The sequence below is a fragment of the Arthrobacter pullicola genome, assembly GCF_014836875.1.
In the GTDB taxonomy this organism is placed as follows: Bacteria; Actinomycetota; Actinomycetes; order Actinomycetales; family Micrococcaceae; genus Arthrobacter_B; species Arthrobacter_B pullicola.
This window is the reverse complement of record NZ_JACSQC010000003.1, coordinates 332934-448276: the sequence shown is the minus strand read 5'-3', so window position 1 is coordinate 448276 and position 115343 is coordinate 332934. Positions and strand designations below refer to the sequence as shown.

Here is a 115343-nt window from a genome sequence, read left to right as displayed (position 1 = left end):
CCTGCTGGCAGGAATGCTGCAGCTGCGCCGCCACCGCGCAGCCCGGGCGGTGTCGGTGGCAGCAGGTGCGGCTCTGATAACGCTCGAGGCCTGGGAGAGCGCGGTGATCGAGTTCCAGCCGCTGGAGGCGGTGTTCGCCGGAGTCGGGGGTGCCGTGGTGGTCCTGGCCTTGCGGGTTCCGCGCCGCTAAAAAAGTTGTCGCCCCGGGATTGACGGCCGATGGGGCGGCCTTAGCTGCCGGCCTCAGCCCCTGACTGAGGTGCGCTGATGCTGACCATCCAGCTGGTGCCGAAACGGTCGTCAAGCATTCCGAAGGTATCTCCCCAGGGTGCCTTTTCCAGCGGCAGGACCATAGTTCCGCCGTCGAGGAGCCGGTCCCAGTAGCCACGCAGCTCATCGCCGTCGTCGCCGCTGAGCGAGATCGAGTAGCTGCTGCCCTCATCGAGTTCCATGCTGTTGGGGGTATCGGAGGCCATCAGTATGAAACCGCTGTCGGTGGTCAGCTGCGAGTGCATCACCTTCATATCCTCTGCGGGGTCCTCGCTGGCATGCATTTCCCCGAAGGACGTGCTCTCCAGCGTCCCGCCAAAGACGCTCTGATAGAAGGCCATCGCTTCAGCGGCGTTGTCCCGGAAGCTCAGATAGGGGTTCATGGTGCTGGACATAGCGCAGTCCCTTCGATCACGGATCAGGACGGTTGCTGGATCGCAGCCGATGGGCAGAAAGTATGCCGGGTGAGCCGGGTCCAGCGGAAGAGGATCCCCAAACTCCGAATCCGGACACCTAAGGCAATCTAAGGCAATGGAGGACCGGAACGGGCGCTGCGGGCGTAACGTGGAGAGGTCGGGTTAGGCAACCTAACGACTAGGACTGACAGGGAGTGCAGATTGCCCAGGACCGGCCCCGTCCGCGGACACGGAGACAGTGACGGTGTTTCCCCGCTGTGGACCAAGGCCTTCAGCCTTGCGGTTGTTGTGAACTTCTTCATCGCACTGGTCTTCTACCTCCTGATGACCACGATGGCACTCTACGCAGCCGGGCGTTTCCAGGCCTCCGACACCGCTGCGGGCCTGGCCACCGGCTCCTTCGTCCTCGGAGGCCTGGCAGCGCGGATCTTCGCCGGTAAGTTCCTGGACTTCGTCGGACGCCGGAGGATGCTCCTCATCGGCCTGCTGGGCTACACCGCCGCCGCCGTGCTCTACATCCCGGCCGGCAGCCTGGGTCTCCTGATTCTGATCCGGTTCCTCCACGGAGCAGCCTTCGGGATGGCCAGTACGGCTATTTCCGCCTCCGTCATGGCCCTGATTCCGGTCCGCCGCCGGGCCGAGGGCACCGGCTATTTCAGTACGTCCAACACTCTCGCCACTGCAGCCGGTCCCTTCCTGGCCCTCCTCGTCGTCGAACGCGCAGACTACAACGTCCTGTTTGCCGTCAGCGCAGCCTGCGCCGGCGCCTCGCTGCTGGTGGCACTGGCGCTCAAGCTGCCGGAGCGCACCGTCTCGGCCTACGAAGCGGCCGCCAAATGGCGCATGCGGCCACGCGACGTGCTCGAACCGCACGCCGCCACCATCGCTTCGGTGATGCTGGTCGGCGGGGTGGCCTATTCCGGCATCCTCACGTTCCTGAATTCGTATGCCCAGGAACGGAACCTCGTGCCGGCCGCATCCGCGTTTTTCCTCATCTACGCCGCAGTTGTGCTCCTGTCCCGGCTTGTTGTGGGACGCGTGCAGGACTCCTATGGGGACAATGCCGTCGTCTATCCCATTCTTGCCTCCTTCACCGTCGGCATGGCGTTGCTGGCGTGGGCACCGAACGGGGCCGTCCTGGCCCTGGCCGGAGGCTTCGTCGGCCTGGGGTTCGGTGCGCTGATGCCCACGGCGCAGGCCATCGCCGTCACCGTGGCACCGGACCACCGCATCGGAATCGCCACGTCGACGTTCTTCCTGATGCTCGACGTCGGCATCGGGTTTGGTCCGTTCCTGCTCGGCCTGCTTGTTCCCATCACCGGCTTTCCGGGCATGTACGCTGCCCTGGCCGGACTCGTTGCCGCGTCCATGTTCCTGTACCACTTCGTCCATGGCCGGAGGCAGTCCGGCGGGCCTGCCGGGCAGCCCGGGCGCTGACAGGGCAAAGACGCCGGGGTAGCCTGCCTGCATGGCGGCTAAAGCGACAACCATTTCCGTTCCCGGTCCCGACGGCGGCCGGGAGGTCCGGATTTCCAGTCCCGACCGCGTGCTCTGGCCGGAATCAGGATTTACGAAGCTGGACCTGGCCAATTACATCTGTGCCGTTGGGCAGGCCTTCGTAGCGGCGAACGGTGACCGGCCCCTTTCCCTGCAGCGGTTCCCGGCCGGCATCGACGGCGAACAGTTCTTCTCCAAGAACCCGCCCAAAGGCGCACCGGATTACGTGCGGGACGTGATGGTGGTCTATCCCAGTGCGCGTTCGCACCCGCAGCTGGTCATTGACGAACCCGCTGCCGCCGTCTGGGCCGTGCAGATGAACACCGTCGTATTCCACCCGTGGCCCTCCCGCGCAGAAAACTCGGACAACCCCGACCAGCTGCGCATCGACCTAGACCCCCAGCCCGGAACTGACTTTAACGATGCCGTCCCGGCGGCGCTGGCGCTGCGGGAGGTCTTGGCTGAGGCCGGGCTAGCCGCCTACATCAAGACCTCCGGGAACCGTGGACTGCATGTGTTTGCGCCGATTGAGCCGGTGCACGAGTTCCAGGACGTGCGGCACGCCGTGATCGCCGCCGCCCGGGAACTGGAACGCCGGATGCCAAAGGAGGTGACGACGTCGTGGTGGAAGGAAGAACGCGGGGAGAAGGTCTTCGTTGATTTCAACCAGGCCAACCGCGACCGCACCATGGCGGGCGCTTACAGTCCCCGCGCCCTGCCGCATGCCCCGGTCTCCACTCCCGTCACCTGGGACGAACTGGAAACCGTGGATCCCCGGGCATTCACGGTGCAGACCGTTCCGGCCCGGCTGGCCGAAACCGGCGATCCATGGGCGGACTTCGGTGCCACACCGGGGACCATCGACACCCTCCTGGACTGGTGGCAGCGGGATCTGGATTCCGGGCTGGGGGAGCTGCCTTTCCCACCGGACTATCCGAAAATGCCTGGCGAACCGCCCCGGGTGCAGCCCAGCCGGCGAAAAATGGAATAACCGGACAAGGCAGTAATTCCGAGTGTGGGCAGGGTCACACCCGACAATGGGAAGCGGATGGAGACCCTCAGTGTTGGTAATGGTGGAATCTTCAACCGAAAGAAAGTTGTTTCCCCATGACCAGTGGCACCACCCAGACCCAGGACGAGTACGTCGTAGACAGCGCTGCCCTCGACACGCTTTTCCTGGAAGCCCGCACGGCCAACACCTTCAGTGACGAGCCGGTCACCGAAGAGCAGATGCGCGCCATCTATGACCTCACCAAGATGGGGCCCACCTCCATGAACATCCAGCCGATGCGGATCACCTGGGTCCGCTCCGGCGAGGCACGCGAGCGCCTCGTCAAGCACATGGCAGAGGGCAACAAGGACAAGACTGCCAGCGCGCCGCTGGTAGCTGTCCTGAGCTTCGACACCGAGTGGCACGAAGGCTTCCCCACCTTCTTCCCGCACGCCGCTGAGCGCAAGGCCATGTTTGACGGCAACGAAGAGCTGCGCACCGTCATGGGCAACAACAACGCCCACATGCAGGCTGCCTACTTCATCATGGCCGTCCGCGCCGTGGGGCTGGCCGCCGGCCCCATGGGCGCCTTTGACGCCGCAGGCATCGATGCCGAGTTCCACGCCGGCACCACCCAGCGCACCTTCCAGGTCGTCAACATCGGCAAGCCGGGAGAGAACCCCTGGTTCGACCGCCTGCCGCGTTACGACTACGACGCCGTCACCGCGACGGTCTAGCCCGCCAAGCCCTCCGGGCGGCACCGTGGAAGGGCCGGAACCCAACTTGGGTTCCGGCCCTTCCCGTAACCAGGCCCGGGCCTCCGCGACGCGTCCCCGGTCCCTTTACAGCCGCAGATCGGGAAGACCAGAATGTCTGCATGCAACCGGGCCCACAGGTGCCCGGTGCCCGTTGGCGCAGGAGGCAGCCATGAACGCACCAGACGCTTCCCCGGATCCGGACCGGGAACTCAAAGAACGGCACAGGAAACTCTGGGCCCTGGGCGACTACGGAGCTGTCGCCGGAGAAGTGATACCCAGGCTTGGCGCGGCGCTTGTCACGGAAGCCGGAATCGGCCCCGGCAATTATGTGCTGGATGTGGCGGCGGGAACAGGCAACGCCGCGATTCCCGCAGCGGCTGCGGGAGCCTCGGTCGTTGCTGTCGACCTCACACCCGAGCTTCTCCAGGCCGGAAGGGAATCTGCCGGCAGCGGGGTGGACCTGGAATGGATCGAAGGTGACGCGGAAAACCTGCCCTTCGAAGATGGAACGTTTGATGCGGTGATTTCGTGCGTGGGCGTGATGTTCACTCCCGACCACGCCAGGTCCGCCGCAGAGCTGTCCAGGGTCTGCAGACCGGGAGGCACCGTCGCACTGCTCAACTGGACCCCGGAGGGCTTTATCGGGGAAATGTTCGGGATCATGCGCAGTTATCAGCCCGCCCCACCGCCAGGGACAGCAAGCCCGCCCCTGTGGGGCAGCGAGGAGTACGTCGGGGCGCTCCTGGACGGCCTGGTCGACGGCCTGTCGACCCAGCGGGCCACGGTTACGGTTGACCGGTTTACTGAACCCGACCATTTCCGGGACTTTTTCAAGGCCAACTACGGTCCCACCATGGGGGTCTACCGGGGCCTGGACGGGGACCCGGAACGCACCGCTGCGCTGGACCGCGAACTCTCCGGACTGGCGGAACGGCATGCCCGGCCGACTGATGCCGGCATCGAAATGGACTGGGAATACCTGCTCCTCCGGGGCACCGGGAGGGGCGGCACCTAAGCGCAGCGGCCGGCGGTTTAAAGCGGCGCCCGGAGCGGGGATAGAATTGCCGCTAAGCCCTGCTAACCCCACACCAGGAGGCGACCTTGCCCCGGAAACGCCGGCCGAACAAATACGTTTACCGCACGATCGTCCTGGCGGGAGTCGCCGCGGTCAAACTCTTCCGGATCAAGGTGATTCCATCAGGGCTGGAGAACCTTCCGGCGGATGAAGTGATCCGGGGGCTGGACCGCGAGGTTGCACCGGGCAGGGGAGCGGTGGTGGCGATTACGCACTTCGGGTACCTGGACTTCGTCTTCGCCGAGTATCTGCTGTGGAAGCAGCTGAAGGTGCACATGCGTTTCCTCGTCACGAAGAAAGCCGCCCGCAAAAAGTTTGTGGCCGCCGTCTGTGACTGGTGCGAGCACGTGGTGGTGGACAGGTCCGACGGCGCCGCCGCCTACACCGAATCAGTGGAGAAACTGCACCGCGGCGATTACCTGGCGGTCCTCCCGGAAGCCGGAGTGAGCCGGAGTTTCACCGTCCGGCAGCTCAAGACCGGAGCCGTGCGCATGGCTGCCGAAGCAGACGTGCCGATCATTCCGGTGTCCGTCTGGGGAGGCCACCGGATGCTGACCCGAGGTCACGGTCTCAGCCTCAAAGCGGTTTGGAAAACGCCGGTGCGGATCCACGTTGGGGCACCGGTCGACGTCGACCCGTCAGCTTCGGTTGTGGAGGAAACCGCGCGGCTGCAGAAGATCCTGCAGTCCGGCATCGATGAATGCATCGATACCTACCCGGAAGAGCCGCCCGCCGGTGCCTGGTGGATGCCCGTCAGCCGCGGCGGTTCCGCCATGACTCCGGAGGAACAGGTGGCCCTGGACGAAGCGGACCGGGCCAAGTACAAGATCACCGGCTAGGTGCCGGCTGCTCCAGGCCGACGCCATTGCATGGTCAGGAGCTACGCTGCCGGAGCTGTCTGGACGACGTCGATGACCCGGCGGAGTCCGGCCAGTGCCTTAGCCGGCAGTCCGGCGTCGCTGAGCAGGTAATCCACGGCAGACAGCGGTGCGATCTGGGACAGTCCGGTGATTCCCCACTTGGTGTGATCTGCGAGGACCGCCACCTGGGCTGCACAGGCCATGTAGGCTTGGTTTATCTGTGCCTCGAGCATGTTCGGAGTGGTGAATCCGTCCTCAAGGGTGAACCCGTGAACCCCCATGAAGCACAGGTCCACGTGAAGCTGACTGAGGGCAGCCAGCGCAAGCGGCCCCACGAGCGCATCTGAGGGGGTGCGGACTCCACCGGTGAGTATCACGCTCTGACTGGAGTCATCAGCCTGCCAAAGGACATCCGCAATCCGGGGGGAGTTCGTCACCACCGTCAGGTCCTGGATCCCGGAGAGGAGTTTTGCCAGCGCGAAAGTCGTGGTCCCGGAGTTCAGTGATATGGCCATGCCCGGACGAATCATGGACAGAGCCAGGCCGGCGATCGAAAACTTCTCCACTGCCTCGCGCTGGAGCTTCGCAGCGAAGCCCGGCTCCAGGCTGGTCGCCGCAGCCTCACGGGTCGCCCCGCCATGCACCTTGACCAGTGTGCCCCGTGCCTCCAACTCGGTGAGGTCCCTGCGGATGGTCATGTCTGAGACCCCCAGGGCAGCGGCAAGCTCGTTTACGCGCACCTGTCCGTAGGCGTTCAGTCGGTCAACGATCTGCTGCTGGCGCTGGGCCGGGAGCATTTCCGCCATGTCTCTCCTTGGGTAGGAAATACACAATGCCAGTCCAAAGAGCTCAAATCAACACAATCGAACATTCACAGCTATTGTCACGGTAATTTGTGGTGTAGTTTGTGAGTTCTTGTTCGTTCTGCCATCCACCCAGCGCTGACCTTCCACTGGGCACTGCCGTCGATTCAAAGGAAACGCACATGGCAAACCGCGTCACCAACCGCCCCGCTCCCGTGCGCAGCCTCCTGGCAGATGGCCGCGAGCTGCTGTACTTCTTCGATGCCGGCAGCCATCTGGCCCAGGAACCGTCCCCGGCCGACACCAGGGAGCTTCCACCGCGCCCGGCAACCCCTGAGATGCGCTACGATGCGCTGCTTGATGAATGGGTTTCCTACGCCACGCACCGCCAGTCGCGCACCCACCTGCCGCCGGCGGCGGAATGCCCGCTCTGTCCGTCGGCGCCCGGACGCGCCACGGAGATCCCGGCGACGGGCTACGACGTCGCAGTGTTCGAGAACCGTTTTCCTGCCTTTGGCCCCGGGGCTGCCGAGGGGCAGCCGGCGCACGACGCCGGGAGGTCAGCCCCGGCGGCAGGCCGCTGTGAGGTCATTTCCTTCTCAGCGGATCACAGCGCCTCGCTATCCGGGCTGGGGCGCGAGCGGGTAAGGAGTGTGATCCGGGCGTGGACCCAGCGCACGGCTGAGCTTTCCAGGGTTCCCGGAGTGGAACAGGTCTTCATCTTCGAGAACCGCGGGGCGGAGATCGGCGTAACACTTCACCATCCCCACGGACAGATCTACGCATACCCCTACATCACGCCCCGGACGCAGAAGCAGCTGGAGTCCGCGGCACGGCACCGGGAAGCGGCCGGAGGAGATCTCTTCGCGGATCTGCTGGCGAACGAGACTGCGGACGGGCGCCGCGTTCTCACCCGGGGCAGGTACTGGACCGCCTACGTCCCCTTCGCCGCCCGGATGCCCATCGAGGTGCACGTGGTGCCCCACCGCACGGTTCCGGATCTGCCGTCCCTCACCGATGCTGAGCGCGAAGAGCTTTCAGGGGTGTACCTGGACCTGCTGCGCCGGATTGACGCTCTGTACCCCACTCCCACGCCGTACATCGCCGCCTGGTATCAGGCGCCCCTGGATCATCCGGCGCGCGGAGGCTACCGGCTGCACCTGCAGCTGACATCTCCGCGGCGGGCGGAAGACAAGCTGAAGTACCTTGCCGGTTCCGAGGCAGCCATGGGCGCGTTCATCGGCGACATTATTCCCGAGCAGTCGGCACAACGGCTTAGGTCGGTCCTGCCGCCGTTCGATCCGGACTCCGGCCTGGACGGCGCGGGCGGGCAGGAGCGAGGGGTATGAGCGAGCCGGCAGGGGACATAGAGGATGCCTTCGCAGCAATGTATGGAGTGCCGCCGTCGGGCGTATGGTCGGCGCCCGGGCGGGTCAACCTGATTGGTGAACACACCGACTACAACCAGGGTTTTGTCTTCCCGCTGGCGATCGACCGCCGCGCGCGGGTGGCAGCGGCACCCCGCAGCGACGGCCGGCTGCGGATGGCCACAACCGGGAACGGGCAGCCGGCCGAAATCCGGATCGAGGATCTTGCCCCCGGGAAACTGGACGGCTGGAGCCGCTACGCTGCCGGAGTCCACTGGGCCTTCGGCCTGCGCGGGGTCGAGGTTCCGGGCATGGACCTCCTGCTGGACTCCGATGTGCCCGTGGGGGCCGGGCTTTCCTCCTCCGCCGCCGTCGAATGCGCCGTGGCCCTGGCTGTCAACGAACTCGCCGGGGCGCAGCTGCCGCCGGAGGACCTGGTGCTGCTGTGCCAGCAGGCGGAGAACGATTTTGCCGGGGCACCAACAGGCATCCTCGACCAGTCGGCGTCGCTTCTCTGCAGCGCGGGCCACGGTTTGTTCCTGGATTGCCGGTCCCGCGAAAGCCGGCTGGTTCCGTTGAATTTTGCGGCGGAGGGCATGCAGCTGCTGGTGATTGACACGAAGGTCAGCCATGCCCATGATTCCGGGGGCTATGCCGACCGGCGCCGGGACTGCGAAAGGGCCGCGGAGCAGCTGGGCGTGGAGTCCCTGCGCGGGATTGGCCTCCCCGAACTTGTACTCGCAGCCAGGCAGCTGGACCGCAACGCCTACCGGAGGGCACGCCACGTCGTGAGCGAGAACGCCAGGGTGCAATCCGTTGTCGGGCATCTCGAAAGCGGAAAGCCGGTGGCTAAGCTGGGTCCTGTGCTGGCCTCCAGCCACGAATCGCTGCGTGATGACTTCGACGTGTCCTGCCCGGAGCTCGACCTGGCGGTGGAAGCGTCAATGGCAACAGGTGCCGCCGGCGCCCGGATGACGGGCGGCGGTTTCGGCGGATCGGCGATCGCCCTGGTGCGCGCGGCGGACGCAGGACGGCTGGAGAACGCCGTTGTGAGGGCGTTCGCCAATGCAGGCTTCGCGCCGCCCGGGGTTTTCGCTGTGACGCCCGGTGCCGGTGCCCAACGGGATACCTTGCGGCGGTAGCCCCTGCAGGTCCGGACGCAGGACGGGTGTGCCGCTGGCCCGGGAGGTCAGCCGCACACCCGTTTTGCGGGCCCGGTCTAGGTGCCGCTCACGGAGTCGAGCGCCTCGGCGATCGGAGTGTCGCCGTTGATGAATTCGATGAACATTCCAGCCGTTGCCGGCCGGTCCAGCACGGCTGCGGCAACTGCCGCGACATCTGTCCTGGAAACGCTCCCGTCCTGGCCGGGGCCGACGCTGATGCGTCCGGTGCCCGGATCATCCGTCAGGGCACTCGGGCCGAGGATGGTCCATTCAAGGCCACTGCTGCGCAGGTAGCTGTCTGCCGCCGCCTTGGCCTCGGCGTAGGGGAAGAAGCTGCTGTCTTCCGGGACTCCGTGGTCTTTGCCTGCGCCCATGTAGGAGACCATGACATAGCGGCGCACTCCGGCCTGCGCCGCGGCATCGATGGAGCGGATGGCGGCGTCACGGTCCACGGCGTAAGTGCGCTCCGGCGAACCGCCGCCCGCGCCTGCTGACCAGATGACGGCGTCCTGGCCTTTGAGCCGTTCAGCGATGCCTGCGGTATCCAGTGCCTCCACATCTGCCACCACGGGTGCAGCACCGGTGGCGGCAACTTCCGAGACGTGGTCGGGATTCCTGAACAGCGAGGTGACCTGGTGGCCTCCGGCTGCCAGGTCCTTCGCCAGCTGCAGCGCCACTTTTCCATGACCGCCAATGATTGCCACTCGTGCCATGTTGCTCCTCTCATCGGGATGTACACGAGAAGCATAAGCATACTTATGGATGCCGTGCGGGTTTCTTCAGCCGCTGGCTGAACCGGGGCGGGGGTTCCCCGGGTGGTCCGGCGCAGCCCCATGTTGGCGCTGCGGGCGGTCAGGTGCCCGGGGAGGATGGTGCATGCCGACTGCGCTGGCTACTATCCAGAAATGGCGCCGGGCGAGACCCGGCCAGCTCACCGGCTCACTGGTTGAAAGGATGCCCATGTCCACGGCGACCGCAGAAGCAGGCCTCAATGTCCAGACCAGCGAAGGCCCGGTCAGGGGACGTGTCCTGGGGGATACGCGTTCCTGGCGCGGCATCCCCTATGCCGAACCGCCGGTGGGTGAGCTAAGGCTGCGCAGGCCGCGCCGGGCACGGCCGTGGCGTGATGTCCTGGACGCTTCCGGATTCGGCCCGTGGGCGCCCCAGCGCACCCGCCGGCTGCTGCCCGGTCCCGGTCCACGCACGCCTATGAGCGAAGACTGCCTCACGATCAACGTCACCGCTCCAAAAACACCCTCCGCAGAACCGCTTCCAGTACTCGTCTTCCTGCACGGCGGGGCCTTCAGCTCGGGGTCTGCAGCCATGGAGCTGATCGACGGGTCAGGCATGGTGGCCGGGGGAAACGTCCTTTTTGTGTCGATGAACTACCGCCTCGGAGCGCTGGGGTTCATGGACTTCCGGGCCTACTCCACGCCGGAGCGGCCTTTCGAAACCAACGTCGGCCTGGCAGACCAGGTCGCCGCCCTGGAATGGGTGCAGCGGAATATCGCAGCATTTGGGGGCGACCCGGACAACATCACGCTTTTTGGTGAGTCGGCCGGCGCCACGGCCGCTCTGACTCTCATGTGCGTTCCGGCCGCTGACGGATTGTTCCACCGCGCCTTCCTCCAGAGTCCCGCCGCAGGGGTGGCCTATGGGCCGGAGCTGGCGGAGCAGTGGGCCGCCGAATTTCTCGGGATCCTAGGCATCGGTGCCGGCGGCGCTGCGGAGGCGCTGAGCGAATTGCCCGCGGCGCCCCTGGTGGCGGCAGCCGAACAGCTGACGGACAAAATCACACCCGATGCCCAGCCCGGGGCAAGGAGCCTGGCCCCGGTGGTGGATGGGTCCTTTTTGCCGCTGCACCCCCTTGACGCCTTCGCCCAGGGCAAGGCGCGGCAGATTCCACTCGTTCTTGGCACCATGAACAACGAAGGAACGCTGTTCGACAGGTTCCACAACATCCTGCCCACGTCCGAGGAACGCATCGAGAAGATGTTTGCCCTGACGGAGCCGGACCTGCGCGACGGGGTCGTCGCGGCGTACAAGGGGTATCCGCACAAGCGGCAGGCAGTGGAAATCGGCGGCGAGGCAGTCTTCTGGCATCCGGGCTTACAGGTCATCCAGGCCCATTCCGAATCCGCGCCGGCATGGTGCTACCGCTTTGACTATGCACCGCGCGCCGCCCGCCTGGCCGGCCTGGGAGCGACGCACGGACTGGACCTGCCGGCGGTCTTTGGAACCTACGGCACCGGGGTGGGTAAAACGCTGGTACTGCTGGGCAACCGGCGGACTGCCGCGAACGTGGGGCACCGGTTCCAGTCCGCACTGCTGCGCTTCGCGAAAACCGGTGCGCCTGGACCCATGTGGCCCAAATACGACACGGTATCCCGCCGCACCAAGATCTTTGACCGGTACGACCGCATAGAGCTGGATCCCCGCAGCGCCCGGCGGAAGGCCTGGAACGGCTACCGCGGGTACCGGTAGACTGCGGCGGCCCCGCCGGCAGACCGCGGTGCGGGAGGGTGGCCCCGGGGGCGCGGGAGGGCGGCATAGGATTGTTGGATGACCGCAACACTGCTCGCCCGGGAACTTTCCGGGGGCCACGCCCACCGCGTCCTCTTTTCGAACCTTTCCCTCACGGTTGCCCCGGGCGACGTCGTCGGTGTGGTGGGGGCTAACGGTGCCGGGAAATCCACGCTTCTGAAAATCCTTGCCGGGGCCGCGGAACCGATGGGCGGTGAGGTGCAGCGGCACCCCACGGATGCCTTTGTCGGCTGGCTGCCCCAGGAACATGAGCGTGTTCCCGGGGAGAGCGTGGCCGCCTACATTGCAAGGCGGACCGGGGCAGCTGCAGCCACCGAAGCCATGGAGGCGGCCGCGGAGGAACTGGGTGCGGAAACCAAGGGCGCGGATGACCGTTACGCGGCTGCCCTGGACACCTGGCTGGCTTCGGGTGCTGCGGACCTCGAAGAACGGATGCCGGCTGTCCTGGCGGAGCTTGGCCTGGAAACCGGACCGGACGCGTTGATGACCGGACTTTCCGGCGGCCAGGCAGCGAGGGTGGCACTGGCCGCTCTGCTGCTCAGCCGCTTTGACATCGTGCTCCTGGACGAACCGACCAACGACCTGGACCTCGAGGGTCTGGCGAAGCTTGAGGAATTCGTCCGCGGCCTGCGCGGCGGCGTCGTCCTGGTGTCCCACGACCGTGAGTTCCTCGCCCGCTGCGTCACCCGGGTGGTGGAACTTGACCTCGCCCAGAACCAGGTGGCGGTCTACGACGGCGGATACGATGCCTTCCTGGAGGAACGGGCCGTTGCCAAGCGCCACGCCAGGGAAGCCTACGAAGAATTCGCCGGCCGGAAAGCCGATCTGGTGTCCCGGGCCAGGACAACCCGGGAATGGAGTTCGCAGGGCGTGCGCAACGCCATGAAGAAATCACCCGACAATGACAAGATCCGGCGGAAGGCCAGCACGGAGTCCTCCGAAAAGCAGGCGCAGAAGGTCCGGCAGATGGAGTCCCGCATCGCCCGCCTTGACGAGGTTGAAGAGCCCCGCAAGGAATGGCAGCTCCAGTTCAGCATCGCTCCGGCGCCCCGCTCCAGCACGGTCACCGCGGTGCTCAACGAAGCCGCGGTCCGGCGCGGCGGGTTCACGCTGGGTCCGGTCTCACTCCAGGTGAACGCAGGCGAGCGGATCGCCATCACCGGTCCCAATGGGGCCGGGAAATCCACACTGCTCCAGATGCTGCTCGGCCGGCTGGAGCCTGATGCCGGCACGGCTACGCTCGGTGCCTCGGTTGCCGTAGGAGAGATTGACCAGCTGCGCGGCCAGCTGCGTGCGGACGAAAAGCTTGCCGACGCCTTCGAATCCTGTGTTCCGGAAATGAACCCGGCCGAGGTGCGGACCCTGCTGGCGAAGTTCGGCCTCAAGGCTGACCAGTCGGCCAGCCTGGTGGGCGCGCTGTCGCCCGGCGAGCGCACCCGCGCCGCCCTGGCACTGCTGCAGGCACGGGGGGTCAACCTGCTGGTGCTGGATGAGCCCACCAACCATCTGGACCTCCCCGCCATCGAACAACTCGAGGAAGCCCTCGAAAGCTACGCCGGAACCCTGCTCCTGGTGACCCACGACCGCCGGATGCTGCAGAACGTGAACCTGGACCGGCTCTGGGTGGTGCAGGACGGAACTGTTGCTGAAGGTTAAGCCGCTGAAGCAGCCTGGTCCCCGATAGCTGTGACTGTTGTTAGTCATGTGATAATAGTTACTCAAGGGTGGCAGCTGTGTCATGGATGATAACTGCGCCACCGTCTAGCGGGGGAAAGAAGTTGTTATGGCTTCGACGAGCACATGGATGTCAGCTCAGCCAGCAGCCGCAGTCCGGCGCGCCGAAAGGCCGCCCGCCGCGCTGCGCATGATGGACCTGCCGGTCCTGTTGACCGTTTGGATGCTCTGTGTCCTGACGGACTGGTCCACACCGGCCAAGGTCCTCCTCAACGTGGTGGCCGTAGGGCTGCTCTGCCTGAAGGAACTTGCCGTACACCGGTATTACCTGAGTCACCGGCCTGAGCCGGCCCGCCGGCAGGCCGTCCTGCAGCGGGTGCCTCAGCCCGCTTACCAGGACTAGTCACCCAGGCAACGCGCCGGCATCCGGTGTGGTTTTCCGATCCTTTCGCAGGACTCTGGTCCATGCCCCGGTGCCGGGCCTATCGTTGATATGCGCGGCACTGGTCCTGGAAGAACACCTCCGGTGGTGCAAAGTGCATCAGGAAAGGGACTGCGCCTTCGCGCGGCGCGAAAAGCTGAAACCGGGACCTTAGGTCATACCAGGCGCTGCGACGCGCCGCCCCGGTGGAAGGTGAGCCATGTCCCTGGACATATCAACGTTGGAGGTGGAAACAGCCAACGGCTGGGTCCGCGGAACTGTCGACGACGGTGTGCGCACCTGGCGGGGGATTCCCTACGCCGCACCCCCGCTGGGCGACCTGAGGCTGCGGGCACCGCAGCCGCCCGCCAGCTGGACCGGGGTTCGGGACGCCTCCGAATTTGGCCCCATTCCACCGCAGATCCGCGGCATGTCGCTGAAGAGGTCCCGCCGCCGGCCGCTGATGGGCGAAGACTGCCTGACCGTCAACGTCAGCGCACCCCTGGATCCGCCATCTGAGCTGCAGCCCGTCCTGGTGTACTTCTACGGCGGGGCGTTCAGCTCCGGGTCCTCCGCCGTGCGCACCTACCGGGGAGCCAACCTGGTGCGCACCGGCGGTGTGGTCTACGTCTGCCTCAACTATCGGATAGGCGCACTGGGGTTTATGGATTTCACCTCCTTCTCCACCCCGGAGCGGCCCTTCGACTCCAACGTTGGGCTCCGGGACCAGGTAGCGGCACTGGAATGGGTCAACCGGAACATCGCTGCCTTCGGCGGGGATCCGGACAACGTCACGATCTTCGGCGAGTCCGCCGGCGGAATAGCCGTCACGGCGTTGATGTGCATTCCGTCCGCAGCGCCGTACTTCCACAAAGCCTTCGCCCAAAGCCCGGCACCGTCCGGGGCCTACTTTCCCGACATGCATGAGCGCTGGGCCCTGGATCTTCTCGAAATCCTGAGGGTGGACGAATCCCATGCGGCGGAAGCCCTCAGCACCATTCCGGCCGCCAAACTGGTCAACGCGACCAGGGAGATGACCTCCAAGATCGGACCCGTGGTCCTGCCCGGCACGCTCAGCGTGTCTCCGGTGATCGACGGCGATTTCCTGCCCCTGCATCCGATAGACACCTTCCTGGAGGGACGGTCCGCCCCCAAGCCCATGGTCCTGGGCACGATGGCCCAGGAAGGGGCACTCTTTGCGAAACTCGACAACATCCTTCCGTCCACTCCGGAACGGATTGAACGGATGTTCGCCGGGACCGACCCCGCCGCCCGGGACCGTGTGGTGGCTGCCTATCCGGGCTATCCGTCCCGGGAACGCTCCGTCGAGATGAGCGGTGACCTCGTTTTCTGGTATCCCAGCCAGATGGTGGCTGAAGGCCACTCCCGGACCGCACCCACCTGGACCTACCGGTACGACTACGCCACCAGGCTGATGAACCTTCTGGGCCTCGGAGCAACCCACGCGTTCGATGTGCCCGTGATGTTCGGGGAAACGAACGAGAGGATGATGCGGGCGCTCTCGCTCCTGGGCGGCATGGAAGAGCTGAAGGAACTCTCCGCACGGTTCCAGGGATCGCTGCTGAGCCTGGCCCGCAGCCACCTGCCGGGAACCGACTGGCCGCGGTACGAGGAAAAGAACCGGCACACCAGAATTTTCGACGTCCAGGACCGGATCGAATCCGACCCCTTTGCTGAGCGCCGCCTGGCCTGGCAGGGATACCGTGGCTACGTCTGAGGCAGGCGTATCCATTTCAGTCCGCGGCGCCGCGTGAGAGTCTTAAGCGAGCCTGCCGTTTTCCTGCCTGTTCACATCTGATGAGGAGCCAGCATGAGTGCACATTACGACGTCGTAGTCCTGGGTGCCGGACCCGGCGGGTACGTGGCGGCGATCCGGGCAGCACAGCTGGGACTCACCGTCGCCGTGGTGGAGGAAAAATACTGGGGCGGTGTCTGCCTGAACGTGGGCTGCATCCCTTCCAAGGCCCTCCTGCGCAACGCGGAACTGGCGCAGCTTTTCACCCGGCAGGCAGACACCTTCGGCATCCGCGGTGAGGTGAGCTTCGACTACGGGGCCGCCTTTGACCGCAGCCGGCAGGTAGCCGACGGCCGGGTCAAGGGCGTCCACTACTTGATGAAGAAGAACAAAATCACTGAGTACGACGGCAGGGGCAGCTTCAAGGACGCCCATACGCTGGAGGTCACCCTTGGCAAAGGGGGCACCGAGGAAGTGAGCTTTGAGAACGCCATCATCGCCACGGGTGCCACAGTCAAGCTGCTTCCCGGCGTTGAGCTAAGCGGCAACGTGGTCACCTACGAAACCCAGATCCTCAGCCGGGACCTGCCCGCGAAGATGGTGATTGTGGGAGCGGGAGCGATCGGCATGGAGTTCGGCTACGTCCTGCGCAGCTACGGCGTGGATGTGACCATCATCGAGTTCCTGGACCGTGCCCTGCCGAACGAGGACGCCGACGTTTCCAAGGAGATCACCAAGCAATACAAGAAACTCGGAATCTCCATCCATACCTCAGCCAAGGTGGAAACGGTGACGGACAACGGATCCTCCGTGACAGTCACCTACACGGATAAGGCCGGCACGAAGCAGAGCATCGACGCGGACCGGGTGATGATGTCCGTCGGGTTCGCACCGCGCCTGGAAGGCTTTGGCCTCGAGCGCACCGGCGTGGAGATCACGGACCGGGGTGCCATCGCGATCGATGACTACATGCGCACCAGCGTGCCGAACCTGTTCGCGATCGGCGATGTCACGGGCAAGCTGCAGCTCGCACACGTAGCGGAGGCCCAGGGCGTGGTCGCGGCCGAGACCATTGGGGACGCCGAAACGATGCCGCTGGGGGAATACCGGATGATGCCCCGGGCGACTTTCTGCCAGCCGCAGGTGGCCAGCTTCGGGCTCACCGAACAGCAGGCACGGGACGAGGGGCACGACGTCCTGGTCAGCACGTTCCCGTTTACCGCAAACGGCAAGGCCCACGGGCTCGGCGAACCCGTGGGGTTCGTGAAGCTGATCGCGGACTCGGCCTACGGCGAATTGCTCGGCGGGCACCTGATCGGCCCCGACGTCTCCGAGCTGCTGCCGGAACTGACCCTGGCCCAGAAGTGGGATCTGACTGCGGCTGAACTCGCCAGGAATGTCCACACCCATCCAACCCTGAGTGAAGCGCTCCAGGAAGCCTTCCACGGGCTGTCCGGGCACATGATCAACCTCTAGCCGCTGGCTGGCCCAGGGGACCGGTAGCGCAGCAGCAGGGTATCTCCGCTGCGCAGGACATGCGCCAGTTCCAACGGGCGGGGTGTCATTTCCGGGGCCCCCGCCGTGATGCGGGGAGCAGTTCCCGCCGTAGTCACGGCGGAGAGCGTCAGGCAGAGTCCGTCCACCAGCCCGGCGGCCTGGAAGGCGCCGAACAGGTGCGGGCCGCCTTCGCAGAGGACCCGGTCAAATCCGCGTTCCGCGAGCACCCGTGCTGCCTGGTCCGGTTCCACGGTCCGGGCTCCGGCCACGGCAACGTCCGCAACCTTCTCCAGCGCCTTCCGGCGCCCGGGCGGTGCGATCGCTGCCGTCAGGAGCAGGGGCCGCACCGGTGCCTGGGAAAAGAGGGGGCTGTCCGGGTCCAGGTCCAGCGTGCCGGAAACGATGACGAGTCCGGGATGGGGCTGCATGTTCCGTTCGGCACGCCAGGCCCGGGTACCGGCACCCACCAGGTCTCCGGCGTAACCTTCCGTGCGCACGGTTCCCGCACCCACCAGAACGGCGTCGCACGTGCGCCTCAGGAGGGCGAACACCCGGCGGTCGGCGTCGTCTCCGAGTCCCCCCGACCGCCCGTCCACGGCGGCAGCACCATCGGCTGAGACGACGAAGTTGAACCGGAAAACCGGGCGCTGCCGGCCAGGAGTCTCTTCGTCCCAGGCGTAGGCAGCCAGCAGCTGGTCATCGCTGAGGGGACCGGACCCGCCGGGGAAGGCGATCTCCGCGCTCATAGCCCGGACGCCGGTTCGTTGGCCTCGCCCATGTTGTGCCGCAGGTACGCCGGGTCCCGCCAGCCGAGGATAGCCTCCGTCATCCGGATGGCGCTGCTGGCAGCGCCCACGTTGTGCATGCGCAGGATCCGGGCGCCGTTCATAATGCTGACGATGCCAGCGGCAAGTGAGCCTTCCACCCGGGCAGCCTTCGGCGCGTCCAGCGTCTCGCCGATGAAATCCTTATTGGAGACGGCGGCGAGCACCGGGTAGCCAACGGCGGCCACCTGGGACAGCCGGCGGGTGAGTTCCAGGGAATGGAGGGTGTTCTTATTCAGGTCATGTCCGGGGTCAATAATGATCTTCTCCGGCGGGACCCCGAGCTCCTGGGCATAGCCGCTGCGCCGGCGCAGGAATTCCGCCACCTCGGAGGCGACGTCGCCATACTGCGGCCGCGGGTACACGGCGCGGGGAGCAGCCAAGCTGTGGGTGATGACCAGATGGACACCGGCCCGCGCTGCGACCCTCGCCAGATCGGGATTGTGCAGCCCGGTGGTGTCGTTGATGACGGTTGCGCCTGCCTCGATCGCAGCTTCCGCCACGGCAGGCAGGAAAGTGTCTGCGGAAATGATCACGTCCGAAGACTCACGGACCGCCGCGATGACCGGAACCACCCTGGCGGCTTCCTGTTCAGCCCCCAGCGCCGGACCGGGAGCGAAGGGCACCCCTCCGATGTCAACCCAGTCGGCGCCGTCGTGCACCGCCTGCCGGGCAGCCTCCACCGCTGCATCCAGTGCAAAGGTGGCACCGCCGTCGTAGAAGGAGTCCGGCGTCCGGTTGATGATCGCCATCAGTGCCACCCGGCGGCGGAAATCCAGGGTCCGGGCGCCGATGTGGTGGACCGGATGCAGCAGGGGTGGCTGATAGGCGCCGGCCGTATCCAGGCCGCCCGGTGCCGGGCCTGTTCCGTTTCCGGAGCGTTCCGGGCGTGATGCGGTGCTGTTCAGGCTCATCATTGCATCCTACGGTGGAGCACAGCCGAAGGAGATGCCCGCCGCCGAAAGGTAAGTCATGGAATTGCCGCTGATGCCGCCCGTTGAACCCATGCTGGCCAAGGCCGTGGATGGCGTTCCGGAGGGCGGGTTTGCCTATGAACCCAAATGGGACGGTTTCCGCGCGATCGTTTTCCGTGACGGGGCCGAGGTGGAGGTTGCCAGCCGCAACGGGCGGGCACTAAACCGCTATTTCCCGGAACTGGTGGACGCCTTCCGGGCAGGCCTGCCGGAAAAATGCGTGGTGGACGGGGAAATCATCCTGGTAAACGCCGAAGGCACCCGGCTGGATTTCGATCAGCTGCAGCAGCGCATCCATCCGGCGGCCAGCCGGGTGAAGCTGCTGGCCGGGCAGACGCCGGCGTCCTTCGTGGCTTTCGACCTGCTGGCTCAGGGCAGGCAGGATCTCACGGGCCACCCGTTCCAGGAACGGCGGGCAGCGCTGGAAGCTTTGCTTGGTGCCGCGGCCGGCCGCCTGCACCTTACCCGGCAGACCCTGGAGCCGGACACCGCCCGGGACTGGTTCAGCCGGTTCGAAGGAGCAGGATTGGACGGTGTACTCGCCAAGCCGCTGGCGGGTGCGTATGAACCCGGAAAGCGGACCATGTTCAAGGTCAAGCACCGCCGCACGGCCGACTGTGTCCTGGCCGGGTACCGGGTGCACAAAAGCGGGGAGGACAGGATTGGTTCCCTGCTGCTGGGGCTTTACGGCGACGACGGCGTCCTGGCCAGTGTGGGCGTCATCGGTGCCTTCTCCATGGAGCGGCGCAAGGAACTCTTCAAGGAGCTTCAGCCGCTCGTGACATGGGACAGCGGCCATCCATGGGCCGAAGCGGAAGCGGGGCAGGATACCGGGACCCGGACCCCGCGGAACGCCGAAGGCAGCCGGTGGACCGGGGCGAAGGACCTCTCGTTTACCCCGCTGCGCCCTGAGCGGGTGGTGGAAGTGGCGTACGACCATATGGAGGGTCCGCGCTTCCGGCACCCGCCAAGCTTCGTGCGCTGGCGTCCGGACCGCGACCCCGCATCCTGCGGCTACGCCCAGCTGGAGGAACCCGTGCGGTTCGACCTTGCCGACGTGCTTCAGGAACCTGCGGGCTAGCGCTTCGTCCTTGACACCATTCAGGGACGGGAAGACCCTGAAAACGAGGGGACCGCAGTCCGGGACACCGGAGGGACGTACCACTATGCGCGCCGGCAAAATCGTCATGATCATAGCGGGCAGCCTGCTGGTCCTACTCGGGTTCGGTACTGGTATCGCCGGCGCCGCAGTGGGCTTCCTCAACACCCGGCAGGCCTCCGGGGAGTTTCTTTCCGTACCGCAGGAGGTCTACCAGGTTGATTCCCATGCCATGACCACTGAGCCGTTCAGTGTTGGCGGAGGAGTGTCCAGCGAGGATGCAGTCGGCACGATTGTGGTGCGCGGCCAGGCTGTGGCCCCGGACCAGGAGCTTTTCTTGGGCATCGGTCCCACGGCGGATGTGAACCGGTATCTCTCCGGGGTGGCGCACAGTGAACTGCGGGAGGTGACTTTCGAACCGTTCAACGCCTACTTCCGCGAAATCGAAGGTACAGCGGTCCCTGCGCCGCCGGGTGAACAGGAGTTCTGGGCGGCGGCCTCCTCCGGGCAGGGGCTGCAGGAAATGAGCTGGAACCTGGACGATGGCAGCTGGACCGTGGTGGTGATGAATGCTGACGGCAGCGTACCGGTTAGCGCGCAGCTGCAGATGGGTGCCCGTTCGGACCTTCTGGGGCCGTTCCGGCTCGACCAGGGACCGGACGGTTCCGGCGCAGGCCGGCACCTGGGGGAGGCACCCCCGGGGCATTCATCTCCGTAGCGGCTTTCCTGCGCTGGCGGACCCTCTGGCGCCGCCTGCGACGCCCGCAACAGGGGGCTGTGAGAGTGCTCTCGGAGTGCCCGGACCGGCTTGATGCGGCGATATGTTATTAAATATGGAATCCGGCAATATCAACTTTCACACCCGTAAATGGGTCCGCCCTGAGGACCTGAACGCCAACGGCACCCTCTTTGGCGGCTCGCTGCTGCGCTGGATCGATGAGGAAGCGACCATCTACGCGATCCTCCAGATGGGGAACGGCCGTGTGGTGACAAAACTGATGTCCGAAATCAACTTCGTGAGTTCCGCCCAGCAGGGTGACCTGATCGAAATGGGGCTGCGGGCCACGAAGTTCGGCACCACCTCCCTGACGATGCAGGCCGAAGTCCGGAACATGATTACCCGGTCCAGCATCCTGACCATCGAACGGATTGTCTTCGTCAACCTCGACGAGCATGGCCGCCCGGCGCCGCATGGCTACACCGAGGTGACATACGACCGTGACCGCCTGCCCAAGCACCACCTTCCGGCGGGGCCGCCCCGGCCTGAAGCGGCCTTCACAGCCGCCTAGGAAAGTCACACTGGGGATCCGGTACGCTAACCCGGGCCGCCAGCTGGCAGAATCGCGGAAGGCCGCCAGAGCGGAACGAACAAGCCTTCAGCGAAGCGGGTACCAATGCACATGGACAGTCCAGCTGCCACCGGACGAGGCGGGAAGCAGCGGACCGGGCGCTGGGTGTTCTGGGGGACACTGACCGGCATCATCCTGATCGCCCTGAATCTCCGCGGACCCATTGTGGTGCCGTCGCCGATCCTGGGACTGCTGCAGCAGGAGCTGGGCATGTCCGTAGGTACAGCGGGCCTGCTGACCAGCCTTCCGATCGCCTGTTTCGGCGTCGTGTCCTTCCTGGCGCTGCCCCTGCTGCGGCGCAGCGGACCGGACCAGGCCATTGCCCTTTGCCTGGCAGGAGTTGCTGCGGGAACTGTCCTGAGGTCTTCCGGCGGTGCCGAACTGGCGCTCGCGGGAACCGTCGTCATCGGCGCTTCGATCGCCGTCGGCAATGTCCTGGTCCCTGTGGTGATCCGCCGTGACATCCCGCCGGCCCGTGTGCCCCTGGTTACCGGCGTGTACACCGCAGCGATGAACATCGGATCGATGACGACGCTGGTCATCACGGCACCTCTTGCAGAGGCCTTCGGCTGGCGCACGGCGATGGTCCTGTGGGGCCCCCTGGCGCTTGTGGCAGCGCTGGCCTGGCTGACCCTGGTGGGGTGGCGTGTTTTCCTCCTCGGATCGGACGAAACTAAGCGGACTGCAGTCCACGGACCGGGGCAGGGGGACGAAACTGCGCGCCGGCCGGGTGGCCGGCCCGCAAATCCGGAGGCTCCTGCCGCGGAACGATCCGGGTGGCGGCTTCCAGCCGCGTGGATCCTCCTGATCGCCTTCAGCGGTCAGGCCTTCGCCTTCTACGCCGTCTCCACCTGGCTGCCCACGCTGCTCTCCGATGTCGCCGGCCTGGATACCACTGCGGCAGGCGCGGGTGCCTCGCTGTTCCAGGGGCCCGCAATTGCCGGGGCTTTGGCCGTACCGCTGTTGGCCCGCCGCCTTCGAAGCCGGACACTGCTGTGGCTGACCTGCGCTGCCTGGGCCATGCTGCCCCTGGGGCTGCTGCTGGCACCGGCCGGTTGGGCCGTCTGGGTCACCGCCGGAGGCGTTGCCCAGGGAGCCGGAATCACCGTGATCTTCCTGATCCTGGTGCGGCTGGGTGGCGGGCCGCGCCAGGCAGGCCAGGTTTCGGCACTGGTGCAGGGCGGCGGCTACCTGGTAGCCGCCGCCGGACCGGTGATTCTAGGCAGCCTGCACACTGCTACAGGGAGCTGGGTCCTGCCGCTGGCCGTAGTGGGCTGCAGCATCGCGGCCCTGCTCGTCGCGGGTACCTTCGCAGCCGTGCTGTCCGACGCCGCGGGCAAGGTTCCGCGGCACGTACCGGCCTGAGGTCCCTGTGCCCGGCCGGCCGGCACGGCTATCGTTCCCTGTAGGGCCGTGCATCCGCCGCGACGGCCCGAGGGGAAGAAGGAAATGAAGAGCAACTTTGACCGGTACCGGCAGATGGCCGAGATTCTCTACCGGAACGGACTGGGCTATCTGGTCTCTGTGTCCGGCCTGGAAGCCCGGCTGCCGTTTCGCAAACGGCCCGCCGGCGAGGCTGCGGGCCCCAAGACCGCAAGCCCGGAATACCTGCGCCGTGCTTTGGAAGAGCTGGGACCAACGTATGTGAAGCTGGGGCAGCTGCTCTCCACACGGTCGGACCTGCTTCCCCCGGCCTATATGGAGGAGCTGGCCAAACTTCAGGATCGGGCTGCTCCCGCGCCCTGGGAGGCCGTGCGCGAGGAACTCAGGCAGGAAATCGGTGACGATCCCCTCAACGTCTTCGCTTCCTTCGACACCACCCCCATTGCGAGCGCCTCGATTGGCCAGGCGTACGGTGCCCGGCTCAAGGACGGCACGGACGTGGTGGTGAAGGTCCGGCGTCCCGGCATCGTTCCCGACGTCGAAGCGGACCTCTCCATCCTGCAGTCCCTGGCGGCCCATGCCAGCAAACGCTGGGAGGCCGCGCGGGACTACGACGTCAAAGGCTTCATGGATGAATTCGCATCCACGCTCCGCCAGGAACTGGACTACGTGCAGGAAGGCCGCAACGCCGACCGCTTCGCGGTGAATTTCGCCGATGACGCCGCGGTCATCATCCCGCGGATCTACTGGCAGCACAGCACCCACAAGGTCCTGACCATGCAGCGCCTGCGCGGCATGAAAGTCACCGACACGGCGGCGCTGGACGCCGCGGGCGTGGACCGCAGGGCACTGGCAGCCACGGCTGCCGACGCGGAAATGAAAATGGTGTTCGAGTTTGGGCTCTTCCACGCCGATCCCCACCCCGGGAACATCTTCGTTCAGCCCAATTCCCAGATCGGTCTCATCGACTTTGGCATGGTGGGGGAGCTGGACGACAAACTGCGCGGACAGCTGGCCGCCCTGTTCATCGCCGTCATCCGCAAGGACCCGGAACGGATGGCATCGGCACTCGTCCGCATGACGGTTGCCCAGACCCGTCCGGACAGGGTGAAGCTGCGGATGGACCTTGCCGGACTCATCCGGCTTTATTCAGGCCGCACGCTGCGGGACGCCCCGGTCGGCAGGATTATCAGCGAGGGGCTTGGGATCATCCGCAACCACCACCTCCAGCTGCCCCGCGAGGTGGCCCTGCTGCTGCGGATGCTGATCATGACCGAGGGCATGGGCGAAGTGCTGGACCCGGACTTCAGCATGGGCCAAACGCTGGCCCCGTACGCCAAGCGGATGACCATGGAACAGCTTAATCCGGTCAACTACGCGAAGCGGCTGGGCAAAGCCGGGGGAGAGCTGCTGGAACTGGGCACGGAGCTGCCCGGCCAAGTGCAGCGGCTGATCAATACCCTGGACTTCGAAGGGATGGAGGTCCACCTGCGCGCCGGTGACCTGGTTCCGGTGGTGGAGCGGTTGGAGCGGGTGGGAAACCGGATGGTGGCAGCGATCTTCGCCGCGGCCTTTATCCGGGGAGTTGGTGAACTGACGCTCGGTGACGCCGATCGGTGGCGCAGCTGGCAGGCGCCGCTGATGGGCGCCGGCCTGGCCTCAACGGGGGTACTGGGCGGCTACCTCGCGTGGTCTGCCCGCAGGCAGCGGCGGCGGGACGCCTTGTAGGCGCACCGCCCCGAAAGGTTCTTTAAACGAACCAGCCGGCAGCCACAAATGGAACTGCCGGCTGGCTCGCCTGACGGACGGGTGCTCAGCGCAGGCCGAGGTCCGCGGTCGGAATTTTGGACGTCTCTTTGGCGGTGAGCGCGGAGATAACTGCTGTCAGGCAGATGGCCGCGGTGAACCAGCTGATGACTTTCCAGCCACCGGGCTCCAGCCCTCCGAGGGCCGCGACGATCGACGGGGCGAAGCCGGCCATGAGGAAGCCGAGCTGCGTGCCGATGGCCAGCCCGGAGAAGCGGACGCGCGCACTGAACATTTCGGCATAGAAGGACGGCCAGACGGCATTGGCCGCCGCGTAGCCGCAGCCGAAGACCACCACGGACAGGGTGAACTGCAGCAGCGCGTTCCCGGATTCCATCGACAGCAGATAGAACGGCATCACCACGGCACTGGCGACTGCGCCATAGATGAAGACGGGCTTGCGGCCGAACCGGTCCGCCGCCATGCCGAAGAACGGCTGGGTGAACAGTGCGGCGATGTTGCCGGCAACCACCAGCCAGAGCGTGATGGTGGCATCAACGTTGCCCACCTCTGTGCCGTACTTGATCGCAAGCGTGCCGTATACCGTGGAAACGGCGGCAATGAAGGCGCAGCAGATAACCCGCAGCACGTCCCGCCAGTGGTGCTTCATCAGATCACTCACCGGCAGCTTGGCGATCTGGTTGTTCGCCTTGGCTTCCTGGAATGTCGGCGTCTCATGCAGTGAACGGCGGATAAAGAAGGTCACCAGGACCACAACGGCGGACAGCCAGAACGGGATGCGCCAGCCGATGCCGTACTTAATCTCATCGGGCAGGGCGACAACGGGGATAAACACCATGGCGGCGAGGATCTGGCCGCCCTGGGTTCCGGTCAGGGTCCAGGAGGTAAAGAACGCGCGGCGCCCGTCCGGGGCGTGTTCCAGGGTCATGGAACTGGCGCCGGCCTGCTCCCCGGCGGCGGAAAGGCCCTGTGCGAGGCGGCAGAGCACGAGGAGGGTGGGAGCCCACCAGCCTATGGTGCTGAACGTCGGGAGGCAGCCAATGAGGAAGGTGGAACCGCCCATCAGCACCAACGTGAACATCAGGATCTTCTGCCTGCCCACGCGGTCGCCGAAGTGGCCCAGGACGACGGCGCCGACCGGCCGGGCAATGTAGGCGAAGCCGAAGGTTGCCAGCGACATGATGCTGGCCTGAGCATCTGCGTCGGGAAAGAAAACGTGCGGAAAAATCAGTGACGCGGCCGTGCCGAAGATGAAGAAGTCGTAGTACTCAACCGCGCTGCCCATGAAGCTTGCCGCAGCAGCCTTCTTCGGGGTCTTGGCGGTGACTGCAGCGGCGTTGGGGGGCGCAGTGCTCATGGGGCCTCCAGTGATATGTGCGGTAATCGCACAGTGGTACTTCATGCGAACACCACAATGTAACCCGCGCCATAGTCAGATGCAATTGAAAGTGTGCGCTTTACGCACAGTTGTGCATTTTGTGAACAGCCCGGTACCGTAGGCCTAGCCCGCTCCGGGCCTGGAGAAAGGGAGAACCGCTTGAGTACCACCACCGAGTCCTGGCTAGTCGGACTGATCGGCGACGGGATTACCGGGTCGCTGACGCCGCCCATGCACGAGCGGGAGGCTCAGGAGAGGGGCATGCTCTATCTCTACCGACCGGTGGACCTGACGGTGAACGGCCGGTCACCAGCCGACGTCGGGGACCTGCTCCGCTACGGCCGTGACCTTGGCTTCAACGCCTTCAACGTCACCCACCCGTGCAAGCAGCTGGTCCTGGAGCACCTCGACGAGGTATCAGGCGACGCCGACCGGCTGGGAGCCGTGAACACCGTCCTGATCCGCGACGGCCTCTTCATTGGACACAACACCGACCACTCCGGGTTCGGCTCTGCCCTCGCCGAAGGACTGCCGGGTGCCTCCCTGGATCGAGTGGTCCAGCTCGGTGCCGGAGGTGCCGGAGCCGCTGTTGCTTACGCCCTGCTGAAAGCCGGCGCTTCCTCCCTGACCCTGGTGGACCTGGATTCCGCCCGGGCTGCAGAGCGCGCCGCGGCCCTGGCAGCCCTGTTCCCGGAAAGCAGTGTCACGGCCGGAACGCCGGCGGACCTGCCGAAAGTCCTGGCCGAAGCCGACGGATTCGTCCAGGCCACCCCCATCGGCATGCACTCGCACCCCGGCCTGCCGGTGGATCCCGCCCTGATCTCTCCGCAGACGTGGGTAGCCGATGTCATCTACCGCCCCGTCCGCACCGCACTGGCCGCAGCTGCGGAGGCGAAGGGCTGCCGTGTCCTTGACGGCGGCCACATGGCTGTCGGACAGGCCGTCGACGCCTTCGAGCTCATCACAGGGGTCCGTCCGGATGCCGCCCGCATGCGGGCCCACTTCCTCGAAATGATCAACAGCGGACTCTGAGTCCGCCTCCGAAGGGAACGGTAATGCGCACCTCCATCGCCACGGTCTGCCTGAGCGGCACGCTCGAGGACAAACTTCGCGCCTGCGCGGCAGCCGGCTTTGACGGTGTGGAGATCTTCGAGCAGGACCTGGTGGTCAGCCCGTCCAGTCCCGAAGAAATCCGGGCCCTGGCGTCCAGCCTCGGCCTGACCCTGGACCTCTACCAGCCGTTCCGGGACTTTGAAGGAGTCTCCGAAGACCTGCTGGAGCAGAACCTGCGGCGGGCGGAAGCCAAGTTCCGCCTGATGCAGCGGATGGGTATCGACACGATGCTGGTCTGCAGCAACGTGTCCACGGCAACCATTGATGACGACGCCGTTGCGGCGTCCCAGCTGCGGAGCATGGGGACCCTGGCCGCCCGGTACGGAATCCGGCTGGCCTATGAAGCGCTGGCCTGGGGCCGGTACGTCAGCGACTTCGAGCATGCCTGGCGGATCGTGGAACTGGCGGACCACCCCAACGTGGGGACCTGCCTGGACAGCTTCCACATCCTGTCCCGGCGCTGGGATCCGGCAGCGATCGAGAAGATTCCCGCGGAGAAAATCTTCTTCGTCCAGCTTGCCGACGCGCCCGAACTGTCCATGGACGTGCTGTCCTGGAGCCGCCACTACCGGGTCTTCCCCGGCGAAGGCGCCTTCGACCTGGTGACCTTCATGGGCCACCTGGTCCGCAGCGGCTACAACGGCCCGGTTTCGCTGGAAATCTTCAACGACGTGTTCCGGCAGGCGGCGGAGGAACGCACTGCCGTGGACGCCATGCGTTCCCTCATCCGGCTGGCGGAACGCACCTCCATGCACCTCGCCGAAGAGGGAAACGGCAAGGGCCGGATGGAACTGGCCACCCTTCCGGGCGTCGGAGAACCCCTGGGCTTCAGCTTCGCCGAGGTCAAGGCCGGCGACCCGGTCCAGATCCGCAGCCTGCTTCATCAGCTGGGTTTCACCTGCCAGGGCAGCCACCGCACCAAGGCCGTGGAACTGTGGACCCAGAACGGGGTCCGCATGATCATCAACGGCCAGCAGGCAACGGGACTCGAGCCGGGAATATCAGCGATTGGGCTGGATGTTCCGGATGCTCCCGCCGCCGCCTCACGGGCCCTGCAGCTGAAAGCAACACCGGTGTCACGCCGCAGCCAGGCCAACGAAGAAGTCCTGCAGGTGGTTGCCGCACCCGACGGGACCGAAATCATTCTCTGCCAGGCCACCGACGGTGAACCCGCCTGGAGCGCCGAGTTCGGCACCGGAAGCCCGCTGCCGGCACCGGGACCGGTGACGGCGATAGACCATGTCAACCTCTCCCAGCCCTGGCAGCACTTTGACGAGGCTGTCCTTTTCTACGAATCCACCCTGGGCCTGTCCACCCGCCCCAGCGTGGAAGTGCCCAGCCCCATGGGACTGGTCCGCAGCCAGGTGATGCGCAGCAGCGACGGTGCAGTACGGATCGCCCTGAACATCGCGCCCCCGGTCTTCGACGACGCCGGCGATGGATCCGGCTACCCCCAGCACGTCGCCTTCGCCTGCAGCGACCTGGTCAGCGTTGCCCGCACCGCCGTCGCGCGCGGCCTGGAGTTCCTCCCGGTACCGGGGAACTACTACGAGGACCTGGATGCCAGGTTTGGCCTCGACCCGGAATTCCTCGCCACACTGCGGGAGCTCAACCTGCTCTACGACCGGGACGGCGACGGCGAGTTCCTGCACTTTTATACCTCCACCGTGGGCAGCGTCTTCTTCGAAGTGCTGGAACGGCGTCCCTTCTACGAGGGGTACGGCGCGCCAAATGCTCCGGTCCGGCTCGCTTCACAATTCCACACAAGCAGCGCTGCCCGTTCCTGACCAGCGGTTATATCGGCTCATCACCACCGGAGCCTGCCCGGGGTCGGCTAGGATCGCCTTCGGGGCCACATATGCTGCCCCGGCTGGACAACGAGGCAGGGGACGGACAGATGGACGTGGACAGCAACGGGTGGTACGTCAAATCGGTTGAAAAGACCTTTGCCGTCCTGGCTGCCTTCACCGTGGAAGCCCCGGCCAAAACCGTGAGTGAAGTGGCCACAGCGGCGGACCTGAGCCGCGCGGCGGCCCGCCGGTTCCTGCTGACCCTTGCCGAACTCGGCTACCTGTCCTCGGACGGCGTCCGATTCCAGCTGGCACCCCGGTCCCTGAACATCGGATCAGCCTTCCTCTCCAACCTCACGCTCCCTGCCATCGCGGAACCCCATCTGAAGTCGCTGTCGTCTGACCTGCAGGAGACGGCGTCCGTCTGCATCCTCGACGGCGAGCACGTGGTGTACGTCGCTCGTGTCACGGCGCCCCGGCTGGTCAGCGTCGCCGTGCACGTCGGTACCCGCTTTCCCGCCTGGGCCACGTCGATGGGGCGGGTGCTGCTGTCCCACCTCGACCCGGCGGACATGGAATCCCGGCTGGACCGTTCGGAGATCCGGCGGTACACGGCGAACACGGTTGCGGACCGCCGCGCGCTCACCGAAGAACTCGCCGGAGTACGCGCCCGCGGCTGGGCCGTGGTGCGGGAGGAGTACGAGGAAGGACTCAGCGGCGTGGCTGTGCCGATCCGCCGCGGAAACCAGGTGGTGGCAGCGGCTAACGTCTCGCTTCACCAGCACCGCCGCGCGTCGCTGGATGACGTTGTCCTTCCCCGCCTGGTCCAGGCGGCGGAAGCGATAGCCGCGGACTACGGAATCCGCCCACTTAGCTGATCCTCCGGTCCGGCCGTCAGCCCTGGCCAGCGCTCCCCGGACAGCGAACTGCGGCGGGGGCCGTTCGCTCCTCCCCGCCGCAGTCCGGTCTGATGCCGCCGCCTGTCCGAAAGGGTTACAGCTAGGTGGCGTAGTCCTGGGCGTTGTAGAGGTTAAGGTTCAAGGCCTCGGCGATCTGCGCGACAGCCTTGAGTCCCCTCACACTGTTGCCCGCGGGATCCAGGGGCGGGGAGAAAGCCGCGATGGCCAGGATCCCGGGCATGATCGCGAGAACTCCGCCGCCTACCCCTGATTTGCCGGGCAGACCGACCCGGTAGGCCCAGTCCCCGGACGCGGTATAGAGCCCCTCCATGGTCATTTCAGCAAGCATGGGCGGTACCAGGGACTGGTCGGAGATGACCTGTTCCCGGGTCACCGGATTGGTTCCGCGGGCCGCGATCGTGGCACCCATGGTGGCCAGGTCCACGGTCGTCACCAGCGTTGAGCACTGCCGGGTGTAGACGTCGCACGCCTCCATCGGGTCCGAATACATCGTCCCGCCGGAGTAGAGCAGCCAGGCAATGGCGCGGTTGTGGAAGTTCGTGGACTGCTCGGAGTCATTGACAGCGTCGCTGAGCTGGATCCTGCGTCCGGCGAAGGCGCCCTGCGCAGCCAGGATCCGGTCCCAGCGCTGATCCGGGCCCTCGGCCTTGATCAGGGAAACCGTCGACATCGCACCGGCGTTGACCAGGGGCGATACGGGTGTGTCACCGTGCAGGACAACACTGATCACAGAGTTGAACGGTTCTCCGGTCGGATCCGCCCCGACCTTGTCATGGAATTCCTCCAGGCCGACGTCGCCCATCGCCACCGCCATGGAAAAGACCTTGGAAATTGACTCAAGGGCAAACTCGAACCGGGCGTCGCCGGCCTCAAAGACCCCGCCGTCAGCAGTCACCACACTGACCCCGAACAGAGCCGGATCGACCGATGCCAGATAAGGAATGTAGCTGGCGTTTTTTCCGCCGGTGTCACCGGCGGAATCCCGGTGGGCGGCGCTCACCGCTGCCTGGATGGCAGCACCATCGATATTCATGCCTGTGTACTCCCGCCTGCCGTACCGGCATCAGGTTTCTGCCCCGCGGACTCTCCGCCGGGATCCCCGGGCGTCTGTTCTTCCCACTGGCGGGTCAGGTCTGCTGTGGCCACTGAGGAGTCGTTGACGATGCCCGGGTGCTTGTTCTCCAGCTGCCAGGTGAACGGCACGAACACGGTGTCCGGATCCCGCCAGTGCGGCTTGCGCAGCGCGTAGATCACGAACGGAACGGTGACCAGGACTGCCGCACCACCCACCAGGATGCCGACGTAGGTCAGCGGCGAACCCACAGATATCTGGTCCGGCGGGATGAAGCTGAAGGCGAAGGCCATCAGCGAGCCCAGGAAACCGACGCCCCCGAAGATCCACATCCCGGCAGCGCCTCCGGGCACACGGTAGGGCCGCGGCCGGTGGGGCTGGCTGTAGCGGAGGTACATCGCGGCAGCGAACATCAGCAGGTACATGATTAGGTAAAGGATCACCGTGAGCTGGCTGAGGATCTGGTAGGCCGCCTGCACCGAGGGCAGCACCACGTAGACGATGCCCAGGGCCGTGACCAGCATGGCCTGGAACAGCAGAATGTGGGTGCCCATCCCATGCTTGTTCGTGTACTGCCAGTATCTTGGCAGGTATCCGGCCTTGGCGACTGCCAGCAGGCCGCTGGAGGGCCCGGCAACCCAGGTCACGACGCCGGCGAGCACCCCGATGAGGAGCATGCCGGCGACGATCGGTCCGGCCCAGCCCAGCCCGGCCCATTCGAACATGTCGTTGTAGGAGGTCAGCAGGCTCTGGGTGAGGTTGATGTCCGCCTGGGGGACAACGAAGGCGATCGCCAGCGTGCCCAAAACGAATATCACCACCGTTCCGGCAGCGGCGATCAGGACGGCCAGCGGGTAGTTGCGGTTTGAGTTCTTGACGTCCTTGACATGGATGGCGTTCATTTCCATGCCGGCGTAAAAAAGGAAGATGCTGGCGGCCAGCACCACGTTGGCGAAGTTGGAGAAGTCCGGAATGAGCTCGCCCCAGCCAAGTTCGATCTGGGGAGTGTTTCCGGCGAAGAAGTAGGTGAAGCCCAGAACAATAAGAATGGCGGCCGGAATCAGGGTGCCGATGATCCCGCCCCACTGGGCCACCTTGGAGAAAGCCGCCGCTCCGCGGAAGGCTATGAACGTGGCCAGCCAGTAAACGATCAGCACCACTGCCAGAACGAAAGCCTTGTTTCCGGACAGCTGCGCGTCAAGGCTTTGGTCCGTACCGGTGTACGCCAGGGAAACGGCCCCGAAGGTCAGGACGGTGGGAAACCAGAAAGTCACCTCGATAAAGAGCATAAACATGGCCAGGAACGCCCACCGCGGCCCGAAGGCCTCGCCTACCCAGCGGAAAACGCCGCCGGTTTCCGGCCATCCGGTGGCCAGTTCAGCGGCAACAATCGAGACCGGAATAAGGAAGACAATGGCCGCGAAGACGTAATAGAAAATTGAACTCAGGCCGTATTCGGCTTCAGCCGGCAGCCCGCGGAGACTCACCACGGCAACAATGTTCATCACCGCGAGAGCTCCGACGGTGATGGTGGCTGTCTGTGCTGCCCGGCCCTTCTTATTAGGCGTGGATGCAGTGGAATCGCTCATCCCACTCACCTCCTCGGGTTAGTGGTGGAATCCGGGATGCTTCCGCTCCGCGGGCATGGGGGCGCTCAGATTGTTCAGGTAGGAAGTCTCCTCGCGGATGTCATCCAGCAGCCTGCCTGCCAAATCCATACTCAGGCCATTGCGCACGACGATCCGCTCCACCGTCAGGTCCTGGAGATTGGCGGGCAGGGGATAGGCCGGCACCAGCCAGCCCTTGGTCCGCAGCCGGTCCGCCAGGTTGTACAGTGTCCAGCGGTCCGTGTGGCCCTCCTTGAGGCGCCAGGCGAACACGGGGATATCAGACCCGTCGTTCCAGAGTTCAAACGGGCCGATTTCGCTGATCCCGCGGGACAGGAAGAGCGCAACGTCCTGGCTGGCCTGCTGCACCTTTTTGTAGCCGTCGAAGCCAAGGCGGAGGAACAGGTAGAACTGCAGGACCACCTGGGCACCCGGACGCGAGAAGTTCAGTGCGAACGTGGGCATGTCGCCGCCGAGATAACTTACGTAGAAAATCAGGTCTTCCGGCAGCCACTGCCGTTCACGCCAGACGACCCAGCCCAGGCCCGGATAGACGAGGCCGTATTTGTGGCCGGACGTGGAGATCGAGTGGACCCGTTCGAGTTTGAAATCCCATTCCAGCTCCGGCTGGATAAACGGCGCGATCATCCCGCCGGAGGCCGCATCCACATGGATCGGTATATCCAGGCCGGTGGACGCCTGGATTTCGTCGAGTTTCGCCGCAACCGCCTTCACGGGCTCATACATGCCGGTATAGGTCACACCCATAATCGCTACGACGCCGATGGTGTTTTCGTCGACGTAGTTCTCGAGCTCGAAACCGTCAAGGCACTTGTGCTCCTCGCTGATCGGCACCAGGCGGGGTTCGATGTCGAAATAGTTGCAGAACTTCTCCCAGCAGACCTGGACGGCGGAACTCATCACGAGGTTGGGCTTTTCAGTGGATTTCCCCTCACTGCGCCGCCTGTGCTGCCAGAGCCGCTTGAAGGCCAGGCCGCCCAGCATGCAGGCCTCGGAGGATCCGATGGTGGAAGTACCGATCGTTCCGGTGGGATCAGGAGAGTTCCACAGGCCGGCAAGCATTTTCCAGCAGTACTGCTCAATGGCAGCCGTCTGCGGATACTCGTCCTTGTCGATCATGTTCTTGTCATAGGTCTCGGCGTAGAGCCGGTCCGCGTGGCTGTCCATCCAGGTGCTGACGAAGGTGGCCAGATTCAGCCGGGCATTGCCGTCGAGCATCGTCTCGTCGTGGACAATCTGGTACGCGGTTTCTGGTGCCATTTCCCCTTGGGGAATCTGGGTTTTGGAGACCGCCGTGGCTTCACCGGGGCGGGAGAAAACCGGATTGACGCTAAGGAAGTCCTGCGGATCATTCTGCGGCATGACATCGACCTCTCGAATGGGAGTGTCCCGACTGCATGGGCCGTGGTGAGCGGCTGTTTCGAGTCCCCACAGGGTGCGCGCGCTTCCTGACTATACGCGCAGCCCATCAGCCATTACTAGGTATCTGCCCGGTAACCCGCCCGTAAATCCGGCGGCTGTGTGTCCATGCATGGTCCAGGCTGAGAGGTTCGACGGCGGGCCGCCGATTAGGTGCCGGGACCGTTGAGCGAGCCGCCGGCTCCCGGTAGGCTGACCGCACTATCCACCCCGCGGCAGCCAGGGTATCCGGTTCGTCCATGACCCGGTTCCACTGCTAAACGCGGGCCACCGGAGGAGACCCCATGGCTGGACTGACCCGACGCGACCGTTTTGAACTGCCTGAGCCCATGCGCCGGCTCTTCGAGGGGGACTGGGACGTTCCTGCCTTCCGGGTGGAGGAGTACCGGGACGGTCCAACCATGGTGGTCCGCGCCGAGCTGCCCAGCATTGATCCGGAAAAGGACCTCGATGTGAGCGTTACCGAGGGAACACTCCGGATCCGGGGTGAACGCCGGGAAAGCGAGGAACAGAAGGCCCGGAACGGTTACCGGTCCGAATTCAAGTACGGCTCCTTTACCCGGGACATCCAGCTGCCGCCCGGAGCCAACCCGGACGGTGTATCGGCGTCCTACCACGACGGCGTCCTGGAAGTCAGGGTCCCGGTAGCCGAAGACGGCGGATCAGGACGCAAGATCACGGTTAACCGGGCATAGATCCCAGCGGGGCCCGGTACCCGCTTCTGCAGGCGGCCCCGTCCGCCGTGAACCCGCGCCGTGTGGAGGTCCTGTGCCACAAGACACCTTGCAGGACGAACAGGTCTCCGGGCAGGGGCCCAGGCAACCGGGTGCGCCGTTCTGGCTGATCACCGCGATCCTGGGCTGCGGCGGGATCGTCGTTTCCCTGGAAAAAACCGCGGTGGTGCCCCTCCTCCCCGAATACCCCCGCATCTTTGGCGTCAGCAGCGACGATGTGTCCTGGCTGGTGACCGTTACCCTGCTCAGCGCTGCAGTGGCCACGCCGGTGGTGTCCCGGCTCGCGGACATGTTCGGCAAGAAACGGATGCTTCTGGTGGCCCTGACCATGATGGTGGCGGGCGGATTCACTGCCGCGGTTGGGGGCACCTTCACCGCCGCCCTGGTTGGCCGGACCCTGCAGGGTTTTGCCGGTGCGGTCATTCCGATTGGAATCAGTATCCTGCGGGACACCCTTCCGCAGCGCCGGGTTGCCGGCGCCGTGTCGCTGATGAGCGCGAGTTTCGGAATCGGCAGCGCCCTGGGACTGCCGATGGCCGGTTTTATCTACCAGAATCTGGGCTGGCAGGCAACGTTCTGGGTGGTGGCGCTGATTGCCCTGATCCTCACCGCTGCCGTCTACTTCTACGTGCCTGAATCCACAGTCCGCACCAAGGGCAGGTTCGACTACTTCGGAGCGGTCCTGTTATCCGGTGCCATGACGGCACTGCTGCTGGCGATCTCCAAGGGCGGGCTATGGGGCTGGACCAGTGACATCGTGCTGGGACTGTTCGCGGCATGTGCGGTGCTGCTGGCCGCCTGGTTCCCCCATGAGCTGCGCAGCGGGCAGCCCCTGATCGATTTGCGGACCTCGGCACGGCGGCCGGTCCTCCTGGTCAACATAGCGTCCGTGCTGGTCGGATTTTCCATGTACGCGAACATGCTCGTCACCACCCAGCAGCTGCAGCTCTCCCGGGTCACGGGGTTCGGATTCGGGCTCAGCGTCCTGGTGGCCGGGCTGGCCATGATTCCGGCCGGCCTGGCGATGGTGGCCATTTCACCGGTGTCTGCGCGGCTAACCAACAGCTTTGGTGCCAAGGTGACCATGGTCGCGGGGTGTACGGTCATGGCGGCTGGTTACCTGCTGCGGGTTGTCTTGGTGGAAACCATTTCCGGCATCATCGTTGGAGCCGTCATTATCTCGGTCGGCACTGCGATGGCGATGGCCGCCATGCCGACCATCGTGATGAGCAACTCGCCCAGGACGGACACCGCCGCCGCCAACGGACTAAACACCCTGCTCCGTTCCGTTGGAACCTCCACCTGCAGTGCTGCCGTGGCCGTGATTCTGGCGTCCATCACCGTGGACATCGGCGGACGGGTCTTTCCCGATCTGGAAGCTTTCCGGCTGATCTTCATCCTTGCCGGCCTCACTGCAGCCGCGGGTGCCGCCGTGTCCGTGCTGATTCCCAAATCACGGCACCGGGAAGCCACCCACCCGGACCTTCACTCCGCAGCCCAGGGCACGGGTCCTGCTCCGGCCGGGAAGCACGAAATCCTGCTCAGCGGTGTGCTGCGGCCCGCCGGCGGCCGGGCGCCGCTGGACCAGGGAACCGTCACGGTGACGGACAGCGGGGGCTCACCGGTGGACTGGGACCGCAGCGATGAGCACGGAACCTATGCGGTGGTCCTGCCGGGGCCGGGACGGTACATTTTCATCGCGGGGCACGCCCGCTGGCGTCCCGTTGCCGAGGTTCTGGAGTTCCCCGGGACAGCGGTTCCGCATGACATCCAGTTTCACGAGCGGCTGCTGCTGGAGGGGAGGATCCGGCACGGCAGCCGGCCGGTTCAAAATGCCCTGGTCCTGCTGGTCAGGGGAGCCGGGGACCCTCCGGCAGCCGTCCGTTCCGGCCGGGACGGCAGCTTCGAGCTGCCGCTGCCGGGCGCCGGCAGGTACGTGCTTACAGTTGTGGAACCCAGCGGCCAGACCCATACCCGGCGCGTAGTCCTGCCCTGCGCCGACCGGGTGGTCGACGTCGAGCTGGGCAGCCCGCTGAAGCGCACGGGACTGCAGATCTAAAGCTCCAGCTACCGGACCTCGCGGATCAGATTGGTGATGCGGGCGGTGGAGAGCCGCCGGCCCTCGCTGTCTGTCATCACCACCTCGTGGGTGGTGAGGGTTCCGCCCAGATGGATGCCCGTTGCCGTGCCGGTCACCAGGCCGGAGGACACCGACCGGTGATGGGTTGCACTGATTTCAATGCCGACGGCGTACTTCCCGGGCCCGGCATGGATGGATGCGGCGAAAGAACCCAGGGTCTCTGCGAGCACCGCGTGGGCACCGCCATGGAGGATCCCGGCGACCTGCTCGTTGCCCTCAACCGGCATGGTTGCCACCATGCGGGCCGGGGACATTTCCAGGAACCGGATTCCCATCCGGACAACGAGGGCACCCACCCCGGATTTCCCGAGCCACGGGTGGAGCTCTGCGGGCACACCTGCTTCAATCAGTTCCTGCAGGCGGGGGTATTCGCCCCCGGCGGGGCCAGGCTGGCCCGGCGTGAAAATGTCGCTCATGCCCACTAGGCTTGCATCTGTGAGTGAAACTGCCAAACTGGCCGCTGCCCCCGTCTCTGATCCCGTTCCCAACCCCGAAGAGTCCCTGACCGGCCTCCTGGAAACTGAGGAAGATGCCGTGCAGGGGGATGCTGCGGCAGATGCTCCTGTGGGGAGCCACGCAGCCCCTGTACCGTCCGGCGCCGCTCAATCCGGTGGCCCGGAAGCAACCGACGCTGCGCCGCTTGGCACAGTGAACGCATCCGGCCACAACCGCCTTCTCGTGATCGATGGCCATTCGATGGCTTTCCGCGCCTTTTACGCGCTGCCGGCGGAAAACTTCTCCACGGATACCGGGCAGCATACCAACGCCGTGTACGGCTTCACCTCCATGCTGATTAACCTGATCAAGAACGAGGAACCGACCCACATTGCCGTGGCGTTCGACCTGGATACTCCCACCTTCCGGACCGAGGAGTACTCCGAGTACAAGGGCGGGCGCAACAAGACGCCCGAAGAGTTCCATGGCCAAATAGACCTGATCATCAAGGTCATGGAAGCCATGCGCATTCCGACCATTTCCCTGGACGGCTATGAGGCCGACGACATCCTGGCCACGCTCTCCGAGCAGGCTGCGGACCGGAACTGGGACGTGATGGTTGTCTCCGGCGACCGGGACGCCTTCCAGCTGGTCAACGACCACGTCACCGTGTTCTACCCGAAAAAGGGTGTCTCCGATCTGCCGCGAATGGACGCTGCGGCAGTGGAAGAGAAGTACCTGGTGCCGCCGGACAAGTACTCCGATCTGGCCGCATTGGTGGGGGAGTCCGCGGACAACCTGCCGGGCGTGCCCGGCGTGGGGCCGAAGACCGCCGCCAAATGGATTAAGCAGTACGGCGGCCTCGATGGCATCCTGGAGCACCTGGATGAGATCAAGGGCAAGGTGGGGGATTCCCTCCGGGCCAACATTGAAGACGTCAAGCGCAACCGCCGGCTGAACCGGCTGCTGCGCGATCTGGAGCTTCCGGTAGACCTCGACGCCATGGCGGCCCGGCGCCCGGACCGTGACGCCATTGAGGAGCTGTTCGACGCCCTGCAGTTCAACGCGCTCCGCAAGCGCCTCTTCGACGTCTACGGCGAAGAGGAAACCGCAGCCGATCACCCGGAGCTGGTTCCCCCGGTACACGTTGTCCTCACCGGCGCCGAGGAGCTTCGTGGCTGGTTCGAAGCCACGAACCAGGCGCCCGCGGCCGTCCAGCTGGTCACCGAGGGGGCCGGTGAGGCACGCGATGCTGTGGGTTTGGCGCTGGTCACCGACAATGCGGCGGCCTTTATTCCGCTGACCGAAATCGATGCGGCAGCAGAGAAGGTGCTGGCGGACTGGCTGGCGGACAAGGACGCACCAAAGGTGGTGCACGACTTCAAGTCTGCCTACAAGCTGCTCGCCCGCCGCGGTCTGCACCTGGCAGGCGAGGTGGACGACCCCGCTATTTCGGGTTACCTGATCCAGCCGGATCGGCGCAGCTACGACCTCGCTGACCTCAGCCTGACCCACCTCAAACTCTCCCTGGACGCGGCTCCGGATACCGGGAACCAGCTGGAGCTGTCCCTGGAGGGCGAGGATTCTGCAACTCCGGCGGTCCGCAAGGCCTTTGCCGCGCTGCGGCTCAGTGAGCACTTCGCCGGCCAGCTGGTGGAGCGTGGCGCGAACCAGCTTCTCGGCGGCCTGGAGCTTCCGCTCTCCGAGGTGCTGGCCGAAATGGAGCTCGCCGGCATTGCCGTTTCCACGGAGAAGCTGGATGCGCTGCTGGACCAGTTCAGCTTCACTATCAACCAGGCCAAAGAAGAGGCCTTTGCGGTCATTGGCAAGGAGATCAATCTCGGTTCACCGAAGCAGCTCCAGGTGGTGCTTTTCGAGGAGCTTGGCCTGCCCAAGACCAAGAAAATCAAGACCGGCTACTCCACCGACGCCGATGCGCTGGCTGACCTGATCGTGAAGACGGGCGGCCATCCATTCCTGGCCCACCTGCTGGCCTACCGGGATGCTGCCAAACTGCGCCAGACGGTGGAAGGGCTGCGGAAGGCAGTGGCCGACGACGGCCGGATCCACACCACATATGCGCAGACAGTTGCCGCGACCGGCCGCTTGTCCTCGATCAACCCCAACCTGCAGAACATTCCCATCCGTTCGGAGGAGGGCCGGAGGATCCGTGAGGTCTTCGTGGTGGGCGAGGGTTACGAAACCCTGCTGACTGCTGACTACTCGCAGGTCGAAATGCGGATCATGGCGCACCTTTCCGGTGACGAAAGCCTGATTCAGGCCTTCCGCGACGGCGAGGACCTGCACCGGTTCGTCGGCTCGCACATTTTCGGGGTGCCGCCGGAAGAGGTCACCAGTGCCATGCGCTCGAAGGTCAAGGCCATGTCCTACGGCCTCGTCTACGGTTTGAGTTCCTTCGGACTCTCCAAGCAGCTGTCCATTCCCGTGGATGAAGCGCGGACCCTGATGCGCGATTACTTCACCCGGTTCGGCGCTGTCCGCGATTACCTGCGCGGCGTCGTCGAGCAGGCCCGCAAGGACGGGTACACGTCCACCATCGAAGGCCGGCGCCGCTACCTGCCCGACCTTGCCAGCACCAACCGCCAGCTGCGGGAAATGTCGGAGCGGGCGGCGCTGAACGCGCCGATCCAGGGTTCGGCAGCGGACATCATCAAGAAGGCCATGCTGGGCGTCGACGCCGAACTGAAGAAGCAGGGGCTGAAGTCCCGTATGCTGCTCCAGGTCCACGACGAACTCGTCCTGGAAGTAGCGCCGGGTGAACGGGAGGCGGCGGAAAAGCTGGTGCGGGAGCAGATGGCCGGTGCCGCTGACCTTTCCGTCCCGCTCGACGTCTCCGTTGGCTGGGGAGCCAGCTGGCACGAGGCCGGGCACTAGCCCGCAATAAGGCCGGCACAAAGCCGTCACAGAGCAAAAGCAGGACAATCAAACAGTGCATAAGCACGGCACAACGGGGGAGCAGGCATGGAACCAGGATCGGGTCTTCGCACGGAGAGGTTCCAGGCTGCGCTCTCCACGGTGGATCCAGGCAGCGCCGACAAGCGGACCGCTGACTGGTTCCAGGCCGTGGCCCTGGGGTTCCATGATGCGCGTTATGAGTCCAAGCACATCAGTGCGGTGGTCGAGGCCTACGGGCAGGACGGGCGCTGGCTGACGGGCGTGTACGACGACGAGGCGCCTGAGTACGCCTGGAACCCCGCAGCGCCGGTGGCTACCTACGCCACCATGACCCATGAGCTCAACACGGGCGGCGCACTGCTTCCAATCCACCAGATCACGTCTGTGACCGTGCGTCCGACTCACCGCCGGCGGGGAATCCTGCGGCAGATGATTACGTCCGACCTGAGCCGGGCCAAGGACGAAGGCTTCGCGGCCGCGGCGCTCACGGCCTCGGAAGCGGTGATCTACGGACGTTTCGGATTTGGCGTGGCGACCTCCGAACGGTCAGTGGAAGTAGACGCCCGCGGCCGGCTGGAACTGACCGTGCCGCCGTCGGGCACCGCCGCCGTCGCCGACCTGGCAAAGCTGGAGGCCTTGGCGCCGGAGATCTTCCGCGCACACCTGGAGCACACCCGGGGAGCACTCGGCCGCCAGGTTGGCTACGCCAAACGGGCGGCCGGTCTGTGGGGAGACCTGCCCGAACCCGAGAAGGACGTCCGGGCTGCGGTGCACTATGACCCGTCAGGCACGCCGGACGGCTACGTCTCCTATAAATTCCTCCCCTGGGAGACGGAACCGCATACCCTGAAGGTACTGGACCTGGTGGCCGCGGATGACACAGCCAGGCTGGAACTCTGGCGCTACCTCGGCTCCATCGACCTGGTGGAACGCATCAGCCAGGCCGCCGCTCCGGAAGCGGATCCGCTGCCCTGGGCCCTGGCTGACCGCCGCCGTTATGCCGTGAAAGCCCACGAGGACCAGCTGTGGGTCCGGGCTCTGGATCCTGCAGCCATGCTGCGGGCCCGCGGGTTTGACGCTGACGGAGCGCTGGTGCTGGCGATCACTGATCCGCTGGACCTGGCGTCCGGCCGCTGGCTGGTGCAGGTGGATGCCGGTGCCGCGGTTGTCACGGCGCTCAGTGCGGAGGATAAACCGCCGTCGGGTGTTCCCGTGGTGGAAGCGGATGCCGCGGCTTTCGGCTCGCTGTACCTGGGAAGCGTCAGCGCGCAGATACTCGCTGCTGCCGGAGGTATCCGTGGCAGCAGCGGCGCAGTCGAAGCGCTTGGGCGGCTGTTTGACGTAGCACGGGCACCCTACTGCAGCACGCACTTCTAGCCTGGAGCCGGTGCCTGGGGGCGGCGGTGGATTACGGGAATGTGCGCGCTTCTACGTGGCTGCCGAATTTTAGCTACGGGATTGTCCGCGCGGCTTTGACCTGACTTGGCGGCTGCGGCTAGACTAAACAGGCGCGTTACGCGTGCTGGTGAGATTCCTGTCGCAGGGACTCACCGCCGCAGACGGGCAACACAAATATTTACATTCTGTCCATCTCCGGACAACCAAGCACCGTCTTGAACCTGGTTTTTCCGGGTTGCACCCGAGCCGGTGGGAGCACATCCGGAATTACAACAACTTCCACATCGGAGTCCCAACTACATGACCATCACCACCACCGAGAAGTCCGGTACCCCGCAGGTCGCGATCAACGACATCGGTACTGCCGAGGACTTCCTCGCCGCAATCGACGCAACGATCAAGTACTTCAACGACGGAGATCTCGTCGAAGGTACCGTCGTTAAGGTCGACCGCGACGAGGTCCTGCTCGACATCGGTTACAAGACCGAGGGTGTCATCCCTTCGCGTGAGCTTTCCATCAAGCACGACGTTGATCCCGGAGACGTTGTCTCCGTTGGCGATCAGGTTGAAGCTTTGGTTCTCACCAAGGAAGACAAAGAAGGCCGTCTGATCCTCTCCAAGAAGCGCGCACAGTACGAGCGCGCCTGGGGCGACATCGAGAAGGTCAAGGAAGAAGACGGCGTCGTTACCGGTACCGTCATCGAGGTTGTCAAGGGTGGTCTTATCCTCGACATCGGGCTGCGCGGCTTCCTGCCCGCATCCCTCGTGGAGATGCGTCGCGTCCGCGACCTGGCTCCGTACATCGGCCAGCAGATCGAAGCCAAGATCATCGAGCTGGACAAGAACCGCAACAACGTGGTCCTGTCCCGCCGTGCCTGGCTCGAGCAGACCCAGTCCGAGGTTCGTTCCACGTTCCTCAACAAGCTGGAAAAGGGCCAGGTTCGTCCGGGCGTTGTTTCCTCCATCGTCAACTTCGGTGCATTCGTGGACCTTGGCGGCGTAGACGGCCTCGTCCACGTTTCCGAGCTGTCCTGGAAGCACATCGACCACCCCTCCGAGGTCGTTGAAGTTGGCCAGGAAGTCACCGTTGAGGTTCTGGAAGTTGACCTCGACCGCGAGCGTGTCTCCCTGTCGCTGAAGGCTACGCAGGAAGATCCGTGGCAGACCTTCGCCCGCACCCACGCCCTGGGCCAGGTTGTGCCGGGTAAGGTCACCAAGCTGGTTCCGTTCGGTGCGTTCGTTCGCGTCGAAGACGGCATCGAAGGCCTGGTCCACATCTCCGAGCTGGCAGTCCGCCACGTGGAGCTGGCCGAGCAGGTTGTCTCCGTTGGGGATGAACTGTTCGTCAAGGTCATCGACATCGACCTCGAGCGCCGCCGCATCTCCCTGTCGCTGAAGCAGGCGAACGAGGGCGTCGACCCCGAAGGCACCGAGTTCGATCCGGCTCTGTACGGCATGGCCGCAGAGTACGACGAAGCCGGCAACTACAAGTACCCGGAGGGCTTCGACCCCGAGTCCAACGAATGGCTCGAAGGTTACGAGACCCAGCGTGCCGCTTGGGAGCAGCAGTACGCTGACGCCCAGGCCCGCTGGGAAGCTCACAAGAAGCAGGTTGCCCAGCACAACTCCGAGGATGTTGCTGCTGCATCGGACTCCGTTGAGTCCAGCGCAGCCAGCTACTCCTCCGAGCCCGCTGCATCCGAGTCCGCTGCCGGTACCCTGGCATCGGATGAGGCACTTGCCGCACTGCGCGAGAAGCTGACCGGCAACTAATACCGGTTCCCGGTAGACGTAAGCCAACGTAAAGCGGGCCCCCACTTCGGTGGGGGCCCGCTTTTTCGTTGATACTGGGAGCTGGGAATCTACACCGATAAGACGGGGGATGTATGCAGCACCGGGACAGGCCGGACACGGATGAGCAGCTGGAGGCAGAGATCCGGCGCCGGGCCAGGACAGGTGCCGGGCAGCTGCGCCCGCCTCAGGCGGCTAACCTCGTTAACGGCGTCGAGGAAGCGGAGATGGAGCTGAGCTTCGACGAATTCGACGCCCTGCAGGACGCTGTCGGAGCGCTGCAGGAAGCCTATCCGGACTACTTCCGAGCGGCCCAGGCTGTCGCGAAGTCTGAAGCGGCAGCGGATATGGGCCGGTTCCGGGAATGGCGGAAGGAACAGCTTGCCCTCGCCCGGGCTGCGGACGGGCCCGCAGCTACCCTGGCTCCGTGGCTGCGCGTCGGAGGTGCCGCGCTGACCTTTGCCGGGATCCTGGCCCTCGGTGTCAACCTGATCGGCTATCCGGCCCTGCTGGTCTGGTGGGCCTTGTCGGTCGGGCTTCTCCTGCTGGGCGGCCGGTTCCTGAAGCGGCGCACCAGCCCGCTGTGGAAGGGCGTGTTCTCCGACCCCAAGTACACCTGCCGGACCGTGTGGTACGCCGCGGCCCAGGCAGCGGCAGTGGAACTCATCTGGCACTATGAGCCCGGTGCTGCCGTGCATGAAGAGGGCCTGCGGGAGCTGGAAGAGAACTGGGCTCTCCGTAACCGGAGCAGCATCCGCTATGCGAATGAGGACTACACCGGCATAACGGCGCTCCACTAAATCCTGGCAGGACTAAACCCTGGCAGGACTGTCCCCTGACAAGACTGATCCCTGGCAGGCCATACGCAGCCTGCCAGGGAATGGGCATACCTGCCGGCATTCCTGTCGGCGGACCGCCGGGCAGAACCCGACGGCCCGCCGCAGGGGAGCGCTAGGCGGAGTCCCGTACCACCAGCGAGGTGGGCAGCCGGCACACGCGGTGCGCCGGGCGCCCCTCGATCAGTTCGACCAGCATGTGTGCCATCTTCTCGCCCAGGTCCGAGATGGGATGGTGCACCGTGGTTAATGCAGGGGAGACACTGGTCGCGAAGAGATCATCGTCAAAACCAACGACGGCGATATCCTCAGGGATCCGCAGCCCATGCTCCTGGATGACGGCGTGGGCACCGGCAGCCATCTGGTCGTTCGCCGCGAACAGCCCGTCCAGCGGTTTCCCGCGCGCCAGCAGCCGCCGCATGGCAGCTTCGCCGGAAGCAACGGTGAAATCACCGTATTCAACGAGGGCATCATCCAGCCCCGCAGCCGCCAGCCCGGACCGCCAGCCGGCCAGCCGGTCCACGCCCGGCGGCATGTCCTGGGGGCCTGCGATCGTCGCTATGTTTCGGCGCCCGGTGGTGATGAGGCGCTGGACAGCTGCCAGCGCTCCCTCTTCGTTGTCCACCTCAACGTAGTAGCTGTCACTGGCGTTGAGCAGCGGCCGTCCTGCGAACACAATCGGCAGCGCGTCATTGAGGTGTTCCCAGGAATGATCGCCGCTGTGGTGGGAAACCACCAGGACGCCGTCCACGTTCCCGCCCATCAGGTACCGCTGGGTCTTGCCCGGGTCCGCTTCCGAAGAGGTCACCATGTTCAGCATGTACTCGGTGGAGTTCAGGTACTTGGCCACGCCCTCGACAACGGTCGCAAAGAACGGATCAGCGAACACCTTGGAGGTCGACTCGGGGACCAGCAGGGTGATCGTGTACGTTCGTCTGCTGGCCAGCGTCCGGGCAGCGCGGTTGGGAACGTAGTTCAGCGCACGCACTGCCTGCTCAACGCTCTGCGCCAGTTCCGGGGCCACCGACGTCGAACCGTTCACTACGCGTGAGACTGTCGCCCGTGACACACCGGCCAGCGCCGCCACCATCTCCAGTGTCGGCGCTGGCCGCGATTGGCCGGTTTCAATACCCACCGTGGTCTCCATGTACCGAAATCCGTTCCCCTCGTCCCGGGCCGGGCCGGGGTTTCCAGTCTAGTTTCATTCAGCCGACCGGCGCTGCAGCCGGCACTTCCGGCACCGGCGAGTTTCCGTTCCGGGCGGCAGCAGCAAAACGGCTGTACGCCAGGCCGCTGTCCTTAATGGTGCGGACCTGCGTCTGGTAGTCCACATGAATGATGCCGAAACGCTTCTCATAGCCCCAGGACCATTCGAAGTTGTCCAGCAGGGACCAGACGAAGTAACCCCGGACGTCAGCGCCCTGTTCGATCGCAGCACCGACCGCTTGGACGTGATCGAGGATGAACCGGGTGCGGTCGGCATCAGGCACGGTGCCTTCACCGCTGACGACGTCGTCGTAGGCGGCGCCGTTCTCGGTGATGTAGAGCGGCGGCAGCTCCGGGTACTCCTGGCTGAGGCGCACCAGGAGTTTCCGCAGCCCGTCAGGGTTCACTTCCCAGTTCATCGCTGTCCGCGGCAGGCCGCGTGAAGGGAACGTGATGTGCTCGGCGCCGACCCAGGGGGAGGCCTTCGGGCGGGCGCCGCCGCCGCCGTGTCCGTCGGCCCCGGACGTATCCGGGTGGCCGCTGATCAGATCGTCGTGATAGTGGTTGACGCCCAGGAAATCGATAGGTGCGCCGATGGTCTCCATGTCGCCGGGCCGGATCAGGTCATGAAGCCCAAAGGGCTCCAGGTCCTTGAGCGAGTCCTCGGGGTACGCGCCGCGAAGGATCGGTTCCAGGAAGATCCGGTTCTGCAGGGAGTCGAAGAGACGCGCTGCCTCGCGGTCCACGGGGTCTGCAGGATCCCGGGGGATGGAGTTGCTGAGGTTCAGCGTTATGCCGATCTGCTCGGCACCGAGCTCCCGCAGTTCCGTGACCGCCATTCCATGTGCCAAATGCTGATGGTGGACAGCGGCGACGGCGGCCCGGGGGTCCTGCCGCCCGGGGGCATGAACCCCTGATCCGTACCCCAGCAGGGAGGAGCAGAACGGCTCGTTGAACGTCGTCCAGTGCCGGACCCGGTCGCCGAGTGCAGCGTAAACGTCCTGTGCATACTCCGCGAACCGGTACGCCGTGTCCCGGTTCGCCCAGCCGCCGGCATCCTCGAGTCCCTGGGGCAGGTCCCAGTGGTAGAGGGTCAGCCAGGGAAGGATCCCGGCCTCCAGCAGCTCGTCCACCAGACGCGAATAGAAGTCCAGGCCCTTGGGATTGACATCCCGTCCGCCCGGACGGATCCGCGCCCAGCTGGTGGAGAACCGGTAGGAATCCAGGCCGAGCTGCTTCATCAAGGCAACGTCCTGCGGCATCCGGTGGTAGTGGTCAACCGCGGTGGCGGGGGTGTCTCCGTTGAGCACATTGCCGGGGATGCGGGCAAAGGCGTCCCATACCGAGTCTTCCTTGCCGTCTTCCCAGGCTGCGCCCTCCACCTGGGCTGCGGCCGTGGCCGATCCCCAGATGAAGCCAGGCGGAAAATTGTCTGTGGTGGGGGTGTTCTTCGTCATTAGCCCTTCACTGCTCCCTGCATAATTCCTGAAATAAGTTGTTTGCCCGCTGCCACGAAGAGAATCAGCAGCGGAACTGTTGCCAGCACGGCACCGGTCAGGACGATTGAATAGTCCACGTAGCGGGCCGACTGCAGCTGGCTGAGTGCCACCTGCAGAGTCGGATTGTCTGCCAGCACGAGCATGGGCCACATAAAGTCGGTCCACGCCGTCATAAAGGTGAACAGCCCCAGGATGGCCATGGCGGGCCGCGCCGCCGGCAGAGCCACATGCCGGAAGGTTCCAAGCATGCTGGCACCGTCCATCCGGGCGGATTCGATCAGTTCATCGGGGATGACATCCACCAGGTACTGGCGCATAAAGAACACGCCGAAAGCGGTCACCAGCCCGGGTACGATCACCGCGCCCAGTTCACCGGTCCAGCCGAGTTTCTGCATCACCATGAACAGCGGAATGATGCCAAGCTGCGTGGGGATGGCCATGGTGGCAATGACCGCCACCATGAGGACCCCCCGTCCCCTGAACCTGAGCTTTGCAAAGGCGTAGCCTGCCAGCGTGGAGAAAATCACCACGGAGACGGTTATGGTGCCGGAAATAATCAGGCTGTTGGCGAGCGCCTGCCAGAACGGCACGGTGTTTACGACCTCGGCGACGTTGCTCCAGAACCTTCCGCCCGGCAGGAGGGGAGGCCATTCCTGCCCAAGCGCGGGATTTCCGTTACTGCCAATGAGAACTGACCACCAGAGAGGGTAGGCGGAGCAGAACAGGAAAACCAGGAGGATCCCGTAGGTCAGGAACCCGGGACGACGGCCGCTGCCGAAGGACTGCCCCGTGCGCCGTTTGCGGATCGGCTTCCCGGCCCCTGACCCCGTCCCGGTTCCTGGGATTGCCCGGGCTCGCTGTAGGACACTCATGACTTTCTCCTTGAGGCACGTGGCCGCTGGGAATCCCCGGTGGCGATCCGCTTGGAAATAAGGAAGTTGACCATGCCCACCAGCACAATGATCAGGAACAGCAGCCAGGCCACGGCTGAGGCCTTGCCAAAGTTCTGTCTCTGGAAGCCCATATCCCACAGGAACAGCACTGTCGTCTGGAACTGGCCTTGGATACCGCCGGCATTGACCGGGTCGAACAGCTTGGGCTCAGCAAAGATCTGCAGGCCGCCGATGGTGGCAGTAATGATCACGAAGATCATGGTGGGGCGGATACTCGGCAGTGTGATGCTGAAGAACCGCCGGAAGGCGCCGGCGCCGTCGATCGCTGCCGATTCGTACAGATCGCGGGGGACGGCCTGCATGGCGGCCAGCAGGATCAGTGCGTTGTAGCCGGTCCATCGCCAGTTGACCATGGTGGCAATCGCAATGTGACTGGGCAACGTGCCGTTCTGCCACATAATCGGATCGACGCCGAAGTTGCCCAGCAGATTGTTGAGCAGGCCGTTCTCCTCGGAGAACATCTTGGAGAAGATCAGCGCCACCGCCACGGGCGTGACAACGTAGGGCAGCAGCACCGACATACGCCAGAACGTCTTGGCCCGCAGATGCTGGTCAAGGATGGCCGCCAGGAACACCGCAACTACCAGCTGGGGAACCGCGGAGAGGAGGAAAATCGAAAAAGTGTTGAAGAGCGAGCCCCAGAATCGGGTGTCGCCCAGCACGCTGGCGAAATTCTGCAGCCCGACAAAGTCACCCTGTCCCTTGAGCAGGTGCCATTCGTGCAGGGATACCCAGAAGGTATATACCAGGGGGAACAGGCCGGTAATGCCGAAGAGAATAAAGAACGGTGAAATGTAGAGGTAAGGGGACGCCTTCATATCCCATTTGGAAAGGCGTTGGCGGAACGTTTTCCGCGGCTTAACCGGTTTCTTCTGGACAGGCCGGTTCAGTGTGGCGGTCATGGCAGACTCCCGTGCTCCGGGCGGGGCCCCCCGAAGGAGGCCCCGCGTGCGGTGCTGCTAGTTGTTGATGACCAGGTCGTTGAGGAGCTGCAGTGCCTTCTCCCATGCCTGGTCCGCGTTCGCGGTACCTGTCTCCATGTCATCGATGGCCGGGCCAAAGACTTTCTCCTGGATGACTGAATCGTCCGGCCCCTTGAACTGGGCCTCTACGCCTTCGGCGCGCGAGGCCAGGATGGCTCCGGTGGGGGCGTCGTTGAACCACTCGTTCGGAGTTGCATCAGAGGCAAGCTGTTCCTGCGCCTCAAGGGTGCTGGGGAAGTTGCCCGCTGCTGCGGACTGCTTGATCTGCTGCTGGGGGTCCGTCAGCCAGGCGGCGAGCTTGGCAGCTTCCTCCTTGTGGTCCGAGGTTTCCGGCACCGAGAGGAAAGCACCGCCCCAGTTTGACGCACCGCCGGGGAACACATCTGCAAAGTCCCAGCCGCTGTCGGTGGAGCCGCCTGCGGTTTCAATGCCGCCCTGGATATTTCCGAGCATCCAGCCGGGGCAGACCATGGTGGCGAAAGTGCCGTCGAGGAAGGACTGTCCGTTGTTCCACTTCCACTCTTCCTGGTTCGCAGACAGGCCGTCATCAATCGAGCCGGAGAGCATCTTGAAGTTGGCGATCATCGCATCATTGCCCTCGATGTTCAGCTCACCGTCCTTCGTGTAGTAGCCCTCCTCCATCTGATTCACCATGGAGTTCCACACGAAGCCAGCCTGGTCGAACCAGGCTTTTCCGCTGGCATCCTTGTACTGGTTACCGACCTCGAAGTACTTCTCCCACGTGGCGTCTGCTCCGCCCAGGAGTTCGGCGACGGCGTCGCGGTCACTCGGCAGCCCCGCGGCTTCGAACAGGTCACCGTTGTAGCAGATGCCCTGCGGTCCAATGTCGGTGCCGTAGCCGATGACGCGGCCATCAGGATCGGTGCCCTGCTTGTACTTCCAATCGACCCAGTTGTCCTTGATGTCCTCTGCGCCATATTCATTCAGGTCCACGAACTTGTCCGAGACCTCCATGATGGCGCCGAGCCAGCCCTCTTCGATGGCCACCACGTCGCTGACGCCTGAGCCGGCGGCGAGCTTCGTGAAAAGGTCGGTCCGTGCGTTGCCGCCGGTGTCGATGTTGTTGGCCTTGATGGTGATGCCCGGGTTGGCGTCTTCGTATTCCCCATAGAGATCTTCGTACCCGAAGGTGCCGAACGTGGTGACGGAGAGTTCAATCGGGTTGTTCTCCGAGGCGGGCTCGCTGCTGTTGCCGCTGCTGCCTCCGCAGCCGGCGGCGAGCAGGGCAACTGCCGCAGCACCTGCCACCACAGCTGCTGAATGTCGGAACTTTTTCACGGTCACTCCTTTGTGTGTGTCTTGCCGGTTCATATCCCGGGGGAGGACCGTGCCGAGTGGTAACTGGGCTTGTCCTGGGACGGGACGCTAACTGTGGATCTATCCAAAGAGCCCGTCGCGGTCCAAGCTGCCGAACCGCCCAGAGAGCGCTCTCTGATGTTGCTGAGAGCCTAGGTGTGACGGGCTTCACTGTCAAGAGAGCGCTCTCTGAACTTTTCCCGAACGTTATACGGCGGGGCGGAAACTAGCGCGCGGTGGACACCGTGACCGTGAATTTCGGGTTGCGCGCAACCTGCCGGGTGGGCCCCACCAGGCGGTTCAGTGCAGGCTTGTAGGCGAGGTGGCTGTTCCAGACCGTCCACAGTTCGCCGCCGGGCTTCAGGACCCGGGCGGCGTCCGCAAAGAGTTTCAGGGCAATCCCCGCATGGACAGTGGCACCGATATGGAACGGAGGATTCAGCACCACCAGTTCCTGGGAGGCATCACTGAGCCAGCTCAGGGCATCAGCCCGGCGCACGACGGCGTTTCCGGCGACGCCGTTCGCTTCCAGTGTCAGGGCAGTCGAGGCAACCGCGGCCTCCGACTGGTCGGAGGCCAGGACGCGTACCTCCGGCCGGGTCAGGGCAAGGTAGGCGGCGATGGCTCCGTTTCCGCAACCCAGGTCCACCACTTCCGCCGCGGGCCGTGCCTGCGCCAGATGCGGAAGGAGGAAGCGTGTACCAGGGTCGAGCGCAGCGCCGCCGAAGGCCGCGCCGCGGGCCCGCAGCTGGAGCGGAACCGGAAGCCCGACGTCGTACGCAGCGGCCAGCGGAAAGCGCGGTTCCGGGCGCTCCGTTTCGGGCAGGGGAACGGACACAGTCAGGACCCGGGACTTCTGCCGCCCCAGTCCCGCAGTGACGGAGCCAAAGTACCGGCCCAAGACGTCATTCATGGCGGTGGTCATGTGCTTGACCCGCCCGCCCGCATAAATGCATACCTCCGGGTGTGCGTCCCGGGCAATGACGGCCGCAATCTCCTCCAAGGCATCCAGAGACCGCGGCAGGCGCAGGAGGACCAGCCGGGCGCCGGCCACGAGGCTGCGGTCCAGCCCATGGTGCGAGTAGGTGTCCCCGAGTCCCAGGTCCCGGGCATTGGCGTCGAGGGCAAGTTCCCCGGAGAGCGGATCCTGCTGGACCCGCAGTCCGTGGAGGCCGTGCAGGGCCGCGGCCCCCAGGGTGAGGGCACCGTAGGCATCCCCGATCACGCTGACCGTGCCGGATTCGGCAGCTGCCAGATCATCCGCAGCCGTATCCAGCAGCAGCCGGTCCGCACTGTCGTAGGCCTGGAGATTCTCAGCCTCAACGTCGGGGGCACGGCCGAGTACATCGAAGGCGAAAGGTGCAGCGGATGTCACAGGTCGATCCATTCGGTAGCGAGGGGTTCGGCGGCGGACCCGCCGGCGGTGAGGGACGCCAGCCGGTCCAAAAAGGCATCGGCGCCGCCGGGGACGTCAGGCAGGGCTACGGTGATGCTGGCTCCGCCCGGGCCGTAGTCGGTGCCTCTGATGCTGTATCCAGCGCTCCGCAGCTCATTCTCCAGCCGCCCGGCATTGGCATGGTCCGCCGACACCGCATAGAGCTGCATGCGCCTGCGCTGGAGCAGGGGAGCGGTGGCAAGCGCCTGGGACACCGACGCGGAGTAGGCCCGCACCAAACCGCCGGCGCCCAGGAGAATCCCGCCGAAGTAGCGGACGGTGACGGCGGTGATGTCGCTCAGATCGGCAGCACCGTCAAAGGTCTCCCGTTTGGTCAGGGCTTCCAGCATGGGAATCCCGGCGGTCCCGGAAGGCTCGCCGTCGTCATTGGAGCGCTGAACAGACCGGTCCGGACCAAGGACAAAGGCGCTGCAATGGTGCCGCGCGTCGTGGAATTCCCGGCGCAGCTGCGCCACCAGTTCACGGGCCTGCTGCTCGGTTTCCGTCCGCCGCAGCACCGTGATGAAGCGTGAGCGCTTGATTTCGAGTTCGCTGCGGTGCTCCCCGGCGATGGTTGTGTAGCGCCCCGCCGCCGCGTCGAAATCACTCACAGTTCCAGTCTAGGTGCCGTCCCGCCCACCGGGCTTCCGGGTAGGGTGGGAGCCATGCTCAAGGTTGGACTGACCGGCGGGATCGCTGCCGGCAAATCGCTGGCCGCCCAGACCCTGGCGGACTGCGGTGCCGTGCTTATCGACGCCGATGCGCTGGCCCGCGAGGTGGTCGCTCCAGGGACTGAGGGACTTGCCGCCGTCGTCGGCGCCTTTGGTCCGGAAATACTGGCCGGCGACGGCACGCTTGACCGGGCTGCCCTGGCGGCTGTGGTCTTCGGAGACGATGAACGGCGCGCTGTGCTCAACGGCATCGTTCATCCGCTGGTGCGCGCCCGCGCCGCCGAGCTGGCGTCCCAGGTTCCCCGGGACGGGATCCTGGTCCAGGACGTCCCGCTGCTGGTGGAGACCGGGCAGGCGGGGAATTACGACTTCGTCCTGGTGGTCGAAGCCCCGGAAGAGCTGCGGATGGAGCGTATGATCCGGGACCGCGGCATGGATCCTGCCGATGCGCAGGCGAGGATCGCCGCCCAGGCGACAGCCGCACAGCGGGCCGCGGCAGCCGACGTCGTGCTCAATAACACCGGCACCCCTGATCAGCTGGTGGCGGCCGTCAAGGAGCTTTGGGAGAAGCAGCTGGTGCCCCTGAACGAACAGCGGCTGCGGGCTGACCGGGCGTAGCCGGGGCAGCCATGGCGTTATGCCGTGAGCAATACGGACAAGAGCTGACCGCATCCCGGAGTAGCGTTAAACCATGAGTCTTGCGCAGGACATCAATCGTGTTGTTGCTCCGTTCCGGGTGGTCAGTGACTACTCACCTGCCGGTGACCAGCCGACGGCCATCAAGGAACTGGCCGAACGCATCAACGCCGGCGAAAAAGACGTCGTCCTGATGGGCGCCACGGGTACCGGTAAAAGCGCCACCGCGGCCTGGCTGGTGGAGCAGGTGCAGCGGCCCACCCTGGTGATGGTCCAGAACAAAACCCTGGCGGCCCAGCTGGCCAACGAGTTTCGGGAACTGCTGCCGAACAACGCGGTGGAATACTTCGTTTCCTACTACGACTACTACCAGCCCGAAGCGTACGTCCCGCAGACGGACACCTTCATTGAGAAGGACTCCTCCATCAACGAGGAGGTGGAGCGCCTGCGTCACTCGGCGACCAACGCCCTGCTGACCCGGCGCGACGTGATCGTGGTGGCAACCGTGTCCTGCATCTACGGTCTCGGCACGCCTGAAGAATACATCCGCGGCATGGTGACCCTGCGCCGCGGCATGGAAATGAACCGCGACGACCTGCTGCGCCGCTTCGTGTCCATGCAGTACGTGCGCAACGACATGGACTTCCACCGCGGCACCTTCCGGGTCCGCGGCGACACCGTGGAGATCATCCCGATGTACGAGGAACAGGCCATCCGGATCGAGTTCTTCGGCGACGAAATCGAGAGTATCCAGACCCTGCATCCGCTCACCGGGGACCTGATCCGCGACGAAGAGGAAATGTACGTCTTCCCCGCCTCGCACTACGTTGCCGGACCGGAACGGATGAACCGGGCCATCACCGGCATCGAGAACGAACTGCGTGAACGCCTCGCCGAGCTCGAAGGGCAGAACAAGCTCCTCGAAGCGCAGCGGCTGCGGATGCGCACCACCTATGACCTGGAAATGATGCAGCAGATGGGCTTCTGCAACGGGATCGAAAACTACTCACGCTGGATCGACGGCCGCGGGCCGGGCACAGCACCGCACTGCCTGCTGGACTACTTCCCCGATGACTTCCTGCTGGTGGTCGACGAATCCCACGTCACGATTCCGCAGATCGGTGCCATGTACGAGGGGGACATGTCCCGCAAGCGGACCCTCGTGGAGCACGGTTTCCGGCTCCCGTCGGCCATGGACAACCGGCCGCTCAAGTGGGATGAGTTCCTGGAGCGGATTGGCCAGACGGTCTATATGTCCGCAACACCGGGCAAGTACGAGCTGGGCAAGGCCGACGGTGTGGTGGAGCAGATCATCCGTCCCACCGGCCTGGTTGACCCGGAAGTCGTGGTTAAGCCCAGCAAGGGCCAGATCGATGACCTGCTGGCGGAGATCCGGACGCGGACCGAGAAGGACGAACGTGTTCTGGTGACCACCCTGACCAAACGCATGGCCGAGGACCTCACCGGCTATCTCCTCGAGAACGGCGTCAAGGTCGAGTACCTGCACTCCGACGTCGACACCCTGCGCCGGGTGGAGCTGCTGCGCGAACTGCGGCTGGGCACCTTCGACGTCCTGGTGGGCATCAACCTGCTCCGTGAAGGCCTGGACCTTCCGGAAGTCTCCCTGGTGTCCATCCTGGACGCAGACAAGGAAGGCTTCCTGCGCAGCTCGACCTCCCTGATCCAGACCATTGGCCGAGCGGCCCGTAACGTCTCCGGCCAGGTCCACATGTATGCCGACCGGATCACCGATTCCATGGCGCATGCCATTGATGAAACCAACCGGCGCCGGGCCATCCAGGTTGCCTACAACAAGGAGCGCGGTGTGGACCCGCAGCCCCTGCGGAAGCGGATCGCGGACATCACCGATTCACTGGCCCGCGAGGACGCGGACACCAAGGCGCTGCTCGAAGAGACCGCGCGCAAGAAGACCAAGGGTAAGGCCAAGAACGTCCGCCGGGACGGGCTGGCCGCTGCACCTGCCGAGGACCTGGCCGGACTGATCGAGCAGCTCACGGAGCAGATGCACGCGGCGGCAGGGGAGCTGCAGTTCGAACTGGCCGCCAGGCTCCGTGATGAGGTAGGCGACCTCAAGAAGGAACTGCGCCAGATGCAGAACGCCGGGCACGCCTGAGATAGACTGCTTGGCGTCGGTGGGGCAGTTCGGGAGGAAACCGGAAGACCCTGCCTTTTCCGTGCTCTGAAAGGTCTTTCTACATGCCCGCATTACCTGTCGCCTTTGAGGTCGGCACGTTTATCATCCTGGGACTGGTCCTGCTTTTCGACCTTCTCCTGGTCGTCAAACGCCCCCACGAACCGTCCATGAAGGAAGCCGGCCTGTGGGTCGGCTTTTACGTGGGACTGGCCCTGCTGTTCGCCGCCATGATGTTCGTCTTCACCGGACCCGAGTACGGCAGCCAGTTCGTCGCAGGCTGGGTCACGGAATACAGCCTGAGCATCGACAACCTGTTCGTGTTCATCATCATCATGGCCCGCTTCTCGGTACCGCGTAAGTACCAGCAGGAAGTGCTGATGTTCGGCATCATCATTGCCCTGATCCTGCGTGGAATTTTCATCATCATCGGTGCCGCAGTGATCGAGAACTTCAGCTGGGTCTTCTTCATTTTTGGCGCCTTCCTGCTCTGGACCGCGTACAAGCAGGCCACTGACAACGGCGAGGATGAAGACGCCGGCAGCGACAACAAACTCATCCGCCGGCTCACTTCCTTCCTGCCGATGACGGACAAATTCGACGCAGGCAAGATCCGCACGGTCGTCGACGGCAAAAAGGTCTTCACCCCGATGCTGGTTGTCTTCATCACCATCGGGGTCACGGACCTGATGTTCGCGGTGGACTCGATCCCGGCCATCTTCGGCCTCACCCAGAGCGCATTTATTGTCTTCACCGCCAACATCTTCGCGCTCATGGGCCTGCGCCAGCTCTACTTCCTCCTGGGCGGACTCATGGACCGGTTGATCTACCTCAAGCACGGACTGTCCATCATCCTGGCCTTCATCGGCGTGAAGCTCATCCTCCATGCGCTGCACGTCAACGAGCTGCCGTTCATCAACGGCGGCGAGCCGGTGGCTTGGGCCCCGGAAATCCCGACCTTCGTTTCCCTGGCCGTCATCCTAGGCACCATCGTCATTGCGACAGTGGCCAGCCTGCTCAGCCCGAAGGCCAAAGCCGTCCAGGCCGTTGCGTCCCTGGAGAACGCCCTGACCGTGTACCGCAGCCTGGGAGAGGACGCTGCGCATGAGGAGCGCGTCCAGGCCTACGAGAATGTTTCGGCGACCTACCGCGCCGCGGAAAAGGCTTCCCAGAACCGTCCGGACGTTGAGCTGCCGGAGATTTCGGAAGAAGCTCAGGCCCGGTTCCGGGCCTCCGATCCGCGGGTACCCGGAAACTCCCCGGAGCACTAGGAAACACTGAAGCAGCTGCTGCGGCTGCCCGGCGGGGGAACCTGCCGGGCAGCCGTTTTGTTTATGGGGGCGGCAGAACCGGCGTCCACCAGCGACCTGGCCGGACGCCGGTGCTAGCCTTCATCTACTACGACCATCCCGAATAGGGACACCCACGGCCTTTAGGGGCCATTTTGTTTCCGCTTCACGCTCCCGAGGAGCAGCAATGAACTTCTTCGAAGTCCTATGGTCAATCATCGCGGTGTTCTTCCTTTTCGCCTACCTCATGCTGCTGTTCCAGATCTTCGCGGACATTTTCCGCGATGACAGCATGAACGGCTGGCTGAAGGCAGTCTGGATCTTCTTCCTGCTGTTTGTTCCCTATCTGACGGCCCTGGTCTACGTGATTGCGAGGGGGAAGGGCATGGCGGCCCGGAGTGTCCGCCGGGCTCACGAGGCAGAAGAACAGACGGCACAGTACATCCGCCAGACAGCCGGAACCCAGAGCGCCGCCGAACAGATCAGTTCCGCCAAATCCATGCTGGATGAAGGACTGATCACCAACGACGAGTTCGGCCGGCTCAAGGCCAAGGCGCTGGCCTAAGCAGCCCGGCTCCGCCTGGCCCGGCACGAAGTGCTGCCGGGCTAGGCGGAGACCGGTGCAGTGGGCGGGGCTGGCGGGGTGGATGAAGACGGTGGGGTGGGCGGGGCCGGCGGGGTGGATGAAGACGGAGGGGCGGGCGGCGGCGTGGCTGGCGGCTGGTTCGCCGCCTTCTGCCGGCCGAGCACCTCAAGGACGACGATCAAACCGACCAGCACGACGGCGATACCGAGTGTGGTGCCGGCGGTCAGCCCGGGAATGAACAGCACCAGCACGACGATTCCCGCAGCAATACCCTGGCACCAGCGCTGGTAACGCAGCATCCACGGCTGCCATTGGGCCGGGTGCCCTGCAGCATAAAGCACCAGCACCGCAAGCAGGCCAAGCACCAGCACCGTCCGAAGTGCGGCGGCAAGCGGGCCCAGGAACGCATCGCTGAGGGCCGCAGCCGCGTCAGGGGATACTGCACTGCCCGTCAGCTCCTGGACGCCCATCTGCTGGACGATGCGCAGCGCCAGCACCAGCACGAGGGCCGCCGCGGCGCTGGCCACTGCAATCACCAGGCCGGCCCGCAGGCGTCTGCCCCGCGGAGCCAGCAGGACGGCGGCGGCAGCAGCCACCAGGGCGGCCCACGGAAGAACAGCCGCCACGCGTTCCAGCGCTGCAAGCGCGGAGAGCGCCGAGGCCAGGCCCGGCGCGTGGAAGACAGTGAAGTCCCGCCCGGCACCGTCGGGGATCGCTGACGCCGCGGACACACCCTTCGCCAGCAGCCGGGACTTCACTTCACCGATCATCGCCGTCGTTGAGATGGTGACGTCGCCGTTCGGTGCGATGGAAGCGATATCGCCCGAATCGTTGTCCATGGCGCGGACCAGCGCTTCGTGGGCTCTTCTGTTGGCATCCACCCAAAGATTGGCGAAGGCCTGGCTGGAGACCGCCCTGGTCACGGTGTTGTCGATCATGGCATTCGTGCGGTCAGCGATGACCGGTCCCAGGGCGGCGGCGAGCACCTGCGAAGCACGCGAATCGTCAAGGCTGGAAAGGGCGTCATCGACGGTGGTGCTGATGTCCAGCCGTTCGGTAATCTGGTCTCCAATCTGCTGGGACAGGTTCGCCTGCACGGCTGGGTCCTGGATCACCGGGCCAACAGTGTCCACGTACCGGTCAGTGTTGCTCACCAGACTTGCCGCGTAGCCGGCCGTTACCGCGGCTACGAGCAGCAGGGCGCTGAACACACCGAGGACAGCGGACAGGATCCTGCGCCATCTGGGAGCATCGGGGACCGGATGTTCGGTCCGGGGGGCGTCCAAACGTGTACTGGGTGCCATGTCAGGGCCTTCCGCCGCCTTGCATTCCTAGCTGACAGGGTAGGCCGGGAGCAGACCGCTCCAACAGACCGCGGGCTGGATCTGCCTACGACTCGCCTGAGCGCACCATGCCCAGCAGCCGGTTGAAGATGGCTTCGCCGTCGTCGGCAATACCGTCATGGTGGAAGTCAGCGCTCTCCCAGACCCGGAGGCCATTCACTGCGGCGGCTGTCTCCAGGGAGAGGCCGCGGTCAACGTAAATGTCGTCGGTGTAGACGGCAGCAGCGGCCGGCACCGTGCTGCGGGCGAGCTGATCTGTGTCGTAGAGGTCGGGCCAGTCGGATTTCGCTGCCAGTAGCTGCGCGGTTTCCTGCAAGGGACGCAGGCCCGGATCCTCCTCGAAGTACCACGGGTACACCATCTCGCCCGTGTAGAGCGGCTCGGGCGCATCCGGCCGGAACTGCGGGTAGGCGGAGAGAACCCGCCAGGCCGCCCAGTTCGTGGCTTCGCCCTGGCCATAGATCGATTCATGCATCAGCGCATACAGCGGGTTGGTGGACCTGTTCGCCAGCTGCCAGACGGCGGTCAGGAACGTGTCTGAGAGCCGGTCTCCGGACGGCGTTGGAATGAATGCCTCTTCAAGCAGGTGATGAAGCCCGTCCATGCGGGTGTTGCCGCCCAGGAAGGAACCAGCCATCTGGAAACGCCGCACGGTCAGCCGTTCGCCGTCAGGGAGGAACTCCGGGACTTCCTCCAGATGCCGGGCTATCCGGGTGGTGAGTTCCCGGTCGCCGGGATATTTGGCGAAATACTCCTTGTTCCGGGCCGCCACCCGGGCAAACGTTGCCTGGTAAACGCGGTCCGCCGGGCCGGTCAACGGGGCCAGTCCGCCGGTGATCAGGACCTCCTTCAGCCCTTCCGGGGCGAAGGAGAGATACGTGAGGGCGCAGAAACCCCCGTAGGACTGTCCGTAGATGCTCCACGGGCCGGAGCCCAGGGCTGTGCGGATAAGTTCGGCGTCCCGGACAATGGAATCTGCCCGGAAATGCGCAAGGTACTCTGCCTGACTGGCGGCGTCCCCGCGGGCGGCGAGGGTCTGCCGGTTAGCGGGCGTTGAGAGTCCGGTCCCGCGCTGATCCAGCATGAGGATCCGGAACCGGCGGGAAGCGGCCTTGGTCCAGCCACCGAACTGCAGCAGCCGGTTCCCCTTGCCGCCTGGGCCGCCCTGCAGATACAGCAGCCAGGGCAGATCCTCGGTGCCGGAGATTTCGGGGTCCGAGTATTCACGGGCAAAGACCGTGATCTGTTCGCTGTCCGGCCAGGAGTGGTCCAGCGGCACGCTGAACCGGTGTTCGACCACCCGCATACCGCGGATGGTGACGGGCTCCGATGCTATGTGCGGGATGCTCATACGGTCCGGGTCTGGCCGGGTTCAGCCGCACCGAATTCGTCCAGGGCCCCGCCGGTGAGCCGATACGTGGTCCAGTCATCCATGGGTTCGGCGCCCAGCGACTTGTAGAACTGGATGGAGGGCTCGTTCCAGTTCAGTACGCACCATTCCACCCGGGCATAGCCACGGTCGACGGCGAGCTGCGCCAGGCTGCGCAGGAGCGCCTTTCCATATCCGCGGCCGCGCCCTTCGGGACGCACGTAGAGGTCCTCCAGCCAGATCCCATGGACGCCCTCCCAGGTGGAGTAGTTCAGGAACCAGAGCGCGAACCCCTGGACAGTGCCATTATCTTCCAGCACGTGCGCAAACACGGCCGGGTGGTCACCGAAGAGGTGCTGTTCCAGTGCCTCTGGCGTGTTCTTGACCGCGTCGGGTTCCTTCTCGTAGATGGCGAGCTCATGAATCAGCTCAAGGATTACGGGAACGTCGGCTCTGCGGGCGGCTCGGATCTGCATGGTTCCCAGCCTAGTCCAGGGGCCCGGGCCTTGAGCTCTCTGTGCGCCCTGCGGCAAAAAGACGCGGCCTACCAATGGATAATGGTCACTGGCAAGTCCTGCCGCAGCGGTGCCACGGATTCTCCGGCGCGTGCCCGCTGTCAGCGCAATTCGCTGGAACGACAACGGGGGCGGTGAATTCGCTGGGTAAGAACACGCGCACAGTTCAGCTGAAGCAGTCTCTGGTTTTCGATTTCGACACCCTCGAACAGAGAAACTGCTTCGGCAGATACGTGCCTGAGAACAGCAGGTTCTTTGATCAGGCAGAGCAGGACCTCCCCGCCGGCGCCACCTCTTTCACCGGGATGCTCCGTGCTGCGGACTTGCTCAGCAGGAACATCCTGCTGCTTGATGTCCAGCTCCTGGATGGCGTCCTGTTCCTGGACCGGGGTCCCGGAACCGTGCGTGCCGTCCTCGTCCGGGATCTGGGCCAGGAGTCGCTGACTGTGCTCTGCAGGGCTCCCTCGCTGGAGGAGAGCCTGCGTTCCATGCTCCTGGATAAGGATGAGCAGGCCGCTACCCTCAAAAAGTTCGAGTTCTCCGCGCTGAGCAGGCTGGCACCTGATCTGCAGCAGAACGTGGCGGCGAACCTGCACCTGCGGCGCAGCGAGCGGCTCAGGGACTGCAGCAGGGCAGAGGTGGCCCGCACAGTCGCTGCTGAGCTGCAGGCAGCCTCACTGGGACCGGACGCGGCCGGCATCGACGAGCCGACGGGGGTTTTCGCCGAACTGGCCGATGCTTGGGAAACGTGGTTCGCGGAGGCTGCTGCACAGCGGATCGCTGTCCGGCAGTGGGAGGGGAATTTCAACCTGCTGGACGCGCTCCGGCGTCGTCCGCGTTTCGACGATGCCGAACTCGCAGCCGCCCAGGAGGATCTGGCCGGCATCGACCAGCGGTCCTTGGCCCGGGAGTACCTCCAGTCACTGCAGCCGTCCGCCGCAGGGCATAGGAATGCACTCGCTGACTGGTGGATGAGCTCATATTTCGATGCGCTGGCCCGCCAGCATGGGACAACCTGGCTGCGGTTCCGGGAGGAAGCGGACGCCGCCGTGCCGATACGCCGCTTCAGCCGGGGGAGTACCGGCAGCAGGGACGCGGATACCATCCAGTTCCAGGGCAGCCTCGTCTCAATGCTCCATGACATGCCTCCGCAGGCCTATGCCCTGCTGCGGCACCAGGCACGGGAGGCTATCCGTGACTGGCATGCGAATCCGTCCCAAAAGACGTCGGATAACCTTGCGTATGCGGTAGCTCAGGCCAATTCCACCGTCAGCCGCCCACAGGTGCGCCGCGCCATGTGGACAAAGGTTGGCCTGACGCTTTTCCCGGCAATCACGGGTGCGTTGGCGGCCGGTTTTTCCGACAGTCTCTTTACCGGTGTAAGCACCGCGTTGTTGTCAGTGTTGTCAATTGCAGTCGCTGTTCCGCTCGTCGAGCTGGCGGACCTGCATGCGACCAGAAGGAAACGAATGAGAACGTATATCCACTTCCCGGGGATGAAGGCATGAGCACCGCGGAGGGCAGCAACCCGGAACTGGTTTATGCCTGGAACGGGCCGCCGCGCCTCGAGCTCTGGACCTTCGAGGTGTCCCGGAACGGCAAGACCTGGAAGCAGCACAGGTTCGTGGCCGACGGCGGTGTACCCGGTGTTGTGATAGTGGCCGTGCACGAGGGCCGGTTTGCCATGGTGGAGCACTTCCGGCCGGTTGCTGGACGCTCGTTCCTCGAATTCCCCCGCGGCTTCGGCACCCAGGGCGGCACCGGATCAGTCCGGGCCCAGGCCGGACGGGACGCGGAACGTGAGCTGCGGGAAGAGACCGGGCTGGCGGGGACGGGTTTCACGCCCCTTGGAAACGTCTGGGCGGACACCTCGCTGCTGCAGGGCTCCGCCGTCGTCGTCACCGCCAAGCTTCCGTCCGCAGCCCCCGTCGAGGCGGCGGACGGGGAGACCGACGGCCTGCGCTGGGTTCCCGTTGAGCAGTTCCCCCAGCTGGCCGCGGCCGGTGAGATAGCAGATGCCCTGAGCATGGCCGCGTACGTTCACTGGCTCGCGGCCGGATAGCCCGGGCTAGTCCAGGCGCCCGGCGTGGATCACGCGGATCACGGGGCTTCCGGCTTCATCCGACGCGGCCAGGTCAACCTCGGCGGTGATCCCCCAGTCCAGGTGCCCGGCAGGGTCCTTGAAGATCTGCCGCACCTCCCATTTGCCGGGCAGCTCCTTGATGATCAGCAGCTGCGGTCCGCGGGCATCAGGGCCGTCGTCAATGTCGTCGTGCTCCTCGAAGTACGCATCCAGCACATCCGCCCAGCGGTCCGCATCCCAGCCTGAGCCGGCGTCAAGCGTGCCCAGCGCGGCGTCGTCCTCATCAGCGAACAGTTTTACCCGCTGGAACATTTCGTTGCGGACCATCACACGGAAGGCGCGGGTGTTGGCGGTGAGCTTTTCCGGAGCAGGGGGCAGCACGGGTTCGCTGCCTGCGGAGGAATCGATTCCTGCGGCGAGTTCCTCCCATTCGTCCAGCAGGGAGGAATCCGTCTGCCGGACCAGTTCGCCCAGCCACTCGATGATGTCGGAGAGGTCCTCACGCAGGGCTTCGGGCGGAACCGTCTGCAGCAGGGCCTTGTAGCAGTCGGCCAGGTAGCGCAGCACCACGCCTTCGGAGCGGGCCAGCGAGTAGAACGCCACGTATTCGCCGAAGCTCATGGCCCGTTCGTACATGTCCCGGACGATGGACTTTGGAGTCAGCTCGAAGTCGCCCAGCCAGGGAGCGCCGCTGCGGTACACCTCGAAGGATTGGAAGAGCAGCTCCGCGAGCGGCTGCGGATACGTGACCTCCTCCAGCAGGGCCATCCGCTGGTCGTACTCGATGCCCTCGGACTTCATGGCGGCAATGGCTTCGCCCCGCGCTTTCTTCTCCTGGGCGGAGAGGACCTGCCGCGGCTTCTCCAGCGTCGCCTCGATCACCGAGACCACGTCCAGGGCGTAGGACGGGCTTTCCGGGTCCAGGATTTCCAGTGCAGCCATGGCGAAGGGGGAGAGCGGCTGGTTGAGCGCGAAGTTCGGCTGCAGATGCACCTTGAGCCGGACCTGGCGGCCGTCGGCATCGGGGGTGGGCAGCTTCTCCACGATGCCGGCCGTTTTCAGTTCGCGGTAGATGCCCAGTGCCTTCCGCATGAGCTTCAGCTGCGAGGAGCGGGTCTCGTGGTTGTTCGTGAGCAGGTGTTTGGCGGCACGGAACGGGTCGCCCGGGCGTTCGAGCAGGTTCAGCAGCATGGCGTGGGTGACGTTGAAGCTGGAGGTCAGCGGTTCCGGAGTTCCCTCCACCAGTTTGGTGAAGGTGGGTTCGCCCCAGGACACAAAACCCGCCTGCGGTTTCTTCTTCGCGACCTGGCGGAGCTTCTTCTGGTCATCGCCGAACTTGGCTTTGGCTTTCGCCATCGCCTTGGCGTTCTCAATAACGTGCTCCGGTGCCTGCACGACGACGGTCCCCGCGGTGTCGTAACCGGCCCGCCCGGCGCGCCCGGCAATCTGGTGGAATTCCCGGACGTTCAGCGGCCGGGTGCGGACGCCGTCGTACTTGGACAGGGCCGTGATCAGGACCGTGCGGATCGGCACGTTGATGCCGACACCGAGGGTGTCGGTGCCGCAGATGACCTTCAGCAGCCCCGCCTGGGCCAGCTGTTCCACCAGCCGCCGGTACTTCGGCAGCATGCCGGCGTGGTGCACGCCGATTCCGTGCCGCACCAGCCGGTTCAGCGTCTTGCCGAAGCCCGGTGCGAAGCGGAAACCGGCGATCAGTTCGGCGATCCGGTCCTTTTCCTCCCGGGTGCAGACATTGATGCTCATCAGTGCCTGGGCACGGTCAATGGCTTCAATCTGGCTGAAGTGCACCACGTACACGGGAACCTGCTTGGTTGCCAGCAGTTCCTCGAGGGATTCCTGGACCGGGGTCTCGACGTAGTAGTAATGCAGGGGGATGGGCCGCTCCACGGAGGAGACCGTGACCGTGTCCCGGTTGGTCAGCTCGGAGAGATCCGTTGCGATCCGGGTCATGTCCCCCAGCGTGGCGGACATCAGCAGGAACTGGGTCTGCGGGAGCTCCAAAAGCGGGACCTGCCAGGCCCAGCCGCGCTGCGGGTCGGAGTAGAAGTGGAACTCGTCCATGATCACGGTTCCGACGTCGGCGTCCGGCCCTTCGCGCAGGGCAATGTTCGCCAGGATCTCGGCGGTGCAGCAGATAATCGGCGCGTCCTTGTTGACCGAGGAGTCGCCGGTGACCATCCCGACGTTCTCCGCACCGAAGATGTCGCAGAGCGCGAAGAACTTCTCGGAAACCAGTGCCTTGATGGGGGCGGTGTAGTAGCTGCGCTCATCCAGGGCCATCGCGTAGAAGTGCGCGGCAATGGCCACCATCGACTTCCCGGACCCGGTGGGGGTTGCCAGGATGACGTTGTGGCCGGAAACCAGTTCCATCACGGCCTCGTCCTGGGCCTGGTACAGGGACATGCCGCGGCTCTCCACCCATTCCAGGAAGGACGTGTAGAGCTCATCGGGGTCGATGGTGCGGGTGGCGGAAGGACCGGAGGGCAGCTGCTCAAGTAGTTTCATCTCAGTACCAGCCTAGCGCCGGACGGCCCCCCGGGTTTCCGCGGCTTGGCCCTCCCAGCCAGCCTGGCCCTGCCTGCTAGGCTCCCGGGCATGAGATGGGATCCGGCACGGTATACGCAGTTCTCCACCCACAGGGACCGCCCTTTCTTCGACCTGGTGGCCAGGATCGGCGCCGCGGACCCCGCGTGGGCCGTGGATCTGGGCTGCGGCACCGGGGCGTTGACCGCTGTCCTGGCCGACCGCTGGCCCGGAGCCGCCGTCACGGGCCTGGATTCGTCCCCGGAGATGGTGCGCCAGGCGCGTGCCATGGCCGGCGGCCCGCCGCAGCTCACCTTCACGCTGGGGAGCATCCAGGACTGGGAGCCGCAGCCAGGTCCCGGGGTGTGTGTCTCCAACGCCGCCCTGCAGTGGGTCCCCGGACACGAAGGACTGCTGGCACGCTGGGCGAAGGAGCTCGATCCCGGTTCCTGGATCGCCGTCCAGGTCCCCGGCAACTTCGGCGGCCTCTCCCACGTCCTGATGCGTGACCTGGCCCAGTCCCCGCGCTGGCGTCCCGCGCTCGCCGGGGTGCTGCGGGGCGAAGACTCCGTGACTGAACCGCAGCGGTACCTGGAGCTGCTCCTCGACGCCGGGTTTGTCCCCGATGTCTGGGAAACCAGCTATCAGCAGGTGCTCCCGGGGGAAGACCCGGTGTTGGACTGGGTCCGGGGAACGGCACTGCGTCCGGTGATGGCTGCACTGCCGGCTGAGGAGTACACGGAATTTGAAGCGGAGTACGGCAAACTGCTCCGGAGGGCGTATCCGGCCAAGTCCTGGGGCACGGTGTTCCCGTTCCGCCGCATCTTCATGGTGGCGCGGAAGGAATAGCCCTGGCCCGCAGCTCCCGGAAAACCCTTTACCAGCCGCGTTCCTTCCACTCGGCCAGGTGGGGACGCTCCGCTCCAAGGGTCGTTCCGGAGCCGTGGCCCGGGTGGACGACCGTGTCATCCGGCAGGTATTCGAAGATACGTTCGAATACGTCAGCGAACAGGGAATTGAACCTCTGCGGATCCTTCTGCGTGTTGCCAAGACCGCCGGGGAACAGCGAATCACCGGTAAACAGGTGGGCAGGCCCCTCCGGATCCCGGTAGAGCAGGGCGACGGATCCCGGGGTGTGTCCGCGCAGGCTGATCACTTCGAGGTCGAAACCGTCGAAATCCAGCACGTTTCCGTGTGCCAGCGGCACGTCAGTGGGCACCGGGATCGCAGGGATATCCTCAGTCCCGGCAGCGGTGCGGGCTCCCGTGGCCGCGACGGCGTCAGCGAGCGCCTGAACGTGATCGGGATGGCTGTGGGTGGTGATGATCATCCGCACGGCAGCCTCCGCAGGCCCGCCGTAGAGATCGGCGGCTCCGTCGTCGAGCAGCGCCTGGATGCGCGGAAAATCATCCGCTGCATCAATCAGCACCTGGGTGCCCGAGTTCTTTGCGGTGAGCACATAGACGTTGTTGTCCATTGAGCCCACGGACGCGCTTCTAATCGAGACGTTCTTCGTATCCAACATGCGGCCCAGTCTAAACGGCCTGCAGGGTGCCCGGGGTGCACACGGGGAGCGTGTCAGGGGCGCCCTTGCCCGGCTCGGGTCACGGGCGTAGTTTCGGATGATGCCGGCGGACCGCCCGGCAGTTCCGGGAGGATACGTGCTCGTTCGGCTCGTTCGTGAAAACCTGGCCCCCTTCAAGGGTGCCGTGGCCGCCGTCGTCGTCCTGCAGTTCCTGCAGACCGCCGCGACGCTGTTCCTCCCCACCCTCAATGCGGACATCATTGACCGCGGCGTAGTGCAGGGAGACACCGGGACCATTCTGTCGATTGGCGCCTGGATGCTGGCGGTGACGGCCGCTCAAGTGGTGTGCTCCGTTGCGGCGACCTACTACTCGGCGCGCACTGCCATGCGCGTGGGCCGGAATGTGCGCGCCGCCCTGTTCACCAACGTGGAGACATTCTCCAGCCGCGAGGTCGGGATCTTCGGTGCGCCGTCACTGATCACCCGCACCACCAATGACGTCCAGCAGGTCCAGATGTCCCTGCTGCTCACCATGACGATGATGGTCTCGGCACCGATCATGGGCGTGGGCGGCGTGCTGCTGGCACTGAATCAGGACATTCCCCTCTCCGGCATCCTGCTGCTGATCCTGCCGGTGCTGTTCGTCATCATCCTCCTGATCCTGCGCCGGCTGGTGCCGCTGTTCCGCCGGGCGCAGCGGCAGATCGACCGGGTCAACGGGGTCCTGCGGGAACAGATCATGGGGATTGCGGTCATCCGGGCGTTCGTCCGGGAACGCACCGAGGAGCAGCGGTTCGACGGCGCCAACTCGGATCTCACCGGCACGCAGCTGCGGGTGTCCCAGTACCTGGCGCTGCTCTTTCCGGCCGCCATGCTCGTCGCGAATGCCGCCACGGTCGCGGTCGTGTGGTTCGGTGCTTTCCGGATCGACGCCGGGCAGATGCAGATCGGCGCACTCACCGCCTTCATCGCGTACATCATGCAGATCCTGATGGCCGTGATGATGTCCATGTTCATGATCATGATGCTGCCCCGCGCCGCGGTGTGCGCCGAACGGATCTATGAGGTGCTGGACACGCGTACCAGCGTCCGCGACGCACCGGATGCCCGGGAGCTGGTGTTCGACGGCGGGCGGCTTGAGTTCCGGGACGTGGGCTTCACGTACCCGGGCGCCGAAGCCCCGGTGCTGCAGGGGATCAGCTTCGAGGCGCTGCCCGGGCAGACAACGGCGGTCATCGGCTCCACGGGCGCCGGTAAATCCACTCTGCTCAACCTCATTCCCCGGCTCCTGGACCCCACGGCGGGGAATATCAGCGTCGATGGACAGGACACGGCGGCCGTCACCCTGCACTCCCTGCGCGCCGGCATCGGCCTGGTGCCGCAGCGGGCGCACCTGTTCTCCGGCACCATTGCGACCAACCTGCGCTTCGGCAAGCCCGGCGCCACGGATGAGGAACTCTGGGAGGCACTGGAAATTGCGCAGGCCTCCGGATTCGTGCGGGCAGCGGAGGGCGGGCTGGACCACGCCGTGGAGCAGGGCGGCACAAATTTCTCCGGCGGACAGCGCCAGCGGCTGGCGATCGCCCGCGCACTGGTGGTGCAACCGTCCATTTACCTGTTCGATGACAGCTTCTCCGCCCTGGACTTCGCCACCGACGCCCGGCTGCGCGCAGCCCTGAAGGAACGCACGGCCCATGCCACCGTGCTGGTCGTGGCGCAGCGGGTCAACACCATCACCGATGCTGCCCGGATCATCGTCCTGGAGGAGGGGCGGATCGCCGGTTCCGGCAGCCATGCCGAGCTCATGGAATCCAGCCCCACCTACCGGGAAATCGTCGAATCCCAGCTCACCCCTGAGGAGGCGCTGTGAGCATGCCCGGCCGCGGGGTTCCGGCGGCCAAACCGGCCAATTTCGCTTCCTCCGCCGGGAGGCTGCTCCGGCTGCTGTCCCCGGATACCTGGCGGGTCGCCGCGGTGGCGGTCTGCGCCGTCGTCTCCGTGGCGCTCGCGGTCACCGCACCCAAGGTCCTGGGCGACGCCACGAACGTGATTTTCGACGGCGTGATCGGCGCCTCGCTGGAGCCGGGGGTTCCCAAGGAAGCGCAGGTGGCGGCCCTGCGCGCTTCGGGGGAGGACCAGCTTGCGGACATGCTCGCGGCCATGGACGCCGTTCCCGGCGAGGGGATCGACTTCGGCGCCCTGGGGGCGCTGCTGCTGGGGGTGCTGGTTATTTACCTGGCTTCCTTCTTCTTTGGCTGGGCCCAGGCACGGGTGACGGCACGGATTGTGCAGAACGCAATGTACCGGCTGCGGCGGGACGTGGATGCCAAGCTGTTCCGCCTCCCGATGTCCCATTTCCACCGGGAGTCCCGCGGGGACGTGCTGAGCCGGGTCACCAATGACATCGACAACCTGGCCCAGACGCTCTCGCAGAGTATTACCCAGGTGATCACCTCGGTGCTGACCATCCTGGGCGTGCTGGGGATGATGCTGTGGATCTCTCCGCTGCTGGCGCTGATAGCCGTCGCCACTGTTCCGGTCTCCGCTCTGGTAACCGTCCTGATCGCCAGGCGCTCGCAGGTGCAGTTCAAGGCGCAGTGGAAAACCACCGGCGAGGTGAATGGCTACATCGAGGAGATGTTTACCGGCCAGGACGTGGTGAAGGCTTTTGGACAGCAGGAACGGGTGGTGGCGGGTTTCGCGCCGGCGAATGACCGGCTGTACTCCTCGACCTTCCGCGCGCAGTTTGTCTCCGGGATCATCATGCCGGTCATGATGTTCATTTCGAACCTGAACTACGTGGCGGTCGCCGTCGTGGGCGGGATCCAGGTTGCCGGCGGGGCACTGTCGATCGGCGGTGTACAGGCGTTTGTGCAGTACAGCCGGCAGTTCTCCCAGCCGCTCGGGCAGCTGGGCGGACTGATCAACATGCTGCAGTCCGGCGTCGCCTCCGCCGAACGCGTCTTCGGCCTCCTCGACTCCCGGGAGGAAAGCCCCGATCCCGCCCGCCCGGTGGTGCTGCGCCAGGTCCGCGGAGACGTGGCATTCCGCAATGTTTCCTTCTCCTACACGCCGGAGGCCCCGCTGATCCGGGACCTCTCCTTCGAAGCCAAACCCGGCCGGACAGTGGCGATCGTCGGTCCTACGGGAGCCGGCAAGACCACTCTGGTGAATCTCCTGATGCGCTTCTATGACATCGACTCCGGGGAGATCACGATCGACGGCGTCAGCACCATGGATATGCGCAGGGACGATGTGCGCCGCTGTATTGGCATGGTCCTCCAGGACGCCTGGCTCTTTGAGGGAACGATCCGCGAGAACCTCGCCTACGGGGCTCCCGGGGCCACGGAGGAACAGATCATGGCCGCGGCCAAGGCCACCTATGTGGACCACTTCGTCCGGTCGCTGCCGGAGGGTTATGACACGGTCCTGACCGCGGAAGGCGGCTCCCTGAGCCAGGGGCAGCGGCAGCTGATCACCATCGCCCGTGCCTGGCTGGCAAATCCATCGATCCTGGTGCTGGACGAAGCGACCAGCTCAGTGGATACACGCACCGAAATAGCCATCCGGCAGGCCATGAATGCCCTGCGCGAAGCCCGTACATCCTTTGTGATCGCCCACCGCCTGTCGACGATCCGTGACGCGGACGTGATCCTGGCCGTGCGGGACGGAAGGATCGTGGAGCAGGGCACCCATGCGGCCCTGCTGGAGGCAGGCGGGTTCTATGCCGGGCTCTACCAGTCCCAGTTCAGCGAACCCGCCACCGCGGCCGAACCGCCGGAATAGCCTCCTCAGGCCGTGGACGGGCCCCGCACATGGCAAGATTGAGGGGACTTCCAACACCTGCGGCGCGCAGCCTCCGCAGCACAACAGAAAGCGGTGGCATGGACGACGGCGTGCTCTCCTGGGTACGGATCGACGGATCAAGTTCGGTGCCGCCGTACGAGCAGCTCCGCCTGCAGATCCTTGACGCCGCCAACGACGGCAGCCTGGCCGTCGGCACCCGCCTCCCTCCCGTCCGTGCCCTGGCAGCGCAGCTGGGCCTGGCGGTAAATACGGTGGCCCGGGCCTACCGCGAGCTGGAGCAGGCCGAAGTCGTTACCACCCGTTCCCGGGCCGGTACGGTCATAGCCGCGGCGGGGGACAACGGGCGGCGCCGCGTGGCCGAAGCAGCCCGGGTTTTTGCTCACACAGTCAAAGCCAACGGCGTGGATGAGAAGACAGCACTGTCCTACATTGAGGCAGCCCTACGCCAGGGGTGAACACAGCCTTCATCGAATACATGTTCGAGTTCAGATTGTTCTACAGTGGAAAGCGTGTCTACCGCGACTTCACTCTCCCCTGGCCAAACACCGAACCATGGCGGCGATCTTTCGCGCCTGATCGTTAAGGGCGCCCGGGAGCACAACCTGCGCAATGTCGACCTGGAGCTGCCCCGGGACGCGATGATCGTTTTCACGGGCCTCTCGGGTTCAGGCAAGTCCTCCCTGGCGTTCGACACGATCTTCGCCGAAGGCCAGCGCCGTTACGTGGAATCCCTGTCTTCCTATGCCCGCATGTTCCTCGGCCAGGTGGACAAGCCCGACGTCGACTTCATCGAAGGCCTTTCGCCTGCGGTGTCCATCGACCAGAAGTCGACCAGCAAGAACCCGCGGTCCACTGTCGGCACAATCACCGAGATCCATGACTACATGCGCCTGCTCTGGGCTCGCGTGGGCACTCCGTTCTGTCCCGTCTGCGGGGAACCGGTCAGCCGGCAGACTCCGCAGCAGATCACTGACCAGCTCCTCGAACTCGAGGAAGGGACCCGCTACCAGATCCTGGCGCCGGTGGTCCGTGGCCGCAAGGGCGAGTTCGTCGACCTGTTCAAGGATCTGGCAGCCAAGGGCTACTCCCGGGCCAAGGTGGACGGCAAGCTGGTCCAGCTCTCCGATCCGCCCAAACTGGGTAAGCAGTACAAGCACACCATCGAGGTTGTGATTGACCGCCTGGTCGCCAAGGACGGCATCCGGCAGCGGCTCACCGATTCGGTGGAGACCGCCCTGGGGCTGGCCGACGGCCGGGTCCTGGCGGACTTCGTGGACGCCGAGGAAGGCAGCCCGGAGCGGGTCCGCACCTTCTCGGAGCACCTCGCCTGCCCGAACGAACACCCGCTGGCGATCGACGAGATTGAGCCGCGGTCCTTTTCCTTCAACAACCCCTTCGGCGCCTGCCCCGTCTGCACCGGCATCGGCTCACGGCTGGAAGTGGACGAAGAGCTGGTTGTGCCCAATCCGAACCTGAGCCTCGCCGCCGGCGCGATCGCACCCTGGTCGATGGGCACGGCCACCACCGAATACTGGAACCGGCTGCTGGACGGACTGGCCAAGGACATGGGCTTCTCCATGGACGTGCCGTGGAAGAAGCTGCCGGCGAAGGCCCGTGAGGCCGTGCTGCACGGCAAGGACCACAAGGTCGTTGTCCAGTACAAAAACCGGTTCGGCCGCGAACGGAAGTACAGCACCGGCTTCGAGGGTGTGATCGGCTACATCAAGCGCAAGCACCAGGAGACCGAGTCCGAGAGTTCGCGGGACCGCTACGAGGAGTACATGCGGGAAATCCCGTGCCCGGAATGCGGCGGTGCCCGGCTGAACCCTGCCTCGCTTTCCGTGCTGATCAACGGCCGGAACATCGCCGAAGCCAGCAGGATGCCGCTGCGCGAGGCCGCTGCGTTCTTCGAGAACCTGGTGCTGACCACGCGCGAAGCGAAGATCGGCGAGCAGGTCCTCAAGGAGATCCAGGCCCGCCTGACCTTCCTCCTCGACGTCGGCCTGGACTACCTGAGCCTGGACCGTCCGGCGGCCACTCTCTCCGGCGGCGAAGCACAGCGAATCCGGCTTGCCACCCAGATCGGCTCCGGACTGGTCGGAGTGCTTTACGTCCTGGATGAACCGTCCATTGGACTGCACCAGCGGGATAACCGCCGGCTGATTGAGACCCTGGCCCGGCTGCGCAACCTCGGCAACACGCTGATAGTCGTCGAGCACGACGAAGACACCATCCACGAAGCCGACTGGGTTGTCGACGTCGGACCCGGCGCGGGGGAGGCCGGCGGTGAAATCGTGCACTCCGGCCCGTTGTCCGAACTGCTGACCAACACCAGGTCGCTCACCGGTGACTACCTCTCCGGGCGCCGCAAGATCGAGATTCCGGCCAAGCGCCGCAAGATCGACAAGGCCCGGCAGCTGAAAATCGTCGGCGCGCGGGAGAACAACCTGCGCAACCTCGATGTCAGCATTCCGCTGGGCGTCTTTACTGCGGTTACCGGCGTGAGCGGCTCGGGTAAGTCCACGCTCATCAACGACATCCTGTACCGGGTCCTCGCCAGCAAGCTGAACGGCGCCAAGCACGTGGCCGGTCGTCATACCCGGGTGGACGGCCTGGAACACCTGGACAAGGTCATCCACGTCGACCAGAGCCCGATCGGACGCACCCCGCGCTCCAACGCGGCCACCTACACCGGCGTGTTCGACCACATCCGGAAACTGTTCGCGGAGACCAACGAGGCCAAGGTGCGCGGTTACCTCCCCGGCCGGTTCTCCTTCAATGTCAAGGGCGGACGCTGCGAGGCCTGCCACGGCGACGGCACCTTGAAGATCGAGATGAACTTCCTGCCGGACGTCTACGTCCCGTGCGAGGTCTGCCACGGCGCCCGCTTCAACCGGGAAACCCTGGAAGTCCACTACAAGGGCAAGAACATTGCCGAGGTCCTGGACATGCCGATCGCCGAAGCCGCGGAGTTCTTCGCTGCCTTCAGCCCGATCGCCCGCCACCTGAACACCCTGGTGGATGTCGGTCTGGGGTACGTCCGGCTCGGCCAGCCCGCCACCACCCTCTCCGGCGGCGAGGCCCAGCGGGTCAAGCTTGCCGCGGAACTGCAGAAGCGGTCCAACGGCCGCAGTGCGTACGTGCTGGATGAACCTACCACCGGCCTGCACTTCGAAGACGTGCGCAAGCTGCTGATGGTGCTCCAAGGCCTGGTGGACAAGGGCAACACGGTGATCACGATCGAGCACAACCTCGACGTCATCAAGAGCGCGGACTGGATCATCGATCTGGGACCCGACGGCGGAACCGGCGGCGGGCAGGTTGTCGCCTCCGGCACACCGGAAAAAGTCGCCAAGACCCCGGCGAGCCACACCGGCCGTTTCCTGGCGGAAATTCTCCCCTGACCCAGGCTGGATGGACGGGGGCCGGTGGCAGCCGGCCCCTGAAAAGCCGGGCGACATATTCCCGTTGCGTTATGCATTTTTCGTACCGGCGCGGGTGTGTGGGAAACTTGCCCGGTGATAGAACTCCGGCAACTGGTCCTGTTTGATCTTGATGGCACCCTCGTGGACCCCGCCGGCAGCATAACCGGCGGTATCAGCGCCGCCCTCTCCGCCTCCGGCCTGCCCGTGCCGGCCGAAGCGGATCTCCAGCAGATGGTCGGGCCGCCGCTGGCGGAGTCCCTAACCCGCATTGCGGGTGTTCCCGCCGCGCAGCTCGACGATGTGATTGCCCGGTACCGTGCCGGGTACCGTGAGACCGGCATGGCAGCCAGCCGCCCCTACCCGGGGATCCGGGCCGCGGTTCAGGAGCTGCGGGACGCCGGCTGCATCGTTGCCGTCGCGACCCAGAAACCCGAGCCCACCGCCAAGGAACTCCTCGGCATCCAAAAGCTGGATGACCTGTTCTCCTCCGTCCATGGTTCCCCCGCAGATGAGCGGACCGCAGCCAGCGACGGCAAGATCTCCATCATCCGGGCTGCCCTGGACCGGCACGCAGGAAAGTATTCCGCAGCGGTCATGGTGGGGGACCGCCAGCATGACGTGCACGGTGCAGCCGCCAACAAGATTCCGTGTATCGGTGTTTCGTGGGGTTTTGCCGCCGAAGGCGAGCTGGAAGCCGCGGGGGCTGCCGCCGTCGTGAGCTCAGCCCGGCAGTTGAAGGCCGCGGTCGCGGAGGCAGCCGGTCTGGCAGGTGCGCATGGCGCTCTATGACCTCACCCGCTCCAGTACCCGCGGTCTCATCAGCCTCTGCCGGCCCACCCTCACGGGGCTGGAGAACGTCCCGACGTCGGGCCCTTTCATCGTGGCCTCCAACCACCTGTCCTTCCTCGACAGCGTCCTTATCCAGGCTTTGATGCCGCGCCGGGTTGGGTTCTTCGCCAAGGCGGAGTACTTCACCACTCCCGGGCTTAAAGGCGCGGCCATGCGCAGCTTTTTCGAAAGCGTCGGGTCCATCCCGGTCGAGCGCGGACAGCAGGCAGCCAGCGTCGCCGCCCTGAAGTCCCTCCTCGATGTGCTCGAAACCGGCGGGGGAATCGGCATCTATCCCGAAGGAACCCGTTCCCGTGACGGCCTGCTCTACCGCGGCCGCACCGGCGTCGGCTGGCTGGCGCTGACCTCCGGCGCTCCCGTGGTCCCCGTTGGCCTGATCGGCACGGAGCGGCTGCAGCCGGCGGGCAAAAAATGGATCAAACCGCGGCCTTTCACCATGTCTGTGGGCCGCCCGCTGTACTTCCAGAAGACCGGACCCGGGCATGCCCTGCCGGAGCGGCGGCGGGTCACGGACCAGGTCATGGATGCGATTGCCGAGCTCTCCGGCCAGGAGCGCGCCAGCGCCTACAACCAGAACAAGCCCGACGGCGCCTGAGCCGCGGCTGTCGAAACCGCGCGGTTTCCAATCCAGCCGCTGAGTTTCCCGGTTTCCCAGTTTTCCCAGTCTTCGTGACGGGTGTGGCTCGTGTGACCCCACCAGTCACGGGAGGCTACAAACAGTGGGAACCTGTGTCGCCGTCGGGCGGACCCCGGGGCCTAGGGGGTCAGGCGGGGGATGCAGCTGCGGTCCAGTCCCACGGTTCCCAGTCTTTGTGTCCGGTGGGGCTGATGTGACCCCATCCGCCCCACTGGACGCACTCGGTGGGAACTGTGGTCGTGCAGTCGCGCGCTGTGCGTTGAGCGTTGAGCGTTGCGGTCCGGACTCGGCTCCTGCCGGGCCCCGGGTCGCTGGGGCAGGCGCCGCGACTGCGCACACTCAGTGGAAAAGGGCCGGGCCGACCGGTTGGGCCGACACGGGTTCCCAGTCTTTGTGTACGGGTGTGGCTCGTGTGACCCACCAGTCACGGGAGGCTACAAACAGTGGGAACCCGTGTTGCCGTCGGGCGGACCCCAGTGCCCAGGAGGTTAGGCGGGGGATGCAGCTGCGGTCCAGTCCCACGGTTCCCAGTCTTTGTGTCCGGTGGGGCTGATGTGACCCCACCCGCCCCACTGGGCGCACTCGGTGGGAACTGTGGTCGTGCAGCCGCGCGCTGTGCGTTGAGCGTTGCGGTCCGGACTCGGCTTGTGCCCGGCCCTGGGCCCCGGGTCGCGGGGCAGGCGCTGCGACTGTGCACACTCAGTGGAATAGGGCCGGGCCGACCGGTTGGGCCGACACGGGTTCCCAGTCTTTGTGTACGGGTGTGGCTCGTGTGACCCCACCAGTCACGGGAGGCTACAAACAGTGGGAACCCGTGTCGCCGTCGGGCGGACACCCGAACCTGACCCGCCCGACCGGCACCCCACCCGCCCCGCGCCCCGCCCGACCGGCAGCCCGACCCGCCCGACCGGCATCCCACCCGACCCCAGCCCGCCCCACCGGCAGCCCGCCCCGCCCGCCCCGCGCCCCGCCCCACCCCACCCGGCGCTGTCCGTATCTGCACGCTTTTAGCGGGCGGCGAAACCGGCTGCGGGCGACCGGCGGCGGGCCGGCACCCGCCTTAGGATGGGAAAGTGGCAGATCCAGCAACTTACCGGCCCCGGCCCGGGGAAATTCCGACGGAACCCGGCGTGTACCGGTTCCGTGATGAGCACCGCCGGGTTATTTACGTGGGCAAGGCCAAGAACCTGCGCTCCCGGCTGAATTCCTATTTCGCCAGCCCGCGGCAGCTGCTGCCCAAAACCCGCGCCATGGTTTTTACCGCCACCAGTGTGGAGTGGACGGTTGTCGGCACCGAGCTGGAGGCTCTGCAGCTCGAGTACACCTGGATCAAGGAATTCAGCCCTCGGTTCAACATCATGTTCCGGGATGACAAGTCCTACCCGTACCTTGCCGTCACCATGGGGGAGAAGTATCCCCGTGCCCAGGTGATGCGCGGTGACCGCCGGAAAGACACCCGCTACTTCGGACCGTTCTACCCGGCCAAGGCAATCCGGGAAACCCTCGACACCCTGTTGCGGGTCTTTCCGGTCCGCACCTGCAGTGCCGGAGTGTTCAAACGGGCCGAACGCACCGGACGTCCCTGTCTGCTCGGCTATATCGACAAGTGTTCCGCACCGTGCGTTGGGCGGATCAGTCCCGAAGACCACCGTGCCCTGGCCTCCGAGCTGTGCGCCTTTATGTCGGGGGACAGCAAACGCTTCATCCAGGATCTGGAAAAGCAGATGCAGCATGCCGTCGCTGAGCTGGACTATGAGTCAGCAGCCCGCATCCGCGATGACATCTCCGCCCTGCGGAAGGTCTTCGAACGCAACTCCGTTGTCCTGTCCGAGGACACCGACGCCGATATCTTCGGCCTGGTCCAGGACGAGCTGGAAGCTTCGGTCCAGGTTTTCCACGTCCGCGGCGGCCGGATCCGCGGCCAGCGCGGCTGGGTAGTGGAAAAGGTCGAGGACATGGACACCGGCGACATCATTGAGCACCTGCTGCAGCAGGTCTACGGCGAGGCAGCCATGGCGGATCGGATTCCGCGCAGGGTGCTGGTTCCGGTCCTGCCGGAGAACGCAGAGGAGCTCCAGGTCTGGCTGCGCGGACTGCGCGGCTCCAAGGTGAAGATCTCAGTTCCCCAGCGCGGGGATAAAAAGGCGCTGATGGAAACTGTCACCCGGAACGCCGAGGACGCCATGCGGCTGCACAAGAGCCGGCGGGCCGGAGACCTGACCACACGTTCCGCCGCCCTGTCCGAGCTCCAGGAAGCCCTGGAAATCCCGGTACCGCTGCTGCGGATCGAGTGCTACGACATCTCCCACGTGCAGGGCACCAACGTGGTGGCGTCCATGGTGGTGGCGGAGGACGGCCTCATGAAGAAATCCGACTACCGCCGCTTCTCCATCACCGGCGATGCCGCCCGCGACGACACCGCGTCCATGTATGACGTCATCTCCCGGCGGTTCAAGCACTACCTGGCGGATAACTTCGACCCGGCCGCTGCGGTTCCCGACGCCGATTCCGGTACGGCTCCGGGGACGGCAGCGGACCCGGAGTCCGTTCCTTCCGGCGGGCCGGTGGCAGATACCCTGACGGCGGCGCCGAAGGCAAAGTTTGCCTATCCGCCCAACCTGGTGGTGGTCGACGGCGGCAAGCCCCAGGTCACCGCCGCGTCCCGGGCACTTGCGGACCTGGGCATCACCGACGTTTACGTGGTGGGACTGGCCAAGCGGCTGGAGGAGGTCTGGGTGCCGGAGAGCGACTTCCCCGTCATCCTGCCCCGTTCCTCCGAAGCGCTGTTCCTGCTCCAGCGCATCCGGGATGAAGCACACCGCTTTGCCATCACCTTCCACCGTCAGAAGCGGGGCAAGTCCATGACCGCCTCGGCTCTGGACAGCGTCCCGGGCCTGGGTCCGGCCAAGCAGAAAGCCCTGATTAAGCACTTCGGTTCAGTGCGCAGGCTTAAGCAGGCAACCACCGGCGAGTTGATGGAGGTGCCCGGCATCGGCCCGGCAATGGCTTCAGTGATCCAGTCTTCCCTGGCCGGCAGCGGCGCGGAGACAGCGCCGGCCGTCAACATGGCCACCGGCGAAATCATCGAATCTTAGCTAGGCTTGGGACAGCCGGTGCACGGCGGCCCAATGTGCCGTTCCGGCCTGCGGCGCCGCAAGGGCACTGCGGGGAAAACAGGCACGGGCAATAGTTGGCTGACTGACGGGACACAGAAGAACATGACAGAAGTGGACGGGCTGCAAAGCGTCAAGCCTGCCGAGTCCGAACTGCTGGTTGTCACCGGCATGTCCGGTGCCGGGCGAACCACCGCAGCCAACGCCCTCGAAGACCACGGCTGGTACGTCGTGGAAAACCTTCCGCCGTTGATGCTCGGTACGCTTACCGAACTCGTGTCGAGGATGCCGCATTCAATCCCCAAGCTGGCCGTGGTGATCGATGTCCGAAGCAAGGAACTCTTCCAGGACATCCGGGAGGCCCTGGGCAACCTCCGTGCTGCCGGCGTCACCTACCGGATGCTGTTCCTGGAAGCCTCGGACCAGGCCCTGGTCCAGCGCTTTGAAAGCGGCCGCCGTCCGCACCCGCTGCAGGAAGACGGCCGGATCCTTGAGGGAATCGCTGCTGAGCGCGACGTCCTGCGTGAGCTGCGCGATGCCTCGGACGTCATCGTGGACACCTCCAAACTCAACGTCCATGCCCTGGCCACCACCATCACCGAACTGTTCACCGAACACGGCCCGATCGTGCTGCGCCTGAACGTCATGAGCTTCGGGTTCAAGTACGGTCTTCCGGTGGACGCCAACTTCGTGGCAGACGTCCGGTTCATCCCCAACCCGCACTGGGTTCCGCAGCTTCGTCCGCACACCGGCCAGGACGCCGAGGTCCGGGACTACGTCCTGGGTGCCCAGGGCACGGCGGAGTTCCTGGACCGCTACGTGGACGCACTGGTGCCGGTCATCGACGGATACCGCCGGGAAAACAAGCACTACGCCACGATCGCCGTCGGCTGCACCGGAGGGAAGCACCGCTCGGTCGCCGTCACCGAGGAACTGGCCAAGCGCCTGGCAAAGCTGCCGCACGTGACCGTCAGCTCCCACCACCGCGACCTTGGGCGCGAGTAGGTGGGATTTCTCACCGGCCCCATCCCCATCCTCCCCGACGGCGGCTCCCTCCGGCCCCCGGGAGGAGGCCAGACCCCGGCGGTTGTGGCTCTGGGCGGCGGGCACGGCTTGTCCGCGTCCCTTTCCGCCTTGCGGCTGCTCACCACCGACCTGACCGCCGTCGTCACCGTTGCTGACAACGGAGGTTCCTCCGGCCGGCTCCGCGATGAACTCGATGTACTGCCGCCCGGCGATCTGCGGATGGCCCTGTCAGCACTCTGCGACGACACTGACTGGGGGCGCACCTGGCGCGATGTTATGCAGCACCGCTTCCATTCCCGTCCGGGAGGCGACGGCGCCCTGGACAACCATGCGCTGGGCAACCTGCTGATCGTCACCCTCTGGGAGCTGCTCGGCGATCCTGTCGCGGGGCTCCAATGGGCCGGCGCGCTGCTTGGTGCCCGGGGCCAGGTGCTGCCAATGTCCACGGTACCGCTGACCATCGAAGGCGACGTCCTTCGTATGACCGGCGCCGGGCTCCGGCACGAAACCGTCACCGGGCAGGCGGAACTGGCCGTCGCCGGAACGCTCTCCAACGTCCTCAACGTCCGGCTGCTTCCGCCTGATGCGCCGGCCTGCACGGAGGCAGTCTCCGCAATCCGCCGCGCGGACTGGGTGATCCTGGGCCCTGGCTCCTGGTACACCTCCGTCCTGCCGCACCTGCTGCTTCCGGAAATGCGGGAGGCCCTCTGCGCAACCAAGGCCCGGCGCTGCCTGACCATGAACCTGAGCAACGAGACCAAGGAGACCGCCGGCATGACCGCCGTCGACCATCTCCAGGTGATCCGCCGCTATGCCCCCGGATTCAAGGTGGACGTTGTGCTGGCTGACCCGGCGGTGGTCGAAGACCGGGAGGCCTTCGCCGCGGCGGCAGCCGAAATGGGGGCACGGCCGGTCTTCGGTAAGGTAGGGGCAGCGGCCGGACGGCCGATCCATGATCCGCTGCGTCTGGCAGCCGCCTATCACGATATTTTCGGGGAAAGCTAGGAGTGTATTTGTGGCGCTGACTGCTGCAGTCAAAGAGGAACTCTCACGTCTGACCGTGAAAAAGTCCTCAGTTCGAAAAGCCGAAGTTTCGGCAATGCTGCGCTTTGCAGGAGGTCTTCACGTCATTTCGGGCCGCATCGTCATCGAGGCCGAGGTTGACCTCGCATCGACGGCCCGGCGGCTGCGTGCCGCGATTGCCGAGGTCTACGGACACGCGAGTGACATCGTTGTGGTGACGGGCTCGGGTCTGCGGCGCGGAAACCTCTACGTGGTGCGGGTCGTGAAGGACGGAGAGTCCCTGGCCCGCCAAACCGGCCTCCTGGATGCCCGGGGGCGGCCGGTCCGCGGACTGCCCTCCGTCGTCGTGAATGGTTCCGCCGCGGACGCCGAGGCAGTCTGGCGCGGGGCATTCCTGGCCCATGGCTCCCTGACTGAACCCGGACGTTCCTCTTCACTGGAAGTCACCTGCCCCGGACCGGAGGCTGCCCTGGCCCTGGTGGGCGCCGCCCGCCGGATCGGCATCGCAGCCAAGGCCCGCGAAGTCCGCGGAGTAGACCGCGTGGTGATCCGGGACGGGGACACGATTGCCGCCCTGCTGACCCGCATGGGTGCGCACGACGCCCTCATGGTCTGGGAAGAGCGGCGCATGCGCAAGGAAGTCCGTGCCACCGCCAACCGCCTGGCTAACTTCGACGACGCGAATCTGCGCCGTTCGGCCCAGGCGGCCGTAGCCGCCGGCGCCCGCGTGGAGCGCGCACTGGAGATCCTCGGGGAAGATGTCCCCGAACACCTGCGCTATGCCGGTGAACTGCGGGTGGGACACAAACAGGCCAGCCTGGACGAACTGGGACGCCTGGCCGACCCTCCGATGACGAAGGACGCCATTGCCGGCCGGATCCGCCGTCTTTTGGCCATGGCCGACAAACGCGCCGGTGAACTGGGGATCCCCGGCACCGAGGCCAATGTGACCCCTGAAATGCTTGACCAGTAGCCAGCCGCATAGGATGGGCTAAGGGTGCTGACTTGTTCAGCCCGATGAGCTTCCGGATGGAAAAGCCGTCCGGATAAATGGATCCGACAATCAACGGAGGATTTTCGTGAACGAATACACACTGCCTGAGCTGCCGTACGACTACGCTGCGCTGGAACCGCACATCTCTGCGCGCATCATGGAACTGCATCACAGCAAGCACCACGCAACGTATGTTGCCGGCGCCAACACCGCCCTCGCGCAGATGGCAGAAGCCCGGGAAAAGGGTGAGTTCGGCACCATCCCGAAGCTCTCCAAGGACCTCGCGTTCCACCTCGGTGGACACACGAACCACTCCATCTTCTGGAACAACCTCTCTCCGGAAGGCGGCGACAAGCCTGTCGGCGAGCTGGCAGCGGCAATCGATGACTTCTTCGGTTCCTTCGATGCCTTCCGCGGCCAGTTCACGGCGGCAGCGAACTCGCTGCAGGGCTCCGGCTGGGCCATCCTGGCCTACGAGCCCCTCGGCGGCAACCTGGTCATCGAGCAGCTCTACGACCAGCAGGGCAACATCCCCGTTGGGACCATTCCGCTGCTGATGCTGGATATGTGGGAGCACGCCTTCTACCTGGACTACGTCAACGTCAAGGCTGACTACGTCAAGGCATTCTGGAACATCGTCAACTGGGCCGACGTCGCAGCCCGTTTCGACGCTGCCCGCACCGGTGCATCGAAGCTGATCCTGCCCGCCTAATCACGGCTGGCAAGCGCCAAATTGGGTGCCGCCGGTCACACACCGGCGGCACCAACGCGTAAGATGAAGCAACGGCTCATGCAGTGCCGGAAGGCAGTCCGTGTGCCGTCGCAGGTCCGGCCCGCCGCTCCTGCGAAGTCAACTGAAGTGGCCTTTTCCCACTGAGGTCACTGATTCTCGAACGACCCGCTATCAAGGAGAGAAGAAAAGTGACTACTCGTGTTGGAATCAACGGATTCGGGCGTATCGGACGCAATTACTTTCGGGCCGCTCTGGAACGCAGTGCCGACCTTGAGGTCGTTGCCGTCAACGACCTGACGAGTCCCGAGGCCCTGGCCCACCTGCTCAAATACGATTCCATTACCGGCCGGATCGGCGCCAGCGTGGAAGTTCAGGGCGGCAACCTGGTGGTGGGCGGAAAAACCATCAAGGTCCTCGCTGAGCGCGACCCCGCCAAGCTCCCCTGGAAGGATCTGGGAGTGGACATCGTCATCGAGTCCACCGGTTTCTTCACCAAAGCCGACGACGCCCGCGCCCATCTGGAGGCCGGCGCCAAAAAGGTGCTCATCTCAGCCCCAGGCAAGGGCGTTGACCGCACGATCGTGATGGGCGTGAACGACAACACCTACGATCCCGCCACGGACACCATCATCTCCAACGCATCCTGCACCACCAACTGCCTTGCACCGCTGGCGAAGGTCCTCCACGACGCGTTCGGAATTGAGCACGGGCTGATGACCACCGTCCACGCGTACACCGCCGACCAGAACCTGCAGGACGGCCCGCACCGCGACCTGCGCCGGGCGCGCGCCGCAGCACTGAACATCGTGCCGACCAGCACCGGTGCGGCTAAGGCGATCGGGCTCGTGATCCCTGAACTCGACGGAAAGCTGGACGGCTTCGCGCTGCGCGTCCCCGTGCCCACCGGCTCCGTGACGGACCTGACGGTCGCACTGGGTAAGGAAGCCAGCGTCGATGCCATCAATGAGGCGTACAAGGCTGCCAGCGACGGACCCCTGAACGGGTATCTCCGCTACACGGATGAGCCCATTGTTTCCTCCGACATCGTGACCGACCCGGCGTCGTGCATTTATGACTCGGGGCTGACACGCGTCATGGGCAACGAGGTTAAGGTTGTTGGCTGGTACGACAACGAATGGGGCTACTCCTGCCGCCTGGTGGACCTCACCACGCTCGTAGCCTCCAAACTTTAGGCCCACCGCCCGCCCGGCATAGAAAAACGAAGGTAGACATGACAATCAAGACACTTGACGAACTGCTCAGCGACGGCGTTGACAACAGGTACGTGCTTGTCCGTTCCGATCTGAACGTCCCGCTGGAGGACGGCCGGGTTACCGACGACGGCCGGATCCGCGCCTCAATTCCGACCCTGCAGCTGCTGGTGGAGCGCGGCGCCAAAGTCATTGTCATGGCCCACCTCGGCCGTCCGAAGGGCCAGCCGGACGAGAAGTACAGCCTGCGCCCCGCGGTTGACCGCCTCGACGAGCTGGCACCGTTTGCGGTCGAGTTTGCCGACGACGTGACCGGTCCCAGCGCCCGGGAACGCGCTGCCGGCCTCGCCGCGGGCAGCGTCCTGGTGCTCCAGAACATCCGCTTTGATGCGCGGGAGACTTCCAAGGACGATGCCCAGCGCAGGGAACTGGCGCAGGAGCTGGCCTCGCTCGCCGACGGGACCGGTGCCTATGTGGACGATGCCTTTGGTGCCGTGCACCGCAGGCACGCCAGCGTGTACGACATTGCCACGGTCCTCCCCGCGTACGAAGGTAACCTGGTCCGCTCGGAACTCGAGGTGCTTTCCCGGCTGACCACGGACCCGGCCAAGCCCTACGTTGTGGTGCTGGGCGGTTCCAAGGTCTCGGACAAGCTGGCCGTGATCGAGAACCTCATGACCCGGGCCGACTATCTGCTGATCGGCGGGGGCATGGTCTACACCTTCCTGGCCGCTCAGGGGTACAAGGTGGGCGCGTCCCTGCTGGAAGAGGACCAGATCGAGACCGTCAAGGACTACCTCTCCCGTGCGGCGGCGGCCGGCTGCGAGTTCGTTTTGCCCACCGACATTGTGGTGGCGGACAGGTTTGCGGCGGACGCCAAGCACGAGGTCGTCCCGGCCTCGGCCATTGAGAGCAGCAGTTTCGGCGCGTCCGGGACCGGCCTCGACATTGGTCCCGACTCAGCTGCTGCCTTCAGCGAGCGGATCCGTTCGGGCGCCACGGTCTTCTGGAACGGCCCCATGGGGGTCTTCGAGTTCGATGCGTTCGCCAACGGAACGAAAGCCGTTGCTGAAGGGTTGAAGGCGTGCTCCGGCCTCACCGTCGTGGGCGGCGGAGATTCCGCGGCAGCCGTGCGCAAGCTGGGCTTCTCCGATTCCGACTTCGGGCATATCTCCACCGGTGGCGGTGCCAGCCTGGAATACCTCGAGGGCAAGGAACTTCCCGGCATCGCAGTCCTCGACAACTAACCACCCCGGGTCCGCCGGCAGTCAGCCGGCGGACCCGTTCCCATGTCCGCACCAGGACACCCTAACCAAACCGAACCGGAGCAGAGATGACAACCTCGACCAACGGCAAGTTCGACCGCACACCGCTGATCGCGGGCAACTGGAAAATGAACATGGACCATGTGCAGGGCATTACGCTGCTGCAGAAACTGGCTTGGACGCTCAGCGACGCCAAGCACGACTTCGGCCGGGTCGAAGTTGTGGTCTTCCCTCCGTTCACTGACCTGCGCAGCACCCAGACACTTGTCCAGGGCGACAAGCTTAAGGTCGCCTACGGCGCCCAGGACCTGTCCCCGGAGGACTCCGGTGCCTTCACCGGAGACATTTCCGGGCAGTTCCTGTCCCGTCTGGGCTGCAGCTACGTGCTGGTCGGCCACAGCGAACGCCGCAGCGTCCACGGGGAATCCGATGAACTGCTGAACGCCAAGCTCCGGGCCGCCTTCCGGAACAACCTCGTGCCCGTGCTCTGCGTCGGTGAAGGCCTGGCTGAACGGCAGGCCGGCAACCACCTGCTCCACACCCTGGAGCAGGTGCGCAACGACCTGGTGGGTCTGTCCGCTGAAGAAGTCTCGCGCCTGGTCATCGCCTACGAACCTGTCTGGGCCATCGGCACCGGCGAGGTGGCAGGCCCGGAGGACGCTCAGGAAATGTGCAGCACGATCCGCGCTGAACTCGCAGATCTCTACGACGACGCCGTTGCCGCCAAGGTCCGGCTGCTCTACGGAGGATCTGTGAAGGCTGCCAATGCCGCCAGCATCCTCAAGGAGCGTGACGTGGACGGCGTGCTGGTGGGCGGTGCCAGTTTGGACGTAGCCGAATTTGCTAATATTGTCAGGTTCGAACAACACCTGGTGACCGACTGACCTGCGCAGCGGCAGCGTCTCCAATTCAATGTGTCACCCGTGAAAGGCCGTAAGTGGAAATTCTGAAGATCATCCTGCTGGTTCTGCTTGGCCTGACCAGCTTGCTGCTCACGTTCCTGATCCTTCTTCACAAGGGCCGCGGCGGCGGTATGTCGGACATGTTCGGCGGGGGTATGAGCACCAGCATGGGTTCTTCCGGAGTCGCGGAGAAGAACCTGAACCGCTTCACCGTGGTGTTGGGCCTCTCCTGGGGCCTGGTCATCATAGCCCTCGGCCTGATCCAGCGTTTCTCCGGCGAGTCGTAGGACCCGCCGGCGTATCTGCTTCCCGGACGCTGCTCCCAGCAGTCGGCGCGGCCCCAAGAGACGGCACGGCCCAATTAGCGGCGCGGTGGCAGCCTGAACAGACCTGATACAGAAGAATGGCCCCGGATCGGAGATCCGGGGCCATTCTTCTGTATGCAGTTCGTAACGCTGGGACCCGCTAGTTCCCCGACTCCAGCAGCCGTTCCGGGAGCTGCGAAGCAGCCGCCTGGTCAACCAGCCACCGGGTCTTCGCCCGGCCCTGTGCTCCGGCTGCAGGGACCTGGACCGGACCGGCACCAGCCAAGGCCAGGCCCACGGCTCCGGCCTTGTCCTCGCCGGCCACCACCAGCCAGACCTCTTCGGCGGTGTTGATCGCTTCCAGCGTCAGCGACACGCGCTCCGGCGGCGGCTTGGGGGAGTCGCGCACCGCGACAACGGTCTCGTCGGTGGTGCGGATGCCGGCCATTTCCGGGAACAGGGAGGCGACGTGCGCATCGGGTCCCACCCCCAGGAGCAGGACATCGAACCTTGGAAGCCGCGGGTCGATCTCCTCAAATCCTTCCGCGAGCTCCTCTGCCTCGGCCACTGCAGCCAGTTCCCCGGCATACGCCGCAGCCGCCGCTTCGACGTCACCGGGGGCTTCGGTGGAGGGAACCTCGTGCACCCGCATCGGATCTACTCCCAGGGGCTCAAGCATGGCCTGCCAAGCTGCGCGGGCGTTGCGCTCCGGAGAGTCAGCGGCAACAAACCGCTCGTCTCCCCACCAGAAGTTCACCCGCTGCCAGTCCACGGCACTGCGCGCAGGTGCCGCCGCCACAGCGGCCAGCACGGCGATGCCGGCGCTGCCGCCGGTCAGCACCACGGTGGCCTCACCCCGCCGGCTCTGCACATCCACCAGTTTCGTGATCATGCGGCCCGCCGTCGCACTGCACAGGGCGTCGAAGTCGGGATGGATGCTTACACCGTTCGGGAATTGCCTCATGCGTCAATCCGTTCCGGGATCAGGCACGCTGCCAGTCCCTGCGTTAGTACTTCTCCGAATACTTCGTCAGGATCCAGCCGGCGGAGTTCTTCGGCCAGGCACTCATGCAGGTTCCGCCTGGGCAGCGAGATCCGCTGCTCGGGCTGTCCGGGCTGGGTGAGGTAGGCCGTACTGCCGTCAGGCCGGTACAGCTCGATCATCCCGGCGTTACGTTCCAGCCGGACCCGCCGCATCCCGCTGCCAGCCTTGTCCTCGATGATTTCCACCGGAACCTGGAGGGCATTTTTCAGCCAGGCCGCCAGCAGGAAGGTACTGGCAGAATCTGATGCTCCCTCCACCGTGATGGAGCGGATGCCGCTGGCACCGTTCTGTTCCAGCACCGCTGCCAGCTGGATCCGCCAGTGTGTCAGACGGGTCCAGCTCAGGTCCGTATCGCCGGCCTTGTAGCTCCGGCTGAGGTCCAGCAGCGCCTGCTTCGGGTTGGACTCGTTAGCTGCGTCCGTGATGCGCCGGTGTGCAATGCGGCCCAGGGGAGTGGCGGCGGCCGACTTCGGCACACCGTGCGGCCACCACGCCACGATCGGTGCGTCCGGCAGCAGCAGGGCGGATACCAGTGACTCACTCTCGGCCGCCAGTTCACCGTAGCCGTAGAGCAGGATGACCTCAGAGGCACCGGCATCGCCGCCAACCCGGATCTCCGCGTCCAGCCGGGACGGCTCATCCGGTGATCCTGCCACCAGGACGATGATCCGGCACGGATGTTCCCGGCTGGCGGCGTTCGCCGCTTCAATGGCTTCTTCCACAAAATCGGGCTTGGCAACGATCACCAGGGTCAGCACGCGGCCCAGGGCCACCACCCCGCCCTTGTCCCGCATTGCAACGATCTTCTTCGACACCTTGGACGTGGTGGTGTCTGGCAGTTCAACGATCACGGCCTTCTCCAGGTCCTTCCGTCACGGGCAAGCAGTTCGGCAGCTGAGGGCGGGCCCCAGCTGCCGGGGGCGTAGGGTTCGGGCTGTTCGTCCAGGGAAGCCCAGTACTCCTCGAACGGATCAACGATCTTCCAGGAGAGCTCCACCTCTTCGTGCCGCGGGAACAACGGCGGCTCACCAAGGAGGACGTCGAGGATGAGCCGTTCGTAGGCCTCCGGGCTGGACTCCGTGAAGGAGTGACCGTAGCCGAAGTCCATGGAAACGTCCCGGACCTCCATCTGGGTTCCCGGCACCTTGGAGCCGAACCGGATGGTGGCGCCTTCGTCCGGCTGGACCCGGATGACGACGGCGTTCTGGCCGAAGTCGTCCTCTTCATGGTCCCGGAACAGCAGATTCGGCGCACGCTTAAACACGACGGCGATCTCGGTGACGCGGCGTCCCAGTCGTTTTCCGGCGCGCAGGTAGAACGGCACACCGGCCCAGCGGCGCGTATTGATATCCAGCCGGATGGCCGCGAAGGTTTCGGTCTTGGAATCCGGGTTGAAGCCCTCTTCCTCCAGGAATCCGGTGACCTTTTCGCCGCCCTGCCAGCCGCCGGTGTACTGCCCGCGGGCGGAATGGGTGGAGAGATCCTTGGGCAGCCGGACCGCGGCCAGCACCTTCTCCTTCTCGGCGCGCAGGTGTGCAGCGTCGAAGGAGATCGGCTCTTCCATCGCGGTGAGCGCCAGCAGCTGGAGCAGGTGGTTCTGGATCACGTCGCGGGCGGCTCCGACGCCGTCGTAGTAGCCCGCACGTCCGCCAATGCCGATGTCCTCCGCCATGGTGATCTGGACGTGGTCAACATAATTGGCGTTCCAGATCGGCTCGAAGAGCTGGTTCGCGAAGCGCAGCGCCAGGATGTTCTGGACAGTTTCCTTGCCGAGGTAGTGGTCGATCCGGAAAACCGAATCGGCGGGGAAGACCGCTTCAACCACTTCGTTCAGGTCCCGGGCTGACTGGAGGTCATGGCCGAACGGCTTTTCGATGACGACGCGGCGCCACTGGCCTTCGGCCGAATCAGCCAGTCCGTGGCTGGAGAGCTGCTGGCATACCTGCTCGAAGCTCTTCGGCGGAACGGAAAGATAGAACGCCACGTTGCCGCGGGTGCCGCGCTTCTCATCCAGTTCCTCAAGCGTCGTGCGGAGTTTGTCGAACGCCGCATCGTCGTCGAAGCCGCCCTGCACAAACCGGATGCCTTCGACCAGCTGGTCCCAGACACTCTCGCTGAAGGCCGTCCGGGAACCAGCCTGCACCGATTCCTTCACATATGCGGTGAAGTCAGCGTCGCTCCATTCCCGCCGGCCGAATCCAACCAGGGAAAAACTGGGCGGAAGCAGACCGCGGTTGGCCAGGTCGTAGACCGCCGGAATGAGTTTCTTGCGTGCCAGGTCCCCGGTCACGCCGAAAATCACCAGGGAGGAGGGGCCTGCGATCCGGCTCAGCCGCCGGTCACGAGGATCCCGCAACGGGCTGGGGGAACCGTTGTCTTGCTCATGGGACATCAGCTAGTTACCGTCCTTGGATAGTCCCTTGATGGTCTCCGTCAGCTGCGCGGCTCCTGCGCCGCGGTCCAGCAGGTTCAACCGCAGGACAGGACGCCCCTGGTCGACGAGGACCTGGGCGTCACCGGCTGCCTGGGCCGCGATCAGCTCACCGAAGGTGAACGGACGGCCGGGAATCGGCACGTCCCGGGCGGGGGTCCCGGTGATCTGCAGGTAGGCTCCCTGAGCGGGGCCGCCCTTGTGGAACTGCCCGGTGGAGTGCAGGAAACGCGGTCCCCAGCCGAAGGTCACAGGCCGGCCGGTCAGCTGCGCCAGTTCCGGCCGCAGCTGCTCCAGCGGGGCCTGGGCAGTCCGGTCCAGGTAAGCCTGGATGCTGAGGTAGCCGTCTTCGCCAAGCTGCTGCAGGAGCGCACGGAGCGCGCCTTCGAGGGTGTCGGCACCGCCGAGCAGCGCGGGATCCGCGCGGACCTCGATGTTGCCGTCAACGAACGACGGCGCCGCCGGCTTGGGCTGGGCATCCAGCAGGCCGCGGGCGGCCTTTTTGGCCGCTTCGACGTCGGGCTGGTCAAACGGATTGATACCCAGCAGGCGCCCCGCAACAGCCGTGGCGTACTCCCACAGCATCATCTGCGCGCCGAGGCTGCCGGAGACAACCACCTGGTTTCCCTCCGGAAGGGCATCGGAGTCCGGTGCGGTGATCCGCACGACCAGGACGTCCGGAGCACCGCTGAGGATCTCCGGTGCCCCCGGCTCCACAGCCACCGGAAGCAGCCCGGTGCCCAGCTTGCCCGTGGATTCCGCGATCAGCTGTTCAGCCCAGTCGGGGAAGCCGGCCAGGCCGGACCCCTCATCCACGATCACGATCTTGTTCCGCAGCGGATCCGTCCCGCCCAGCGCCGCGCCGAGCGCGAGGCCGATGTTATCCGCGTCGTTTTCGCTGAGAATCTCGGCCGTGTCCTCTCCGGCGTCCAGCAGGGCTTCGATATCCGCACCTGCCAGCCCGGAGGGCACCAGGCCAAACGCGGTCAGCGCCGAATAGCGCCCGCCGACGTTCGGATCGGCGTTGAAGACTGCGCGGTAGCCGGCCTCGCGCGCCGCGCCGTCCAGGGGCGAGCCCGGATCGGTCACGACCACGATCCGTGACGCGGCGTTGATACCGGCCTTCGTGAAGGCATCCTCAAAGGCACGCCGCTGGGAGTCGGTCTCCACCGTGGAACCCGACTTGGAGGACACCACGATCACGGTCCCCGCCAGGTCTTCGGCCAGGGCCGCAGCGACGGAGTCCGGATCGGTGGAGTCAAGGACCGTGAGGTCCACACCCGCAGTGCGGGTGATGACCTCCGGCGCCAGCGACGAGCCGCCCATGCCGGCCAGGACCACGCGGGTGACCCCTTCAGCAGCGAGCTCGTCGCGGAGCGCACGGATCTGTCCCAGCAGCGGCCGGGAATGTTCCGAGGGGTTCAGCCAGCCAAGCCGGATGGCGGCTTCAGCTTCGGCGTCGGGGCCCCACAGGGTGGGGTCCTGCGCGAGCAGCCGCGCAGCGACTTCATCGCGGACCAGCCCAGGGACCTTCGCCTCCACGGCGTCTCGGGCGGCCCCGGCCGCTTCAAAGGACAGTGTTGTCATGGTTCCTATGCCTCCCGTGCGCCGGCCAGTGCGGTGGATACAGTCTCGAGCAGCTCGCCCCAGGAGACGACGAACTTGTCCAGGCCTTCGGCCTCAAGGAGTTCGACGACTTCGTTGTAGTCCACGCCCTGGCGGTCCAGGGCGTCGAGCAGGGCAGCGGACTCGGCGTAGGTGCCCGTGACGGTGTCACCGGTGACCTTGCCGTGGTCTGCTGTCGCTTCGAGGGTCTTCTCCGGCATCGTGTTGACGACGCCGGGAGCCACCAGCTCGGTGACGTACAGGGTGTCCGGCAGGGCCGGGTCCTTGACGCCGGTGGAGGCCCAGAGGGGACGCTGCGCATTGGCACCGGCGGCTGCCAGGACCTGCCAGCGTTCCGTGGCGAACGACTCTTCGAAGACCTGGTAGGCCAGGCGGGCGTTTGCGAGACCGGCCTTGCCCTTGAGTGCCTTCGCTTCGTCCGAGCCGGCGGCGTCGAGCCGCTTGTCGATCTCGGCGTCGACCCGGGAGACGAAGAAGGACGCCACCGAGTGGATGGTGGAGAGATCATGACCGTTTTCACGGGCCTGCTCGATGCCCACCATGAACGCGTTGATGACCTCGCGGTAGCGCTCCAGCGAGAAGATCAGGGTGACGTTGACGCTGATGCCGGCTGCAAGGACAGCCGAGATCGCCGGCAGGCCTTCCTGGGTGGCCGGGATCTTGATGAGCACGTTGCTGCGCCCAACCTTGTCGAAGAGTTCCTTCGCTTCGTTGATCGTGCCCTGGGTGTCGCGGGAGAGACGGGGGTCCACCTCGATCGAGACCCGGCCGTCAACGCCGTTCGTTGCCTTGTACACGGGGGCGAAGACGTCGCACGCCTGGATGACGTCGTCGGTGGTGATCTCGAAGACGGCCTTGTCGACGTCGGCGCCGCTGGCTGCCAGCTGCTGGACCTGGGCCGCGTAGGACTCGCCGTTCGCCAGGGCGGCGGCGAAGATGCTCGGGTTGGTGGTGACGCCGACGACGTTGCGCGAGGAAATCAGGTCCTTCAGCGAGCCGGAGGTGATCCTTTCGCGCGAGAGGTCATCAAGCCAAATGGAAACTCCGGCCTCGGAGAGGGCTGCGGTAGGGGTGGAAGTCATTGGTGTGCTCCTTTAGTTCCGTTTTACTTCTGGTCGCCGGTCTTGGTGGACGCGGCTCCGGAAGGCGCGGCTGGCGTGCCGGCGGGTGCGGAGTCCTGGCCGCGGACGGCTGCCAGGGAATCGCGGGCGGCCTGTGCGACGGCGTCGGCGGTGATGCCGAACTCGTTGAACAGGGTCTTGTAGTCTGCGGAGGCGCCGAAGTGCTCCAGGGAAACCATGCGCCCGTTATCTCCTACGAACTCACGCCAGCCCTGGGAAATTCCGGCTTCGACCGAAACACGTGCCTTGACGCCGCGGGGGAGGACCGACTCGCGGTAGTCCGCGTCCTGCCGGTTGAACCACTCAACGCTGGGCATGGAAACGACCCGGGCGGCGATTCCCTCGACTGCAAGGGCTTCGCGGGCTTCGACGGCCAGCTGGACCTCGGAGCCGGTGCCGATCAGCACGACGTCCGGAGTGACAGCTTCGCCGCCGCGCACAGCCTCGGCGAGCACGTACCCGCCGCGGGCGGCACCTTCGGCGGAGCCGAAGGAAGCGGCGTCTGCCGTGCCTGTGCCGCGTTCCCAGGTGGGAACGTTCTGGCGGGTCAGGACGATGCCTGCGGGGTTTTCCGTGTTTTCAAGGATGGTGCGCCAGGCGACTGCCACTTCGTTGGCGTCTGCGGGACGGACGACGTCGAGACCCGGGATGGCGCGCAGCGATGCCAGCTGCTCGACCGGCTGGTGCGTCGGTCCGTCTTCGCCGAGGCCGATCGAATCGTGCGTCCAGACGTAGATGGACGGGACGCCCATCAGGGCTCCGAGGCGGATGGCGGGGCGCTGGTAGTCGCTGAAGATCAGGAAGGTTCCGGAGAACGCGCGGGTGTTGCTCGCCATCGTGATGCCGTTGACGATCGCTGCCGCGGCGTGTTCCCGGATGCCGAAGTGCAGCACCCGTCCATAGGGGCCGCCGGACCAGGTGCTGGTCTGCTTGCCTGCGGGGACGAAGGAAGGTGCCCCTTCGATGGTGGTGTTGTTGGATTCGGCGAGGTCTGCTGAACCACCCCAGAGTTCCGGCAGGACCGGACCGATGGCGCTGAGGACCTTGCCGGAAGCGGCGCGGGTTGAGACATCCTTGCCTGCCGCGAACTCGGGCAGGGAAGCTTCCCAGCCGGCGGGCAGCTTGCCGGCCTGGATGCGCTCAAGCAGCTCGGCGCCCTCCGGGTTGGCTTCCTGCCAGGCGGCGAACGCCTCGTTCCACAGGGCGTGTTCCTTGGCGCCGCGGGAGACGGCTGCACGGGCGTGCTCCAGGACGGCGGGATCGACGTCGAAGGACTTTTCCGGGTCGAAGCCCATGGTTTCCTTCAGTGCGGCGACCTCGTCCCGGCCCAGGGCCGAACCGTGGATCTTGCCGGTGTTCTGCTTGTTGGGGGAGGGCCATCCGATGATGGTGCGCAGCGAAATGATCGAGGGACGCGAGGTCTCAGCCTTGGCGGCCATCAGTGCCTGGTAGAGGCCTGCCACATCTTCCTTGTATTCGCCGCTGGCGGTCCAGTCCACGCGCTGGGTGTGCCAGCCGTAGGCCTCGTAGCGCTTGAGGACGTCCTCAGTGAAGGCGATGTCGGTGTCGTCTTCGATGGAAATGTGGTTCTCGTCGTAGATCACCACGAGGTTGCCCAGTTCCTGGTGCCCGGCCAGCGAGGAGGCCTCGGAGGTGACACCTTCCTGGAGGTCGCCGTCGGAGGCAATGACCCAGACGGTGTGGTCGAAGGGGCTCTCGCCGGCGGGAGCCTCGGCGTCGAACATTCCGCGCAGGCGGCGCTGAGCGAAGGCGAAGCCGACGGCGGAGGCCAGGCCCTGGCCCAGCGGGCCGGTGGTGATTTCCACACCGTCAGTGTGCCGGTACTCGGGGTGACCGGGGGTCTTGGAGCCCCAGGTCCGCAGCGCCTTCAGATCGTCCAGCTCCAGTCCGTAGCCGGAGAGGAAGAGCTGGATGTAAAGGGTCAGCGAGGTGTGGCCGGGGGAGAGGACGAAACGGTCGCGGCCGATCCAGTGCGGGTCGGCCGGGTCGTGGCGCATGAGTTTCTGGAACAGCAGGTAGGCTGCCGGAGCCAGGCTCATGGCTGTTCCGGGGTGTCCGTTGCCGACCTTTTCAACTGCGTCGGCAGCGAGGACGCGGATCGTATCCACTGCCTTGCTGTCCGTCTCGGTCCAGGTCAGGTTCTGCTCTTCCAAATGTGGCACGTTTACCGGGCCCTCTCTTTCGGGGATGACCGGCGCCTTGAGCACCGGAAGCCTTGTGCTGAATCGTTACCGGACAATCGCGCTCTCCTGCTCATCCGCTGCCGCATGCGCGGTAATGCTGATCGGGGCGGCAGGCTCTGCGCTCCTCCTGCGGTGCCCGATGGCCCCGTGGGAATGTCCGCTCCAACCTTATCCCGAAGGGCACGCCATTGGGCGTATCGTGACGGTCATCCCCGTGGGATCCTGCCGGGGGAGAAGCACACTCCGGGGACGTTGCTGCGGGAACGGCTCGCAGGCTTCGTTTTCTACAGGGGATAGAGGTTATGATGATCTCGGACTTTTCCGGCCCAGAGCAGGACCCTAGACAGGACTGAGTGATCGTTTCGTGAGTACGCAGCATGCCCCCGCCGAGGTTCCGGTCTACACCGGAAAAATGAGCGCGGGACGTAAGCTTCGGGCCTACGTTGCGCTGACGAAGCCGCGCGTCATTGAACTCCTGCTGGTTACCACGCTTCCCACCATGTTCTTTGCCCAGGGCGGCATTCCCTCTGTCTGGCTCATGGTGGCAACCATGGTCGGCGGCGCACTGGCAGCGGCCAGCGCCGGCGTTTTCAACTGCTACATTGACCGGGACATGGACCGGCTGATGCGCCGGACCGAGAAGCGCCCGCTGGTCACCGGTGAGGTGACGCCGCGTGAGGCCCTCGTCTTCGGCTGGGTGCTGGGCATCGTTTCGATTGCCCTCCTGTGGTTCGGCGCGAACCCGCTGACGGGGCTGCTTGGCCTCGGCGCCATCCTGCTCTATGTGGTCCTGTACACCCTGATCCTCAAGCGCCGGACCACCCAGAACATTGTCTGGGGCGGCGCTGCCGGCTGCATGCCGGTGCTGATCGCCTGGGCTGCCGTAACAAACACCGTCGAATGGCCGGCAGTCATCCTGTTCATGGTCATCTTCCTCTGGACCCCGCCGCACTACTGGCCGCTGTCCATGAAGTACGGCGAGGACTACCGCAATGCCTCGGTACCGATGCTCGGTGCCGTGGCCGGTGCCAAGCTCGTCTCCGTCCAGGTTGTGCTCTACGCCTACGCCACCGTGGTCTGCTCCCTGCTTCTGGTCCCGGTCGGCGGTGCCGGCTGGGTCTACACCATCGGTGCTGCCCTGAGCGGTATCTGGTTCCTTGCCGAGACGCACCGCCTGCACGGCCGTGCCCAGCGCGGCGAGGTCAGCGACAAGTCGGCCATGAAGGTTTTCCATGGCTCGATCAGCTACCTCACGATCCTCTTCATTGCCCTCGCCATCGACCCGTTCGTCGGCGGTCCGCTCTTCTAGCCCGTCCTTTTTCCGGCCTGTGCCCGGCGGGTGGCTGCGTGCTGGTTCCAGCCGTTAGCTGCCTCAGGGGCTGTGTGCCGGTCTGTAACGGGCTGTCTTCTGAAGTTGCGTCTGATTCGCGGGTGATTCTTCCCGATGTCTCTGGAAGACCAGTGGACCCCGGGGCGGTGCTGGTGTCCGAACACTGTAACTCCCGAAAGGGCCCGCCGCTGGTGCCGAATCCGGCGAATCCGTTGGCCGTAAGTCCGTCCGCTGCTGGTGCCGTAACCCGGCGAATCCCATCACCCCAGCCTCGCCTGTTTCGTCCCCGCCGATACGGCGACACACGTTCCCACTGTGTGTATTCTCCTGGGGCTGGTGGGGTCACTCCAGGCCCAGGAGTGAACAAAGAGTGGGAACCCGTGTCATAGGAAGGCTTGCTGCCCGGGTCCCGCAGTGTCTGCCCGGGTCCCGCACTGTCTGAGCGCTGTCTGGTGACGTTCCGGCCCGGCATCTGTGGCACTCATCCGGCAATCGCGGTCCACACGGATCCACGCGGATCCACCGTTCCCACTCTCAGTTACAGGAGTAACCGAGAGTGACCCCACGGGCCACGGCAGTCACATTTAGTGGGAAACCTGGCACCTGGCAGCTGGTACACAGCTCCAGCCCAGCCGCCCCCGCGCGCCCATCCCCACAGCCCCCGCGCGCCCATCCCCACAGCCCCCGCGCGCCCACCCCCAGAAACCCCAAAGGCCTCCCCGCAGACGCGGAGAGGCCTTTGACAAATACGTTCACAGCAAGAGGGACGGCAAGCCGGTCACGCCGGACCAGCAAGGTTCCAACCGTTCCAGCAGGTTCCAGCCGTTCCAGCCGTTCCAGTGGTTCCAGCCGTTCCAGCAGGTAACCGCTCCCTCCGTCAGCGCCGCACAGACACTAAACCGGAAGGGGTTCAGCGGGTACCGGGTTAGCCCCGGGCAGCATCACCTGACGCAGCACCGGAAACTGCAGCATCGGAAACCGCTGCTTCAGACACCGCGCCGCCCGGAACCTTCCGTGAGAGGCCGGTGTAGACGACGTGGGCCGCCGCAGCGGTCATCATCGAGGCACCGAGCATGTGCAGCGCCACCAGGACGATCGGCAGGTGCAGGAAGTGCTGGGTGTAGCCAATGACAGCCTGGGCCAGCAGAACAACTGTAAAGATGAGCAGCGAACGCCGGAGACGCCGGTCGGCACCGCGGCGGTACACCAGGTACAGCGCAACAGCGACGGCGAAGACCAGCAGGTAGACCGGAACCACGTGGAGACGGGTCACCAGGTCAGGGTCCAGGTTGTTGCGTGCTGCGCCATGGTCTCCGGCGTGCGGGCCGGAGCCGGTCACGATGACGCCGAGGATCACCGTGATGGCAGAAAGGACAGCAATGGCCCAGACCACCGGACGCAGGGTGCGCCCGGCCAGCGGTGCCTCGGCAGCAGCAAGCCTGGAGCCGCTGAGCCAGGCCCGGTTCACCAGGACCACGGCCACGCAGATGATCACCATGGAAACAATGAAGTGCAGTCCTACCACCCACGGGTTCAGGCCTGTCCACACGGTGATGCCGCCGATCAGGGCCTGGGCGGGGATGCCGGCCAGGGCAGCCACGGAAAGCCAGAAGAGGTCCGGACGGGCAGAGCGTGCCTTCCAGACCGAGGCCACCATCGCGAAGGCAATGGCTGCCAGCACAAAGGTCAGCAGCCGGTTGCCGAACTCGATGATTCCGTGGACACCCATTTCCGGCGTCGTAATCAGGGAATCCGGGGTGCAGAGCGGCCATTCCGGGCAGCCGAGGCCGGAGGCAGTGAGACGCACGGCTCCGCCCGTGACAACGATGCCGATGTTGGCCACCAGGGTGGCGACCGCCAGGGACCGGACCAGGCGGCTGGTCGCGGGACCCGTGGAAGTCTCCGGGTTTCGGGTGGCTGGGGCAGGTGCGGGTGTCTTCGGCACGGGGGCTAACTCCATTTGAACCAGCGGACGGCAGCGAGGCCGCCCAGGATTGTCCACGCCAGCAGGACGAACGTGGCGGGAAGGTTGAACTGTGTATCGATCAGGGCAGCCCTTAGGGCATCACCCAGAGCCGCCGAGGGCAGCAGCTGGATGTACGGCTCAAGGCCCGCGTTGAGGCTGCTGGCGGGAATGATGATACCGCCAAGGCCCGCCAGCAGGATCCAGAGCAGGTTGGTGATGGCGAGCGTCGCTTCGGGACGGACGGTGCCGGCCACGAGCAGGCCGAGGGCGGTGAAGGCCACTGCCCCGAGTATCAGCAGCAGCAGTGCCAGGGGGATGCCTGGCAGGGAGGGGCGCCACCCAAGGAACAGGGCAACGACCGTGACCAGCAGGACCTGGATGGCCAGGACGGAGAGCACGGCGATGACCTTGCCCGCGATCAGCCCGGCCCGGCCCAGCGGCGTGGTGGAAAGGAACCGCAGGACGCCGTAACGCCGGTCGAACCCGGTGGCAATGCCCTGGCCGGTGAAGGCCGTGGACATGGCGCAGAGCGCCAGGACACCCGGTGTGGCGGTGTCCACCCGGGATGGCCCGTAGCTGTCGAGGATAGGTGTCACGCTCAGCGCGATCAGTCCCAGCAGGGGAAGCACGACGGCGAGAACCAGCTGCTCTCCATTGCGCAGCATGGTGCCGGCTTCATACTTGCCTTGGTTCAGGACCCGGACGGCCAGGGACGCGGGGGCGCTCATCGGATCTCCTTTCCGGAGAGTTCGAGGAATACATCCTCCAGCGTCCGCGACGCCATGTGGATACTGTCCGGCAGGATCCCGGCTTCGTGCCACCAGCCGGCAAGGTTTGCCAGGTCTGCGGGGGAGAACTCACCGCGCAGCGCGTAGCGTCCCGGGCTTTCTTCGGTGAGGGCGAGGTGGGAAAGCGGGGGAATGGATACCGCCAACCCAGGCGGGGCTTCGAAGGTCAGTTCGCGGCCGGAGGGGTGATCCGCCGTCCGCGCCGTCAGTTCAGCCACGGTTCCCCTGGCCACCGTGCGGCCGGCGTCGATGATGTAAACGTAGTCGGCAAGCTTCTGCGCATCGTCGAGCAGATGCGTAGTGAGGATAATGCCGAGGTTCTCGGCACGAAGTTCCTGGATCAGGTCGAACACGATCTGGCGGGACTGCGGATCCAGCCCGGCGCTGGGTTCATCCAGGAAAAGGACTTCCGGATTGCCCACCAGCGCGGCCGCCAGTGCCACCCGCTGCCGCTGGCCTCCGGAGAGGCGCCGGATTCCCGTATTGGCGAAGCTGCCGATCCCCAGCCGGTCCACCAGGGAGTCCACATCACGGGGATCTGCGTACATCCGGGCTACATGGCGCAGTAGTGCCATCGGACGGGCCGACGGCGGCAAACCGCCGTCCTGAAGCATCACGCCTACGCGTGCGCGCAGGTCCGCACCGGCCCCATAGGGCGCACGGCCCAGCAGCCGCACCTCTCCGCCGTCGATCGGCTGCAGCCCCTGGGCACATTCAAGCGTGGTGGTTTTGCCGGCTCCGTTGGCCCCCAGGAGTGCGGTGACCTGGCCGCGTCTGGCCGAGAAATCGACGCCGGCCAGGACCCGGATCATTTTGCCTTCCAGGCCGGGAATGGGACCGCGGTCCCGGATCAGGCCATGGATGGTCAGGCACGGTTCGTCGTTAGGCACGCCCATATTCTACGTTAGGTAGTAGTCCAGTTCCGCCGCCCGGTCAGCATCCTCCCTGCCAAGGGGAAGCCTGCCCTTAGTAGCCTGGAGGAATGGATTAGGTCATGATTGTGTTGTGTATTCAGTGAAGAGTTCTGAGACGGAGATTCCAGGGGCGGTGAACACCGCCCCTGCCACAGTTGCCCGGGAGCCGGACGAGCGCACCCGGGACCGCGTGCTCGGTGCAGTACTGGAGCGCGGTCCTGTCAGCGCCGCTGAACTCGGCGAGAAGCTCGGGTTCACGCCCGCGGCAGTCCGCCGGCACCTCGACACGCTGGAGCGGGAGGGCTTGATCGAGGTCAAGCGCGTCAGCAACCCAGGTTCAGGTGCAGGCCGTCCGGCACGCCGCTACGTGGTGAGCCATCAGGGGCAGTCCTACCTTGGTAATGATTACCTGACCATTGCCACCGAAGCCCTGCGGGAACTGGGCAAGGCTGCCGGCCCCGGGGCTATTGAGGCCTTCGCGGCGGCGCGCTTCCAGAAAATGGAGGAACGGTACCGTCCGATGCTCGACGCCGCCGGGCCGGCTCTCGAAGACCGGGCTGAGGCCCTGGCCGCCCTGCTGACCAAGGACGGGTTCGTCGGATCCACCACCATGATCGGCACCAGCCGGACACCCAGCACCCTGCTGAGCATCCAGCTGTGCCAGGGGCACTGCCCTATCCAGGCGCTGGCAAGCGCCTATCCCGTCTTCTGTGACAAGGAGACCGAAGTTTTCTCCCGGCTGCTGGGAGTGGACGTGCGAAGGCTGTCCACACTCTCCCGCGGGGGGCACGTCTGTACGACCCACATTCCGGTGGGCCGTTCCATGTCTGCGCCGCACCAGCCGGTGGGCGCCGCAACCCAGTCCACATCCACTCATCAGCAAGAAAGGCCGTGATGACGGATCAAGTAACCCGGAAGGCGGAGGCACCCGCAGCGGTGCCCGATTCCGTAATTTCAGACATTCTGGAAAAGAACCCCGAGCTCGAGGGCATCGGCACCTATGAGTACGGTTGGGCTGACTCCGATGTAGCCGGGTCCAACGCACGCCGCGGCCTCTCCGAGGAGGTTGTCCGCGACATCTCGGCGAAGAAGAACGAACCCGAATGGATGCTGGACATCCGGCTGAAGGGCCTGAAGTACTTCGACCGCAAGCCCATGCCGACCTGGGGTGCAGACCTCTCCGGCATCGACTTCGACAACATCAAGTACTTCGTGCGCTCCACCGAGAAGCAGGCCAACACCTGGGAGGACCTGCCGGAGGACATCCGCAACACGTATGAGAAGCTCGGCATCCCCGAAGCTGAGCGCGGCCGCCTGGTTTCCGGCGTCGCCGCCCAGTACGAGTCCGAGGTTGTCTACCACCAGCTCCGCGAGGACCTGGAACGCCAGGGCGTCATCTTCCTCGACACCGACACTGCCCTGAAGGAACACCCGGAGATCTTCCAGGAGTACTTCGGCACCGTCATTCCGGTGGGTGACAACAAGTTCGGCTCGCTGAACACTGCCGTGTGGTCCGGCGGCTCCTTCGTCTACGTCCCGAAGGGCGTGCACGTGGAGATCCCGCTGCAGGCATACTTCCGGATCAACACGGAAAACATGGGCCAGTTCGAGCGGACCCTGATCATCGCCGACGAGGACTCCTACGTCCACTACATCGAGGGCTGCACCGCGCCGATCTACACCTCGGATTCGCTGCACTCGGCCGTCGTCGAAATCATCGTGAAGAAGGGCGCCCGCGTCCGCTACACGACCATCCAGAACTGGTCCAACAACGTGTACAACCTGGTGACCAAGCGCGCCATCGCACACGAAGGCGCCACCATGGAGTGGATCGACGGCAACATCGGTTCCAAGGTCACCATGAAGTACCCGGCTGTTTACCTGGTCGGCGAGCACGCCAAGGGCGAGACCCTGTCGATCGCGTTCGCCGGTGAGGGCCAGCACCAGGACACCGGCTCCAAGATGGTGCACATCGCACCGAACACCAAGAGTTCGATCATCTCCAAGTCGGTGGCCCGCGGCGGCGGCCGTGCAGCCTACCGCGGCCTGGTGCAGGTCCGCGAGGGTGCCAAGAACTCGGCCAACACCGTTCGCTGCGACGCGCTGCTGGTGGACACCATCTCCCGCTCGGACACATACCCGTATGTGGATATCCGCGAGGACGACGTGACCATGGGCCACGAGGCCACGGTCTCGCGCGTCAGCGAAGAACAGCTTTTCTACCTCATGTCACGCGGCCTTCCCGAGGACGAGGCAATGGCCATGATCGTGCGCGGCTTCATCGAGCCGATCGCACGTGAGCTGCCGATGGAATACGCCCTTGAACTCAACCGCCTCATCGAACTCCAGATGGAAGGAGCCGTCGGTTAATGTCGAAGCTTAACGACACCGTAGTAAACGCAGCCGAGAACGTGGCCGAAAAGGTCAGCAATGCAGTGGAGGGCGTCAAGGCACGGATCGGTGCGCCTTCGGGCGAACGCCGCGTCCGCATTGACGGGTTCACTGAGGAAGGCGAAAACCTTTCCCCGCTGAACGATTCCTCTCCCGTACTGGGCGGCGACAGCAGCAAGTCCCACAGCCACGGTGCCGGGGCAGGCATTCCGGACAGCTCACGCGCCGGCCGTCCCTCCTCCTTCCACCGGGCCGACTTCGGCAAGCTCACCGGCCGTGAAGAGGACTGGCGGTTCACCCCGCTGAAGCGCCTGCGCGGCCTGCACACCGCAGAGCTGACGGGCACCGCCCCTGAGGTCGCCGTCGTCGCCCCCGACAACGTCACAGTTGCCGGTATCGGCCGCGATGATGCCCGGATCGGCGCCGCAGGCATCCCTGAGGATCTGGTGGCTGCCGCTGCCTGGGAAGCGTTCACCGACGCAACACTGGTGAGCATCCCGAAGGACACCCAGGCCGAAGGCACCATCACGCTGACCATCACCGGCGCCGGCATCGATCCGGCCGCCCAGCACGTGGTCATCGAAGCCGGAGCCTTCTCCAAGGCCGTTGTGGTCCTGGACCACAAGGGTTCGGCTACCCTGTCGCAGAACGTGGAGATCCTCGTCGGCGACGGTGCGGAACTCACCGTCATCAGCGTCCAGGACTGGGACGACGACGCCGTGCACGCCTCGGCGCAGTACGCCCGGATCGGCCGCGACGCACGCTTCAAGCACGTTGTGGTCAGCCTCGGCGGCGACCTGGTCCGCGTAACGCCCTCATCCAAGTTCACCGCCACCGGCGGCGACGTCGAGATGTTCGGCCTGTACTACGCCGACGCCGGCCAGCACCTGGAACAGCGCCTCTTCGTTGACCACGCTGTCCCGAACTGCAAGTCCCGCGTGATGTACAAGGGCGCACTGCAGGGCAAGGACGCGCACACGGTCTGGGTTGGCGACGTGCTGATCCGCAAGGAAGCCGAAGGGACGGACACCTACGAGGTGAACCGCAACCTGCTGCTGACCGACGGCGGCCGCGCCGACTCCGTGCCGAACCTCGAGATTGAGACCGGCCTGATTGAGGGCGCAGGCCATGCCAGCGCCACCGGCCGGTTCGACGACGAGCACCTGTTCTACCTGATGGCCCGGGGCATCCCGGAGGACGTTGCACGCCGCCTGGTGGTACGTGGCTTCCTGAACGAAATCATCCAGCAGATCAAGGTTCCGGAACTGGAAGAGCGCCTGACCGCCGCCGTCGAGCGTGAGCTCGCCGCCGTCGAGGCCTAAGCACCTTCCTCCCGAAAAACCTGCAGACCCGCACCAATTGCGTGCAAAGAGAAAGCGAAACTACGCATGTCCACTCTTGAAATCAAGGACCTTCACGTCAGCATTGAGACCGAACAGGGTGTCAAGAAGCAGATCCTGAAGGGCGTCAGCCTCACCATCAAGACCGGCGAGACCCACGCCATTATGGGCCCGAACGGCTCCGGTAAGTCCACCCTGGCCTCCACCATCGCCGGCCACCCGCGTTACACCGTGGACAGCGGCAGCATCACCCTGGACGGCGAAGACGTCCTGGCGATGAGCGTTGACGAGCGTGCCCGCGCCGGCCTCTTCCTGGCCATGCAGTACCCGGTGGAGGTTCCGGGTGTCACCATGACCAACTTCCTGCGGACCGCCAAGACCGCCCTGGACGGCGAAGCTCCGTCCCTGCGCCACTGGACCAAGGACGTCAAGGCAGCCATGTCCCAGCTGCGCATCGACGCTGACTTTGCCCAGCGCAACGTCAACGAAGGTTTCTCCGGCGGCGAGAAGAAGCGCGTGGAGATCCTGCAGCTGGAACTGTTCCACCCGAAGTTCGCCATCCTGGATGAGACGGACTCCGGTCTGGACGTTGACGCACTGAAGGTTGTCTCCGAAGGTGTGAACCGCGAGCATGCGGACGGCAACATGGGTACCCTGCTGATTACGCACTACACGCGGATCCTGCGCTACATCAAGCCGGACAACGTACACGTGTTCGTTGACGGCCGGATCGCCGAGCAGGGTGGCCCCGAGCTTGCCGACCGTCTGGAAGAAGAAGGCTACGACCGGTTCACCAAGACCGGCGCCGTCAGCGCCTAGGCTGGACCGCACGAGCCTGAGGAACAGGAGCAGAACATGACTGACGCCAATCTGGCCCAGACATCCCTGGAGGATGTCGAAGAGGCCCTCAAGGACGTCATTGACCCTGAGCTGGGGGTGAACATCGTCGATCTGGGCCTGCTCTACGGCCTGAAGTACGCCGACGACGGTGCCCTGCTCATCGACATGACGCTCACCACCGCTGCCTGCCCGCTCACCGATGTCCTCGAAGAGCAGACCGGCAAGGCGCTTGAGGGCGTTGTCGACGAGTTCCGGCTGAACTGGGTCTGGATGCCGCCGTGGGGTCCCGAGAAGATCACGGACGATGGACGTGACCAGATGCGGGCCCTGGGCTTCAACATCTAGCGCTTCTCTGCCAAGCAGCAGGCAAAAGGGCGGACATCCTGATGGGTGTCCGCCCTTTTGCGTGCCTGAACCTGTCCCTTAAGCGGGGACGTCTGGGTCCCCGGGTTCCCCGATGCCGCGGGCGGCCAGCGCCTCTCCGGTCTGCTGTGCGTAGGCGACAGCGCGGATCACCACAGGTACCGCCTGCGCCCGCAGGTTCCGCTCCAGCCCCCGCGCCTTGGCCGAAGCCCGCACATCCGCTGCTGAGCCAAGCAGATAGGGCAGGCTGCGGACCATCAGTGCCAGGGCCAGGCCGAATCGTTCCGGATCCGCTCCAAAGACCTTCAGTGGCCGGACCAGCGCAACAACGCCGTCCAGAAGTTCCGGCACCGGCACGGTCAGGATCAGCAGCCTGGAAGCGGCCACGCAGACCAGGATGTTCCCCGCGGTCACCACCGCGCCCGCGGCGTCCACGGTCCACAGCTGAACCGCCATGATCAGCACCAGCACCGGCCACATCACGGCCAGCGGGCGCGGAAGCTCGCGCAGCAGTCCTGCTGCCGCATAGGCCGCGGTGGTCAGCAGGGCGGCGGCAGCGGTGACCGGCAGGCTCGCAAGGGCGAGGGTCAGGATGGAGAGCACAACGACGGCGGCGGCCTTCAGGGCCAGCGGCGTCCGGTGCACGGCAGAGTTCCCGGCGATGTAGGCGCCGAGCAGCGCATCCCGGTTCCTCACAGCCCCCTCCCGCCTGTCATCGAATACCCAGCGAAAGTGCCCGGTACCTGGCGATGGCCTCTTCGGGGCCGGCATCGCAGACAATCCGCCCATCGTCGATGACCAGAACCCGCTCGGCGTCGGCCGCGAAATCCAGGTCATGGGTCGTGTAAATGACCTGCTGGGGGAGCGCGGCGAGTTTCTCCCGCAGCCGGGCGGTATTCCGGAGGTCCAGCAGGGTGCTCGGTTCATCCGCCACCAGCACCGCCGGTTCCACCGCCAGGACCGTGGCCAGGGCCATCAGCTGCCGTTCACCGCCGGAGAGATCGTAGATGCTGCGGTCCGCCAGTTCCAGCAGCCCCAGGGAGGCCAGCCGTTCCTCCGCAGCCGCCCGCCGGGCCTGCGGATCCCGGACGCTGCGGCGCAGGGAAAGTTCGACGTCGTCGCGTCCCGTGGGCATCACCAGCTGCGACAGCGGGTCGGTGAAGACAAACCCGACCCGCCGCCGCACCCGGGAACCGTTCCGCGCGGTGTCCTCGCCGTCAACACTGACGCTCCCGCTGGACGGCAGCAGCAGTCCGTTGATCAGGCGCAGGAAGGTGGATTTACCCGACCCGTTGGCGCCGATCACCGCTACCCGGCGCTCCGTGAGTTCCAGGGTGACGGGGTGCAGGATCGTGCGGACGGCAGCCGGCGTTCCTGCGGCGCCGTCCTCCGCCAGCACCCCGGCGGCGGCGAAAGAGACAGTGGGCATCAGTGTGCGGCCGGGGCCGGACGGTTGGGCACCAGCCGGGGGAAGGCGGCCATCACGCTGACGGCGACGGCGGCCGCGGCGAGGTTCTTGATCACGTCTCCGGGCCAGAAGGCCATGTCCGCTGCCACTGCGGCGGCGAAGGGAAGCTTTGCGTTGAGCATCATTCCGGCAATTCCGAGCGGGTGGATGACCAGGAAGCTGGTGGCCAGGGCGGCACCAAACAGGGCCGCGAACCGGGCCCTGCGGACCCGGCGCAGAACGGCGCGGGAGAGCAGCCCCACTACCAGCGCGGCAAGGGGAAAGGAGAGCAGGTAGCCGGCAGAAGGGCCGGCCAGGACCCCGAGGCCGCCGCTGAAGCCGCTGAAGACCGGGAGCCCGGCCAGTCCTGCCACAAGGTACAGGCCCACGGCCGCTGCACCGCGCAGCGGACCGAGGATCAGTCCCGCAAGCATGACCGCCAGCGTCTGCAGCGTAATGGGGACGCCGGCCGCCAGCGGAATCCCGGGCAGCAGGGAAAAAGCTGCCGTGAGGGCAGCGAAGACAGCAATGTAGGAAAGATCAGTGGCCGACCACGCGGTGCGGCGGGGGCGGCGCACCGCGGGCTCTGAAACTGCGGACATTTTGGCTCATTTCGTCGGGGTTCTACAACAAGTGATGTGAAGTCGTGCACGTAATTCCTTGGCAGTTCCGACATTAGCGGCGTCCCACCGGCATTCTGTTTGTCGGGTTCCTACAAACCGCGTGGGACCGGTAGACTTGAAAGGCTGCCCGGGCAGCTTTCTTCACAACCCCACCCCCTTCGAAAGGTCCTCCTTAGTGATTGCCGTATCTGATCTCGAGCTTCGTGCCGGTGCACGCCTGCTCATGGAAGCGGTCTCATTCCGTGTGGACAAGGGAGACAAGATCGGACTCGTCGGGCGCAACGGCGCCGGCAAGACCACCCTGACCAAGGTCCTGGCCGGTGAGGCCCTTCCCGCCAACGGACACATCAAGCGCACCGGTGACATCGGCTACCTTCCGCAGGACCCGCGTACGCCGGACATGGAACAGCTCGGCCGGGACCGCATCCTCTCTGCCCGCGGCCTGGACAAGGTCGTGGCGCAGCTCAAGAAGTGCCAGGACGAAATGGCCAGCGATGATCCGAAGATCTCGCAGAAGGCCATGAACCGCTACGACCGGCTCGAGGCTGAGTTCCTTGCGGCCGGCGGCTACTCCGCAGAATCGGAAGCCGCAACCATCTGCGCCAACCTTGCCCTTCCGGACCGGCTGCTGAACCAGCCGCTCAAGACCCTTTCCGGTGGCCAGCGCCGCCGCGTGGAGCTCGCCAGGATCCTTTACTCCGACGCCGAGACCATGCTCCTTGACGAACCCACCAACCACCTCGACGCGGACTCCATCGCGTGGCTGCGAGAGTTCCTGAAGAACCACACCGGCGGACTGATCGTCATCAGCCACGACACCGAGCTGCTGGAAGCAACGGTCAACAAGGTCTTCAGCCTGGACGCCAACCGGGCCACCATCGACATTTACAACATGGATTGGAAGCGCTACAAGATCCAGCGCGAGACTGACGAACGCGCCCGCAAGCGCGAACGTGCCAATACTGAGAAGAAGGCCGGGGTCCTGCTGGCCCAGGCCAACAAGATGAAGGCCCGCGCGTCGGGCGCCTCTGCCGCGCAGAGCATGCTCAAGCGCGTGGACCGGCTGATGAGCGGGCTCGATGCCGTCCGCGCCTCGGACAAGGTCGCGGCACTTCGGTTCCCGGATCCGGCTCCCTGCGGCAAGACCCCCATGATGGCCGAAGGGCTCAGCAAGAGCTATGGATCGCTGGAGATCTTCACCGACGTGGACCTGGCCATCGACCGCGGCTCCAAGGTAGTCATCCTGGGGCTGAACGGTGCAGGCAAGACCACACTGCTGCGGATGCTTGCGGGTGTGGATACGCCGGACACAGGCAGGATCATTCCGGGCCACGGCCTGAAGGTCGGCTACTACGCCCAGGAGCACGAAACCCTGGACACCGAGCGGACCGTGCTGGAAAACATGCGCTCATCGGCACCGGACATGGATGACGCCGAGGTGCGCAATGTCCTGGGTTCCTTTATGTTCAGTGGTGATGACGTGAACAAGCCTGCCGGAGTCCTCTCCGGCGGTGAAAAGACCCGCCTGGCACTGGCGACCATTGTGGCTTCCTCCGCCAACGTCCTGCTCCTGGATGAGCCGACGAACAACCTGGATCCGGCCTCCCGTGCGGAGATCCTGGGCGCCCTGAGCAACTACTCCGGGGCCGTGGTTATGGTCAGCCACGATGAGGGAGCCGTGGCGGCCCTGAACCCGGAACGCGTGGTGCTTCTGCCGGACGGCGACGAAGACCACTGGAACGACGGCTACCTGGATCTGGTCACCCTGGCCTGATTCCCGGCCCGGCAGACGAAGAGGCCGCCGCTTTCCTTCCGGAAGGCGGCGGCCTCTTCGCATGTTGTTCAGGCGGTTCTAGAACCCCTGGGCGTCGAGGATCGCATCTTCCTCTTCCTCGCCCGTGGGTCCCCGGCGTTTACGGACAGGACGGGTGCGCCTGGGCGCCGGAGCCGCCGAGTGTGTCTCATTCTCGTCGTCGTCCCACTCCTCGTCCTCCCACTCTTCGTCTTCACCGGATTCAATCCGGTTCCATGCTTCCTGGCGGGCCGCGTAGCCCAGGCCCACGAAGAAAAGCAGTCCGAATGCGTACCACTGCATGGCATAGGAGAGGTGCGGGCCTTCATCAACGGAGGGTTTCGGCGCTGCCTCCGGGCGCGTTGCGGGAGCCGGGTCTTCGGTGTCCATCAGTCCGTACGCCGCCGTCTGCAGCGGATATCCGGTCTGGCGTTCGTATTCGGTGAGATCGATGGACGCAAGCTGTCCTTCGGGGGCGCCGCGGAGCAAAGTGGGCTCGGCCGGCTTCAATCTGGCGGTCACCGTGACTTCACCGGCCGGAGCTTCGGGAATCTCATCCGGCCAGCCGGCTTCGTTGTCGCCGATCGGCAGCCACCCGCGGTTGATGACGACGGCGGTTCCGTCCCCGAGCTTCAGCGGCACCAGGACTTCATAGCCGGGCCGGCCGTTCAGGGGCCGGTTGCGGACGATCCGCTGGTTCGCGGTGTCGTAGGTCCCGGTAAGTTCCACGGGCAGCCACTCTGCCGAGGGATCGAATTCCTGGAAGTAGCCGGCCGCCTCATCGAACGGCACCGGTGCGGCCGAATAGTTGGTTTCCACCCATCCGATGTCCTCGCGGATGGCATCCCGGCGGTCCAGCTGCCAGGTGCCCAGGTAGGCGCAGACTGCTGCCAGCGCGCAGACAAGGGCAAACCAGCCGAGCCAGCGGCTGGACAGGAGGAACTTATACATTTATGGCGTGTCGCTTTCGGTAGCAGGGCCCAGGGGCAGCGTCTCTTTCCAGAGGGACCGGACCTGCAGGTAATCTTCCAGCCAGCCGCGGTGGTCTCCGCAGGCCAGCCAGATCTTCCTCCGCTCAGGAGTATGGATCTTCGGGTTGTTCCACAGCAGCTGCCAGGCGGCGTCTGCACGGCAGCCTTTGCGGGAACAACGGGCGCGGTCTTCTGAGCCGGCGCCGCCGGATAACTGGTCAAGCAGGTTCATGCGTCCGGTTCTGCCTTGCCCCGGCCGGTCTGGCCGTCGTCGTCGATAATTTCCCCGTGAAGAACCGTGGTCTCGGCGGAATCCTGCGCCGGCCGGGCCTCCAGCTGTGGCGGGGGCGCGTCCTGGTAAGCAGAATCAGAGCCGTCCATGTTGCGGGTGTCGCTGCCGCCGTTGGCAATGACGACGGCGAACCAGGGCAGGACTATGGCCCCGGCAATCACCACCCACATCATCCAGCCGTGGACGAAAAAGAGCAGGAAAAGACACACGAGGCGGATGCTCATGGACACGGTGTACTTGACCATGCGCGCATGCATCTCGTCAGTGTGGGCCGTGCGGGCATCCGTAATCCGCGGGATGTGGCCGCCGCGGCGGGTAGCCTTTTTCATGATTCTCCAAACAGGTATTTCTATTATCTCACTGCCCGCAGTGTTCTTGAAGTTACCCCGGGCGCCGATAGGATCGGAACTTACCACCTGACCCCAGCGTAAGGATTTTTGCGTGCAGAACGATCCCCAGACACCAGCCGGCCGAAGCGTCCTTGTGACGGGCGGTAACCGCGGCATAGGCCTGGCCATTGCGAAGGCCTTCCTGGAAGCGGGGGACCGGGTTGCCATCACCTACCGCAGCGGGGACGTTCCCGACGGCATGCTCGGCGTCAAGGCGGATGTCACGGACATGGCTTCGGTCGATGCCGCTTTCACCGAAGTCGAAGCCGCCCATGGGCCGGTGGAGGTCCTGGTCGCCAACGCCGGCATCACCCGCGACACCCTTCTGCTGCGCATGAGCGAAGACGATTTCACCGATGTGGTGGATACGAACCTCACTGGCGCCTTCCGGGTGGTGAAGCGGGCTTCCAAGGGCATGCTGAAGCTCCGGCGGGGACGGGTTGTGCTGATTTCCTCCGTTGTCGGCCTGTACGGCTCACCGGGCCAGGTCAACTATGCCGCGTCCAAGGCCGGCCTGATTGGCATTGCCCGGTCCCTGACGCGTGAGCTTGGTTCACGGAACATCACGGCGAACGTTGTGGCGCCGGGCTTCATCGACACGGATATGACGCAGGCCCTGCCGGAAGACACCCGCAAGAGCTACCTTTCCTCGATCCCCGCCGGGCGGTTCGCCGATCCGGAGGAAGTCGCCGGGGTTGTCCGGTGGATCGCCGGGCCGGAAGCCGGCTACATCTCCGGTGCCGTCATCCCGGTCGACGGCGGCCTCGGGATGGGCCACTAGCTCCGCACCCTGCCGCGGAGGGATTCCTTGGAGGAATCCACTAACGCTCCCTGCCAGCCCGGCTGGCAGGATGGTTTGCAGAGTCTAATTCGTCAGCTACTTTTAGCTACTTTCCACAAAGAGGAGTATTCATGGGCCAGCTTGATGGCAAAGCCGCGATTGTTACCGGGTCGTCGCGCGGTATCGGAGCTGAGGTAGCGAAGCTGCTCGCCGGCGACGGCGCCGCCGTCGTCGTCAACTACCGGCAGAAGGCCCCCCGGGCCAACAAGGTGGTGGCGGGCATCGAGGCCGCCGGCGGCCGCGCAGTTGCGGTCGGCGCGGACCTCACCTCACCGGAAGGGCCGGCAGCACTGGTCGAAGCGGCCAGGGAGTCCTTCGGCGGGGTGGACATTTTGGTCCTGAATGCCTCAGGCGGCATGGAAACCGGGCTCGGTGAGGACTACGCGCTGAAGCTGAACCGTGACGCGCAGGTGAACATGCTCACAGCCGCTGCGGAAGTTATGAAGCCGGGATCCCGCGTGGTGTTCGTCACCAGCCACCAGGCACACTTCATCAACTCCGTGCCGACCATGCCCGAATATGAGCCGGTGGCCCGGAGCAAGCGTGCCGGAGAAGACGCCCTGCGGGCAATGATTCCGGCGCTGGAGGAGAAGGGCATTTCCCTGGTGGTGGTTTCCGGCGACATGATCGAAGGAACCGTCACGGCGACCCTGCTGGACCGGGCCAATCCGGGAGCCATCGAAGCTCGCCGGGAAGAAGCCGGGCGGCTCTACTCGGTCGAGGAATTCGCCGCTGAAGTGGCCCGCATGGCCCTGGCAGACGTTCCGGCCGGCCACACCGAGTACATCGGCGGCCAGGATTACCTAGGCGCCTGACGGCAGTTTTCCGGCTGTCCCGGGCGGTGTTCGAACCGCGGGGACAGCCGGAGATTCAGTCCGCTAGAGCTTGACGAAGTGCCGGACCACGTCCAGGTTGGGCAGGTTAAGCACGGCATCCGCTGCGGCCTGCACGGCAGGCTTGGCGTTGAACGCCACGCCAAGGGCGGCGGCCGCCAGCATGTCCAGGTCATTGGCACCGTCACCCACGGCGATGGTGTGCTCCTCCTTGATACCCAGTCCGGCTGCCCATTCCCGCAGTGAACGGGCCTTGACCGCCCGGTCCACGACTTCGCCGCTCACCTCACCGGTCAGGAAGCCGTTCTCGATTCCCAGTTCGTTGGCACGGGCGAACGTCAGCTGCAGCTTCTCGGCCAGCGGTGCCAGGACCTGGTTAAACCCGCCGGAGACGACGGCGACGGCGTGTCCGGCGGCCAGGAACTCGCCCACCAGGATTTCCGCGCCGTCGGAGAGTTCGATCCGCGTCCCGACTTCCGCGATCACGGTTTCGGGGAGCCCGGCCAGGGTCTTCACCCGTTCGTGCAGGCTTTGGGCAAAATCCAGTTCGCCGCGCATGGCTGCCTCGGTCACCGCGGCCACTTCGGCTTCACGTCCCGCGTGAGCGGCGAGGAGTTCAATTACTTCCTGCTTGATGAGGGTCGAGTCAACGTCCATGACCAGCAGCTTCCGGGCGGGCTCCAGCAGCGACGCGGGCACCACTGTGCTTTGAGCCGGCGCTGCTCCGCTGTCCAGGGCGGCTGCGGCCGCGGCGGCCACCGCAAGCCGCAGTGCCTCCACACCGCCGGCGTAGGACACGAAGAGCTTGGAAACGGTGTACCCGTCACCGTCCGCATTCTCCAGCTCCAGGATCCGCGCGCCGAGATCGGTTACGGCCTGCTGGACTTGGCCCAGGTAGTCATCGGCAAGCTCCCGACCGTAGCTGACGACACTGAATTCCGGGAAGCTTTCGGGGGGCATGCGGGTTCCGTTCTGCGGGTAGTCCTATAGGTGCACTGTCTGCCGGTCGGCCTGGGGAACGGCACGGCGGCGCGGCGGCGTAGCGTTTCGCCAACGCGCCTTTCTTTAGCCTAGTGTCTACTGCTATGAGTGATGTTCTTGAATTTGCTGGAGTAAGCGTCGTCCGGGGCGGAAAGACCCTGTTGGACGGCGTCGACTGGCAGGTCAGGGAAGGTGAACGGTGGGTCATCATGGGACCCAACGGCGCCGGGAAAACCACGCTGCTGCAGATTGCCGGCGGACGGATGCACCCCACACGGGGCATGGCCGGCATCCTGGAAGAGATCCTTGGTGCGGTCGACGTCTTCGAACTCCGCCCCAGGATCGGGCTGGCTTCGGCGTCCCTGGCCAATCAGATTCCCGAGCATGAAACCGTCCTGAATGTGGTCCTGACCGCCGCCTACGGCATGACGGGACGCTGGCGCGAAAAGTACGACAAGCTCGATGAGCGCCGCGCCTTCCGCCTGCTGCACGACTGGGGCATGTCCACCTTCATCAACCGCCCTTTCGCATCGCTCAGCGAAGGGGAACGCAAGCGTGTGCAGATCGCCCGGGCCCTCATGACGGACCCGGAGCTGCTGCTTCTGGACGAGCCCGCTGCCGGCCTTGATCTTGCCGGCCGCGAGGACCTGGTGCAGCGCCTGGCCAACCTGGCCGCCGACGACGAGGCTCCCGCCATGGTCCTGGTCACCCACCATCTTGAGGAAGTACCCCCGGGCTTCACGCATGCGCTGCTGCTGCGCGAGGGCACCGTCGTGGCCGCGGGCCCGATCGAAACGGTCTTTACCGAGGACCATCTCAGCACCGCGTTCGACCTTCCCCTCTCGGTCCAGCGTGATGCCTCGGGCCGCTACACCGCGACCGCCCGGCGCTAAGACCGCAGCGCCGCATGCTCATGTCCTCAGCGGGGCTGTTCCACGATGCCCTCATCTTCTTCGCCGGGCTCTGGGCCGGGACCATCAACGCCATTGTTGGATCCGGCACACTGGTTACCTTTCCTGTGCTCGTTGCGCTGGGCTACGCCCCGGTCACCGCGACCATCAGCAATGCCATGGGACTGGTTGCCGGGAACATGGCCGGATCCTGGGGCTACCGGCGTGAACTGGCCGGCCTCAAAGGCACACTGCTTCGGCTGCTGCCGGCGTCGATCCTCGGTGGGATCACCGGCGCCTGGCTGCTGCTTCACCTGCCCGAAGCCGTGTTCGGCACGGTGGCACCGTATCTGATTGTCCTGGCCCTGTGCTTCGTGATTTTCCAGCCGAAACTGCAGTCCTGGGTCCGGGCCCGCGCCGCCCGGACGCAGGAAGCGGAGGATGAGCCCGCACGTTCAGGCCATTCCTGGGTGCTGATTGCCCTGGTCTACCTGGCCGGCGTCTACGGCGGCTACTTCGTGGCAGCGCAGGGGATTCTGCTGGTCGGCATCCTGGGCATCTTCCTGCACGGCACTATGCAGAACGCCAACGCCATGAAGAACATCCTGGTGCTGGGCGTGAACATCGTGGCTGCGACGTCCTACGTAATCTTTGCCTTCGACCGCATTGTCTGGCCCGTGGTTGCCCTCATTGCCGTCAGCTCCCTGATCGGCGGATTCGTGGGTGCGGCAGTCGGACGCCGCCTCTCCCCGGTGGTGCTGCGCAGCGTTATCGTTCTCCTGGGCCTCGTGGCTCTTTGGGTCATGGTGTTCGGGTGAGTCTCCACCGCCTGGAGTCCGCCGACGATCCCCGCGTATCCGATTACACCCGGCTGACCGACACGTCTCTGCGCCGGCTCCGGGAGCCCGCCGAGGGCATGTATATCGCGGAGTCTTCCAAGGTGCTGCGGCGCGCCATTGAGGCCGGCCATGTGCCCCGTTCCTTCTTCCTGGCGGATAAGTGGCTCCCGGACCTGCAGGACGTCCTGGATGCGTTCCCCGATGTGCCGGCCTACGTAGGCTCGCCGGCTGTCCTCGAAGCAATCACCGGATTCCATCTGCACCGCGGGGCCCTGGCCGCCATGCACCGGCCGCAGCCACTGGAACTTGGCCCGGTCCTGGCAGCTGCCCGGCGGGTTGCCGTGCTGGAGGACATTGTGGACCACACCAATATTGGGGCAATCTTCCGCTCGGCCGCAGCTTTGGGCGTCGACGCCGTCCTGGTCAGCCCGCAGTGCGCCGATCCGCTGTACCGCCGCGCCATCCGGGTGAGCATGGGAACGGTGTTCCAGGTGCCGTGGCTGCGGCTGCAGGAGTGGCCCGGAGCCCTCGCGGATCTGCGCCACGCAGGATTCACCACCGCTGCGCTGGCACTGGAAGAGGATTCACTGACGCTGCAGGAGCTGGGCGCGCAGCGGCACGAGCGGCTGGCGCTGGTCCTTGGGACCGAGGGGGACGGCCTTTCCCGCAGCACCCTGGCCGAGGTCGACCTCACGGTCCGCATCCCCATGCAGGGGGGAGTGGACTCCCTGAACGTTGCCGCGGCAAGCGCTGTCGCCTTCTGGGAGTGCCGCGTTTTCTAGCACCGGAATACCCTTATGTTCCTGGCCCTGCGGTGCGACACTGTCGGTGCACGAAGCACCATCCACTGACTCCCGGGGTCTCTTCCATGGCCAGACGCGTCCACCCGTTCCGGCGGCAACGGATAGCCGTGCTGTGCCTGGCTGCGCTGCTGCCGGCAGCGGCGGCCTGCGGACCCACCGCAGAGCAGCTGGAAGCCCGCCAGGCAACGCAGGCACCTTCCGTTTCCGCAGCCGGACCCGCTGCTCCCCAGCAGGCACGGGTTCGCACAGCGGAACCGGAGCCGCCGCCGCCGTCCGCGCCGCTGCAGGTGGGCGTCAGCGGAGCACAGACCGGCATGGCAGCAGACGTTCAGGATGCCTGTCAGTGGCTGCTCCGCAGGGACACCGCGGGTTTTCCGGATGCCGGTTCCTGCGTCTCGGCCGCCATGGTGGCTGGGGCCGGCGCACGGCAGAGCCTGACGACGTCGGCCAGCTGGCTGCCGCCGGGTACCTACAGCATGGATTTCCGGACCGCTCCCGGTTTCAGCATGGAGTTGAACAGCCAGGACGGTGACCTTGAAATCACCGTCGACGGTGCTTCCCGCACCCTGCGCACGGGTGATGCCGCCGTTGCCGCCAACGCCGACGGAGGCGCCGAGGAAGCTTACGCGGCTGTCCTCGTTGACGCCGCCGAACTCACGGCGAATCCCGACCGCCTGCGCAGCCTGCTGGAGTCAGCCAGGCCCGCCCTTCCCGAATACGATTCGGAGCACAACGGTGTCCCGGTCACAAAGCTCACAGCTGTCATCGAGGCAACGGAGCCCGGAGGGTTCACCGGATCCCTGGTGCTGCTGCTCGATGATCTCTACCG

At 65.3% G+C, this 115343-nt stretch carries 100 protein-coding genes (2 of these 100 cut by a window edge); 62 read left to right on the top strand and 38 right to left on the bottom strand.

All coding sequences use genetic code 11. From position 1 onward, the window contains the following. Positions 1 to 190, top strand: partial view of a hypothetical protein gene (locus tag H9638_RS08270; RefSeq protein ID WP_191746717.1) — the final stretch only. Its footprint begins 263 nt before the window's first position; 190 of the gene's 453 nt are visible here — the last part of the coding sequence; its start codon lies off the left edge, out of view; the stop codon is at positions 188 to 190. A gap of 40 nt (positions 191 to 230) precedes the next feature. Here the strand turns inward: H9638_RS08270 and H9638_RS08265 are convergent, their stop codons facing one another. Next, positions 231 to 665: a VOC family protein gene (locus H9638_RS08265; protein ID WP_191746716.1), complete on the bottom strand. Its 435-nt coding sequence runs from the start codon at positions 663 to 665 to the stop codon at positions 231 to 233. A 222-nt stretch (positions 666 to 887) separates the two neighbouring features. Here H9638_RS08265 and H9638_RS08260 point away from each other — a divergent pair, with 222 nt between their 5' ends. The 5 genes from H9638_RS08260 to H9638_RS08240 all read left to right on the top strand — a co-directional run bounded on the left by H9638_RS08260 (position 888) and on the right by H9638_RS08240 (position 5846). Continuing rightward, on the top strand, positions 888 to 2123 hold the full coding sequence (locus H9638_RS08260) for an MFS transporter (RefSeq protein WP_225217151.1): 1236 nt from the start codon (positions 888 to 890) through the stop codon (positions 2121 to 2123). 31 nt (positions 2124 to 2154) lie between these two features. Further along, complete coding sequence (ligD, locus tag H9638_RS08255) at positions 2155 to 3174, top strand: non-homologous end-joining DNA ligase (protein WP_191746715.1); 1020 nt, start codon at positions 2155 to 2157, stop codon at positions 3172 to 3174. 116 nt (positions 3175 to 3290) lie between these two features. Then, positions 3291 to 3911 carry a malonic semialdehyde reductase gene (locus tag H9638_RS08250; RefSeq protein WP_191746714.1) on the top strand — a complete coding sequence of 207 codons (621 nt, stop codon included), beginning with the start codon at positions 3291 to 3293 and terminating at the stop codon, positions 3909 to 3911. Positions 3912 to 4101: 190 nt separating this feature from the next. Next, on the top strand, positions 4102 to 4947 hold the full coding sequence (locus H9638_RS08245) for a class I SAM-dependent methyltransferase (RefSeq protein ID WP_191746713.1): 846 nt from the start codon (positions 4102 to 4104) through the stop codon (positions 4945 to 4947). Between the two features lie 86 nt (positions 4948 to 5033). Beyond that, positions 5034 to 5846, top strand: coding sequence for a lysophospholipid acyltransferase family protein (locus H9638_RS08240; RefSeq protein WP_191746712.1), 813 nt, complete (start codon positions 5034 to 5036; stop codon positions 5844 to 5846). Between the two features lie 41 nt (positions 5847 to 5887). On the opposite strand, the gene H9638_RS08235 is transcribed toward H9638_RS08240, so the two are convergent. Beyond that, positions 5888 to 6673 carry a DeoR/GlpR family DNA-binding transcription regulator gene (locus tag H9638_RS08235; protein WP_191746711.1) on the bottom strand — a complete coding sequence of 262 codons (786 nt, stop codon included), beginning with the start codon at positions 6671 to 6673 and terminating at the stop codon, positions 5888 to 5890. A 179-nt stretch (positions 6674 to 6852) separates the two neighbouring features. Between H9638_RS08235 and galT the strand changes: the two genes are divergently transcribed. Next, the gene (gene galT / locus H9638_RS08230) at positions 6853 to 8019 is read left to right on the top strand and encodes a galactose-1-phosphate uridylyltransferase (RefSeq protein ID WP_191746710.1); all 1167 of its coding nucleotides are present in this window, start codon (positions 6853 to 6855) and stop codon (positions 8017 to 8019) included. After that, positions 8016 to 9179, top strand: coding sequence for a galactokinase (galK, locus tag H9638_RS08225; RefSeq protein WP_191746709.1), 1164 nt, complete (start codon positions 8016 to 8018; stop codon positions 9177 to 9179). Before galT ends, galK begins: the two co-directional genes overlap by 4 nt. Positions 9180 to 9256: 77 nt before the next feature. Here galK and H9638_RS08220 read toward each other — a convergent pair whose 3' ends face one another. Beyond that, complete coding sequence (locus H9638_RS08220; RefSeq protein WP_191746708.1) at positions 9257 to 9913, bottom strand: SDR family oxidoreductase; 657 nt, start codon at positions 9911 to 9913, stop codon at positions 9257 to 9259. 247 nt (positions 9914 to 10160) lie between these two features. Here H9638_RS08220 and H9638_RS08215 point away from each other — a divergent pair, with 247 nt between their 5' ends. From H9638_RS08215 to lpdA, 5 genes are all read left to right on the top strand, one after another. Next, positions 10161 to 11684: a carboxylesterase/lipase family protein gene (locus H9638_RS08215; RefSeq protein ID WP_191746707.1), complete on the top strand. Its 1524-nt coding sequence runs from the start codon at positions 10161 to 10163 to the stop codon at positions 11682 to 11684. A 78-nt stretch (positions 11685 to 11762) separates the two neighbouring features. After that, a complete protein-coding gene (abc-f, locus tag H9638_RS08210) occupies positions 11763 to 13400 on the top strand; it encodes a ribosomal protection-like ABC-F family protein (protein WP_191746706.1) in 1638 nt (545 codons plus the stop codon). A 127-nt stretch (positions 13401 to 13527) separates the two neighbouring features. Next, positions 13528 to 13821: a hypothetical protein gene (locus H9638_RS08205; RefSeq protein ID WP_191746705.1), complete on the top strand. Its 294-nt coding sequence runs from the start codon at positions 13528 to 13530 to the stop codon at positions 13819 to 13821. Between the two features lie 238 nt (positions 13822 to 14059). Beyond that, positions 14060 to 15577 (top strand): carboxylesterase/lipase family protein, encoded by a 1518-nt coding sequence (locus tag H9638_RS08200; protein ID WP_191746704.1) that lies wholly within the window; start codon positions 14060 to 14062, stop codon positions 15575 to 15577. A gap of 93 nt (positions 15578 to 15670) precedes the next feature. Continuing rightward, positions 15671 to 17071, top strand: a complete 1401-nt coding sequence (gene lpdA / locus H9638_RS08195; RefSeq protein WP_191746703.1) for a dihydrolipoyl dehydrogenase — start codon at positions 15671 to 15673, stop codon at positions 17069 to 17071. Here lpdA and H9638_RS08190 read toward each other — a convergent pair. Both H9638_RS08190 and folP read right to left on the bottom strand, forming a co-directional pair. Beyond that, positions 17068 to 17838: a pyrimidine reductase family protein gene (locus H9638_RS08190; RefSeq protein WP_191746702.1), complete on the bottom strand. Its 771-nt coding sequence runs from the start codon at positions 17836 to 17838 to the stop codon at positions 17068 to 17070. The genes lpdA and H9638_RS08190 overlap by 4 nt on opposite strands. Then, positions 17835 to 18830 carry a dihydropteroate synthase gene (gene folP, locus H9638_RS08185; RefSeq protein WP_191746701.1) on the bottom strand — a complete coding sequence of 332 codons (996 nt, stop codon included), beginning with the start codon at positions 18828 to 18830 and terminating at the stop codon, positions 17835 to 17837. The genes H9638_RS08190 and folP overlap by 4 nt, the downstream gene beginning before the upstream one ends. A 58-nt stretch (positions 18831 to 18888) precedes the next feature. Here folP and H9638_RS08180 point away from each other — a divergent pair, with 58 nt between their 5' ends. The 5 genes from H9638_RS08180 to H9638_RS08160 all read left to right on the top strand — a co-directional run bounded on the left by H9638_RS08180 (position 18889) and on the right by H9638_RS08160 (position 24449). Further along, positions 18889 to 19971 (top strand): ATP-dependent DNA ligase, encoded by a 1083-nt coding sequence (locus H9638_RS08180; RefSeq protein ID WP_191746700.1) that lies wholly within the window; start codon positions 18889 to 18891, stop codon positions 19969 to 19971. Between the two features lie 85 nt (positions 19972 to 20056). Then, a complete protein-coding gene (locus H9638_RS08175; RefSeq protein ID WP_191746699.1) occupies positions 20057 to 20707 on the top strand; it encodes a hypothetical protein in 651 nt (216 codons plus the stop codon). Positions 20708 to 20822: 115 nt separating this feature from the next. Further along, positions 20823 to 21278 carry an acyl-CoA thioesterase gene (locus H9638_RS08170; protein ID WP_191746698.1) on the top strand — a complete coding sequence of 152 codons (456 nt, stop codon included), beginning with the start codon at positions 20823 to 20825 and terminating at the stop codon, positions 21276 to 21278. A 111-nt stretch (positions 21279 to 21389) separates the two neighbouring features. Continuing rightward, positions 21390 to 22703, top strand: coding sequence for an MFS transporter (locus H9638_RS08165; protein WP_191746697.1), 1314 nt, complete (start codon positions 21390 to 21392; stop codon positions 22701 to 22703). A gap of 84 nt (positions 22704 to 22787) precedes the next feature. Continuing rightward, a complete protein-coding gene (locus H9638_RS08160) occupies positions 22788 to 24449 on the top strand; it encodes an ABC1 kinase family protein (RefSeq protein ID WP_191746696.1) in 1662 nt (553 codons plus the stop codon). Between the two features lie 85 nt (positions 24450 to 24534). On the opposite strand, the gene H9638_RS08155 is transcribed toward H9638_RS08160, so the two are convergent. Continuing rightward, positions 24535 to 25845: an MFS transporter gene (locus H9638_RS08155; RefSeq protein ID WP_191746695.1), complete on the bottom strand. Its 1311-nt coding sequence runs from the start codon at positions 25843 to 25845 to the stop codon at positions 24535 to 24537. A 180-nt stretch (positions 25846 to 26025) separates the two neighbouring features. On the opposite strand from H9638_RS08155, the gene H9638_RS08150 reads away from it, so the two are divergent. The 3 genes from H9638_RS08150 (at position 26026) to H9638_RS08140 (ending at position 29647) form a co-directional block, all read left to right on the top strand. Beyond that, entirely contained in the window at positions 26026 to 26898 is an 873-nt protein-coding gene (locus tag H9638_RS08150) for a shikimate dehydrogenase (protein WP_191746694.1), read from the top strand. Between the two features lie 23 nt (positions 26899 to 26921). Continuing rightward, positions 26922 to 28766, top strand: coding sequence for a bifunctional sugar phosphate isomerase/epimerase/4-hydroxyphenylpyruvate dioxygenase family protein (locus tag H9638_RS08145; protein WP_191746693.1), 1845 nt, complete (start codon positions 26922 to 26924; stop codon positions 28764 to 28766). A gap of 71 nt (positions 28767 to 28837) precedes the next feature. Beyond that, complete coding sequence (locus tag H9638_RS08140; protein ID WP_225217150.1) at positions 28838 to 29647, top strand: IclR family transcriptional regulator domain-containing protein; 810 nt, start codon at positions 28838 to 28840, stop codon at positions 29645 to 29647. Between the two features lie 121 nt (positions 29648 to 29768). Here the strand turns inward: H9638_RS08140 and glsA are convergent, their stop codons facing one another. The 3 genes from glsA to H9638_RS08125 are packed head-to-tail and all read right to left on the bottom strand — an operon-like array spanning position 29769 to position 33751. Then, on the bottom strand, positions 29769 to 30722 hold the full coding sequence (glsA, locus tag H9638_RS08135) for a glutaminase A (RefSeq protein WP_191746692.1): 954 nt from the start codon (positions 30720 to 30722) through the stop codon (positions 29769 to 29771). Further along, complete coding sequence (gadC, locus tag H9638_RS08130) at positions 30719 to 32350, bottom strand: putative glutamine/gamma-aminobutyrate antiporter GadC (protein WP_191746691.1); 1632 nt, start codon at positions 32348 to 32350, stop codon at positions 30719 to 30721. Before gadC ends, glsA begins: the two co-directional genes overlap by 4 nt. 18 nt (positions 32351 to 32368) lie before the next feature. Continuing rightward, positions 32369 to 33751: a glutamate decarboxylase gene (locus H9638_RS08125; protein WP_191746690.1), complete on the bottom strand. Its 1383-nt coding sequence runs from the start codon at positions 33749 to 33751 to the stop codon at positions 32369 to 32371. Positions 33752 to 34092: 341 nt separating this feature from the next. Here H9638_RS08125 and H9638_RS08120 point away from each other — a divergent pair, with 341 nt between their 5' ends. Together H9638_RS08120 and H9638_RS08115 are read left to right on the top strand one after the other, a co-directional pair. Continuing rightward, positions 34093 to 34503: an Hsp20/alpha crystallin family protein gene (locus tag H9638_RS08120; protein ID WP_191746689.1), complete on the top strand. Its 411-nt coding sequence runs from the start codon at positions 34093 to 34095 to the stop codon at positions 34501 to 34503. A gap of 73 nt (positions 34504 to 34576) precedes the next feature. Next, on the top strand, positions 34577 to 36601 hold the full coding sequence (locus tag H9638_RS08115) for an MFS transporter (protein WP_191746688.1): 2025 nt from the start codon (positions 34577 to 34579) through the stop codon (positions 36599 to 36601). An 8-nt stretch (positions 36602 to 36609) separates the two neighbouring features. On the opposite strand, the gene H9638_RS08110 is transcribed toward H9638_RS08115, so the two are convergent. After that, the gene (locus tag H9638_RS08110) at positions 36610 to 37098 is read right to left on the bottom strand and encodes a PaaI family thioesterase (RefSeq protein WP_191746687.1); all 489 of its coding nucleotides are present in this window, start codon (positions 37096 to 37098) and stop codon (positions 36610 to 36612) included. Between the two features lie 280 nt (positions 37099 to 37378). Here H9638_RS08110 and polA point away from each other — a divergent pair, with 280 nt between their 5' ends. The 4 genes from polA to H9638_RS08090 all read left to right on the top strand — a co-directional run bounded on the left by polA (position 37379) and on the right by H9638_RS08090 (position 44022). Next, the gene (gene polA, locus H9638_RS08105) at positions 37379 to 40012 is read left to right on the top strand and encodes a DNA polymerase I (RefSeq protein WP_404799653.1); all 2634 of its coding nucleotides are present in this window, start codon (positions 37379 to 37381) and stop codon (positions 40010 to 40012) included. Between the two features lie 87 nt (positions 40013 to 40099). After that, positions 40100 to 41410, top strand: a complete 1311-nt coding sequence (locus H9638_RS08100; RefSeq protein WP_191746685.1) for a GNAT family N-acetyltransferase — start codon at positions 40100 to 40102, stop codon at positions 41408 to 41410. A 321-nt stretch (positions 41411 to 41731) separates the two neighbouring features. After that, positions 41732 to 43204, top strand: a complete 1473-nt coding sequence (rpsA, locus tag H9638_RS08095; protein ID WP_191746684.1) for a 30S ribosomal protein S1 — start codon at positions 41732 to 41734, stop codon at positions 43202 to 43204. Between the two features lie 113 nt (positions 43205 to 43317). Continuing rightward, on the top strand, positions 43318 to 44022 hold the full coding sequence (locus H9638_RS08090; protein ID WP_191746683.1) for a hypothetical protein: 705 nt from the start codon (positions 43318 to 43320) through the stop codon (positions 44020 to 44022). 151 nt (positions 44023 to 44173) lie between these two features. Here the strand turns inward: H9638_RS08090 and H9638_RS08085 are convergent, their stop codons facing one another. The 7 genes from H9638_RS08085 to H9638_RS08055 form a co-directional block, all read right to left on the bottom strand. Continuing rightward, the gene (locus H9638_RS08085) at positions 44174 to 45205 is read right to left on the bottom strand and encodes a LacI family DNA-binding transcriptional regulator (RefSeq protein ID WP_191746682.1); all 1032 of its coding nucleotides are present in this window, start codon (positions 45203 to 45205) and stop codon (positions 44174 to 44176) included. 58 nt (positions 45206 to 45263) lie between these two features. Then, positions 45264 to 46721 (bottom strand): GH1 family beta-glucosidase, encoded by a 1458-nt coding sequence (locus H9638_RS08080; protein WP_191746681.1) that lies wholly within the window; start codon positions 46719 to 46721, stop codon positions 45264 to 45266. Next, the gene (locus H9638_RS08075) at positions 46721 to 47635 is read right to left on the bottom strand and encodes a carbohydrate ABC transporter permease (RefSeq protein WP_191746680.1); all 915 of its coding nucleotides are present in this window, start codon (positions 47633 to 47635) and stop codon (positions 46721 to 46723) included. Before H9638_RS08075 ends, H9638_RS08080 begins: the two co-directional genes overlap by 1 nt. Then, positions 47632 to 48618 (bottom strand): carbohydrate ABC transporter permease, encoded by a 987-nt coding sequence (locus tag H9638_RS08070; RefSeq protein ID WP_191746679.1) that lies wholly within the window; start codon positions 48616 to 48618, stop codon positions 47632 to 47634. Before H9638_RS08070 ends, H9638_RS08075 begins: the two co-directional genes overlap by 4 nt. Before the next feature lie 57 nt (positions 48619 to 48675). Next, positions 48676 to 49998 (bottom strand): ABC transporter substrate-binding protein, encoded by a 1323-nt coding sequence (locus H9638_RS08065; protein ID WP_318241821.1) that lies wholly within the window; start codon positions 49996 to 49998, stop codon positions 48676 to 48678. 244 nt (positions 49999 to 50242) lie between these two features. Next, positions 50243 to 51403, bottom strand: coding sequence for a class I SAM-dependent methyltransferase (locus tag H9638_RS08060; protein WP_191746677.1), 1161 nt, complete (start codon positions 51401 to 51403; stop codon positions 50243 to 50245). Beyond that, the gene (locus H9638_RS08055) at positions 51388 to 52062 is read right to left on the bottom strand and encodes a YigZ family protein (protein ID WP_191746676.1); all 675 of its coding nucleotides are present in this window, start codon (positions 52060 to 52062) and stop codon (positions 51388 to 51390) included. The genes H9638_RS08060 and H9638_RS08055 overlap by 16 nt, the downstream gene beginning before the upstream one ends. Before the next feature lie 54 nt (positions 52063 to 52116). On the opposite strand from H9638_RS08055, the gene coaE reads away from it, so the two are divergent. The 4 genes from coaE to H9638_RS08035 all read left to right on the top strand — a co-directional run bounded on the left by coaE (position 52117) and on the right by H9638_RS08035 (position 56764). Further along, positions 52117 to 52740 carry a dephospho-CoA kinase gene (gene coaE / locus H9638_RS08050; RefSeq protein ID WP_191746675.1) on the top strand — a complete coding sequence of 208 codons (624 nt, stop codon included), beginning with the start codon at positions 52117 to 52119 and terminating at the stop codon, positions 52738 to 52740. Between the two features lie 73 nt (positions 52741 to 52813). Next, entirely contained in the window at positions 52814 to 54892 is a 2079-nt protein-coding gene (gene uvrB, locus H9638_RS08045; RefSeq protein ID WP_191746674.1) for an excinuclease ABC subunit UvrB, read from the top strand. Between the two features lie 83 nt (positions 54893 to 54975). Next, positions 54976 to 56181 carry a TerC family protein gene (locus tag H9638_RS08040; protein WP_191746673.1) on the top strand — a complete coding sequence of 402 codons (1206 nt, stop codon included), beginning with the start codon at positions 54976 to 54978 and terminating at the stop codon, positions 56179 to 56181. 205 nt (positions 56182 to 56386) lie between these two features. Continuing rightward, on the top strand, positions 56387 to 56764 hold the full coding sequence (locus H9638_RS08035) for a PLDc N-terminal domain-containing protein (RefSeq protein ID WP_191746672.1): 378 nt from the start codon (positions 56387 to 56389) through the stop codon (positions 56762 to 56764). A 41-nt stretch (positions 56765 to 56805) separates the two neighbouring features. Here the strand turns inward: H9638_RS08035 and H9638_RS08030 are convergent, their stop codons facing one another. The 3 genes from H9638_RS08030 to H9638_RS08020 all read right to left on the bottom strand — a co-directional run bounded on the left by H9638_RS08030 (position 56806) and on the right by H9638_RS08020 (position 59973). Continuing rightward, a complete protein-coding gene (locus H9638_RS08030) occupies positions 56806 to 58089 on the bottom strand; it encodes a hypothetical protein (protein ID WP_191746671.1) in 1284 nt (427 codons plus the stop codon). 85 nt (positions 58090 to 58174) lie between these two features. Beyond that, entirely contained in the window at positions 58175 to 59479 is a 1305-nt protein-coding gene (locus tag H9638_RS08025) for an alpha/beta fold hydrolase (protein WP_225217149.1), read from the bottom strand. Next, the gene (locus H9638_RS08020; protein ID WP_191746670.1) at positions 59476 to 59973 is read right to left on the bottom strand and encodes a GNAT family N-acetyltransferase; all 498 of its coding nucleotides are present in this window, start codon (positions 59971 to 59973) and stop codon (positions 59476 to 59478) included. Before H9638_RS08020 ends, H9638_RS08025 begins: the two co-directional genes overlap by 4 nt. A gap of 272 nt (positions 59974 to 60245) precedes the next feature. Between H9638_RS08020 and H9638_RS08015 the strand changes: the two genes are divergently transcribed. Continuing rightward, the gene (locus H9638_RS08015; protein WP_191746669.1) at positions 60246 to 61520 is read left to right on the top strand and encodes a hypothetical protein; all 1275 of its coding nucleotides are present in this window, start codon (positions 60246 to 60248) and stop codon (positions 61518 to 61520) included. Next, positions 61517 to 62074, top strand: a complete 558-nt coding sequence (locus H9638_RS08010; RefSeq protein WP_191746668.1) for an NUDIX hydrolase — start codon at positions 61517 to 61519, stop codon at positions 62072 to 62074. Before H9638_RS08015 ends, H9638_RS08010 begins: the two co-directional genes overlap by 4 nt. Positions 62075 to 62080: 6 nt before the next feature. Here the strand turns inward: H9638_RS08010 and H9638_RS08005 are convergent, their stop codons facing one another. Next, the gene (locus H9638_RS08005; protein ID WP_191746667.1) at positions 62081 to 64621 is read right to left on the bottom strand and encodes a DEAD/DEAH box helicase; all 2541 of its coding nucleotides are present in this window, start codon (positions 64619 to 64621) and stop codon (positions 62081 to 62083) included. A gap of 90 nt (positions 64622 to 64711) precedes the next feature. On the opposite strand from H9638_RS08005, the gene H9638_RS08000 reads away from it, so the two are divergent. After that, complete coding sequence (locus H9638_RS08000; RefSeq protein ID WP_191746666.1) at positions 64712 to 65488, top strand: trans-aconitate 2-methyltransferase; 777 nt, start codon at positions 64712 to 64714, stop codon at positions 65486 to 65488. Positions 65489 to 65516: 28 nt separating this feature from the next. Here the strand turns inward: H9638_RS08000 and H9638_RS07995 are convergent, their stop codons facing one another. Next, positions 65517 to 66164 carry an MBL fold metallo-hydrolase gene (locus tag H9638_RS07995; protein ID WP_191746665.1) on the bottom strand — a complete coding sequence of 216 codons (648 nt, stop codon included), beginning with the start codon at positions 66162 to 66164 and terminating at the stop codon, positions 65517 to 65519. A 136-nt stretch (positions 66165 to 66300) separates the two neighbouring features. On the opposite strand from H9638_RS07995, the gene H9638_RS07990 reads away from it, so the two are divergent. The 15 genes from H9638_RS07990 (at position 66301) to secG (ending at position 85436) form a co-directional block, all read left to right on the top strand. Next, a complete protein-coding gene (locus H9638_RS07990; protein ID WP_191746664.1) occupies positions 66301 to 68034 on the top strand; it encodes an ABC transporter ATP-binding protein in 1734 nt (577 codons plus the stop codon). A 2-nt stretch (positions 68035 to 68036) separates the two neighbouring features. Then, complete coding sequence (locus H9638_RS07985; RefSeq protein ID WP_191746845.1) at positions 68037 to 69950, top strand: ABC transporter ATP-binding protein; 1914 nt, start codon at positions 68037 to 68039, stop codon at positions 69948 to 69950. Positions 69951 to 70048: 98 nt separating this feature from the next. Beyond that, positions 70049 to 70426 (top strand): GntR family transcriptional regulator, encoded by a 378-nt coding sequence (locus H9638_RS07980; RefSeq protein WP_191746663.1) that lies wholly within the window; start codon positions 70049 to 70051, stop codon positions 70424 to 70426. A 54-nt stretch (positions 70427 to 70480) separates the two neighbouring features. Beyond that, positions 70481 to 73375 carry an excinuclease ABC subunit UvrA gene (uvrA, locus tag H9638_RS07975; RefSeq protein WP_191746662.1) on the top strand — a complete coding sequence of 965 codons (2895 nt, stop codon included), beginning with the start codon at positions 70481 to 70483 and terminating at the stop codon, positions 73373 to 73375. A gap of 114 nt (positions 73376 to 73489) precedes the next feature. Continuing rightward, a complete protein-coding gene (locus tag H9638_RS07970) occupies positions 73490 to 74185 on the top strand; it encodes an HAD hydrolase-like protein (RefSeq protein WP_191746661.1) in 696 nt (231 codons plus the stop codon). Next, entirely contained in the window at positions 74172 to 74840 is a 669-nt protein-coding gene (locus tag H9638_RS07965; RefSeq protein WP_191746660.1) for a lysophospholipid acyltransferase family protein, read from the top strand. The genes H9638_RS07970 and H9638_RS07965 overlap by 14 nt, the downstream gene beginning before the upstream one ends. A 1115-nt stretch (positions 74841 to 75955) precedes the next feature. Next, the gene (gene uvrC, locus H9638_RS07960; protein ID WP_191746659.1) at positions 75956 to 77977 is read left to right on the top strand and encodes an excinuclease ABC subunit UvrC; all 2022 of its coding nucleotides are present in this window, start codon (positions 75956 to 75958) and stop codon (positions 77975 to 77977) included. 123 nt (positions 77978 to 78100) lie between these two features. After that, positions 78101 to 79000, top strand: a complete 900-nt coding sequence (gene rapZ, locus H9638_RS07955; RefSeq protein WP_191746658.1) for an RNase adapter RapZ — start codon at positions 78101 to 78103, stop codon at positions 78998 to 79000. Next, positions 79001 to 80026 carry a gluconeogenesis factor YvcK family protein gene (locus H9638_RS07950; RefSeq protein WP_191746657.1) on the top strand — a complete coding sequence of 342 codons (1026 nt, stop codon included), beginning with the start codon at positions 79001 to 79003 and terminating at the stop codon, positions 80024 to 80026. It begins immediately after the preceding gene. A 10-nt stretch (positions 80027 to 80036) separates the two neighbouring features. Further along, complete coding sequence (gene whiA / locus H9638_RS07945) at positions 80037 to 81017, top strand: DNA-binding protein WhiA (protein WP_191746656.1); 981 nt, start codon at positions 80037 to 80039, stop codon at positions 81015 to 81017. 106 nt (positions 81018 to 81123) lie between these two features. Continuing rightward, positions 81124 to 81750 carry a superoxide dismutase gene (locus H9638_RS07940; protein WP_191746655.1) on the top strand — a complete coding sequence of 209 codons (627 nt, stop codon included), beginning with the start codon at positions 81124 to 81126 and terminating at the stop codon, positions 81748 to 81750. Between the two features lie 209 nt (positions 81751 to 81959). Beyond that, positions 81960 to 82964, top strand: a complete 1005-nt coding sequence (gene gap / locus H9638_RS07935; RefSeq protein ID WP_191746654.1) for a type I glyceraldehyde-3-phosphate dehydrogenase — start codon at positions 81960 to 81962, stop codon at positions 82962 to 82964. Between the two features lie 38 nt (positions 82965 to 83002). Continuing rightward, positions 83003 to 84229: a phosphoglycerate kinase gene (locus H9638_RS07930; RefSeq protein WP_191746653.1), complete on the top strand. Its 1227-nt coding sequence runs from the start codon at positions 83003 to 83005 to the stop codon at positions 84227 to 84229. 86 nt (positions 84230 to 84315) lie between these two features. Further along, positions 84316 to 85131: a triose-phosphate isomerase gene (gene tpiA, locus H9638_RS07925; RefSeq protein ID WP_191746652.1), complete on the top strand. Its 816-nt coding sequence runs from the start codon at positions 84316 to 84318 to the stop codon at positions 85129 to 85131. Between the two features lie 53 nt (positions 85132 to 85184). Continuing rightward, complete coding sequence (secG, locus tag H9638_RS07920) at positions 85185 to 85436, top strand: preprotein translocase subunit SecG (RefSeq protein WP_066297948.1); 252 nt, start codon at positions 85185 to 85187, stop codon at positions 85434 to 85436. Positions 85437 to 85614: 178 nt separating this feature from the next. Here the strand turns inward: secG and pgl are convergent, their stop codons facing one another. From pgl to tkt, 6 genes are read right to left on the bottom strand one after another with little or no spacing between them, the layout of a single operon-like run. Further along, entirely contained in the window at positions 85615 to 86418 is an 804-nt protein-coding gene (gene pgl / locus H9638_RS07915) for a 6-phosphogluconolactonase (RefSeq protein ID WP_191746651.1), read from the bottom strand. Continuing rightward, a complete protein-coding gene (locus H9638_RS07910; protein WP_191746650.1) occupies positions 86415 to 87350 on the bottom strand; it encodes a glucose-6-phosphate dehydrogenase assembly protein OpcA in 936 nt (311 codons plus the stop codon). Before H9638_RS07910 ends, pgl begins: the two co-directional genes overlap by 4 nt. Then, the gene (gene zwf, locus H9638_RS07905; protein ID WP_191746649.1) at positions 87347 to 88891 is read right to left on the bottom strand and encodes a glucose-6-phosphate dehydrogenase; all 1545 of its coding nucleotides are present in this window, start codon (positions 88889 to 88891) and stop codon (positions 87347 to 87349) included. The genes H9638_RS07910 and zwf overlap by 4 nt, the downstream gene beginning before the upstream one ends. Before the next feature lie 3 nt (positions 88892 to 88894). After that, entirely contained in the window at positions 88895 to 90517 is a 1623-nt protein-coding gene (locus H9638_RS07900) for a glucose-6-phosphate isomerase (protein WP_191746648.1), read from the bottom strand. 5 nt (positions 90518 to 90522) lie between these two features. Next, positions 90523 to 91638 (bottom strand): transaldolase, encoded by a 1116-nt coding sequence (gene tal / locus H9638_RS07895; RefSeq protein ID WP_191746647.1) that lies wholly within the window; start codon positions 91636 to 91638, stop codon positions 90523 to 90525. 23 nt (positions 91639 to 91661) lie between these two features. Then, positions 91662 to 93851 (bottom strand): transketolase, encoded by a 2190-nt coding sequence (gene tkt / locus H9638_RS07890; protein ID WP_191746646.1) that lies wholly within the window; start codon positions 93849 to 93851, stop codon positions 91662 to 91664. Positions 93852 to 94293: 442 nt separating this feature from the next. On the opposite strand from tkt, the gene H9638_RS07885 reads away from it, so the two are divergent. Further along, the gene (locus tag H9638_RS07885) at positions 94294 to 95190 is read left to right on the top strand and encodes a heme o synthase (protein ID WP_191746844.1); all 897 of its coding nucleotides are present in this window, start codon (positions 94294 to 94296) and stop codon (positions 95188 to 95190) included. A 946-nt stretch (positions 95191 to 96136) separates the two neighbouring features. Here H9638_RS07885 and H9638_RS07880 read toward each other — a convergent pair. The 3 genes from H9638_RS07880 to H9638_RS07870 are packed head-to-tail and all read right to left on the bottom strand — an operon-like array spanning position 96137 to position 98861. After that, positions 96137 to 97171 carry a COX15/CtaA family protein gene (locus H9638_RS07880; protein WP_191746645.1) on the bottom strand — a complete coding sequence of 345 codons (1035 nt, stop codon included), beginning with the start codon at positions 97169 to 97171 and terminating at the stop codon, positions 96137 to 96139. After that, on the bottom strand, positions 97162 to 97905 hold the full coding sequence (locus H9638_RS07875; RefSeq protein WP_191746644.1) for an ABC transporter permease: 744 nt from the start codon (positions 97903 to 97905) through the stop codon (positions 97162 to 97164). Before H9638_RS07875 ends, H9638_RS07880 begins: the two co-directional genes overlap by 10 nt. After that, entirely contained in the window at positions 97902 to 98861 is a 960-nt protein-coding gene (locus H9638_RS07870; RefSeq protein WP_191746643.1) for an ABC transporter ATP-binding protein, read from the bottom strand. Before H9638_RS07870 ends, H9638_RS07875 begins: the two co-directional genes overlap by 4 nt. 151 nt (positions 98862 to 99012) lie before the next feature. Here H9638_RS07870 and H9638_RS07865 point away from each other — a divergent pair, with 151 nt between their 5' ends. From H9638_RS07865 to H9638_RS07845, 5 genes are all read left to right on the top strand, one after another. Then, positions 99013 to 99774, top strand: coding sequence for a helix-turn-helix transcriptional regulator (locus tag H9638_RS07865; protein ID WP_318241818.1), 762 nt, complete (start codon positions 99013 to 99015; stop codon positions 99772 to 99774). Then, positions 99774 to 101249 carry a Fe-S cluster assembly protein SufB gene (gene sufB / locus H9638_RS07860; protein WP_225217148.1) on the top strand — a complete coding sequence of 492 codons (1476 nt, stop codon included), beginning with the start codon at positions 99774 to 99776 and terminating at the stop codon, positions 101247 to 101249. Before H9638_RS07865 ends, sufB begins: the two co-directional genes overlap by 1 nt. Next, positions 101249 to 102592, top strand: coding sequence for a Fe-S cluster assembly protein SufD (gene sufD / locus H9638_RS07855; RefSeq protein ID WP_191746641.1), 1344 nt, complete (start codon positions 101249 to 101251; stop codon positions 102590 to 102592). Before sufB ends, sufD begins: the two co-directional genes overlap by 1 nt. A gap of 66 nt (positions 102593 to 102658) precedes the next feature. Next, positions 102659 to 103429, top strand: coding sequence for a Fe-S cluster assembly ATPase SufC (gene sufC, locus H9638_RS07850; RefSeq protein WP_191746640.1), 771 nt, complete (start codon positions 102659 to 102661; stop codon positions 103427 to 103429). Between the two features lie 36 nt (positions 103430 to 103465). Then, positions 103466 to 103795 carry a metal-sulfur cluster assembly factor gene (locus H9638_RS07845; protein ID WP_066297911.1) on the top strand — a complete coding sequence of 110 codons (330 nt, stop codon included), beginning with the start codon at positions 103466 to 103468 and terminating at the stop codon, positions 103793 to 103795. Positions 103796 to 103873: 78 nt separating this feature from the next. Here H9638_RS07845 and H9638_RS07840 read toward each other — a convergent pair whose 3' ends face one another. Genes H9638_RS07840 through H9638_RS07830 form a run of 3 tightly spaced genes read right to left on the bottom strand, consistent with a single transcriptional unit; the run spans position 103874 to position 105862 of the window. Next, a complete protein-coding gene (locus tag H9638_RS07840) occupies positions 103874 to 104509 on the bottom strand; it encodes an energy-coupling factor transporter transmembrane component T family protein (RefSeq protein ID WP_318241817.1) in 636 nt (211 codons plus the stop codon). Between the two features lie 16 nt (positions 104510 to 104525). Then, positions 104526 to 105242 (bottom strand): energy-coupling factor ABC transporter ATP-binding protein, encoded by a 717-nt coding sequence (locus H9638_RS07835; RefSeq protein ID WP_191746638.1) that lies wholly within the window; start codon positions 105240 to 105242, stop codon positions 104526 to 104528. Next, complete coding sequence (locus H9638_RS07830) at positions 105242 to 105862, bottom strand: biotin transporter BioY (protein ID WP_191746637.1); 621 nt, start codon at positions 105860 to 105862, stop codon at positions 105242 to 105244. Before H9638_RS07830 ends, H9638_RS07835 begins: the two co-directional genes overlap by 1 nt. 196 nt (positions 105863 to 106058) lie before the next feature. Here H9638_RS07830 and H9638_RS07825 point away from each other — a divergent pair, with 196 nt between their 5' ends. Continuing rightward, positions 106059 to 107657 (top strand): ABC-F family ATP-binding cassette domain-containing protein, encoded by a 1599-nt coding sequence (locus H9638_RS07825; protein WP_191746636.1) that lies wholly within the window; start codon positions 106059 to 106061, stop codon positions 107655 to 107657. Between the two features lie 78 nt (positions 107658 to 107735). Here H9638_RS07825 and H9638_RS07820 read toward each other — a convergent pair whose 3' ends face one another. The 3 genes from H9638_RS07820 to H9638_RS07815 are packed head-to-tail and all read right to left on the bottom strand — an operon-like array spanning position 107736 to position 109267. Beyond that, positions 107736 to 108626, bottom strand: a complete 891-nt coding sequence (locus H9638_RS07820; RefSeq protein WP_191746635.1) for an SURF1 family cytochrome oxidase biogenesis protein — start codon at positions 108624 to 108626, stop codon at positions 107736 to 107738. Further along, positions 108627 to 108878 (bottom strand): hypothetical protein, encoded by a 252-nt coding sequence (locus H9638_RS16820; protein WP_225217147.1) that lies wholly within the window; start codon positions 108876 to 108878, stop codon positions 108627 to 108629. Further along, a complete protein-coding gene (locus tag H9638_RS07815; RefSeq protein ID WP_191746634.1) occupies positions 108875 to 109267 on the bottom strand; it encodes a DUF3099 domain-containing protein in 393 nt (130 codons plus the stop codon). The genes H9638_RS16820 and H9638_RS07815 overlap by 4 nt, the downstream gene beginning before the upstream one ends. Positions 109268 to 109379: 112 nt before the next feature. Between H9638_RS07815 and fabG the strand changes: the two genes are divergently transcribed. After that, entirely contained in the window at positions 109380 to 110108 is a 729-nt protein-coding gene (gene fabG / locus H9638_RS07810; RefSeq protein ID WP_191746633.1) for a beta-ketoacyl-ACP reductase, read from the top strand. A 131-nt stretch (positions 110109 to 110239) separates the two neighbouring features. Beyond that, a complete protein-coding gene (locus H9638_RS07805; RefSeq protein WP_191746632.1) occupies positions 110240 to 110983 on the top strand; it encodes an SDR family oxidoreductase in 744 nt (247 codons plus the stop codon). Between the two features lie 63 nt (positions 110984 to 111046). On the opposite strand, the gene serB is transcribed toward H9638_RS07805, so the two are convergent. Further along, positions 111047 to 111961: a phosphoserine phosphatase SerB gene (serB, locus tag H9638_RS07800; protein WP_191746631.1), complete on the bottom strand. Its 915-nt coding sequence runs from the start codon at positions 111959 to 111961 to the stop codon at positions 111047 to 111049. A gap of 125 nt (positions 111962 to 112086) precedes the next feature. On the opposite strand from serB, the gene H9638_RS07795 reads away from it, so the two are divergent. The 4 genes from H9638_RS07795 to H9638_RS07780 form a co-directional block, all read left to right on the top strand. Beyond that, entirely contained in the window at positions 112087 to 112875 is a 789-nt protein-coding gene (locus H9638_RS07795) for an ABC transporter ATP-binding protein (RefSeq protein WP_191746630.1), read from the top strand. A gap of 14 nt (positions 112876 to 112889) precedes the next feature. Next, complete coding sequence (locus H9638_RS07790; protein ID WP_225217146.1) at positions 112890 to 113690, top strand: sulfite exporter TauE/SafE family protein; 801 nt, start codon at positions 112890 to 112892, stop codon at positions 113688 to 113690. After that, the gene (locus H9638_RS07785; protein ID WP_191746629.1) at positions 113687 to 114493 is read left to right on the top strand and encodes a TrmH family RNA methyltransferase; all 807 of its coding nucleotides are present in this window, start codon (positions 113687 to 113689) and stop codon (positions 114491 to 114493) included. The genes H9638_RS07790 and H9638_RS07785 overlap by 4 nt, the downstream gene beginning before the upstream one ends. An 86-nt stretch (positions 114494 to 114579) precedes the next feature. After that, positions 114580 to 115343 carry the 5' portion of a hypothetical protein gene (locus H9638_RS07780; protein ID WP_191746628.1) on the top strand. The gene runs 85 nt beyond the window's last position, so the window shows 764 of its 849 coding nt (coding positions 1-764); its start codon is at positions 114580 to 114582; its stop codon lies beyond the right edge, outside the window.

What these genes read in the sequence shown, in the direction of transcription:
- H9638_RS08245 (WP_191746713.1), top strand. Translation starts at nt 4,102, where the DNA reads ATGAACGCACCAGACGCTTCCCCGGATCCGGACCGGGAACTCAAAGAA.
- coaE (WP_191746675.1), top strand. Translation starts at nt 52,117, where the DNA reads ATGCTCAAGGTTGGACTGACCGGCGGGATCGCTGCCGGCAAATCGCTG.
- tpiA (WP_191746652.1), top strand. Translation starts at nt 84,316, where the DNA reads ATGACAACCTCGACCAACGGCAAGTTCGACCGCACACCGCTGATCGCG.
- H9638_RS08175 (WP_191746699.1), top strand. Translation starts at nt 20,057, where the DNA reads ATGCGCGCCGGCAAAATCGTCATGATCATAGCGGGCAGCCTGCTGGTC.
- H9638_RS08145 (WP_191746693.1), top strand. Translation starts at nt 26,922, where the DNA reads ATGCGCACCTCCATCGCCACGGTCTGCCTGAGCGGCACGCTCGAGGAC.
- H9638_RS07870 (WP_191746643.1), bottom strand. Translation starts at nt 98,861, where the DNA reads ATGGGCGTGCCTAACGACGAACCGTGCCTGACCATCCATGGCCTGATC.
- H9638_RS08200 (WP_191746704.1), top strand. Translation starts at nt 14,060, where the DNA reads ATGTCCCTGGACATATCAACGTTGGAGGTGGAAACAGCCAACGGCTGG.
- H9638_RS08010 (WP_191746668.1), top strand. Translation starts at nt 61,517, where the DNA reads ATGAGCACCGCGGAGGGCAGCAACCCGGAACTGGTTTATGCCTGGAAC.
- H9638_RS07900 (WP_191746648.1), bottom strand. Translation starts at nt 90,517, where the DNA reads ATGACAACACTGTCCTTTGAAGCGGCCGGGGCCGCCCGAGACGCCGTG.
- H9638_RS07930 (WP_191746653.1), top strand. Translation starts at nt 83,003, where the DNA reads ATGACAATCAAGACACTTGACGAACTGCTCAGCGACGGCGTTGACAAC.
- rapZ (WP_191746658.1), top strand. Translation starts at nt 78,101, where the DNA reads ATGACAGAAGTGGACGGGCTGCAAAGCGTCAAGCCTGCCGAGTCCGAA.
- H9638_RS08060 (WP_191746677.1), bottom strand. Translation starts at nt 51,403, where the DNA reads ATGGATCGACCTGTGACATCCGCTGCACCTTTCGCCTTCGATGTACTC.
- H9638_RS08100 (WP_191746685.1), top strand. Translation starts at nt 40,100, where the DNA reads ATGGAACCAGGATCGGGTCTTCGCACGGAGAGGTTCCAGGCTGCGCTC.
- H9638_RS07845 (WP_066297911.1), top strand. Translation starts at nt 103,466, where the DNA reads ATGACTGACGCCAATCTGGCCCAGACATCCCTGGAGGATGTCGAAGAG.
- H9638_RS07835 (WP_191746638.1), bottom strand. Translation starts at nt 105,242, where the DNA reads ATGCCCACTGTCTCTTTCGCCGCCGCCGGGGTGCTGGCGGAGGACGGC.
- H9638_RS08120 (WP_191746689.1), top strand. Translation starts at nt 34,093, where the DNA reads ATGGCTGGACTGACCCGACGCGACCGTTTTGAACTGCCTGAGCCCATG.
- H9638_RS08005 (WP_191746667.1), bottom strand. Translation starts at nt 64,621, where the DNA reads ATGAAACTACTTGAGCAGCTGCCCTCCGGTCCTTCCGCCACCCGCACC.
- gadC (WP_191746691.1), bottom strand. Translation starts at nt 32,350, where the DNA reads ATGAGCGATTCCACTGCATCCACGCCTAATAAGAAGGGCCGGGCAGCA.
- H9638_RS07875 (WP_191746644.1), bottom strand. Translation starts at nt 97,905, where the DNA reads ATGAGCGCCCCCGCGTCCCTGGCCGTCCGGGTCCTGAACCAAGGCAAG.
- polA (WP_404799653.1), top strand. Translation starts at nt 37,379, where the DNA reads ATGGCTTTCCGCGCCTTTTACGCGCTGCCGGCGGAAAACTTCTCCACG.
- H9638_RS08220 (WP_191746708.1), bottom strand. Translation starts at nt 9,913, where the DNA reads ATGGCACGAGTGGCAATCATTGGCGGTCATGGAAAAGTGGCGCTGCAG.
- galK (WP_191746709.1), top strand. Translation starts at nt 8,016, where the DNA reads ATGAGCGAGCCGGCAGGGGACATAGAGGATGCCTTCGCAGCAATGTAT.
- H9638_RS07985 (WP_191746845.1), top strand. Translation starts at nt 68,037, where the DNA reads ATGCCCGGCCGCGGGGTTCCGGCGGCCAAACCGGCCAATTTCGCTTCC.
- H9638_RS07995 (WP_191746665.1), bottom strand. Translation starts at nt 66,164, where the DNA reads ATGTTGGATACGAAGAACGTCTCGATTAGAAGCGCGTCCGTGGGCTCA.
- sufD (WP_191746641.1), top strand. Translation starts at nt 101,249, where the DNA reads ATGTCGAAGCTTAACGACACCGTAGTAAACGCAGCCGAGAACGTGGCC.
- H9638_RS08250 (WP_191746714.1), top strand. Translation starts at nt 3,291, where the DNA reads ATGACCAGTGGCACCACCCAGACCCAGGACGAGTACGTCGTAGACAGC.
- ligD (WP_191746715.1), top strand. Translation starts at nt 2,155, where the DNA reads ATGGCGGCTAAAGCGACAACCATTTCCGTTCCCGGTCCCGACGGCGGC.
- folP (WP_191746701.1), bottom strand. Translation starts at nt 18,830, where the DNA reads ATGAGCCTGAACAGCACCGCATCACGCCCGGAACGCTCCGGAAACGGA.
- H9638_RS08155 (WP_191746695.1), bottom strand. Translation starts at nt 25,845, where the DNA reads ATGAGCACTGCGCCCCCCAACGCCGCTGCAGTCACCGCCAAGACCCCG.
- galT (WP_191746710.1), top strand. Translation starts at nt 6,853, where the DNA reads ATGGCAAACCGCGTCACCAACCGCCCCGCTCCCGTGCGCAGCCTCCTG.
- H9638_RS08165 (WP_191746697.1), top strand. Translation starts at nt 21,390, where the DNA reads ATGGACAGTCCAGCTGCCACCGGACGAGGCGGGAAGCAGCGGACCGGG.
- H9638_RS08090 (WP_191746683.1), top strand. Translation starts at nt 43,318, where the DNA reads ATGCAGCACCGGGACAGGCCGGACACGGATGAGCAGCTGGAGGCAGAG.
- zwf (WP_191746649.1), bottom strand. Translation starts at nt 88,891, where the DNA reads ATGTCCCATGAGCAAGACAACGGTTCCCCCAGCCCGTTGCGGGATCCT.
- rpsA (WP_191746684.1), top strand. Translation starts at nt 41,732, where the DNA reads ATGACCATCACCACCACCGAGAAGTCCGGTACCCCGCAGGTCGCGATC.
- pgl (WP_191746651.1), bottom strand. Translation starts at nt 86,418, where the DNA reads ATGAGGCAATTCCCGAACGGTGTAAGCATCCATCCCGACTTCGACGCC.
- H9638_RS07815 (WP_191746634.1), bottom strand. Translation starts at nt 109,267, where the DNA reads ATGAAAAAGGCTACCCGCCGCGGCGGCCACATCCCGCGGATTACGGAT.
- H9638_RS08205 (WP_191746705.1), top strand. Translation starts at nt 13,528, where the DNA reads ATGGCTTCGACGAGCACATGGATGTCAGCTCAGCCAGCAGCCGCAGTC.
- abc-f (WP_191746706.1), top strand. Translation starts at nt 11,763, where the DNA reads ATGACCGCAACACTGCTCGCCCGGGAACTTTCCGGGGGCCACGCCCAC.
- H9638_RS08035 (WP_191746672.1), top strand. Translation starts at nt 56,387, where the DNA reads ATGAACTTCTTCGAAGTCCTATGGTCAATCATCGCGGTGTTCTTCCTT.
- H9638_RS07805 (WP_191746632.1), top strand. Translation starts at nt 110,240, where the DNA reads ATGGGCCAGCTTGATGGCAAAGCCGCGATTGTTACCGGGTCGTCGCGC.
- H9638_RS07880 (WP_191746645.1), bottom strand. Translation starts at nt 97,171, where the DNA reads ATGGAGTTAGCCCCCGTGCCGAAGACACCCGCACCTGCCCCAGCCACC.
- H9638_RS08040 (WP_191746673.1), top strand. Translation starts at nt 54,976, where the DNA reads ATGCCCGCATTACCTGTCGCCTTTGAGGTCGGCACGTTTATCATCCTG.
- H9638_RS08180 (WP_191746700.1), top strand. Translation starts at nt 18,889, where the DNA reads ATGGAATTGCCGCTGATGCCGCCCGTTGAACCCATGCTGGCCAAGGCC.
- lpdA (WP_191746703.1), top strand. Translation starts at nt 15,671, where the DNA reads ATGAGTGCACATTACGACGTCGTAGTCCTGGGTGCCGGACCCGGCGGG.
- uvrB (WP_191746674.1), top strand. Translation starts at nt 52,814, where the DNA reads ATGAGTCTTGCGCAGGACATCAATCGTGTTGTTGCTCCGTTCCGGGTG.
- H9638_RS07790 (WP_225217146.1), top strand. Translation starts at nt 112,890, where the DNA reads ATGCTCATGTCCTCAGCGGGGCTGTTCCACGATGCCCTCATCTTCTTC.
- H9638_RS08140 (WP_225217150.1), top strand. Translation starts at nt 28,838, where the DNA reads ATGCTGCCCCGGCTGGACAACGAGGCAGGGGACGGACAGATGGACGTG.
- H9638_RS08000 (WP_191746666.1), top strand. Translation starts at nt 64,712, where the DNA reads ATGAGATGGGATCCGGCACGGTATACGCAGTTCTCCACCCACAGGGAC.
- H9638_RS08020 (WP_191746670.1), bottom strand. Translation starts at nt 59,973, where the DNA reads ATGCAGATCCGAGCCGCCCGCAGAGCCGACGTTCCCGTAATCCTTGAG.
- H9638_RS08235 (WP_191746711.1), bottom strand. Translation starts at nt 6,673, where the DNA reads ATGGCGGAAATGCTCCCGGCCCAGCGCCAGCAGCAGATCGTTGACCGA.
- sufC (WP_191746640.1), top strand. Translation starts at nt 102,659, where the DNA reads ATGTCCACTCTTGAAATCAAGGACCTTCACGTCAGCATTGAGACCGAA.
- H9638_RS08170 (WP_191746698.1), top strand. Translation starts at nt 20,823, where the DNA reads ATGGAATCCGGCAATATCAACTTTCACACCCGTAAATGGGTCCGCCCT.
- H9638_RS07820 (WP_191746635.1), bottom strand. Translation starts at nt 108,626, where the DNA reads ATGTATAAGTTCCTCCTGTCCAGCCGCTGGCTCGGCTGGTTTGCCCTT.
- H9638_RS07965 (WP_191746660.1), top strand. Translation starts at nt 74,172, where the DNA reads ATGGCGCTCTATGACCTCACCCGCTCCAGTACCCGCGGTCTCATCAGC.
- H9638_RS07885 (WP_191746844.1), top strand. Translation starts at nt 94,294, where the DNA reads ATGAGCGCGGGACGTAAGCTTCGGGCCTACGTTGCGCTGACGAAGCCG.
- H9638_RS07795 (WP_191746630.1), top strand. Translation starts at nt 112,087, where the DNA reads ATGAGTGATGTTCTTGAATTTGCTGGAGTAAGCGTCGTCCGGGGCGGA.
- H9638_RS08160 (WP_191746696.1), top strand. Translation starts at nt 22,788, where the DNA reads ATGAAGAGCAACTTTGACCGGTACCGGCAGATGGCCGAGATTCTCTAC.
- glsA (WP_191746692.1), bottom strand. Translation starts at nt 30,722, where the DNA reads ATGAATATCGATGGTGCTGCCATCCAGGCAGCGGTGAGCGCCGCCCAC.
- tal (WP_191746647.1), bottom strand. Translation starts at nt 91,638, where the DNA reads ATGACTTCCACCCCTACCGCAGCCCTCTCCGAGGCCGGAGTTTCCATT.
- H9638_RS08030 (WP_191746671.1), bottom strand. Translation starts at nt 58,089, where the DNA reads ATGGCACCCAGTACACGTTTGGACGCCCCCCGGACCGAACATCCGGTC.
- H9638_RS07830 (WP_191746637.1), bottom strand. Translation starts at nt 105,862, where the DNA reads ATGTCCGCAGTTTCAGAGCCCGCGGTGCGCCGCCCCCGCCGCACCGCG.
- H9638_RS08075 (WP_191746680.1), bottom strand. Translation starts at nt 47,635, where the DNA reads ATGAGTGTCCTACAGCGAGCCCGGGCAATCCCAGGAACCGGGACGGGG.
- H9638_RS08215 (WP_191746707.1), top strand. Translation starts at nt 10,161, where the DNA reads ATGTCCACGGCGACCGCAGAAGCAGGCCTCAATGTCCAGACCAGCGAA.
- H9638_RS08265 (WP_191746716.1), bottom strand. Translation starts at nt 665, where the DNA reads ATGTCCAGCACCATGAACCCCTATCTGAGCTTCCGGGACAACGCCGCT.
- H9638_RS08125 (WP_191746690.1), bottom strand. Translation starts at nt 33,751, where the DNA reads ATGCCGCAGAATGATCCGCAGGACTTCCTTAGCGTCAATCCGGTTTTC.
- H9638_RS08085 (WP_191746682.1), bottom strand. Translation starts at nt 45,205, where the DNA reads ATGGAGACCACGGTGGGTATTGAAACCGGCCAATCGCGGCCAGCGCCG.
- H9638_RS08190 (WP_191746702.1), bottom strand. Translation starts at nt 17,838, where the DNA reads ATGAGCGCGGAGATCGCCTTCCCCGGCGGGTCCGGTCCCCTCAGCGAT.
- H9638_RS07980 (WP_191746663.1), top strand. Translation starts at nt 70,049, where the DNA reads ATGGACGACGGCGTGCTCTCCTGGGTACGGATCGACGGATCAAGTTCG.
- H9638_RS08110 (WP_191746687.1), bottom strand. Translation starts at nt 37,098, where the DNA reads ATGAGCGACATTTTCACGCCGGGCCAGCCTGGCCCCGCCGGGGGCGAA.
- H9638_RS16820 (WP_225217147.1), bottom strand. Translation starts at nt 108,878, where the DNA reads ATGAACCTGCTTGACCAGTTATCCGGCGGCGCCGGCTCAGAAGACCGC.
- sufB (WP_225217148.1), top strand. Translation starts at nt 99,774, where the DNA reads ATGACGGATCAAGTAACCCGGAAGGCGGAGGCACCCGCAGCGGTGCCC.
- H9638_RS08080 (WP_191746681.1), bottom strand. Translation starts at nt 46,721, where the DNA reads ATGACGAAGAACACCCCCACCACAGACAATTTTCCGCCTGGCTTCATC.
- serB (WP_191746631.1), bottom strand. Translation starts at nt 111,961, where the DNA reads ATGCCCCCCGAAAGCTTCCCGGAATTCAGTGTCGTCAGCTACGGTCGG.
- H9638_RS08025 (WP_225217149.1), bottom strand. Translation starts at nt 59,479, where the DNA reads ATGAGCATCCCGCACATAGCATCGGAGCCCGTCACCATCCGCGGTATG.
- H9638_RS08070 (WP_191746679.1), bottom strand. Translation starts at nt 48,618, where the DNA reads ATGACCGCCACACTGAACCGGCCTGTCCAGAAGAAACCGGTTAAGCCG.